This window comes from Helicobacter sp. MIT 21-1697, assembly GCF_026241255.1.
Lineage (GTDB): Bacteria > Campylobacterota > Campylobacteria > Campylobacterales > Helicobacteraceae > Helicobacter_C.
Map to the genome: position 1 here is coordinate 57,672 of NZ_JAPHNC010000004.1, position 115,343 is coordinate 173,014.

A 115,343-nucleotide genomic window follows, 5' to 3' on the forward strand; every position below is an offset into this window, starting at 1 on the left:
AATGTGATAATTCATAGAGCGCCGCAGCAATAGGACAAATCATCAATGAAGTATGAGAATCTTGACGCAGCTCACCATTGACATAGCTTTTGATAGCGAGATTTTGTGCATCAATACTTTTGGCACTTACAATACAAGGTCCCATAGGCAAACTTCCCTCAAGGCTTTTGCCCATATACCATTGTTTATGCTTTTGCTGAATGTCTCTTGAGGAAATATCATTGATGATAGTATAGCCAAAGATAGAATCTATCACTTCTTGCGTATTTTTAGGCTGATAAAGAGCCGAGCCGAGCACTACACCAAGCTCCACTTCATAATCAAGCTTTTGAGTAAGGCTGCTATGCAAAGGAATGGGCGCATTATGGGGCGTAGCGTAATTCACGCGTTTGCTAAAATACACAGCATTTTCGCGCTTTTGGTCAAATACTTCATTTTTAAAACGCGCAGATTCTTTAGCGTGTTCAAGGTAATTAATGCCCAAACAAATGACATCTTGCTTTGGTTTTGGAATAGGGGCAAGGAGCGTAATGTCAGCAAGGGAAAAAGCGTGAGCATTTTTTATGTTTGATTGTATTGCAGTAAGCATATCTGGGGTATGAAAGTAGATAAAAGTATTCATATCAGTGTAAATATGAGGAATCTCGCTTTGCACAAGTTCTGAAAGGGGATACACTTTGTGCTCTTGGAGGATACCAATTTGATGAGGCTGCGCATAGAGGTAAAAAGGTGGAGATTCTTTAAAAAAATCGCAAATATAGGGCATAAAACTTACAAATTGCATTGTTGTTTCCTTAAATAAAATCAAAGTCTAAGGATTTTAACACAAGCGTTTTAAAGATTGAGAAATTTTTTGATAAAATGGCGCTGATATTTTATATTTTAAGGACAGCAATGGATTATAAAGAAACTTTGATTTTGCCTGATACAAGCTTCCCGATGAGAGGGAATCTCCCTGCTAATGAGCCACATACTTATGCAAAATGGCGTGATGAAAAGCTTTATGCTCAACTTAAAAATGCTCATAGTGGTGCTAAAAGTTTTTATTTGCACGATGGACCTCCATATGCAAATGGACATTTGCATATTGGACACGCACTCAATAAGATTCTTAAAGATATTATTGTGAAATACCATTATTTTAAAGGAGAAAATATCCGCTATACGCCCGGTTGGGATTGCCACGGATTGCCTATTGAGCAACAAGTGGAGCAAAAAATTGGCAAGGCAAAAAAAGATAGCTTGGAGAAAACAAAATTGCGCGAACTTTGTCGCAATCACGCTCAAAAGTTTATACAGATTCAATCCGATGAGTTTCAGGCATTAGGGGTTTTGGGAGATTTTGAGAATCCTTATAAAACAATGGATTTTGCTTTTGAAGCACAAATTTATCGCTCTTTAATACAGCTTGTGAAAGAGGGTTTGCTTGCTGAACGTTCTAAGCCTATTTATTGGAGCTGGGCGTGTGAGACAGCACTAGCTGATGCAGAGGTGGAATACCAAGACAAACAATCAGATTCTATTTTTGTCGCTTTTGCTTTATCAGATGCTGCGTTACAATCGCTTAGAATCTCACAGGGCAAAGTGATTATTTGGACAACTACGCCTTGGACACTTCCTGCGAATGTAGGTATCGCACTTAATCCTAGCGAATTATATGTGCTTACTGATAAGGGCTACATTGTGGCAAAGGCATTGCTTGAAAAAGTACGCGAAAAAATAGATATTGGCGTGAGTGAGCGTGAGTTTAAGGCACAAGAATTTGAGCATCTTCAAGCCATAAATCCTCTGAATGGCAGAATCTCTGTGATTGTTTTGGGAGAGCACGTAAGCACAAATGATGGCACAGGAGCAGTGCATACCGCGCCCGGACACGGCGAAGATGACTATTATATAGGGCTTAAATATGGGCTTGAAGTGATTATGCCTGTTGATGATAGGGGGAATTTTAGTCCTCTTATAGAATCTATGGGGCTTGTGCCTCAAGCATATGTGAATGAATTTATAGGCAAGAATATTTTTGATACGCACGAGAGTATTTTTAAGATTCTAGGAAAAGCACTTTTAAAAAAAGATGTGATTACGCATAGTTATCCGCATTGTTGGCGTTCGCATAAGCCTGTGATTTACAGAGCTACTGCGCAGTGGTTTATCCTACTTGATAAGCCATTTTATCAAGGCAAAACGCTCAAAGAGTTGGCTTTAGAGGAGTTAGATAAGGTGAGATTCTATCCACAAAATGGAAAAAATAGAATCTGCTCAATGATTGAAAATCGCCCTGATTGGTGTATCTCTCGGCAGAGAGATTGGGGCGTACCTATTGCATTTTTGATTGACAAGACAAGTAATGCCGCTTTACTTGATGAAGCAGTGCTTGAGCATATTGCTTGTATTTTTGAAAAAGAGGGTTGTGATGCGTGGTGGAGCTATGAAATAAAAGATCTTTTGCCCCAAAGCCATAAGCATTTGGTAGGCAATCTCACAAAGAGCAAACATATACTTGATGTGTGGTTTGATAGCGGAAGCACTTGGAGCGCAGTGCTTGAGAATAAACATAAAGGTGCGGGGAATAACTATGATGCAGGTTCTCATCCAGCAGATATGTATCTTGAGGGAAGCGACCAGCATAGAGGCTGGTTTCAAAGCTCACTTTTGCTTTCTTGTGCAATAGCTAAAAGAGCACCTTATAAGCAGATTCTCACACACGGCTTTACCTTTGATAGAAATGGTGAAAAAATGAGCAAAAGCAAGGGCAATGTTATTGCTCCAAGTGAAATTATCAAAACTCAAGGCAGTGAGATTTTGCGCTTGTGGGTGGCACTTAGTCATTATCAGAGCGATCAAAATATCAGTGATGAGATTCTCAAACAAGTAGGGGAGCAATATCGCAAAATCCGCAATACTATCCGATTTCTCCTTGCAAATGCTTCACAGAGTAGCCAAGATATGGTGCAAAAAGATGAGCTTGATGTGATTGATAGATGGATTTTAAGTGTGTGTGATAAAGTCTTTGATGAGGCATATTTATACTTTGATGAATATGAGTTTGCCAAAGCTTTTCAGGTAGTGATGAGTTTTTTAACTAATGAACTAAGCGGTATTTATTTGGATTTGTGTAAGGATATACTCTATTGCGATGATGTATCTTCTTTGTGCCGCCGCGCTGTCCAAAGTGCATTAGTAATGATTTTAAGGCGAGTATTGCATTTTATCGCTCCTGTGCTTACTTATACTGCAGATGAGGCTTTTAGACATTCAAGTACGGCTTTAAAGGGAGAATATAAGTGTATTTTTGATATGCCAAAAATCAGCTGTGCGCAGCGATATAATCTTGCGTTAAATGAGGATTTTACACGACTTTTGCGTGTGCGAGAAAAATTTACAGAATCCTTAGATAGCCTTAAAAAACAAAAAATTGTTAAATCTTCACTTGAGGTGCTGCTTCAAAGTCCGCAAGAAAAAGAATTTGCTTTGCTTGATAGGTGGCTTATTGTCTCTGGTGTGTGCGGGAAAGAATATGAGGGCAAAGAGGAGTTAGCGCGATTTGTTCTTGAGGATAAAGAAGAATTTATCATTTATAGGGCACAAAATGGGCGCTGTGAGAGATGTTGGCAATTTATTGTAGAGGACGAAGGTGCATTGTGCAAAAGATGTGCATCGGTGATAGCTAAGCAAAATAAGAGATAAAAGGTTATAAATGGGTTTTGATATTCTAGGAATGCACGTGTGGGATTTAAGTCAGCCATTTGGCTATTTTGAAACATTTAGTGGTATTATTTTTGTGCTTTTATGTGCGGTGATAGCATTTGTGCTGTTGCGACATTTTCGTCCTAAAACGTAGTTCTCTCTCATTTTTAATAATTATTTGCACTGATACGCTTTCATATTGCATAAATTATTTCTGTTAATGTGATTGTGTATTAATTTTTTAAAGTAATACAATTTTATTTTAAGTATGAATATAATATTATTGATTTTATTTTTAACATAAAAGGTAATATTATGATATATAAGATATTCATAAGTGTGAGTATATTTTGTGTAATTGTGTATGCTAATGAAACTCGCTCTATAAATCTAGGGCAAAGTATAGTAATTGCTTCACGCATTGACACACCCATTAATGAAGCACCGGGCAATATAAGTGTTATAAATCAAAAGCAGATTAATCAACGTCCTAATTATAAATTTAGCGATACTTTGAGAGGATTTGAGGGATTGCAGCAAAGTAAATCACGTGGTATGGATACTTTTGATGGGGTGAAGATTCGTGGATTAAGCGGTGCGGCAATTATGGTTGATGGAATCATACTCAATGACATCAATAATAACACCAAAATGCTTACAGCAATGAATGCTGATGATATTGCTCAAGTGGAAGTTGTGCGTGGGGCATTTTCAAATATTTATGGGAGCGGAGCAGTCGCTGGGGCAATTAATTTTATCACCGCTATGCCCATATCTTTTGAAACAAAGGCAAATTTTGGTTATGGAAGTGCGCTAGGCACAGAATTTGCTCCTAAAAATACATTTCGTGCATATATAAGTGTGGGTGATGCACTCTTTGAAAAAAAATTGCGCTTTAAAGCATCTTTTGGGACTACTACTACACAGGGCTATGCAGCAGATTCTGTGATAGTGCAAGATGTGAGTGGTTATGCTGGTGCAAAGCCGACATTAAATTCTAATACAGGTGCGCTAGTGTGGAATATTGGAGATATGGGGCGACAGGCTTATAATACTTATGATACAAATGTGAAAGCAGAGTATGATATTGGAGATGTAGGGACATTGAATGGATATTTGCGTTACAATATGTATAGTTACGACCACAAGAATCAACAGAGCTTTATTACACAAAATGGAATACCAAGTTATGGAAGCAATGCAGATATAAATAGTAATAAACCTGCCCCTATTCTCTATGGAAGGCATATTGGTAAAGAAATGTATAATCAACTTATCTCTGCACTGGGATATAAACATTATTTGCCTAGTGAAAGTTATTTGGAAGTGAAGTTTTATCGTATTGATGGTTGGGATAGATTCAATAATCCAGATGGCGGAGCAAATCCGAGTAGTGCAAATACTACTATTTATGGTGGTGTGGGTTCGCAGACAAACCACAAATATGAGACAAACAATTTTGATGTGATATATGTTCTGCCTTTTAGTGAAAATCATAGAATCCTAGCAGGTGTGCAATATAGACATAATGACTATACTCAAAAAGTGCATTATATTGATAATTGGAAAAATTTTAACACACTTAACATAGGCAGAGGCACAAGTGGCTATGCTCAAGGCGGCAAAACTGATAGTGTAGGTATTTTTGCCGAGTGGAGTGCGCAATGGCAGCAATTAAGCTCTAATGTAGGCTTAAGATATGATTATTGGAGGGGGTTTGATATATATAAAGATGCGGATATATATGCTTCAAATATTAAACATCAAGTGAGTCCTAAGATATCGCTTAATTACGCATTTTCCTCGCTCACGCGGACAAAAATATCTTTTGGGCAAGCTTTCAAAGCACCTAATTTTGGTCAAATGTTTAGCAATAGAACTTATACAGATGGCACACTCATAAGGGGTAATCCCAACCTCAAGCCAGAGAATGTGCTAAGCTTTGATATAGGACTTGAACAAGATATTCCTACACTTTTTGGTGAAGGTGAATATGGAAATCTGAAAGTGTATTATTTTAACAATACTATAACAAATGCGATTATGCAATATTCAATAAGCTATGCCGATACAACTTTGCGCGGTAGTTTTGATAATTTAGGTAAAAACAGAATACAAGGATTAGAAACAAGCCTTTTATTGCCCATTGGTTATGGTTTTGGCGTGCATTTGACTTATACCTTTATGCACTCTGAAATTCTCAAAAGTCTAGAATCTACTACCATAGGCAATAAAGTAGCAGGAATCCCAGCACATTTAGCGTATGGGGCAATTACTTATGATAATGCTTCATTTTATGGTAGTTTCGGTGTGGAGTATGCAAGTAAGCCTTACAAAAATGCGACTAATGTAATTACGCCAAGCGGTGTATATGGAGCAACTGATAGCTATACTCTTGCTGATATGCGTTTAGGGTGGAGGATAGATAAACACTTTGATATAAGTGGCAATATCACCAATCTTTTCAACCACACTTATTATAGCTATTATCGTGCAAGTGGTAGAAGCTTTTTTGTAGCGTTAAATGGTAAATTCTAATTATTTTTGAGCGTATCTTTGGGTTTTAGGCTCAACATAGAATTAACAATCCATTTATTTGCCTCGTAATTGACAAGCTCAATATCAGATGTAAGTGTGGCTTTGCCAAAAACTACACGCACATTTGCCCTTGCAGTTGGCATAGGTTGATGTGCTTTATCAGTCTTATTGTAGTGCAAATCATCAGGGGACTTTTTAGAATGAGCTTGCGAATCTTGCTCTTTTGGATTTGGAGCTTGCGCAATAGAGAGTATTTGCACTTCTTTATAGCCTCCAAATGCTTTTGCCCTTGTGCTTTCTGCACTTACGAATAAATTGGCGAGATTGCGTTGATTCATAGAATCTAGTGCGTAGCCATAGCTCGCATATTGCACGAATTTTTCTAAATCCCCGCCAAATAGTCCTTGCATATAGCCTTCTATGGCTTGTTTCTGGACTTTTTCTTTTTGAGTAGCACTTGTGCAACCATAAAGAGCAATCATACAGGCAACGCATAAAACTGCAAGAAGATACTTTGTTTTTCGTGCATTAAGTTTTTGCACATTCATTTTTATCCTTTGAAAAATGATATTATACTTGTATTATCCAAATGCTAAGGCAAGAAGTCAAAGCCATTATGGCACAATTATTGCTAAACTTTTAGTTTAACAAAACAGACGATATTAATCTAAAGTGCCAAAAAGGAGGAAACAATGGCAGTTAGTCCTATCGGTAATGTTACTTATATCAATCAAAACTCACAGCTTGGCTCGATTCAATATGCTAATAATATGCAAAAAGTAGATTTTGCACTTCACGCAAATATGCAAGAATTTGTTGATAAACTTAAAGCTGTGCAGGAAGTATCTCCCACGCCTCAAACTGAAGCGATAAATCCTGATGATAAGCAAGAGAAAAAACGCAATTTTAAAGAAAAGCAAGATGAGCAAGAGCAAGATTCTCGCAATATTTTAGAATCTGGAGAAGAAGAAACTCTCGCTTGCACCACAGAGCAAACACATTTGCTTGATATAAAAGCTTAGAAAGCATTGCATTAATGTTTAGGCAAATAAGCAATCTTGTTGTGTTAATTTTTATCTTACAAGGTTGCAAAGAGCCTAAAAAGAGTGTGGAAGACTATCAACATCTGCTAGAAATATCTTGGGTTAGCGAAGATATGGATACTTGTATGAAGATAGTTATGGAGTATTCTAAAGAATATAAAGAAGATGCAAAATCCCCTAGAGCTTTTTGTGAAGAACTCTTTAAAAATTATGAAGAAGAATTTAAGCTATTTAAATTAAAGTTCTTTCAAGAGAACAGGCACAAGCTACTATAACAAAGCCTTTAGCTGATTCTTTTGAAAGGGAGTTTTGTTCTTTTAGCCTCTTGCGATTTGCTCTATTATTGCATTAAAGCTTTTGCTTGGACGCATAATAGATTCTGTTTTGTTATCATCAAATTTATAATACCCACCTAAATCCACTGCTTTGCCTTGTGCGCCATTAAATTCTGCCCGAATAGAATCTTGCTTAGATTCTAGCTCATCTGCGATTGGCTTAAAAAATGCTGCAATGTTAGAATCTGTGCTTTGATTTGCCAAAGCTCTTGCAAAATACATACTCAAATAAAAATGGCTTGTGCGGTTGTCATCTTCGCCTGCTTTGCGAGAGGGAGCTTTGTTGTTATCTAACCATTGTGAAGTCGCACTATCAAGCGCATCTGCCAAGACTTTTGCTTTTGCATTGTTTTGCTTTTGCGCATAAAACTCTAGGCTTGCTTGTAGTGCTAAAAATTCGCCCAAACTATCCCAACGCAAATGGTTTTCACCTACAAGTTGTTCTACTTGTTTTGGAGCACTTCCACCTGCACCCGTTTCAAACATCGCTCCACCATTAAGCATAGGCACGACAGAGAGCATTTTTGCACTTGTGCCAAGCTCTAAAATAGGGAATAAGTCAGTCAGGTAATCCCGCAATACATTACCACTAATAGAAATCGCATTTTTACCCGCACGAATAAGACGCAAAGATTCTAAGCACGCTTCTTTAGGTGCGAGAATCTCTATATTTTTGCCCTTTTCTTTTAATCGTTTTTGGACCAAATCAATCATAATTTTATTACTTGCCCTTTTTTCATCTAGCCAAAAAATTGCCTTATCACCTGTAATATCAGCGCGTTCAATGCCTAAATCAATCCAATTTTGGACTGCGTCAAATTTTGCTTGATTGGCACGATAGATGTCATTTTTACGCACTTTGTGAGAGAGTAGCACAGAACCATTGGAATCTACAATGACAAATTCACCATCATTTGGCGCTATGAAAGTTTTATCGTGTGAGCCATATTCTTGTGCTTTTCTTGCCATAAGCCCGACATTTGAAACACTGCCAAGTGTGGCAGGATTGAGTGTGCCATTTTTGTGCAAATCTTCAAGCACTGCCTCATAGATTGTTGCATAAGTTTTATCTGGTATCACGGCGTTTGCATCGCATTCTTTGCCCTCTTTATCCCATAGTCTTGCACCATTTTTAAGCATAGCAGGCATAGAAGCATCAACGATAACATCACTTGGAATATGTAAATTAGTGATACCTTTATCAGAATTGACCATTGAGATTTTTGCACTTTTTTCTAAGATTTCATTGTATTTGCTTAGAATCTCTGCTTTTTTAGGAGAAGATTCTATTTTGCTAAGTAGCTCGCTTACACCATTATTGGCATTGACACCAAGTCGTGTAAGCTCATCGCCAAAAGATTCAAAAATCTCTTTAAAATACGCTTTAACTGCATAGCCAAAAAGCACGGGGTCGCTTACTTTCATCATTGTGGCTTTTAAATGGAGCGAGAAGAGAATCCCTTTGTTCTTGCAGAATGCAATTTGTTCTTCATAAAAGCGTGAAAGCTTTTGTGCGTCCATAAATGTCGCATCTAAAATTTCATTTTGCTCTAGTTTCAATCCCTCTTTCAATACTCTCTCTCCATTAGAATCTTTAAAAATAATCTTTGCAGTAGTCGGAGATGAGATTAATACCGCTTTTTCATTATCAAAGAAATCACCCTCTTTCATATAGCTAACACAGCTTTTAGAATCTGCATTAAAAGGCACGACACGATAAGGATTTTTCTGTGCATAAGATTTCACGGCTTTTGTGGAGCGTCTATCGGAGTTTCCTTGTCTCAGCACAGGATTAACTGCTGAACCTAGCACTTTTTGATATTTTTCTTTAATGCTTTTTTCTGCGTCATTTTGTGGCTCATCAGGAAAATTTGGCACATCATAACCCTTGCTTTGTAACTCTTTAATCGCCGCCTTGAGTTGGGGAATTGAAGCGGAGATGTTGGGAGTTTTAATGAGGTTAGCCTCTTTTGTTTTTACAAGTTCGCCCAAAATACTTAAAGCATCTTCTACTTGTTGTCCTTGTTTTAAGCGCTCTGGGAATTGAGCCAAAATGCGCGCTGATAAGGAAATATCAGATGTTGCAACCTCAATATTGGCGTGTTGCAAAAATGCCTTTGCAATGGGCAAGAAAGAGTAGGTTGCAAGTGCTGGAGATTCGTCTGTGAGAGTGTATGTAATTTTCATAATGTATCCTTTCGGGTAAGTTTAATACCTTTAAGTATAGCAAAAATCATTATGTTTGCAATAATAGACAAAGATTTTTTAAACTTTTATGCATTCAAAGGCGGATAGGTAGCAATTCCGTATAAAATTTATCTACAATCTCAAACACTCTAAGAAATTTTATTTATTATGGCATTGATAGTGCGCATTTTGTATTGGCAGTTGTTCCTGCAAAATTGCTTGTTGTGCAATAGTAGGTTCTTCCTCTGCATTCAGCAACATAACTATATGCCTCATTTATAAAGCCATACCTATTCTTTTTAATAGTAATCTCTGAAGGCGCACAACCTATGGAGCTAGAAGCCATATGCGAAAGACTACCCTTAAACATACAGCCGACATTACATAAAGCGATAAAACCCACAATAAAAATAATACCAAATTTCATAATTTCTCCTCAAAAAAGTTAAGTGTAGCATTCTAAAATAAATTAAAACCTAAATATTACCTAAAATATTTATAACACAAAATTACCATTAACTTGTAAGTATTTTTATGCCAAAAGGAGATAGCTTTGTGCTTTAATGCGTTCAAGTGGCAAAAGAGAATGGATTTGTGTGCCAATTTGAACTTGGTAGCATTGATTTGCATTTGTTTTTGCATAGCTTAGGGCAATGCGTCCTGCAAGTATTTTATCCTCCATAGAAGCATTAGATTCTACAATGCCAAGTGGTCCTACGCAATCAAGCAATGTAATATGTTCCATATTTGGATTTGGCTTGCTGAGTTTGATGTTTTCCTCTTGATTGCGAGCGATAACACAACGCGCACCATTTTCTAGCACAAGATAACGTCCTATTTTTACCATTTCTATATCTTCAAAGTGCATTTGACGATGAGAGATGAGGTCTTTGATTTTGAGTGCCACAGAATCTTGTGTGAGCAAACAGCCTCCGCCGGGTTTTTCAAAATACTTAAAGCCATATTCTTTTATCATCTCAAGCTGTCTTGTTCGCCCTCTACCACTTACATCAAGCAAACGCTCTCTATCTACCCAGCCCATTTTTTCCGGGAAGCTTGGTTCTAAAAGTTTTGCACTCATAGGGCGCAGGAGCAATTCATCAAGAAATTGCGGCTTGTGAGGATTGCTCCCATCTCTTGAAAGGATAGAATCAAATTTGCTTTGCTCTCCGATATGTCGCACAAGTTTTTTTACTTGATCTAATGCTTCTTTGCGCTGACTTTTGGGACGTTGTCCTAGCACCTCGCCACTCACTACAAAATCCGCTCCTACTTGTAGAAGGTAATCAAACGCATTGGCAAACATGTTTGCGTGGCAGTCAATGCAGGGATTAAAATATTTACCATAGCCATATTTTGGCTTAAATAGCACATCATTAAAAAATTGTCGTTGAATATCTAGAATCTGCAATTTCACATCAATTTGTGCGGTTGCATTTTGGAAATATGCTAATTTGTCTTTGTTGCCGCCAAAGCCAATATTAAAGTGCAGGGCAACCACATCAATGCCTTGGTCTTTGAGTAATTTCATAGAAATGAGGCTATCACAACCTCCACTAAAAAGTGCTAACGCTAACATAAGGCAGTAATTCTCCTTTTTTAAGATGTAAAATTTTTGTTTTTAACTCTTTGATTATTTCGCTCTTGCGCTGCAAGCTCATTTCGTTTAAATGAGGAATTTGTGCCAAAAGCTGACTATATGCTTGCGTGATGAATAATCGCAAATGTTCTTTAAGCGCAGGTAAATCAGAAAGCGGTTTGATAGTATCATTGAGTGATATGGCGAGTAATCTTGGGTCATCATAGCATTGATTTGCAACAAGTCCAAATTCTATTTTTTTATATTTAAAGAGCGATACATCAATGTATTCAATGGCAAAATCAATTAAATTTGGTTTCTCAAGGAAGCTTTTAATCAGCACAGATTCTGCAAAATCTTGCATAAAGGCATTAAAGATTGGTTGTGTTGAAGGTGCTTTATTGCGTTGAGTGTGAATAAGTCGTGTGGGCAAAGAGAGCAATCGTGCAAGCAATGGTTTGTATTCTTCTTGTAGGAGAGGACTTAGAGTATGCAAAAATTGAGTAGATTCGCTTAGGGCTTTTTCTTTCTGCAATGGATTTTCAAGCTCATAACTGCGCGCAATGTGTGTGAGGATAAATTCAATAAAAGAAATGGGGTGAGAGAATAGCTCACTTAATTCATTAATTTGTTTATGTGCTACCATATCAGCTGGGTCTGCACCATTTTCAAAGATAACTACACCACCTTCAATGCTTGCTTCTGATAGAATCTTGGCTGCTTTAAATGCGGCATTTATTCCTGCTTTATCACCATCATAGCTTAAAATTACTTTTGGCTCGCCTTTACGCAAAAGCGGCAAATGTTCTTTGGTGAGAGCTGTGCCAAGTGTTGCCACTGCGTAATCAAAACCTGCTTGATGAAGCATAATGACATCAAGGTAGCCTTCACATACAATGATTTTTTTTTGTTTATAGATTTTATCTTTGGCGAGATAATACCCATAAAGGAGTTTTGATTTATTGAATATTTTGCTTTGAGGAGAGTTGATATATTTAGCATTTGCATTGCTCATCGTGCGTCCGCCAAACCCTACGACTTTGCCATTGGGAGAATGTATGGGAAAGATGATTCTATCATTAAATCGTGCATATTCACGCCCATTGTCTTTGCCGATAACCCCAAATTCAAGCGCTTCTTGCTTATTAAGAACTTTAGCATTGAGAAAATTTATTGTCTCAAAACTTGCTCCACAATAGCCCAAACGGAATTTTTCAATGCTTGTATTCGCCACTTGGCGCGAGGCGAGATATTCAAGTGAGGGCTTATGAGAGAGGAGCTGTTTTTGGTAAAATCGCATTATTTCATCAAGCACGATAGAATCAGGTTTCTTCTCCTTAATGTTTTCATATTCAAGTGCGAAATTCATCATTGCTGCGATTTTCTCCACACTCTCTACAAAACTTAATTTTTCATATTCCATAAGAAATTTAATTGCATCACCACCCATACCGCAGCCATAGCAATGGTAGAATCCTTTTGTGGGGCTAATGACAAAGCTCGGTGTTTTTTCATTATGAAAGGGACAACAGGCTATATAGTTGCTTCCCGATTTTTTAAGATCTATGTGTGAGCCAATAATATCAACAATATCAATATTTTGTTTGAGCGTTTCAATTGAATGCTTACTAATCATAATTTTGTATATGCCCTAGCTGCGTAAGATAAATTTGAAGTATAGATTATATAAAAATAAACCTTTGAAACTGATATTGATTTTACTTTGGCAAATATCAATGAATGAGTTTTGATAAAGTTTATATAATCTAACATATATAAGTTTAGTCATTAAGACTAAACTTTATTCAATATTTAAATATAAAGTATTGACTTGTTTAACAAAAAGGTATAAAATTTCGCACTTCAAAAATTAAGTGCTAAAATTTTTGATTAACTATTATTTAAAAGGAGTTGATATGAAGTTTAGACCTTTGGGAGAGAGAGTGCTTGTAGAACGCGTGGAAGAAGATACTAAAACAAGTTCAGGCATTATTATTCCCGATAATGCAAAAGAAAAACCTCTTATGGGTGTAGTAAAGGCAGTGAGTGCAAAAATCAAAGACGACAAGATATTGAAAGAAAATGACAAAGTCGTATTTGGTAAATATAAGGGCGCAGAAATCAAGCTAGATTCAAAGGAATTTATTGTCCTAGAGCTAGATGATATTTTGGGTATTATTGAAAAATAAGTGTTATCTTAACATTAAGGAGTAAAAAATGGCAAGCAAAGAAATTAACTTTTCAGATTCTGCAAGGAATAAGCTTTATGAGGGCATTAAACAATTAAGTGATGCGGTAAAAGTTACAATGGGTCCAAAGGGGCGCAATGTGCTTATCCAAAAAAGCTATGGCGCACCTACAATCACTAAAGATGGCGTGTCTGTGGCAAAAGAAATTGAGCTTAGCGACCCTATTGCAAATATGGGCGCACAGCTTGTAAAAGAAGTAGCAAGCAAAACTGCTGATGCAGCAGGAGATGGGACGACAACAGCAACCGTTCTTGCTTATAGTATTTATAAGGAGGGTTTGAGAAATATTACTGCAGGTGCGAATCCTATTGAAGTAAAACGCGGTATGGATAAAGCAGCAGCAGCAATTATTGAAGAGCTTAAAAAATCAAGCAAAAAAATTGGTGGTAAAAGCGATATTGCCCAAGTTGCGACTATTTCGGCAAACTCTGATGAAAACATTGGGGCGTTGATTGCTGAAGCAATGGAAAAAGTTGGCAAAGATGGTGTTATCACCGTTGAAGAAGCAAAGGGTATCAATGATGAATTAAGTGTGGTTGAGGGTATGCAGTTTGATAGAGGCTATCTTTCAGCATATTTTGTAACAAATACTGACAAAATGACAGCACAACTTGAAAATGCCTATGTGCTTTTAACAGATAAGAAAATTTCAAATATGAAAGAGATTTTACCATTGCTTGAAGCGACTATGCAAAGCGGCAAACCACTTTTGATTATTGCCGAAGACATTGAGGGTGAAGCTTTAACAACATTGGTTGTAAATAAATTGCGAGGAGTACTCAATGTTTCTGCTGTAAAAGCTCCGGGCTTTGGCGATAGAAGAAAAGCAATGCTTCAAGATATAGCTATTCTCACAGGCGGACAAGTTATTAGTGAAGAACTTGGTAAAACGCTTGAGGCAGCAACACTCGCAGATTTAGGAAGTGCTGCGCGCATCGTGATTGATAAAGATAACACAACAATCGTTGATGGCAAGGGCAAAACAAAAGATGTTAAAGATAGAATCGCACAAATCAAAACTGAAATTGAAAACACTACAAGTGATTATGATAGGGAAAAACTCCAAGAGAGATTGGCAAAGCTAAGCGGTGGTGTGGCAGTTATTAAGGTAGGTGCGGCGAGTGAAGTAGAAATGAAAGAGAAAAAAGATCGTGTAGATGATGCGCTTTCTGCAACAAAAGCGGCAGTTGATGAGGGTATTGTTATTGGCGGTGGCTCGGCTCTTATTCGTGCTTCACAAAAAGTTAAACTTAAATTAGAGGGTGATGAGGCGATTGGCTATGATATTATCAAACGCGCCATTAAAGCTCCTCTTGGACAAATTGCTACAAATGCTGGTTATGATGCGGGCGTGGTTGTGAATGAAGTAGAGAAAAATTCCAAAGATGGCTTTGGATTCAATGCGACCACAGGTGAATATGTAGATATGTTTAAGGAGGGCATTATTGACCCGCTTAAAGTTACACGCGTGGCATTGCAAAATGCAGTATCAGTTTCAAGTCTGCTTTTAACAACTGAAGCGACAATTAATGAAATTAAAGAAGATAAGCCAGCTCCTGCAATGCCAGATATGGGCGGAATGGGAGGTATGGGTGGAATGATGTAATTCACCCTGCCTTTATAGCTTATAGAATTTTGTGGATTCTATAAGCCCCCTCCCCTATACTCTTTTATATTCAAGCATTTACTTACCACATAATTTTCAAATTATACTAAATCAATATTTGCTTTCTTGGCTTGGATTCTCTGTAAGTTTTTTGGAATCTTATAGAGTTTGTTATCTTTTAAAAACATTGCACCTGTTTGATGAAAATGAAATTTTATCCCCGCATCATAGGCTTGTTTTCTTAAACTTAGCACCCATTTATAATCGCATATTCTTGCCTTATAGCCGCTTTCTCCTCCCACAGAGATGAGTTCTATATTTGAAAGGTAAGATTCTATATGAATCTCTTCTAATAGTGGCGCACAAATTACCCAACGATGTTTGATAGGTAGGGTGCATAAAAGAGAGATTCTCTGCTTAGCGCGTTTTTGGTTTTCTACACTCACACCGATAATCACATTTTCATATCCATTGCCCCAATCCCTTGGCAACACAGAATGTAATCGCTCAATGCGTTTAGTGAAAAATACAAAATGCACATTTTTGCGAATACGCATTATTTCCCACGCTCTTTTTCGCCATTCATCGGCTTGTGGCAGTAAAAAGTCGCTGCTAAAACAAGTATATACTAATGTATTATCGGGTATGTGATATTCGCCATTTCTACGTTTTTTGAGTGGATATTCAAAGTTTTTATTGAGGCAAATATGTTGTGTATCTCGTTTATGGATAGAATCAATACTATAAATAAAGCAGTTTTTGCAACCCTCACTTATCTTAAAGCAGCCGTGCCAAGGATTCCAGCTTGTTTGTGGTGTATAAAGCATTTAGCCTGTGTTGCGAATACCTTGTGCTATGCCAACAATGGTTGCGTGGATTTGTTCAAGGAGACGCTCTTGCCCTTTAGGATATTTGCAATTTTGATATTTTTTAATCAGCTCAATTTGAGTGAGATTAAGCACACTTAGGTAAGGTTTGCGTAATAGGATAGATTCTCTAATAGCACATTCAGAATCTAAAAGCACACTCTCTCCACGCAAATGGAGTAAATGCTCCATTGTGAGATGATATTGCGCATAAATATGTTCCCATATTTCTTCCCTCACTTTTTTATCCTTGACAAATTGATTATACAAAAAGGCAATATCTAAATCTACCTTGAGCAAGGCTTGAGAGATATTATCAATGGTTGTTTTGAAAAAGAGTGATTGCTCATAGCACGCTCGTAATTGATTTTTATCTGCATTTGCCAATCCACTTCCTAAACCATACCAAGCAGAAATAATAGCGCGATTTTGCGTCCAAGCAAACACCCAAGGAATCGCGCGTAAATCTTCAATTTTTTGTGTATCTTTGCGTTTGCTTGGGCGAGAGCCTAGATTAAGGTTTTGTATAAATTTTATAGGCGTAGCGTTTTTGAAATATTCCAAAAAGCCTTTGTTTTCATATATAAGTGTGCGATAAGCTATACAAGAGGCATTAGAAACATTTTCAAGCAATGCCATTGTTTGCGGATTGTTTTTGTATTTCTCTGTGCCATAAGCATCATACACTCCTTTTTTAAGCAAGGCGCTCAAGGTACTTGAAAAGTTTTTGGTTGCAATGTGTCTGTTGAGGTATTTAGCACTTATCATTTCACCTTGTTCTGTGGTTTTGAGAAAGCTATGCACACTTTGAGGAGCAGAAGAAAGCAATGCTTCTTCAAGGCTTCCTCCGCCACGACTAACGCTTCCTCCTCGTCCGTGAAAAAAACTAATGCAAATATCAAGTTGCGTTTGGAGTTTGGTAAGATTACTAATAGCGCAGTAAAGATTATAATTGCTTGTAAAAATACCGCCATCTTTACTTGAATCTGAATAGCCCACCATAATTTCTTGGGTGTTATTATGGTCAAAAAGATATTGCTGGTAATGAGTGTTTGTGTAGAGGGTGCGGATAATGCTTTGTGCGCGTTGTAAGTCATCAATAGTTTCAAAAAGCGGCGTGATAGAAATACTTGCCTTGCCTTTTTTACCCTCTTTTTTCTTGCCCGGCTTCCATAAGCCGCTTTGTTTGGCAAACCACAACACACAGAGCAAATCACTCGGTTTTGTGCTCATAGAGATAATAAAGCTTTGTAAAATATGTTCGGATATATATTTTTTCGCCCATTGGATTCTCAAAAATGCTCCCACAAGTCGTTTGGAGGATTCAGAGAGTTGTTCAATCATTGTATTTAAATCATATTTTTTGGCATTAAGCGCAGAGTTTAAAATCTCAATTTTTTTGTTTTCATTTAAATCTTTAAAATCACTATCACTTAGTCCCATAAGACAGAAAATCTCGCTTGTAGCACTTAAAATCACATCTCTATGTTCCCTAAAATCAAGGCGTAAAAGATGAAAGCCTCCAAGCAGCACCAAATGTCTAAACTCTATCAATTTGCGTGCAGACACAGAATCTAAAGATTCTATCATCATATCAATATCCTCTACAAGTTCATTGGAATCTTTATAAGTAAAATTAATACTCTCGGTAGTATTAATTGCAATAAGGCGATTTTGTAGCTTTTTTTTGATGAGGTAAAGTTTTGCGCGGAAAGGTTCTTTGGCAAAAAGTTTTGCTTCACTATTTAAAAGTTCAGAATTATGGTTTTGAAGTGATTGCATAAGACGTTTGCTAGGCTGAATAAAATCTATTGACATAGAAAGCTCACGAATCAGCTTTTCGCTTATGCGAATATAGATTTCAATAATCGCTTTATGTGCTATTTTCATCGTTTTTGTCATTACCTCATTGCTTACATATGGATTACCATCTCTATCGCCGCCTATCCAGCTTCCTAATATGATGGGAGAGGTTTCTAAGCTCTTACCAAGTGTAGATTCTATATCGTTTAGCACTTTTGTGGCGGATTTAAGGATAGAGCTTTCAATAATATAGAGCAAGTTATCAAGCTCAAAGAGAATCTCCATTTTTTCACTTCGCACTAAATGCGTGTGCCACAATAAATGAAGCCGATAGAGAAGTTGGGATTTGGCATTTTCATCATTATGGGCAAAGATATTTTTGATATTTTCGCTCATTTGATGATGTGCTTCAAGGAATGTGCGGCGGCGAGATTCTGTGGGGTGTGCTGTAAATACCGGATAAAAGTGCAAATGTTGCAAAATCTCTAGTATATCACTTTTGTTATAGCCCTCCTTATGGAGTTCATTGAGAGTTTTGGGGAGGCGATTAAGTGTGGCATTATTGCTTAAATTGAGTTCCTCAACGATATTAAGTAGCATATGATAGAGCGTGAAAGCTTTGATGATGCAGAGTGTTTTGTCTTGGGCTGAAATATCTGTGAGTATGCGTGTGAGCATAGCCCAATCGTGATTTTCAAGACTCTGTTTAATGTCTAAAAAAGCGTTTTTGAGCTCCTCATCAACACTTTGGAGCAAGTGGATAATAGTGTCAGAGACAAATTCTACTTGTGTCGGCTGGAGCAAAGTAGATTTGAGAGATTTTTCTCTGCCTTCTTGTGATATATGAGAATGTTGCATATTTACTTCCTTTGCGCCTTTGACTTAGTGGCTTAATTATAACTAAGTTTGTTTTAACTATAATTGAGCCTTTAATTTAATATAGCAGATAAACTGCTAGAAAGGAAATGTTTAATGGCATTAAAAGTGTATTACGACAAAGATTGTGATTTAGGACTTATTCAAAAGAAGAAAGTTGCAGTGATTGGTTTTGGCTCACAAGGACACGCTCACGCAGAAAACTTACGAGATTCTGGTGTTGAGGTGATTATTGGACTTTATCGCGGTGGCTCTAGTTGGGGCAAAGCAGAGGCAAAAGGCTTCAAAGTGCTTGAAGTGAGTGAAGCGACAAAAGCTGCCGATGTGATTATGATATTAATCCCTGATGAACTGCAAGCTGATGTGTTTGCACGAGATATTTTGCCTTCTTTGAGCGAAGATAAAATCATTGCCTTTGGGCACGGATTCAATATTCACTTTGGGCAAATCAAAGCTCCAAAGGGTGTAGGCGTGATTATGGTCGCACCAAAAGCCCCGGGTCATACCGTTCGCAGTGAATTTGTCAAAGGTGGTGGAATCCCTGATTTAATTGCAGTAGAGCAAGATACAAGCAGAGGTGATGCTAAAGCGATTGCACTAAGTTATGCGAGTGCGATTGGTGGCGGACGCAGTGGAATCATTGAAACAACTTTCAAAGATGAAACAGAGACAGATTTATTTGGCGAACAAGCGGTGCTTTGTGGTGGTGTAACAAGTCTTGTAAAAGCTGGATTTGAAACTTTGGTTGATGCAGGTTATCCTGAAGAAATGGCGTATTTTGAGTGCTTACACGAATTAAAACTCATTGTAGATTTGATTTATGAGGGAGGATTAGCAAATATGCGCTATTCTATCTCAAATACCGCAGAATATGGCGATATGGTCAGTGGTCCGCGTGTGATTAATGCAGAATCTAAAAAGGCAATGAAAGAGATTCTCAAAGATATTCAAGAGGGGCGATTTGCTAAAGACTTTATCTTAGAGCGCAAAGCGGGCTATGCAAGAATGAATGCAGAGCGCAAGAATCTAGCGCAACATAAAATTGAGCAAGTAGGCGGAAGATTAAGGGCGATGATGCCTTGGATTGGTGCGAATAAATTGGTGGATAAAGATAAAAACTAATATATGCAAATAGCATTTACAAAGGCATTGTGCGCGAGATGAAGAGATAGATTTGCACACATATATAGAAATAGTGCTAACGCAGATATTCTAGTAGGGAACAACTAAAAGGAAGTATTCCCACAAAAACTTGAGAGACACGATGAAGTCTTAAAAAAGTGGGTCATATTCACTCTATTTTGGCTTCAAGTCTCAAAATAAAATTTTTAAGAGGTTAAATTTTCGTTTTTTTTTTTTTTGGTAGAGTGCGTTTTATTTAGCGCAAGGATACAAAATGAAAGCCGTTAAAAAAGTTATTAAGTCTGCTTATAAGCACGCTCCTTTAAGTTTTCAAAACAAACTTTTTAATCTTGTTACAGGCAATAACAATAGGCTACAAAAACTTATAGATTCTATGATGCTTTTATGCACTCCAATTTCTAATAGGGAGATTCAAAAGCACATTCTTAAATGCCATTTATACAAGGTGGAATTTGAAATTGCAAGTTTTTGTAATCGCACCTGTTATTTTTGCCCAAATTCTCATATAGATAGAAAAAGCACAAGCGTAGAGCTAGATGAGGCAGTTTTTCTTAAGATTCTTGATAATCTTGCGGAGATTGAATATGACAAAGAGCTTAGTTTTCACCGATTTAACGAGCCCTTAGCAAATAAAGAGCTTATACTTAAACGCGTAAAACAAGCAAGGCAAAAATTACCAAAGGCAAAACTTGATATTTTTACAAATGGTGATTATGTTTCAAAGGAATATTTGCAAGAGTTAAAAGATGCAGGAGTGAATTGGGTGCTTATGTCTTATTATCCTATGCAAAAAGATTTTGATAGGACACAGATTATTAAGGCTATGCAAAAAATGCAGCAAAAATTAGGCTTAGAGTCCAAACTTGTAAGGGATACTGAACAGGAATATCGTATATGCTTTATAATGGAGGGAATGGAGATATATTATCGTTCTTGGAATCCAAATGCAATGGGCTCATCAAGGGGTGGCTCGGTAGATTCAATGAAAAAATCTCAACTCATAACAGAATCTGGCTGCTTCCATAGCGCGATGAGTTTTTATGTGGATTATAATGGGCTTGTTATGCCCTGCTGCAATACAAGGAGCGATGAGAAAAAGCATAAGCCATTTATCCTAGGCGATTGCAAAAAGCAGGATATGTTTGAAATATTTTTCTCTCCAGTATGCGTAAATCTTCGTAGAGATTTGTTTGTCAGCACCGCCTCTTCTTGTAATGAAAATATACGCACAATATGTGCCGATTGCGATCAAGATTATCGGTGGAAAGCAGCGTTTTTGTCCTCTCTGCAATAATTGTTACACTTTCAAAATCATTTAATTTCTAGCACACATACTAATGTTTAAGTGCAAGGATATAAAGAGGTTCATAAGTGAGTGTATTATTAAATTTTTGAGTGTAATTTTTGAGCATAGTCTTTGTGAGGACAAAAGGCTTGTTGATACCAAAGGCATTTACGCCGCTAAGTTTGAGATGCCTAAAGACCTCAAGGGCGCTATCAAAATGCAAGTGATGATATGTGGATTCTAAAGCAAGGATTTCAAAGTCTTTTTCTAGTAATGCGCGTATTGTCTCTAGGCTTTCATATTGCAATCCTACACCTGTAATTTCGCGTATTTCGTGCATATTATTTTGCCCAAAGCTACTTAATGCCAATATCCCGCCGTAAGCAATCATAGATTTTAAAGCAGTGAGTATAGAGGCGCAATCAAGCCATTGTAAGCAGGCATTAGAAATGATAAGTTCAAATTGGTTTTTTGAAAGAGGGTGTGCAGGAAGCTGTGCCATATTAAAAGCAAGGTGTGAGATTCTCTCATTGTGCAATGCTGCACTTATATCATAAGGATACAAGTCATTTGTTATATAGTGTTGAAAATCAAATGATTTGCTTACAAGTGCTGTAAGTTCTCCCATTCCTGCACCAAATTCAAAGATAGAATCAAAACTTTTACGATTCGTGTGCTTTTTGAGTAAGTCTAAAAGATGAAGTCTCATAGTGTGTTGTATAGGACTATTTTGATTATAGGTGTATCGGGCTTTGTGAAAAGAAATAAGATTAAAATCAAGAGAGGTATCTTCTAGCTTCTTCATAGGCAACACAATTCTTCCCACGAGCTAAAGCCAAAGAAAACAAAATGTGGCTCATCACTCCATAGAATCCGCGTATTTTGTGGAGTTAGAGAAAGCCAATAGTGTTTATTTGCCTCTGGTGGGAAAATTTTATCATTATGTGATATAAGTGCGCATTCCCACCTTTGAGATTGATATGAGTGCGTAGATTGAGAAAACTCATAAAGCGCCTCAAGTTCATTGCGTAAGGTTTGATTATCACGCAAAGCAAAATGAGTATCTAGTCTATGTCCCAATAATCCTATACGAAATTGTTGCACATCAAGATGTTTGATAGTGTGTCTAAAAAGTGCAGGGGGAATGCCATAGATTCTATCAATCCCTAGAGGCGTGCCATTAATGGCAAGTGTGCGTGTAAATTGCCCCCATATCGGTGCAAAAATAGCATTTGCCACACATACACCAAGTGAAAAAGCGATAAGATAAATATGTCTAAAATGATTGTGTGTGAGCTGTAAAATATCGTGTATATCATAGGATTTTAACGCGTTTATATCTCTATAATCATAAAACATAATGACATCACATTCATAAGAGCAAAGATGTTGAAAATGGCTAGGCTCACTTCCAAAACCACCCATACATATCACTAAATCTTTCGCTAAAGAATCTTGTCTGATTCTATGAAGCCATTGATATTTCATAGTGCTTCTGCAAGTTGAGATATATGCTCTAACTCTAAAGCAGCATTGAGAGAGAATCGGATTCTTGCTGTTCCTTTAGGAATAGTGGGTTCTTTGATGGCAGGAGCAAAAAATCCGCACTCACGCAGTCGATGAGAGAGCGTAATTGCAGAGTGATTATCTCCACACATAAGCGAGATAATATGTGCTTCGCCTCTTGCTGCATAGCCTTTTTCTTTTAAAAGTGAGCGGAGATGCTGACTTAAAAGATGTAATTTTTCGCGCTTATGGTTTAAAGTAGGTATCTTACTCCAGATAAAATTACTCCACGCAACATTAATTGGTGGTAGCGCAGTAGAATATATGAGTCCTCGCGCAGTATTGATAAAAAAGTCTCTTTGGGTTGCATTACACAGCATACAAGCCCCCATAGAAGCCAAAGCTTTGCCAAAAGTCAGCACAAGAAAATCAATTTCCTTAATGTATTCATAGGCTATTCCAAGTCCATTATTTCCACATACACCAACACTATGGGCTTCATCAACATATAAAAATACATTGGGGTAAGCTTTTTTAAGTTGTATTATGTCATTGATTTTGCCGAAATCTCCCTCCATACTAAAAAGTCCTTCGGTTACAACGATAACGCGCTCATAATGAGAATGATGAAACTCAATAAGCGCTTCAAGTGCAGTCATATCATTATGTCTAAATCGCTTAAAATGGGTGTTTCGCGCTCCATCAAATACGCTCGCGTGAGAGAATCTATCAAGCAAAAAAAGTGTGTGTGTAAGAGTGCCTAATCCCTGAATGCAGGAGAGATTGCAGTGATAACCGCTGTTAAAAAGTAAGGCTTTTTTAGGTGCGTAGAGTTGGCTAAGATGAGATTCTAAAGTGTCATAAATAGGGAATCCTCCACTTAAAGAACGCGAAGATGCACTAGAAAAAACCATATCTTGCGCACAGAGTGTGCTAAGAAATTCTTGGGTAAGCGCAGTATCTAGTGAAAGAGCGAGATAGTCATTGCTTGCAAAATTAATGAGGGGTTTATGCGATGAATGATGAGTGTGTGAGGCATAAGGAGTAATAGAAATGCCATTATGTTGATAATCTGTAATTGTGCGGAAATTATGTGCATTTTTAAGTGTTTTTAATCGCGCATTTAAGCCTACATCAGATGATGAAGTGTAATCAAACGAGGCTTTGTTGCGCATATCATTCCTTGTTGGAGAGAATTAGATGTTTTGGAGTAAAATTATATCTTAAATTCTTATATAAAGGTTGAGTTATGCTAGATTTAAAAGCTTTAGATTTGGCGCATATTTGGCATCCTTGCACACAAATGAAAGACCACGAAACATTACCACTTATCCCTATTCAATCAGCAAAGGGCGTGTATTTATATGATTTTGAGGGAAAGTCGTTTATTGATGGTATCAGTAGTTGGTGGGTGAATCTTTTTGGGCATTGCAATCCTTTTATTAATGCAGCCATTATGCAGCAATTAGAACAACTAGAGCATATCATCTTAGCTGGATTCTCACACAAAGGCATCATTACTTATTCGCAGAGATTGTGTGCCTTGCTCCCGCAGAGTTTGCAAAAATGTTTTTATGCTGATAATGGCTCAAGCGCAGTTGAAGTAGCGTTAAAAATGAGCTTCCATAGTCATTATAATGTAGGCAATAAAGAAAAAAATGCATTTTTATCCCTTAACAATGCTTATCACGGCGAAACTTTAGGGGCTTTAAGTGTGGGTGATGTAGGGCTTTATAAAAGCACTTATGAACCTCTTTTGCTTGAAACTTTAAATACGCCTGTGCCATCGGGTATATGGAATCCTAATGATGGTGCAATAAATGGAGATTATCACAAAGAGATTGAAGCCTTGGAGCAGATTCTAAAAAAGCACGCTCATCGCATTTGTGCGTTTATCCTTGAGCCTTTATTGCAGTGTGCGGGAGGTATGAATATGTATCCTGCTGCTTATGTGAAAGAGGCGTGTGCATTGGCACGAAAGCATAATATTCATATTATTTTTGATGAAATTGCTGTGGGATTTGGGCGCACAGGCAGTATGTTTGCCCTAGAGCAATGCGATGTAGTGCCTGATTTTCTCTGCCTCTCTAAAGGCATTACAGGTGGGTATCTCCCCTTGTCTGTTGTGGTTACGAACGATAGTATTTATCAAGGATTCTATGCGCGTTATGAGGAGCAAAAAGCCTTTTTGCATTCCCATAGTTATACAGGCAATGCCCTAGCCATAGCTGCTGCAAATGCTGTATTGGATATTTTTGAGCGAGATGATGTTATACTTGCTAATCATTCTTTAAGTGCCGCCATAGCTAAGCAATGGTCTATGCTCTCAAAGCATAAAAAAGTAGCTAGTGTGCGTGTGTGCGGAATGGTGTTTGCATTTGATTTGATTGGGTGTAAGCTTACAAGAGCGGGATTATATGTGTATGAGCAAGCACTTGCAAAAGGTGTGTTGTTGCGCCCTTTGGGGAACACGATTTATTTTATGCCACCTTATGTGATAAGCCTTGAAATCGCTGAATATGTATGCAATGTGCTTGATAGCATTTTAGAAAATGAATTTTGATAGAGAATTTATAATAACTCTTGGATATAAGGCGTGAGCTCACAAGAGAGCTTGTTTGCAGCAGAATCTAAACTCTGTGTTGTATAAGATTGTATATGCACAAGCGGGATTTTTGTATAAGAGCGCACAAATTCATCAATCTCATCGCGATGTGTATCTTTGGTATCTTTAAGCATAACAAGTGCAAGAATAGGCATATTCTGCATAGCGTGTAATGTGAGCAAGATATGATTAATACAGCCCAAATAGTATCTCCCCACAACAATAGCAGGGCGAGGATGAGCAAGGATATAATCAAAGAAAGTATGCTTATCATCAAGTGGTGTGAAAATCCCTCCTGCAAGTTCAATAAGGAGCTTATCAGATTGTGGAATCTTCAAATGCAGCCCATTATATGTTAGATTTTCATATTTACGCCCGATATGAGGAGAAGCAGCAGTGCGAAGAGTGAGTGCAGAGGGTAAAATCTCTGTGTTTGGGGAAAGTTCTTTCACACGCTGCTCATCTGTCGGACTTCCTGCTTGAAGGAGTTTAAAATAAGTATATGAAAATGCCTTGCAAAAAGCTGCACTGAAGTGCGTTTTGCCTACATCTGTATGGATTCCCGCGATATAAAGCTGACGCAACATCGTATTCATTAGTCTAAGCCTTATGCAAGTGCATAAATACAGAATCTATTTTACAAGTGGCATAAGCTCTTTAGCAATGCGCTCAAGTTCCTCTTTCATCGGGGCACATTGCACGATAAGGAGATTAAGTCCCGCTTCCTCGTAGGCTTTGATTCTTTGTGCGACTTGCTCGGCTGTGCCGACAAGATTAGAGCGCAAACCACGATTAGAAACGCTATAATCATACTTAGAAACTTCCACATCAAGTTGAGAATTGCCTGTGAAATTTTGATAGGAATTTTCATAATCTGCATAATTTTTAATTGTTGTGATTCGCTCTAGCTCTTTTAACGCTTCTTCCTCTGTATCTCTAATGATGATATAAGTAGCCATTCCAAAGCCTTTAAAGGGGGCTAAACCAGCCTTTTGTTTTCTTGCTTTCATATCAGCGATTTTTTCTCTTACTTCCTCTATTGTGCCTCCGTGCATTAAATATTTATCTGCAAAGCGCGTAATGGCTTCTCTTCCCCTTTCACTTTCTCCTCCTGCATATACAAGTGGCATTTTAGGAGGTTTGGGTTCATTAAATGAATTTTCAAAATGAAAATATTTGCCTTGATGACTAAAGGGACTCTTGCTCCAAAATCCCCTTAAAACATCGGTATATTCGTGTGTAAGTGCATATCTATCATCGTGCCCATCAAAACTTATGCCATATTGCCTCGCTTCCTCTGCCCACCACGCTGAAACCATATTAATGCTAAATCGTCCTCCGCAAATTTGCGAAATCGTAGCAATTTGCTTTGCTGTGATTGCAACTTGATGATATTGCGGACGCAAGGCTGCGAGAATCTCAATTTTTTTCGTAACTGCGGCTAAGCCATTTGCAATAGCCCACGCATCAAGCGCAGGAGCTTTTTCGCCTTTAATATCGTTTAAATAAAGTTCAGGCACGAGCGTAAGCACATAGCCAAGATCTTCGGCGCGCAGTGTCAAGTCTTTGATATACTCCCAAGTGCCTTGTGTGCTATCATTATCAACATTTCTAAGCCAACTTCCCCAAACAGGTGTCCAATATCCAAATTCCATAAATGCCTCCTTGAAATTTAATTAACGATTTTTTGCCATTCTGTGTTAAGAAAGGCTACGATTCTATCTGCTGCTCTGTGAGGAACTTTAGATTCCACAGATTTGTTGTAGTTCGTATTTGTATTAATATCATACACGACTAATTCACCTTGCGTATTTTCCATAAATTCTACGCCCGCAACCTCAATTTTGTGTGTTTGCAAAAATGTTTCAAGCTTTGCAATAAGCGGTGTTTGTGCATTAATGTCCTCTCTGATACTAAATTTATCACCACTTACTTCACACATTGCTCCTGCAAGAGCAGGGGTAGAATCTTGTATTTCGCACATTCCACCTGCAAGTTTTGGCAAAGATTCAATATTGCACGCATCTGCTGGGCAAAGCTCAAATGAACCTGCACTCGTATCAACGCGCACAGCATAATGAAATTTACCACCAATAAATTCTGCGCGTGTGATAAAAAACTCTTTACTTTTAATGTATTCTTGCAAAAGTGTAATGCCATCAATGGCTTCCTCAAATGCACTTGAATGCACATATTCCCTAAAAGATTCAAAACTTTCAAAGAGTTGCACACCAAGCCCCTTGCCTCCTTGATTATGTTTGGAGATAAAGGGAGTTTGCAGTGTTTGTGCTACCTCAAGCAAATTCGTTTTGCCAAAACACGCATAGGTTTTTGGCGTTAAGAATCCCGCAGTATTGAGCGCAAGGTATTGTTTGATTTTACTTACTTCAAATTCAAGCACCGATGAGCCATTAATGACACGCCTATTATAGGAATGTAGCCATTGCAAAATGGCGCGTCCATATTCTTTGGCGTATTTGTGTTCTCGTGTGTGGCAAGATGCACTAAGTCGCGACCAAAACACGCCTTGAGGAGGCTCTTTGTCAAGGGAAATAGCACCTTCTGTGAGAATAATCTCTTGAAATGGCACTTTTGCGCGTTCAAAGGCTTCTCTAAAGGGTGGAATCCACTCTGGATTCTCGTGGATAATAAAAATACCATTGTGTAACTGATTATACAACATTACTTATTCTCCTTTGTTCTGCCTGTGTTATCATAATCGTTGATAGTTGATTTTTCGCCCCCTACTCTGTATTTTGAAGCGATATGTTCATCGCCAAGTCTATCGCCTTTGCCAAAGAGTTTATGGCGCAAACTCCCTTGCGTGTAAGATTCTTTATACACTCCTCGTTTTTGGAGTTCAGGGACGATAAACTCTACTACATCTTCAAAAGTGCCCGGTGTAGTAGCATACGCGAGATTGAATCCATCAGCGTCAGAATATGCGATAAAATCTTGCAGAATGTCAGCTACTTTTTGTGGGCTTCCAACGAATTTTGGTCCTTGACAGCCTATGCCTGTAAGCTCAATCAAATCTCTTAGTGTCCAAACTCGCCCATCATCTGTGGTAGAGTTGCTCAAAGCCTCCACTTGTGCAACTATGGCATTTGATTGGATATTGCTTAATGGGTCATCAAGCTTGTATCTGGATAAATCTACACCGAGCCAACCTGAATTGATGACAAGTGAGCCTTCAACACTTGCATAAGAAAGCAAATCTTTATATTTGGCTTGAGCAAGATTCTCATTTGCATCAGTGATGATTGTAGCAAGCACATAGATTTTTGCGCTATATGGGTCGCGTCTAGCTTTGATAAGCGCATCACGCACTTGTTTAACTGCGATTTTAGCATATTCTTTAGTAGGAGGTGCAATGAAAATTGCTTCTGCGTGTGTAGCGGCAAACTCTCTCCCACGAGCGGAATTTCCTGCTTGAAAGAGCACAGGGGTGCGTTGAATGCTTGGCTCACAGATGTGGATTCCGGGCACATCAAAATATTTGCCGTGATGTCCTATGTGGTGAATCTTCGCAGGATTTGCAAAATCACCACTTGCCTTATCTAAAATCACCGCGTCATCTTCCCAACTTCCCTCTAAAAGTTTATAAATGACTTCCATATACTCATCAGCTATGTTATAACGCTCATCGTGAGGCGATTCACTTGAGCCCATATTTTTATTTGCACTTGGGAGATAGCCTGTAACGATATTCCAACCTACGCGTCCTTTGGTAAGATGATCAAGCGTGCTAAGGCGGCGTGCAAAAGGAAAAGGGTGCTCAAAAGGCACACCTGCAGTTACACCAAAACCTAAATGCTGCGTAACTGCTGCGCCAATTACAGCAAGTTGTGTAGGGTCATTCACAGGCACTTGTAAAGCAGTTTTGAGCGCACCTAAATCATTGCCACCATAAATATCATATACCCCGATGACATCAGCGATAAAAATTGCATCAAATAACCCTTTTTCTGCCACTTTTGCAATATTTTGCCAATACTCAATATCTTTATATCGTAGTGCTTGGTCTTTGGGATAGCGCCATAACCCCGGACTAAGATGAGAAATACAATTCATTTCAAAAGCGTTAAAATGAATGGGTTTTGCCTCTTTCATTGATGCCTCCATTTTTTAGATTTGGTTAAGCTGGTTTCAACTTATGAAGTGTATGATACTCACATTTTTTTAAAAATACAATATGTAATTATAAAAATTTGTAAATTAGTGCTACTTTTTTACTCATATTTCAAATATTTTTAGAATCTGTGGAGCAAATAAAAAGTAAAATATATTTAAAGGAATAGATAGTATTGAAATATTAATCAAATGTTGCATAATGATTTGTGGCTAAAAGTAATGAAAGAGGGTGCTAGGTTAAAGTGATTGTGTTGGGAGAGAATCTTTAAAGATTAAAGATTCTCAAAAGTGTTGAGGTGCTTATTTTTTAAGTAAGCCACCAGCCATACTTGCTGCTCCACCTGTTTTTGCATCAGCTTTATCCATTAGCTCTTTTTGCTTTTTGTCAGCTTCAGCTTTTGCCGCATCTACTGCCTCTTTTTTCTTTGATTCAGCTATGTCTTTTGCGCTTTTTCCGCTTGCTAGGTCAGAAGCTGCACCAACAGCACTTCCTTTAATATCAAAAGCACTAGCCACAGAGGCACTAAAGATGATTCCCATTGCTATAATGAATAGTTTTTTCATAATAGTCCTTTCGTGTTAAAATCAGTAGGATAGCCTACAAACTCATTCTATAAGCGCAAAGAAAACAAATAGCAACAAGAAAATTTATTATCAAATATAATATTTTGGCTACACACTTGGATTTAGGTAAGAATTGTTAGTGTGGGATTCTGTAAGGGGAAATCACTCACTTAAAGGCGGGGCTTTCACCCCACACCCTAGTGTTTGATATTAACTTCAAATTTAAACCCAAAGAGTCTAAATTTTAGGTATAATTCAAATCTAAGGCGTTCGCTATGATTTTTCATAACAAAGCCTTTTAAGTGGTTTAGCCCCTAACCGCAAGGTAGGGGCATTGTAATTATAGCATATTTTCTACTACCTACCACGCCCTAAATCACGCTTTCTTGGCTCATTTTTTATTTTCTCTATTGCTTCAAGGCTTTTTTCTTGCATTCGTTCTAAGGGTGTTTGTGGTGCTTTTTCTTGTGCTATTGCATTGTTGTAGGGCATTGGAGCGTAAGAGTAAGCCATTTTTCATAAGAGGGTTGTGCTTTGGCTTCAACAGCAATGATTTGGGGAATTTCATAGCTGTGATGGGCAAGTATCATCTTTTCAATTTTCTTATAATGCGTAGGCAATGTTTTCAGAATAAGGAGATATTCGTTTTCTTTACATATTGTATCCTTACCCTTTTTTTGCCATATATAACTGCTTTTTATTTTGTGCCTTTGCACACACGCGATGAGGCGAGATTGTAAAAAGAGCCGCGTAAGGCTTTTGGCTTCTTTTTTACTTGAAGTGGTTGTGTAAATAATAAGCATAAAAACTCCTTATAGAATCAAAATGAAGATAATTATATGCTTATTGAAGTTAAAGTTAGCCCATATTTTGGACTATTATATATTAATAGCTATACTTTGGGTTTTATTTATTTCAAGGAGTGTTTATGCTAATAAAGAAAAATTTAGGTTTGGTGCTAATATGTTGTCTTGCTGGAAATATAGCTTCTGCAAGCGAAGAGAAAAAACTAAGTGATGCGCAAAGTATCGCAGATGTTTTTTATCGTTTAAATGGCAATGCGGTAAAACCTAAACAAAAAATCAATCATACAAAAGGTTTTTGCGCAAGTGGCGAGTTTATCCCAACAAAAGACATCACTTCTAGTATTGATGTTCCTTTGCTTTTTCAAGAATCAATTCCTGTGGAGATTCGCTATTCATTGGGAGGTGCTCAACAAGATGACAAAAGCAAGCCTAGGGGAATGGCACTCAAGTTTCAAGGAGATAAAGATACTTGGACAATGGTAATGCTTAATAGCGAAATCAATTTTGCCAAGAATCCTCAAGAGTTTGAGCAATTTTTTGCAATGAGAATCCCCCAAGAGAATGGGAAGCAAGATATAGAGAAAATCAAAAGACTTACGCAAAAAGTAAGCTCTTATAGGAATTTTGAGGCGTATATGAAAAATGTAGGTATATCAAGCTTAGAACACACAGGCTTTTATAGTATTCATACATTTTGGTTTCAAGCACCGCATAAAAAATCCACGATTGCAGCGCGGTGGAAATTTGTCCCAAAAGATGGGATAGAATATTTAAGTGAGCAGGAACTCTCAAAGTTGGGTAAAGACTTTTTGCTTTCTTCTTTTAAATCTTATACAAAAAATAAACCAATAGAATATGATATGTATCTCATCTATCCGAACAAACAAGATGCCACAAATGATACAACTGCACTTTGGAAAGGAGCGCATAAGGAAACATTAGTGGGCACACTCAAAGTGCAAAAATATAGCGGCACGAAGTGTAATGCAGAAGTGTATTTTCCATCAGACTTACCCACAGGGGTGCAACCGCCAAAAGACCCGCTATTTGATACGCGAAATGCTACCTATGCCATTACTTTTGGCAAAAGGCAATAGATTCTACAATAAGGCTATGTGAGAATACCTAAGAGAGTACTTTGGTTTTAGAGTTAAAGTGATTTAAGATTCTATAACCACTTGGGATTTGCAGTAAAGCTCACAGAAAGCCATATTTTATAGCTTGGAATCTCAAGGGCTTTTTCAATACGCTCACGAATGCAATCAAATTCTTTCATAGTCGTGGGCTTAAAATTTTCGTGTGTCAGAATATTGACTTCTACCATATAAAATCGCCCTGATTTTGCCGTATGCGTGTCATAGTCGCTAAAACCAAATTCCTCGCTTAAATGTTCCATAATCTGCGTGATTTTTTCATCAATTTCAGCTGGGGCTACCATAATCAAATCTTTGAAGTTTGCAATAGCTATGCGAATAGGTGATATACAAAGGAGCAAGGAAAGCACAGCTAAAAGTGCTGGGTCAATATAGTATGAAAGAGTGCTTATAGAATCTGTAAGGGTATCGCTCATATCGCCCAAATATGGCAACATATAAATCACACCAAAAGCCAACAATGTGCCTAAATACAGCACACAATCAATTTTCCATTCTGTATTATCTACTTGAATCAAATCAGATTCTAACACTTTTGCATACAGCGAGGTATAGGCAAACAAAGCCGCACAAAATATAAACGCACACGCACTATATATCGCTGCACCGCCAAGTTCTACTTCATAGCCACCATTAATGATACTTTGCAACGCATTGATAAAGGCATATATGCAAATAAAAACAAGCACGAGAGATTTAAAGAGATTGACCATTGGCTCAAAACGCACATAGCCATATTGGAAAATATCATCATCTTCTTTATAGATATAACGCGAAGTTACCACACTAAGCGCACCTAAGCCTACGCTAATAAGCGCAACAAAACCATCAAAAATCACTGCCATAGATTTGACTAAAATCCCAAAACTTATGCCAAAAATGGCTAGAGCAAGCGCACCAAACATTGAAGCTTTCAGCACGAATTGTTCTTTTTGTGCAGCCTTGAAGGTATCTTGGAGTGAATCTTTAAGATTTTTAAGCGATGAACGCGAGGTGGATTCTCTTTTAGGCAGGGATTGTGCAGATTTTGGAGTAAAACGCAATTTATGATTGCGCACACTTGTGCCATAGTTGATGTGATGCGAATCTTTATTGTATGGCATTTGCGTGATAATCCCCTTTACTCATAGTAATTGTGAATAAAAACACAATCATAACAAAATATTGCATATATAGCATCTTTAGTATAGAATACGAGCTTTATTCTATAACATTATGGAGCAAAGTATGGCAGCAATTAAAAAAGTCGTTTTGGCATATAGTGGCGGGCTTGATACAAGTGTGATTTTAAAATGGCTTGGAGATAATTATCATTGTGAGGTTGTAACTTTCACAGCTGATATTGGACAAGGCGAAGAAGTTGAACCTGCGCGAGAAAAAGCTTTAAAACTTGGGATAAAAAGTGAAAATATCTTTATTGAAGACTTGAGAGAGGAGTTTATCAAAGATTTTGTTTTTCCTATGTTTCGTGCAAACACTATTTATGAGGGCGAATATTTGCTTGGCACAAGCATAGCGCGCCCTCTTATTGCAAAAAGGCTTGTTGAGATTGCCTCAAAGGTAGGTGCAGATGCGATAGCACACGGCGCGACAGGAAAAGGCAATGACCAAGTGCGCTTTGAGCTTGGCGCGTATGCACTTAATCCTCATATAAAAGTTATCGCTCCTTGGCGCGAATGGGACTTAAACAGCCGAGAGAAGCTCCTAGCTTATGCAGAATCTGCAGGGATTGCTATTGAGAAAAAGCAAAATAAATCGCCTTATTCAATGGACGCAAATTTATTGCATATCAGCTATGAGGGGCAGATTCTAGAAGACCCAAATGTTCAGCCAGAAGAGGATATGTGGCGTTGGAGTGTTTCGCCTTTAAATGCGCCAGATAAGCCAGAATCTATTAGCATTGAGTTTAAAAATGGTGATGGTGTCGGCATTAATGGTGTGAAACTTAGTCCTGCACGTTTTTGGGAGAAACTTAATGAGTTAGGAGGCAAACACGGCATTGGACGCCTTGATTTGGTAGAAAATCGCTATGTGGGTATGAAATCACGTGGTTGCTATGAAACGCCCGGTGGCACGATATATTTAAAAGCTCATCGTGCAATAGAATCTCTTTGCCTTGATAGAGAAGAGGCACATTTAAAAGATTCTATAATGCCAAAGTATGCGGAGCTTATTTATAACGGCTATTGGTTTAGTCCAGAACGCGAGGCACTGCAAGCACTCATTGATAAGACACAGCAAAGAGTAAGTGGCATAGTGCGTCTTGAACTCTATAAGGGAAATGTGATTGTCATAGGGAGAGAATCTAAAAATTCTTTATTTAATGCAGCATACAGCACTTTTGAGGAAGATAGTGTGTATAATCAAAAAGATGCAGCAGGGTTTATCAAACTCAATGCTTTGCGTTTTATTATTGCAGGAATTGCGCGTAAATGAGGATTGTTCGCGCTTATATCAGTTGCATTATATGTTCTCTTTCATTAATGGCACAAACTACACCTTTTGCGCTTGATTCTGATGACATCTCTCAAGTCGCTTCTTTGGCAGGAGCTGATTTTATGCAATCTGCATTTGTCAGAGATTCTAAAGGCGAGAAACAAAGGGTTTTAAGTATTTCAGATTTTAATAATTTAAGTGATTTTGACATTGATATACAGCTTTTAGCGCGTGAATTGGTGGTAGATATGCTGGATTCTAAACAATTTACATTGAGTGCCGCTATCGCGGGGAATGCTTTTAATGCAGACCCGATGTTAGATAAAATTCGCACTATGCGTAATAATGAGGAATTTAGAGATATTATTCCCAAGGGAAGCTTGATTACGCCTAGATATTCCTTAAGTGCAAGGATTACAAATGACATTACCACGCAGGGTAAGCTTAATATTGTAAGCTATCACTTTATTTTTAGCATTGTCAATCTTGAGAGTGGCTTGGTAGAGTGGGATTATATTGAGCATATCAAAAAAAGCTCTAAAGAAAGTCTCCCTCATCTGGAGAGAGAATCTCCTCAAGGGAGAATGTGTCGTGCAAGTGGGGCAGGAGCAAAAGAAGCAAAAGTAGCGTGTGAAATTGCCATAAGCGAGATTTGGCTAGGCATTTTTGAGAGTATTCCGCAGCATAAGAAAGAGCTTTTGCATTCTTATGCGTTGAAAGCTTGTGAGTTGGATTCTGCCTTTGGTTGTCGTGCTTTGGGGGCAAGTTATAAATTTGCAAAGCAAGATTTAGCTCAAGCAAAGAAGTATTATCAAAAGTCTTGTGATGGTAAAGATGGTGGGGGGTGCTATAATCTTTCAATTTTGTATGAACACGCACAAGGCAGCTCACAAGATATTGCTTTGGCAAAGGAATACGCACATTTAGCGTGCGAATATGGCTTTAAAGCAGGCTGTGAGAATCTCCAAGCCTTAGCGCAATATAATCAAAATGAGGAGCTTGATAAATATGGCACAATGTATAAAAGAGATTGCGAAAATGGTTTAGGTATAGCTTGTGGAAACTTATCATCTTATTATTATCACGGATTAGGCGGAGCAAATAAGAATCACACACAAGCGAGAATCCTTTTGCAAAAGGGTTGTGAGCTCAAAGATACAAATAGTTGTTATCAGCTAGGTTTATGGGAAATGCAAGGACTTGGTGGAGCACTCAAAGATGCAAATAACGCACTAAAGCATATTACTTTTGCGTGTGAGGGTAATGTAGCAAAGAATTGCAAAGCGGTGGCAAGTCTTGATAAAGACAAACAATCTCTTTATAAATGCGAAAATAACGCAAAAAATATCGCAAATGCTGCGTGTTTAAGCGCAGGAGGCATATACGAGCACGGCTTTGATAGTATAAAAAGTGAGAGCGCATTAGCTTTGAAGTATTATAAAAAAGCTTGTGATGGCGGATTGGATAATGGTTGCACATCGTATAAAAATGTGCAACAAAAAGTGAAATAAGCAAATCTCCGCCTTTTAAAGCGCATTGTAAAGTTTGGCATTATACAATATGGCTTTTGATTTCAAAATGGGAGCAATATATGGCGCAAGTTATTACAATCACTTCGGGCAAAGGTGGTGTGGGGAAATCTACCGCAACTGCAAATCTTGCTGTGGGTTTGGCTATGGAGCTAGAATCTAGTGGCAAGAAAGTTGTAGCGATAGATTTTGATATTGGTTTGCGCAACCTTGATATGCTCCTTGGGCTAGAAAATCGTATCGTATATGATGTCATTGATGTAATGGAGGGTAAATGCAATCTCGCCCAAGCTCTCATCAATCATAAAAAAACGAAAAACCTTTTCTTTCTCCCAGCATCACAAACAAAAGATAAAACAATCCTTGATAAAGATAAAGTGGGTGCGCTCATTAATGAGCTCAAAAATGGATTTGACTATATCCTTATAGATTCTCCAGCAGGGATTGAGAGTGGCTTTGAGCACGCGATATTGTGGGCGGATAGAGCGCTTATTGTTGTTACGCCAGAAGTGAGTTCGGTGCGTGATAGTGATAGGGTGATTGGCATTATTGATGCAAAAAGCCATAAAGCGCAGCAAAATGAAGAAGTCCAAAAGCATATCATCATCAATCGCATTAAGCCAGAGCTTGTGAAAAAGGGCGAAATGCTTTCAACTGATGATGTGCTTAATATCCTTGCATTACCGCTTATTGGGCTTATCCCAGAGGATAGTAAGATTGTGAGTGCGACAAATTCTGGTGAGCCTGTGATTTATACCCAAGCACCAAGTGCAAAAGCTTATGCACGAATTGCTAAGAGAATCTTAGGGCACGAAGTTGCTTTTGCAACTTTAGAAAGTGAGGGAGTGATGAACACACTCAAAAGGATTTTTAAATGAGCTTTCTTAATATATTTGGGCATAGCTCACAAAAAAGCGCGACTTTAGCAAAAGAGCGTCTTAAGCTTGTTTTGGCACACGAACGAACAGCAAATATTCCCTATCTTGAAGATATGCAAAAGGAGATTCTCCAAGTTGTGCAAAAATATACGCGCTCAAGCAAAATTGAATTTAGCACAAACAGCAACCAAAATATTAACACCCTTGAGGTAGAAATCACATTAGGAAACTAAGTGATAATGCGTATTTGGTTTTTTGTGCTTTTATGTGTGTGTCATATAAATGTATGGGCAGATTCTATTCTCACTTTCTTACAGGATACATCAGCACCTACGCAGAGTGCAGAGCAGTACATTTCAATACAGCACCCCATTATACAAGGTTTTAATAAAGCATTTTCACAGATTCATTCAGATAATTTTATCAACCTTGATTCTCAAGCAAACTCTTTAGATGCTCCCCCTCCAAAACAGCAAGATTCTCAATCTCTAAGCACACCATCTCCTGCACCGCAAAGTGTTACAAAGCCAAAGGTGTTGCTTATTATGGACGATCTTTCTACGCTTGCGCAAATAAGGCATTTAGAATATCTCAAGCTCAATATCACACCCTCTATTTTTCCAAAGACAAAGCATAATCCCTCTACTCCACATCTCGCACAACGCGTACTTAAAAATGGCAAAAGTTTTATGATTCACCTCCCACTTGAAGCCCAACATTTTATACAAAAAGAGTTAGAGCCCATAAAAATGGGTGCAAGTAGAGAATCTATTAAGCAAGATATTTTGGCGATTAAAAATGACTTTCCACAGCTTGTGTATCTCAACAACCATACAGGGAGTAAATTTACCCAAAGTAAAGCCGATATGATAAATCTTTTAAGCGTATTTGATGAATTGGGATTAAAGTTTATTGATAGTGTTACAACTTCACACCCTGCAAGTGAAAGTATCGCTAGAGAGCAAAAGCGGCTTATTATGGCGCGTGATATTTTTTTGGATAATCAAAGTGATGTTGCCTATACCAAAGCCCAGCTTAAATCTTTGATGAAAAAAGCGCAAAAAAAAGGCTATGCGATTGCCATTTGCCACCCTCACCCAACGACTTTTAGAGCATTAGCACAAATGAGAGACGAGATTAATGCTACTTTGGAGCTTATTTCGCCTCAAGAGTTAGAATCTTATCTCCTCGCGCATACCACATATTATGTGCGCTCGCCATTTACGCCATAAAGTGTGCATAATGATTGCCGATATTGCACCTCTTGAGAATTTGCCCAAAGCCTTTGAAATCCTCACAAATCCGCCACAAAAGCTTTTTTATCGTGGAAAAAATGCAGCAATTTCTACTTTGCTTGAGTGTGAGCATAAAATCGCCATTGTTGGCACACGCAAACCTAATCCTTATACAAAATCCTTTGTCGCCACACTTGCGAATAAAATTGCGCATAATAATGGTGTGGTAGTAAGTGGTGGGGCTTTGGGTGTAGATATTATCGCTCATACTCACGCTTATCCGCGCACGATTATGTTTTCTCCGGCGAGTTTAGAGATACTCTATCCTAAGAGTAATGCAGATATGATTAGCAAAATGATGCAAGAGTGCCTTGTTTTGAGTGAGTATGAAAAGGAGTATATGCCCCATAAGTATAGCTTTTTGGAACGAAATCGCCTTGTCATTGCTTTAAGTGATAAGGTGATTATCCCTCAAGCTGACAAGCAAAGTGGCTCAATGCAGAGTGCGCGCATTGCTTTGGAGTTGGGAAAACCTCTTTTTGTGCTACCTCATCGCGTAGGTGAGAGTGAGGGCACAAATGCTTTACTTGCTTCAGGGGAGGCACAGGCTATTTATGATGTGAATGCTTTTATAGAATCTATTTTTGGAGCACAGAGTATAATAAGAGACGAGGATGATGAGATTTTGCGTTTTTGTGCAAACAATCCAAGCTTTGAGGAAGCTTATGAGCGCTTTGGTGCAAAGATATATGAATACGAGCTTGAGGGAAAAATCATTAGAGAATCTAGCTTTATACGCGTGCCATAAATGAATATTTACTAAAGAATGCCACAATCACAACTTTAAATTTATTTCAAAGGAAACTTATGACTGATTTAGATTTGCAAAACAAACTTGAAGAGAATGCTCAGAAACTTAATGCCGCATTTGAACAAAATGCTTCTTTAATTGCTTATATTTTCGCATTTTTTGCTACTTTTGTGCCATTGCTTGGCACATATATCGTGCGCAAGGATTTTGCTAAAGAGAGTATCAATAAGGCTTCAGGAGTAGCATTGCTTCAAGCTTTACTTTTATTCATATTTGCACTTATACCTTTTCTTGGGTGGTTTATACTTATACCCATTGCTGGGGTTATCTTTGCAGTGCTCAATATCCTCGCTGTGATGAAGGCTTACAAATCAGATAGTGTCAAAAAAAGCAAATAATGACACATAACATTCTTGCGTGTGATGTGGGGCTGAAGCGTATTGGCTTAGCCACACTGACACAAGGCATTATCCTCCCTCTCACTCCTATTATTCGTAGTAATCGCAATCAAGCCGCAAAAGAGCTTACCAATGTCCTCAAAGAGCGTGATATACACATACTTGTCGTGGGAATGCCAAGTGGTGGAGAGGCGGCACATAGTGATATGCAAAAGCGTATTTCTCATTTTATTGCGCTTCTTGACTTTGAAGGTGAGATGTGCTTTGTCAATGAAGACTATACAAGCTCCAATGCTTTAGAATCTCTCTCGTATATGAAAAGACAAAATCGTGCTAAAGCCCAAAAAGATGGGCGCATAGATTCTCTAAGTGCGTGTGAAATCCTGCAACGATATATGCAATCGCATAATATTTAGAATCTCAAGCGATTAGAGATGCTCAAATACTTTCTTTCATACATATTCTCTTTTTCCCTCAAATCTCACTTCAATTTCAGCAATATTTAAGCGGGGGGGGGGGGTATAATTCTCCCTTTTATTGCAAAAAAATAAAAAGGAGAATATATGCAAGAAGAAAATGGACAACTTCAGGCGTCAATAATAAGTGGGAATTGGGAGGGTAAAGTCTCTAAAGATTCTTTAATGTTATTACAAGGGAGATTAGCTCAAGTTACAAATGAAAACGCAATAGCGTCCTTTGGACTTATCCAACTTAAAAGCCCTGTGGTAGGATTAATTTTAGGTTTGCTTTTTGGTGGATTGGGTGTAGATAGATTCTATAAGGGTGATATGGGGCTTGGAGCACTTAAGTTAATTGTTTTTATCATTGGTTTTGCTTTATCATTCTTAATTATTCCTCCTATTTTTCCTTGTATTTGGATATTGCTTGATTTTTTTCTCGTGTATAGAGGTATAAGAAAAGATAATTTTGAGAAAATAAATAAGCAATTATTGCTTTCAGGCGTATGAGAATATTGATTATTGCATAAGGGGGCAAAATGAAAAGATTGATTGTGAGCATAGCCTTGATAATAGGGATAGTAAATGCAGAGGTTGAAAATGAAGTGCCTTTGGTTCTTTCTTTTGAGGAGATACATTTACCAAAGGCAGCACAGGAATTTAACAATGCAAAAGTTAAGCTTATCAAAGCCAAGACAGATGAAGAGCAATGGAGCAATACAATGAAGCAGAGATATGAAACAAGAAGGTGCTCTGCTGCAGAACATTGCATAGATTTTGGAAAATATCTTGGTTTTTATGATAAATACGATACATATGAGTATTTTCGATGGGCTGATGCTAAGGAAAATGGTGAAAATTTTAAAATATCTCCGCAGAAAAAAGCAAAATTTGAATCACTTAAAAAAGCTATAGGGCAGCTACATACAGATAGAGAAAAATTGAGAAAATTACAATCACTAGAAGAACTTGCAAAAAGAGAGCTTGCCAAAGCGGAATATTATAAGAGTATAGCACAAATCAAACAAGACGATGAGATTAAGGCACAGGAGAAATATGATAAGACAATTTTGCTTTTGAAAAATTATGAGAGTGCTAAGAACAAATACCTTAAAGATGAAAAAGAACACGAAATAATTAAGGCACGCAAAAATAAACTAGAAAAAGAGCTTAAGCAAGTAAATAAGGAGTTTGATAGAGCAAAGTATAACAAACTAGAGGCAGAGTTAGAGAATCTACGAGAGGAGTCAAGCTATGGTGTGTCTTCCTCTAGTGTAGATGAGGCATATCAAAAATTTGAAAATGCACTAGATAAATTGATAGGTGAGCTTTAATTTGTGATATAATGGCTTTATGAGTAGAAAAGAAAAAATAAAAGTAATGATTGACCTATATAAGACTTTATTACTAAGTTTTATAACTGCATTGTTTGGCGTGTTGGGTTATACATTTATCAATTATGACACTTTTACAAACTTTAAAATAGCAATAGTTTCATTCATTGCTATTTTACTTCTTGTATGTATTGTTTTGTGTTTAATGCTTTTCCTTAGATTAGCAAATAAATTAGAAAAGGAGGATTAATGATAGCCTTAATAATAACTTTGATTTGTTTTGTTAGTGCTTGTGGAGCTATTATGCTAACACTTTTAAAATTGCAAGATGGGTTAGAATAATATCCAAAGACTAGAAACATTTTCTTTCCCTTACTCACTTTGCGCTACGCATTTACTCAACTCACTTTCTATAACTATCATCTTTCTCGGATTATTGATTATTCTTTCATTCCTCTAGAATCTTGCCCCTCAAATCTCACTTCAATTTCAGCAATATTTAAGCGGGGGGGGGGGGTATAATTCTCCTTTTTATTGCAAAAAAATAAAAAGGAGAATAAATGCAAGAAGAAAATGGACAACTTCAGGAACAACAAGCACAAATCGTTGGTGCAAAATGGCGGGGCAAGGTCCCAAAAAATCATTTGGAATTACTCCAAGGGAGATTGGCTCAAATTACAGATGAGAAAAAAATCGCTTCTCTAGGGCTCATTGAACTCAAAAGCCCTGTGGTAGGATTGATTTTAGGTTTGCTTTTTGGTGGATTGGGTGTAGATAGATTCTATAAAGGTGATACTGGACTTGCAATCGGTAAGTTTTTATCGTGTTTTATTATTGTTGGATTCTTTTGGACGATTATTGATTGGTTCTTAGTATGGAAAGGCATTAAGAAAGATAACTTTGAGAAAATCAATAATCAACTGCTGCTCTCTGGAGTGTAGAGATTGGCTTAAGGTTTAAATAAAGCCAAGAGAGCAAAGGCTTTTGAATCTCTTGTGTATGAGGGATATGTGCAGTAAATATAGCACAGAAAGAGGGGGAGATGAAGTTTATAAAGGTTTTGGGGTTTGCATTTGTTTTAATTCTATTGAGTGCGTGTGTAACAGATAGTATGTTGGAGCAGGAGCTAAGCCATTTGCAAGAAGTAGGTGAAAGTATAGAATCTGCCATGCAAAAAGAGCTCAAACCCGAACTCAAAAAGCTCCTCAAAGAAAAACTCAAACATATCAAAGCGTTGCAAAAAAAGCTACAAGCAGAAATCAAATGGATACGAGAAAAGGAATTAGGTATCTTGGATATGGATAAGAGCCTTAAAGTGTTAAAAGAAATGCGAATCTTGGTAGAAAAAGAACAAGCGCTTGATGAAAAAATCATAAAAACCCTTGCAAAAGAGCATAAGCAAAAAGAGCAACAAAGAGAAGAAAAGCTCAAACAACTCTTTGGCATAGCGCTCAATAATGCACTTGATGAAAAAAACGCTGCCCTCACATTGGCGATGAAAGAAAATGAGACAAAAACACAAGAGCAAATCCAAAAGATAAAACAAATGCTAGAGCAAATGCAGCATCAAAAGCTAGGCATTGAAAAAGAAAAAGAGTATAAGAGGGCTTTGAATCTTGCATTAGAACAAAATAAGATAAAGTATCTCAAAGCGCAAATTGAGGAAATGTTGCAACAAAAAGAAGCACAAATGCAGAAACTAAAGGGGAATAAATGAGGGCAAAGATTTTTGGTATTTTGGGATTAAGTTGTGCATTGGTGCTCTTTAGTGCGTGCTCAACAGATAAGAAACTAAAGATTATGCAAGAGCAAAAGCAAACGCTAGAGAGCTTAGAGGCATCAGTGCAACAGCTTCTATCCCTCCAAGAGCAGCTCAATGATTTTGAGCAAATGCAGCGGCAATTAGCAGAGGTGCGCAAAATAACAATACAAGTTAATTGTGATAAAGAAGCTCAAACGCAATGGACTTTGCCCCAAGAGGTAGAAAATATGTCAGAATCAGAACAACAAAAGCTTTGGCAAACCTTTGCAATTATAAGCCAAATGGAAAAAGATGGCGAGCTCAAACAGATAAATTCTCAAGTGCAGGAATTTTGCAAAGTGGTAGGGGAGTATCTAGCACTCAGTAAAATGCAATATATAATGCAAGAACTAGAGGAAAAGAAAGCATCAATGAGAGCCAAAGAGCAAAGCTGTAAAAGTATAAGCAATCAAGGAAAAAGAAAGCGATAAAATTTGAAAATGCGCTAGATAAATTGATAGGTGAGCTTTAATTTGTGATATAATGACCCTATGAGCAGAAAAGAAATCATTAAAGAGGACATTGCGACTTATAGGGCATATCTACTACTTCTAACAACCTCATTGTTTGGAATCATTGGATATGCAATAATCAACATTGAAACACTTACTACAACACAAATGATTTTAGGCGTTATAGTAAGCATTGTTTTATCTGCTAGTTTTGGATTATTACTCAAAAAATATCTAAAAACTAGAAAAATCTTGGAGGATATGGAATGATTAATGGCATAATACTTTTTAGCACTGCTTTAATTTGCTTGGTAGGTTGTTTTATTTATCTCGTCTCATCAATAGACAAAGCGCAAGATAATATTAAAAAATAGTGCTTGGACATCACTTCCTCACTTGCTTCACGCTATACACTCACTAAACTTAGAATCCCATATATTTAGGTTTTTGCTGGATTACTTGATTCTTTGATTTATTCTTCCCAAATTGTATCTGAATTTCAGTAATATTTAAGCGGGGGGGGGGGGGTATAATACTTCTCCTTAATAGCAAAAAAGAAAGAGGTTTGGGAATGTATCAAGAATCTGTTTGTAAAGATTTCATCACAAAATATCTTAGCGATAATACGCGTCATAGCTTTGATGATAATGATATAAAAATAAAGGCGTTTGAGGCTTTTGAATGCGAACTTTTTGTGCAAATCAGCCATAGGATTGTTATCAAAGTAAAAGAGCGCACTTCAAGTTTTGCCAAAGGTGAGCTGTATTCGGCAGGTGATTATCGCTCTATGGTGCAGCAAATAATAAGAGATGAATCTAAAAATCCGCAGCTTTTAGCCTTGCTGTATGAGCGTGTGCAAAGCAGTGAGTATGGAAAAGCACAAGGAATGCTCTGTGAGCTACCACAGAGCTTTTCGTATCAATCAACTTGCAAAGACTGCGCAGGAAAAGGATTTGTAAAATGCACAAATTGCAAGGGCGGACTTGTGAATTGTTCGGCTTGGGGTTGTGATAAAGGGAGAGTGAAAAAGAAACATAAGGATAAAAATGGCATAGAGCGGACATATTTTGAGGATTGCAGTAGGTGTCGTGGCACAGGCAAGATGGAATGTGGGAAATGCAAGGGCAATGGCGTAGTTGATTGTCGTACTTGTAATGCTTCAGGCACTACTATAACTACTGCTAGTTTTGAATGCCATATAGAATCTACCTATTCAATCAAAATCGCAAAAGGAGAGTATCCCTTTGAGCCTAAAGAAGTGATTAAAACCTTATACCAAGAGCAACTCAATACTTATGGAGAGAGCTCTCGCACCGATGTGCAGCAAAATGAGAGTGGCACAATAGAGCATTATCATATTAAGATTCCATTTGCAAGCTGCCAAACGCTTTATCACTCTCAAAGTTTTGAGTGGAGACTTTATGGCATAGATATGCAGGTGGAAAGTGATGGTGGGCTTCTCGTCTATATTTTTAGTAAGGATTTAGAAGCCTTCAAGCATTTGGCACAAAAACCTTATCTAAAGCCATTTTTGCTCATAAGGAGCTCTAAAATTATCAAAACTTTTATGGAATCCAAAAAAAACGAAGAAATCTTTGAAAAGATGCCAATAGAGGGATTTTTGCAAACTATAAAGCTGAAAAAACAATATACAAAGCAAGAAGTAGAATATTTAACAATGGGACAACGAGAATTGATGGGGAATATATGCAAAAAGCTGAGCATCACACAAGATTACCTGCGCGATACCTTGGAATCTATGTATGCTATAACATCAGCTTATTGTAGAGTATCTCGTGTATGGTGGTTTCTTTTTGCTCCAATTTTCTTTACCTTAGCTGTGCGCTTTGCAGCTGATTTTTTTGAAATTAGAGAAAATTTTGGTTTCATATTTATTTCAAGCATATTAGGTTCTATTGTTATTGGATGGCTTTATAGGAAGCTTACTCTTAGAATCTTTTTGGGCAAAGTAGTAGCGCAATGGGTAGATAAAGCTGGACTGAACAAGCTATATTTTTGGAGACATATATTTGCGTATATTGCTTTCTTTATCGTATTAGGCATTGGCATAAGTTTTGTTCCGCCTTTTGTATCTGATATTTTTGGAAATACGACTGAAATAAGTGAAGGAGTAAGTAATGAATGATTATACATTACGCAATTTTTTAAGAGGTTACGAATCATTTTTGATTCCAAACTATCAAAGAGACTATGCGTGGGAAGAAAGGAATTTTGAAGAATTATGGGAAGATTTAGAAGAAAGCATAGAGTTAGCAGATAGGGAGTCTTTACAAGATAAAGGACATTTTCTAGGCACGATTGTTATATCTCCTACAGAATCAAACAATAAAAAAAGAATTGATGTGATTGATGGGCAGCAGAGGCTTACTACAACTTTTATGCTTTTAATTGCATTATGGGAGAGATTAAGCGATAATGAGCGAATGTATCGTGGTAAAGATACTCTTTATAATGGCAATGACTACAAACTTCAAGTTTCCCAATCTAATAGGGATTTTTTTAAATGTATTTTGGAAAATGCTCAAAGCAACAATCTACCGAGTGAAACTCAATTAGCACTCAAGCCATCTACACAGGGGCAATACAATCTCTATAAGGTGTTTAATTGCATACTTGGCAAGGTTGGAAGCTTTGATACTCAAGAGGCTTGCACATATTTCACAAAGCTTTTAGATATGAGACTTATATGTTTTAGCGAACAAAATGCAGGGGTAGCTATCCGCACATTTCAAAGCGTAAATGATAGGGGTGTGCCATTGCGACTTTTGGATAAGCTCAAATCTCTCTTAATTTATTATTCCAATCGTTATTGTAATGATGAAAAGCTTGATTGTATGATTAATGACAGCTTTGGTGAGATTTTTGGAATCTCTATGCGGATTTTTAATCACCCTTATCGCACAGCAGTTTTTGCTACACAATCTAATGAGATTGATGATATTGAGCGCGATGTATTTCGGTATCATCTTGGAAGCAGAACTTTTGAAAACTTTGAGAAATCTTTCTTGGGAACATATAAAGAATCTGCCGAAACGCATTATGTGAGATTAAAACAAGCAATTAAAGCTCTTGCTCAGCAAGATAAAGAAAAACTCAACGTATTTTTAAGTGATTATAGTGATGATTTAAAAGCATTTTTCCACGCTATGTTAAGAATATTTGAGAGAATTAATGAGGATAAAGATTGTGCAATGTTTAAGGCAATAATGATTGAAAATCTTAATCCGATGTATTATAATACTTTTGTGCGCTTAGAGATTGATGATAAACTCAATGAGGAGATGATTACGCTTTTTACTAAGGCAGATTGTATCTTAACCAAGATGAATGGGAAACTCAAAGATCCTTATGATTTGATAAAAGATTATAAAGATAAAGATAGTGTGGCACTCGCACAATCTATTAAGGACAAGGTTAAAAATACAAAAGGCATAAATGTTGAAAACAATATTAATGATTTTGTAGAGAATACTTATAATCAAACACATAAAAAAGTATTCCACTATCTCTTTATTGAAAGAGAATGTAGGGAGGTTGATATTGGGCATTTATTACAACTTTTAGATAAAGAAGATAAGGAGAGAGGTAAAAAAGTCAATCAAGAAATGGAACATATCATATCTCAAAGTGTTTATGAAAATGACGACATTAACACAATAAAAGCTAAAGATTTTAGTGATAAAGATGAGCTAGGAAGATATATAAACACTTATGGTAATTTTCTTTCGCTTGAGAAAGCATATAATGCCAAAGCCTCAAATAATGGTGATGAACATAAAAAAGAAGTATATAAAAAATCTGCCTTGCCATTTGTGGTGAGTTTTGACCCAAAGAAAGTCAATAAGGATTTCATAAAAGAGCGCAACGAGGAAATGAAAAAGTATCTCAAAACAGAGTTTTTCAAAGATTTTCTTTAAGTATTTGCCTTATGGCGGGTAGATTGAAAAGTAGATTGCGCAAGGAGATTCTAAGATTTTGTGTCCATTTCGCGCACGATTAAGCTCTCCTTGAATCCCAAAGATTCTATGATTCTTTGCTCCATTGCGCGTTGCTCCCCATTATCTACTTCGTGATTAAAGCCCAAAATATGCAACAATCCGTGTATAAAAAGCAAACTCACTTCCTCTTGCACACTATGCCCTCGCTTTTGTGCGACTTGCTCGGCAAGTTCTAGGTTAATAACGATACTTCCCAAGCATATTGTCATTTCTTGGGGCATTTGCACAACATCATCTTTAGATTCGCCCTCAAGCGTGTCTAAAGGGAAGCTTAGCACATCAGTTGTGCTATCTTTTGCCCGATGAGTCCGATTAAGCTCTCTCATATTTTGAGAATCCACCACGAGCACTTCAAGAGTGTAGCGCGATAAATCTCGCTCAAATAAGCCCAAATGCCCTATTTTGCAAAGAACATCGCACAAATAGCCTATTTGAGCAAATATATCTTCGTCCATATCAAGTGTGGGCATTGTGCTCATTTTTGCTCCGTTGCGTATAAAATATACTGAAGTATATCCACAAAATGATATAATTCAAACTCATTTTATAATTTGCACTTATAAAGGAAGCATTATGGTTGATTATGGCATTAATTTTTGGGCTAATAATGATTTTATTATTCAAGATGGCAAGGTCAAAGTCAATTTTAAACACAAACCTGCACTGCTTGACATTGTGCAAGATGCGCGTGAGAGAGGATATAAAGGTCCGCTACTGCTCCGATTCCCACATTTAATTAAAAATCAAGTTGATAAGGTGTTCAAAGCCTTTGAAAGTGCGATTAAAGAGTATTCGTATAAGGGCAAGTTTAAAGCCGTTTTTCCTCTTAAAGTTAATCAAATGCCAAATTTTGTCCTCCCTCTTGTGGAACAAAGCCAAAATAAATGCTATGGCTTAGAGGCAGGGAGCAAATCAGAGCTTATTTTGGCGATGGCTTATGTGAATAAAAATTCGCCCATAACGGTGAATGGCTTTAAGGATAAAGAAATGATTTCACTTGGTTTTAGCGCAGCAAATATGGGACACAATATTACACTTACGATTGAGGGCTTAAATGAGCTAGAGACGATTATTGAAGTTGCAAAGGAGCTAGGAGAACCTTATCCCAATATCGGACTTAGAATTCGCCTCCATAGCATAGGTGTAGGTATTTGGGCAAAAAGTGGGGGGATTAATTCAAAATTTGGATTAACAAGCGCAGAACTTTTAGAAGCAATCAATATGCTTGAGAAAGAGCAGTTGTTACATAAATTTACGATGATTCATTTTCATATTGGTAGCCAAATGAGTGATATTTCGCCGCTCAAAAAGGCAATTAGAGAGGCAGGGAATATTTATGCAGAGTTGCGTAAAAAAGGTGCAAAAAATCTGAAATGCGTCAATATTGGTGGTGGCTTAGCGGTAGAATATACCCAACACGAGGGTAAAAATAGCTGCAATTACACACTAAGTGAGTTTAGCGGTGATGTTGTGTTTTCATTGCAGCAAATTGCCAAAAACAAAAAAGAGCCTGAACCCGATATTCTTATAGAATCTGGACGCTTTATCGCAGCAAATCACGCAGTATTAGTCGCACCTGTGCTAGAGCTTTTTTCACAAGAATATGATGAAAAAGCCCTCAAGCTCAAAAAGCATAATCCACCGCTTATTGAGGAGCTTTTTGACTTATATAATAGCGTGGTAGAGAAAAATGCGATTGAATATTTGCACGATAGCCTTGATCATATGGAATCTTTGCTCACGCTTTTTGATTTGGGCTATATTGATTTGCAAGACCGCTCAAATACCGAAGTGCTCGTGCATTTGATTATCAAAAAAGTCATTAAACTTTTAAAACATAAAAGTCATAATGAGATTCTCCAAATCCAAGAACAAGTCCAAGAGCGATATTTGCTTAATTGCAGCTTTTTTCAATCTTTGCCTGATTATTGGGGTCTAGGACAGCATTTTCCCATAATGCCGCTTGATAGGCTCAATCGCCGCCCAACTAGAAGCGCGAGTTTGTGGGATATTACTTGTGATTCTGATGGAGAAATTGCTTTTAATGCTACTCAACCGCTTTTTTTGCACGATGTTGATGTAACTAAAGAGGAGTATTTTTTAGGCTTTTTTCTTGTAGGCGCATATCAAGAGGTGCTAGGTATGCGACATAATCTTTTTACTCACCCTACTGAATTTAGCATTGAATTTGATGATGAGCTCAATAAAGGTTATGAGCTTACGCGTTTGATTGAGGCTCAAACGAGCTTAGATGTGCTTGATGATTTAGATTATGATACCAAAGAGATTGAACGCCGATTAAAACAGCACATTGAAGAGAATCATAATCTTGATGAAGAGGGTAAAAAAGAAATGCTCGGGCAACTCTATGTAATGCTAAGCGAAAATGGGTATTTACGCACTATTGCTACCAAAGGAAGAGATTAATGAGTTTATGGAGCATTATCAAAGAGGATTTTCATATTATTAAGCAAAAAGACCCTGCACTCAATAAGAGTATAGAGTTATTTTTTAATTATCCGGGGCTCATTGCATTGGTGCATTATCGCATAGCTCATCGTTTTCATAAGGCTGGATTCAAAGTGTTGGCGCGTATTTTAATGGGGCTTACAGGTTTTATAACAAATGTGGATATTCACCCTGCAGCTATCATTGGCAGACGCGTATTTATTGATCACGCCACAGGGGTAGTCATTGGTGAGACAGCCGAAGTGGGCAATGATGTGATGATTTATCAGGGCGTTACGCTTGGAGGCACGAGTCTTGATAAAGTCAAGCGCCACCCTACAATAGAAGATGGTGTAGTTATTGGAGCAGGTGCGAAGATTCTAGGTAATATAAGAATTGGCGCAAATGCCAAAATTGGCGCAAATTCTGTTGTGATTAAAGATGTGCCACCAGATTGCACCGCAGTTGGAATCCCTGCAAGAGTGATTGTGAAAGGTCGCGCACAAGGAATTAATGCAATTAATAAGTTGCCCGATATTGATAGGGCATTATTTGAATATTTGTTTAAGCGTTTGCAGATTCTAGAATCTGCTCAAGATGAGCGCAATAGCACAAAGCTTAAGGTAGAGCTTGAAAGCCTTGATGAGCTTTATGCACATTTCTTGCAGTCTCTTAAAGGTTAAGATTGCAAAAGAAAAATATCAAATGGATAGTGTTTGCCGCTATTTTTAAGGTCTAAATACGCATCAATGAGTTTATATTCGCCTTTAGCGTGAGAACGATGTCTCTCTTTTGCTTTATCAATCATTTCAAGCTCAAAGAGCACATAAAAGAATGCCATTTCTGCCTTCTCATCATTATCTGCACATTCTTCAAAAAATTTTATCCATTCATTGGGTGTAAGCACCCCTTTACTCTCTCTTGCATATTGGATATATTCCATTGCATCACTTCCTACATTTTTAAGAGCCTCTCTCATATTTTCAACATTGATGTTTTGAGGGTATTTGAGATAGATTCTAAACATTTCTTGCGCAAGTGCTTTATCAATGCTAAGGTGAGGGAGTTGCGAGAGAAGTTTATCAAGCTCTTTTGGTTGAGCATTTTTTAAAATTTCAAGCACAGCGTGGCGTTTAAGCTCATCAGGATATTCTTCGCTTAAAACATTAAATCCAAATTTATAATTTGCGTTGATTTTATTTTTAAGATTTTGGATATTAAATTTGTTTTCGCGGTTTAAATGATAGCTTTTGAGCTCTACGACTTTGCCACTCATTACATCTTTATAATTCTCAAATAATGTGTCAATTTTACGATTAAAGCTTTCCATAGAATCTAATCGTGGTTTGAGATAGAATCTTTGCAATATTTTAGAGAGGTCTCCAAAGGCTTTGCGCTTATACACACGATTTTTGATAGGTTGATTAAGGGCTTGTTCATTAATTTGTGTAAGGAGTTTGTCATAATCATTTTTGCGGTGATAATCCTCTATCACATCTTTTGCCCAAGCTGAAGCAAAAAATACCAAAGTAGCCACGAAAAATATACATACAATACCCATAATCCATACTGCCACAGGCAAAGTAATCTCCGCTGAACTGAAGGGAAGTGTATAAGTGTAGTTTTGGGATTGCAGACTATAAATATAGAGCCCACACACTAACATAAATACTATTGAAAAAATCACATAATATTTTAATTTCATTATCGCTCCTTTTTTTGGGTTTGTTCAAATAACTCACGGCAGTTTATACAATATTTTGCGTGAGGTTTGACTTTGAGACGCTCCACATCAATTTCATCATCACACATTTCACACACTCCAAATATACCATCTTTGATTTTTTGCAACGCTTTGCGAATATCTTTTACCTCATCTTTGTATAGATCAATCATACCCATTTCAAGACTGCCTTGTAAGCCAGCACCTACAATATCACCTTCGTCTTTATGATGAGCGTCTTGAATATTTTTGATAGAAGTGTTTTTGCTATCAATATTAGCACAGAGCTTACTTAAACGTTCATTGAGAAGTGTCTCAAAAAAAGTATAATCAATCATAAATCCTCCTTATTTGTGGTATGGGTGAGAATGTAAAATGCTTAATGCCCGATAGATTTGTTCGCATAGCACGAGTTTAGCAATTTTATGACTCAAGGTCATTGCGCTTAAACTCACGCCTTTGCCTAATCGCACGAATGATTCTTCAAAGCCAAAGGCTCCACCAATAAAAAATTGAATGATGTGTTGAGATTCTAGAAGTTTAGCAAAATTTTGAGAATCATAATTGTATCCTTTGGGGTGCAAAATGAGATTGAATGCCCTAGGAAGTGAGATATAGGGGAGAAAAGTTTGTGTGTAAGATTGCTGCGCTTTTGCGCTTGATATTTTTTGCGCTTTAAGCACGGCTTGAGGAAGTAAGTCAAAAATTTGTATTTCTACACCAAACTGCTTACATTGCATACATAGCTCCTCTTGTAATGCTTGATATTTTGCATCTTTTTTAGCTATAGAATAAATGTTGATTTGCATAATTTGGATTAAGCATTTTGCTTATATCGCTCAAGGTTTGTTTTAAATCTTTCCGATGCACTACCATATCAATAAGCCCGTGCTCAAGCAAAAACTCTGCTGTTTGGAATCCCTCTGGTAAATCTGCACCAATAGTTTGTTTAATAACACGCGGTCCTGCAAATCCAATAATTGCGCCCGGTTCGGCAATGATAATATCTCCTAAAAATGCAAATGATGCGCTTACTCCACCAAATGTCGGGTCAAGAAGCACAGAAATAAAAGGCAGTTTTGCTTCAGAGAGTTTGTTTAATGCAGCAGAGGTTTTTGCCATTTGCATCAGTGAAAAAGTAGATTCTTGCATACGCGCCCCACCGCTTGTAGAGAGAATCACAAGTGTTTGTTTTTTAGCAACTGCCCTATCAATGGCTCGCACAATTTTTTCACCCTCTACTGAACCCAAAGAACCACCCATAAAAGCAAAATCAAAAAGCACAAGCTGCATTTCTATCCCACCCACAAGCGCCTCTCCTGCGATGACTGAACTTGCTCGCCCTGTTTTTTCCTCACTCTCTTGAATGCGTTTTTTATAGCTTTTTTTATCTACAAACTCAAGCGGGTCAATAGGGCGCAAATCTTTATCAATTTCAATGAAGGTATCCTTATCACAAAGCATTTCTATGCGCTCTTGTGCGGAGATTCTAAAATGATAGTTACATTTAGGGCAGATATGGGATTGTGAAAAGACTTCTTTATAATACATCATTGAGTTGCAGCTGGGACATTTGAGCCAATGGTTAGGCACATCAATTTTTGTTCCTGCTTCTTTGCTTTCTTCTTTCTTTGCTTTAAATAAATCACTCAAGCCCATTTTTATCCTTTATGAGTTATTAAATTGTAAATAATATCAAAAATATGTTTATCTTTACTTATAAGGGTAAAATTGTTTGTGTGTAAATGATGTAATTGCTTACACAAAAACAATCCAGCCTTGCTATCAAACTTGCGAATATTGCCAAGAAAAAGCATAAAATTTACCTCATAAGATTTTGCGATAGAGAGCGCACTTGCCCCTAAAGAGCGGAATTTTAAATGATTTTCATAAAGCAATGTAGCAAAGTGAGGATTGCAATATGCTTTTTCAAAAATACCACATTTACCCAAAGGAGTAGGATTAAGCGGCATAAAGCAGGATTCCCCTTGCTGAATATAAGATTCTATGGAGAATCTAAAAGGTTTATCTCCAAGATGAGCAAAGCCCTCTTTGGCACAAAAGTTAAATATCACTGCTTCTTTGACTTTGTCATTTGCATCACATAAGGCAAGAGATGAGCCATAATAAGGAATGTGTGAAAGGAAATTATCGCTCCCATCAAGCGGGTCAAGGACGATGCAATCATTCCCTACACCATTTATAAAGCCACTTTCTTCAGAATCTATATTTGCTAGTGGAATGAGATATTCCGCGTAAATCTGCTCACTCAGTAAATCTGCACCAATACTTTTATCGCCTCCAGCACCAATACTATGGGTGATATAGAGTGCCTTATTTTTTTCTTCTAAAGCAAGAATGATTTTGTGTGTGGCTAAAATTGCCTTATGCAAAAACTCGCTCAATGCCTACCTCATCACTTATGAATTTAGGTTAGAATTATGCTCTGAATTTTCTTAAATTAAGGATAGAAGTGCAAGGCTATATTTTACATATGCAAAAAATGCGCACAGAAGATATGATTGTGAAGATTCTCACCCCCACACATATAAAAACACTTTATAGATTCTATGGTGCGCGTCATAGTATTATTAACCTAGGGCGCAAAATTGATTTTGAGGAAGAAAACCAAATAGGTTTTTTGCCAAAGCTTAAACATATTTTGCATCTTGCGTATAAGTGGGAGCTTGAAAACGAGCGCTATTATATATGGCAACATTTTATTAAGCTTTTGCACACGCATTTATTTGATGTGTATGATATTGATGAGTTTTATTTTCAACTTCTTGAAGAGGGGGCACAAAAGATTCATTTTCAGAATCCTAAACGCGTAGCTCTTGAAATGTATGCTCAATTACTTTATTTTGAAGGCAGAGCACATCAGGATATGCAACACACACAAGTATGCTTTGTGTGTCAAGAATCTCTTACAGAACATATTGCTTTGGGCAGAGCTTTTCTTTTTGCACACCAATCTTGTATAGGTGGGAAAACATTTCGGGCAGAACGAATTTTGCATTTTTTGCAAAAACAGAGCACAATTTTGCTTGAAAATGTAGAAGTTGATGAATTATGGGAAATTTTGGGACTTGGATTGTAAAAATTACCTTTAATTTAAGCTTAATTAAGAATTTTTCAAGTTTTATTACTACAAAATGTCAGAGCGTTAAACGCACATCTTAAAATTAAAATATCCGAAAGGAGGCACAATATGTCATACGCAAGTAATGTTCTTAACAAACTTAAGGAACAATATCCTTCACAGATACTTTTTCATCAAGCTGTGGAGGAGGTTTTTCAATCCCTAGAACCGGCTCTCCAAAAGGATAAGAAATATGAATCTTATGCGATACTTGAGCGCCTCACAATGCCAGATAGAGAAATCCATTTTCGTGTAAGTTGGATTGATGATAATGGCAAAATCCAAACAAACAGAGCTTATCGTATTGAGTTTAACTCTGCGATTGGACCATATAAAGGCGGATTGCGATTTCACCCAAGTGTAAATGAGGGTGTGATCAAGTTTTTGGGATTTGAACAGATTCTCAAAAATTCTCTTACAACTCTCGCTATGGGCGGTGGTAAGGGCGGAAGTGATTTTGACCCAAAAGGTAAAAGCGAAGGTGAAATAATGCGATTTTGTCAAGCTTTTATGAATGAGCTTTATCGTCATATTGGTGCAACTACTGATGTCCCAGCAGGAGATATTGGTGTGGGTGGCAGAGAGATAGGTTATCTTTTTGGACAATATCGCAAACTTACAAATTGTTTTGAGGGTGTTTTTACAGGTAAAGCACTTTCTTGGGGCGGTAGCCTTGTGCGCACAGAAGCAACAGGTTATGGTTGTGTATATTTTGCTCAAGAAATGCTTAAAGCTAGAGGTGAAAGCTTAGAGGGCAAGGTTTGTAGTGTTTCAGGTGCGGGTAATGTTGCTATTTATACGATTGAAAAACTTCAACAACTTGGCGCTATTCCTGTTACTGCAAGCGATTCTCAAGGTATGATTTACGATAAAGAAGGTATTGATTTGGCATTACTTAAAGAAATTAAAGAAGTCAAACGTTTAACACTTGCAGAATATGCCAAAGCAAGACCTCAAGCAGTTTATACAAAAGTAAGCGATTATCCAAAAGATAGTAATCCTGTGTGGGCTATTCCTTGTTTTGCAGCATTCCCAAGTGCTACACAAAATGAGCTTAATGGTAATGATGCTAAAACATTGCTTAGCAATGGTTGCAAATGTGTGAGCGAAGGTGCAAATATGCCCTCAACCATTGAAGCTGTGCATCAGTTTCTTAATGCGAAAATCTGCTATGGACCGGGTAAAGCTGCAAATGCAGGCGGAGTGGCAGTAAGTGGTTTAGAAATGGCACAAAATGCAAGTATGAATCCTTGGAGTTTTGAAGTTGTAGATGCTCATTTACACAAAATTATGGAAAGTATCTACGCAAACGCAAGTGAAACTGCAAAAGAATTTGGTGAGCCTACAAATTTAGTGCTTGGGGCAAATATCGCTGGATTTAGAAAAGTCGCTGGAGCAATGATAGACCAAGGCGTGATTTAAGCCTGCAATCCTGCTTGCAGATTCTAAATCGTAGGATTTAGAATCTGCTTATCTAATTGCTTTTTGTGGAATCAACAAATTTTAATGCCTTTTTTACACAGCAGATTCTAGAATCTATGGTTGCTTTGTAAGTCTTGCAAATCCCGCGCTTGATTGCCTTAAAAAGCACTTAAATTTATCTCAATCTCTTTTTATTCTCAAGTTATAAGGCTTAATGTTGCACTTGTTTTCTTTTGTTACTTTCAAGCTGAATATACAATTTGTTTTTTTTGTATTCTACCCTTTGTAAAAATTAAAAAAAGGAGTAAAGATGAATTGTATCAATCACAATGATGTCGTAGCCGTTGGCTCGTGTGGTAAGTGTAATGTAAATAAGTCAAATCACTCAAAAGCGCATTATTTGGTCTGTGATATTGGTTATTGGGGCGGCTTTAGCCATTTTTGGTTACTATGGTGGCTCTGGTTATGTTGTTATGGGCATTTTGGTGTGGAGCTGTGCGGGGTTTAGCGATAGAGCGTTAGCAAGGGCTAATCAATCTGTTGAGGACGCACATTACAATGCATTGTCTCGCCATAGGATGGAAAGTGATGGTGGCTATTTGATAGGATCTATAATAGGCAAAGTCATCGTGTGGCTAGTGAAAGGCATATTCTTTCCCATTGTGTATTAATCTTTATGATTACAGGCAGCAAAAAGCTAAAAGATGAACTTGCTACTACGCAGGAGGCTAGAAGCATACTTGTAGATCAAATGCAAAAACAATAAACAATGAGGGTAAGTAAAAGGGCTAAATATCAAAAGCAGAGCTACTTTATATTCTGTTGCTTCTGCTTACATTAAATCCCGCTAACTGCAACGCCTTTTTACACAGCGATGAAAGCGGTTTAGAATCTAGCTCTTGAGACGAGAAAAAGTAGAGATTTGTGTGCGGCATAGACTGCTTTAATATAGCTAGATTCTTAGAATCAAGTTTATATACATTTGCAGTAATGGCGTATTTTGTATAGTGATGTTTAAAGCTCCCGCATTTTTTATAGTATTTTTCATCGTTTGTAATGTTCTCTAGCTCAATGTTTGGGAGATTGTATAAGCCTTGATACAAAGCATTTTTGCCCTCTTTTTTATCTTCATATATAAAGGCGATTTTGCCTTTTTTATCCACATAGATGGCAAGATGGAGTGTAAGTGGCTCTAAAATGGATTTTTTGGGTGTTGGGTAGAGGGCGGGATTTGCCTGCCCCTTGCAAATATTACGCACAGGGCAGAGCAGGCAAGCAGGATTTTTGGGCGTGCAAATCATCGCCCCCACATCAAGCAGGGCTTGATTATAATCAAAGCTCCTTGTGGAATCTAAAAGAAGCGCGGCAAGCTCGTCTAAAAGCCTCTCTTTTGGGTTTTCAAGGGCGAAGATTCTACACAACACACGCCGAATATTTCCATCTACAAAACTCATACTTTGCCTAAAGCCAAAGCACAAAATTGCCCCCGCAGTATATTTGCCTATGCCCGGTAAGCTTATAAGCTCTGCATAAGTTTGTGGTAACGCATTATTAAATTTTTCACAACAAATACGAGCACTTTTTTGCATATTTCTTACGCGTGTATAGTAGCCTAGCCCCTCCCAAAGTTTGAGCAGCGATTCTTCTTGAGCATTTGCAAGAGAGGTAAGTGTGGGAAATGCTTTCATAAAGGGAATATAGTAAGATTCTAGCACTCTTTTCACTTGTGTTTGTTGTAGCATAATCTCGCTTACATATACGCCATAGGGAGCATTTTCTCCGCTTAAGTTGCGCCAAGGGAGAGAGATTCTGCCGTGCTTTTTATACCAATGAAGAATATTTGCTCGCCAAGTTTGTGCTATTTGGGTAGCTTTGTCGTGTAGTTGTAACATTTTCATAATATAAATTATAGCTTAAAATTTAAAAATGAGTAAAAACATCAAAAAATAAACTATTATTTTACTTATTTGTCTTTGAACTCAGTAATTTTTATTAAGAAGTGTGATACAATTTGCGCACAAAATTTTAATTTAAGGTATGGCTATGAAACCCAAGATTCTGATTGTTGGCGGGGGGTATGGGGGCTTACGCACAGCCATTACGCTTCAAGAGCAGCTCAAAGTTGATGCAGATGTTACACTCATCAGTAAGCACGATTACCACTATCAAACGACACTTTTACATAAAGTCGCCATTGGCACATTAAGTGCGCGTAAGGCACGAGTTTATTTTCGTAAGATTCTTAATTTGCAAAAAGTGCATTTTATCAAAGATAAGATTCTCTCATTTGAACCAGAATCTAAACGTGTTATAGGCAATGGCGGAGCGTATGAATATGATTATCTGGTCATTGCGCTTGGATTTAAGCCTGATGATTTTGGTATTAAAGGTGTAGAGGAGTATGCACATAAACTTTCTTCGCTCAATGCTGCCCTTAAGTTTGATAAGCTTATTGAATACAGATTCAAAGAATATTGCCATACTAAAAATGCCGATGACTTGAGCATTATCGTATGTGGCACAGGTTTTACAGGCATTGAATTTGCGGCTGAACTTGGTTCTAGGCTTGATGATCTTTGTCTTATTGGTGGGATTCCACGTGATGTGCCTAAAGTTACTTGTATCGGCAGAAGCGATAGAATCTTGCCAATGTTTAGCAAAAAAGGAAGTGCATTGGCTCAAAAGAAGCTTGAGGCTTTCGGCGTAGAGGTGATTTGTGGAGGTGATGTGCAAGAATGTCGCAGTGATGGTGTGATAATTAAGCACAATGGAGAACTAAAACATATTAAAGGCAATACAATTTTATGGAGTGCAGGCGTTAAGGGCAATGATAGCCTTGAGAATTCTTGTCTTGAGACTACAAAAGGGCGCATTAAAGTTGATGCCTATTTGCGATGTCCGCAGTATGAGAATATCTATGTCGTGGGCGATTGTGCAATCTCTACTTCGCGTGATGCTATCCACGCTCCAACAGCACAGCTTGCAGCTCAAATGGGAGATTATGTGGGTAAGAGCCTTATAAAGATTCTTAATAATAAAGCACAAAAAAAGGTATTTACATTCAAACATCGTGGCACAGTGTGTTCTATTGGACATACTGATGGTGTAGGTATTATTTATAAAAGGAGTATTAGTGGCGAGGTTGCTGCATTTTTGAAAAATTTTATTGAAAATAAATGGCTTTTTGGCATTGGGGGTGCAGAGCTTGTGTTTAAAAAAGGGCAATTCCGCTATCGCACGAGTAATTAGTTTAATGCAGAACAGAGTTTTACGCATTGCATTAAAGATTTTAGGCTAAAATTTATAGCTTTGAAAACGAAAAAAGATTGGACTATGAAAACAAAAAAAGATTTATTTAGTAAGCTTTTAATTGAAAAAAGTAAAAAAGGGAGAGAAGATGGAGCATATTCAAGATTATTTGGCAATAATGAGCTTGGAGCATTAATTAGTCGTATTCACGCCACTTCTATCAGTGCGGGTACATTTTTAGAACATTATATCGCCTGTTTTGCTCCACTTTTGGACGAAGAAAAGATTCCACAAATTTTTAACAACACTTTAGAAAAGAGTGTTTTTTTAATTACAAAAAAATCAATAAAAAACAAAATCACACCTTTTTTGCAGTTAGACAAAGCTGTTGAACCAGATTTTATTATAATAGATTCTCTACGACATAAATGTCTCGTTATTGAACTCAAAGATGGAGATAACTTTGATACAAAAAAATCTAGCGGTGAAGTTAAAAATTTAAAATACTACCAAAATGCCATTTCACAAAAGTTACCCTATCCTTGGATAGCTGAAATAAAAATTTGTATGTTTAATCAAAATGAAAAAAGCAAAATTGTAAATGGTTTTAGAAATACTATAAGTGAAGCGGAAGCTATGAGTGGCGATGAATTTTGCAAAATATTGGGCATTTCAAAAGATACAATTATACAAGCAAGAACAGAAGCACACAATCCAAATCTTGATTTTGTTTTAAGGGAATTATTACGCATTACGATATGTTCAGAAAAAATTAAAGCAATTCTTAAGGATAGGTGATGAGCAAAGATGTGCAAAGCATTCTTAAAAGTGCATTTCGCAATAAAAAGCTTTTTAATAAGCGTTTAAAGCTTGATGGCTTAGAGCTTTTGTCTATGATAGCATCTCAAAGTATTGATTTATGTTTTTTTGACCCGCAATATCGTGGAGTGTTAGACAAAATGAAATATGGAAATGAGGGCGAGCGACAAAAAGGCAGGGTAAATCTCGTGCAGATGAGCGAGGAGGACATCGTGCATTTTTTGCAAGAGATTGCGCGTGTGTTAAAGCCAAGTAAATATTTAATGCTGTGGATTGATAAATTTCATTTGTGTGAGGGGATTCACCCTTGGATAAAATCTACGAATTTGGCGATTGTGGATTTGATTACTTGGGATAAACAAAAAATGGGTATGGGGTATCGCACAAGGCGACAAAGTGAATATTTGCTTATTTTGCAAAAAAAACCACTTAAAGCCAAAGGCACTTGGGAGAGAAAAAATATCCGTGATGTGTGGAGTGAAAAAATCCCACAAGATGCTATAAAAATCCACCCTCACGCAAAGCCAAAGGGTTTGCAAAGCGCGCTTATAGAATCTTGCACCAAAGTAGGCGAAGTTGTGCTTGACCCGGCAAGCGGTAGCTTTAGCGTATTAGAATGCTGTAAGGAATTAAAGCGAGATTTTATAGGCGCTAATATATAAGTCTTTATCTAAAATCATTTTTTTATGTTAGAATCCGCCATTTATGGATATGAGCCAAAAGGGACTTGAATGATAAGCTATAAAGATTCTGGAGTAGATATTGATGAGGGAAATGCCCTTGTAGAAGGACTAAAGCCTCTTGTTACATCTACATTTGATAAAAATGTAATAGGCGGGATAGGTTCTTTTGCTGGAGCATACGCGCTACCTAGTGGATATAAAAATCCTGTGATTTTGGGAGCAACCGATGGTGTAGGAACAAAATTGCGTCTTGCCATTGATGCGCAAAAATTTGATAGTATAGGCATTGATTTGGTAGCAATGTGCGTGAATGATTTGATTTGCAACTTTGCTATGCCTATGTTCTTTCTTGATTATTATGCTACGGGGAAACTTAATAAAGATATTGCGCTAAAAGTAATTAGCGGCATAGTAGAGGGCTGCAAACAGGCTCAATGTGCGCTTATTGGTGGAGAGAGTGCAGAAATGCCAAGTATGTATGCAAAAGATGATTTTGATTTAGCAGGATTTGCAGTAGGCATTGCCGAGAGAGATGAGGTACAACTACAACGTGTTCAGGCAGGTGATATTCTCATTGCGTTGCCAAGTAGCGGGATTCATAGTAATGGTTACTCACTTGTGCGCAAAGTGCTTTTTGAGAAGCTTAAAATGTCTTTTGATGAGATATTTGAAGGGCAAACACTCATTGACACACTTCTTACACCTACGCGAATTTATACACCACTTTTTAAACAGATATATAATTCTGCGTTGCGCCCATATCTGCACGGATTAGCGCATATTACAGGTGGAGGCATTGTAGAGAATCTCCCTCGTATATTGCCCCCACAATTAGGGGCAAAAATACACATAGATTCGCTCCAAGTGCCACCAATTTTTACGCTTATTGGACAATATGTGGAGAAAAATGAAATGTATCGCACCTTTAATATGGGAGTTGGTATGATTCTTGCTGTGAATAAGACCAAAGTAGATGAAATGCTGCACCTTAGTCATACTTTTCACGGGTATATCATTGGTGAAGTATGTGGGGGTGAGGGCATATATTTTAACTAAATTATATTAAGGAGATATATATTGAATGCACGAACTTTTTTTAAACTTTATTCACTTCCTTTTTTGATTATTTTATTTGGATTGGGAGTATATGGTGGAATCCTTGTGTTTGTGGCACAAAAAAACTTTATTACTATGAAACATAATGTCTCAAGCACACCAACACAAGAGGGAGTTCCAAATACAGAATCTCCACAAATAGCAGATTTAACACCAAATGCTCCTAGCAATCAAGAAGCACCTAAACAATCCATTGCTCAAAACACTCACAATCCACTTGTGCAAGATATTCACGAACCAGAAAATACATCTATTGAGAATATACCTGCTACACAATCACCCATAAATATACAAACAGCAAGCTCGGAACCACCACAGGCATCTGTTATGCTCCCTGCTGATTCTCACGCACAAACACATCGTTATGCTAAATATCGCTCTAATATTCGTAAAGCGCCCTCTTCGGAATCTATAGTTGTTTCTTATGCAGATGCAGGGGAAGTATTAGACATACTTGATACACAAAATGGCTGGAGTAAGGTAAAAAATACTCGTGGCATTGAGGGCTATATCGCATCGCGTTTGCTTAGTGAATCTGTGGGGCAATCTGAAGGTGAAGCCTATATTGTTTTGGCAGATGTGCTTAAGGTTCGTGCTGCCCCAGATTTACACGCAGCAGTTATTGGACATTTAAATCATAATAGCCACGCTTTTGTGCTTGAAATACAAGAAGAATGGGCAAAGATTTTGTTTAATAGGCAGTATGGTTATATTTCGTCTCATTATATTGTTAAAGAAGGTGTAAATTAGCTATGCTTGGCTTTTTTGCCGTTTATGGCAATCCCATTGTGCATTCTAAATCCCCATTTTTGCATAATTATGCCTTTGAAAAACTTGGCTTAAGTGGCTATTATAGCCGTATTTTGCTAGATGTTGGTGCGAATCTTCGGCGTAATTTTCTCTCAAATGGCTTAAGTGGAGCAAATATTACTTTGCCCTTTAAAGAAGAAGCTTTTTGTCAATGTGATGAGGTGCGTGGCGTAGCACAAAATATCGGCGCTTGTAATACTTGGGTGCTTGAGAGCAGAAAACATCTTGTTGGCTATAATACAGACGCGCAAGGATTCTATGAATGTATCAAAGAATATAAAATTAACAATGCTCTTATTATTGGTGCGGGGGGGTCAGCCAAAGCGATAGCGATGATACTTCAATCTCATAATATTCCAACAACGCTTATTAATCGTTCAGCTCCCAATCTTGGTTTTTTTGCTGATAAAGGTTTTGAATGTTATGTAAGTAGCGAATTTAAACCTACTTGTAGTTATGATATTCTTATTAATACTACAAGTGCGGGGCTTAATGATAATGTATTACCCTGTGATGAGGCACAGCTTAAAGAACTATGCTCTTGTGCTAAATATGCGTTTGAGCTTATTTATGGAAAACTCACGCCTTTTCTTGCTTTAGCTCAAAGTTTTGACCTTGTTTGTGCCGATGGGAAAGAAATGCTTATAAATCAAGCAGCTCTTTCGTTTGAGCTTTTTTGCAAACAAAAATTTAATAGAGATAATTTAGACATACAGAGCATTAAAGCGTTTATGGGTGAGATTTCATAGAAAGCCTGTGAATCTATGTTATAATGCATATAAGATTTTAATCAAGGAGAGAAAATGCGTATTGATGACGCGCTGTTGGGCAAACTTGAGCGGCTATCTATGCTTCATATTGATGAGAATAAACGCGATGATATGCAGAAGCAATTAAGTGAGATTCTTGGATTTGTGGAAAACATTGCTACGATTGAAGTGCCGCAAGAATGCTTTGAAGAGCAGCTTAAGAATCCCCTAAGGGCAGATGAGCCACGAGATGCTCATATTGCACAAGATGTGCTTGCTCACGCTCCGAATGCACAAGAGAACTTTTTTATCGTCCCCAAAATCATTGAATGACAATTAACCTTGATAAAATAAAGATTCCAGATGATTGGAAGCAACTTCTTGCGAATGAGTTTTTAAGCCCTTATTTTGCAGATATTAAATCGCATTATCTCAATGCCCTTGCCAACAAAGAAATGATATACCCAAAGCCCCATCAGATTTTTGCCGCCTTTGCTCTTACCCCTCTTTCTTCTCTTAAGGTTGTAATACTTGGACAAGACCCATATCACGGCAGTGCTATGATAAATGGTGAGCTCACACCTCAAGCAATGGGCTTGAGCTTTAGTGTGCCTCGTGGTATGCCTATCCCACCTTCTTTAAAAAATATTTATGCGGAACTTTCTCAAAGCTTACATATTACACCACCTTCACACGGAGACTTGAGTGGTTGGGCAAGACAGGGTGTTTTATTGCTCAATGCAATTTTAAGTGTTCGGGCGAATGCGCCCGCTTCACATAAACATTTTGGGTGGGAATATTTTAGCGATGGTGTGATAAGAGCATTATCGGCGCGTAAAGAACATTTGGTATTTATGCTATGGGGTAATTATGCTAAGAAAAAAGCACCACTTATTGATAGCTCTAAACATAAAATTATTACTGCGCCACACCCTAGTCCTTTAGCGCGTGGCTTTGTTGGGAGTAATGTGTTTGTTCAAGCCAATATTTATCTTCAAGAACACGCTCAAGAACCTATTGCGTGGGAGAGTCTTTAGCATTGTTAATCTTGCAAACGCTCATTTACAGCTTGCAAAGCTAAATCACTTAGAATTTTGCCCATTCGCGTTTTTATGCATTACGCCACATATAAGCTTACCTTGTCAATAATACCAATGGTTGTTGGAAATTTAAATGACAATACCCAAAATAACAGCCATAGCTACTACAATAAATATTGCGATAGCGCACCTCGCATATAGATTTAATGAGTATTAGACTTCATTCTATACAATGCAAGGATCAATTGTAATGCCTAAATCATTGTTTTGATAATTAAATTTAAGGTTGTGAGTGGGGTATAAAGGCTAATGGAGCGATGAAAATCCTTGTAATTGTAAGCGTTGTTTTTGTTGTTTTAAGTTTAATGAAGTTGTATATATACAAACGATTTATGTGTTATAGTATGGTATTTAACAAACGCAGAAAATTAGGCATTGCTTTGCTTGTGGCACTAGGAATTGGAGAAATCTCTCTTTTTATAATCAGAGATTCAGCCTTTACACTTACGCCATACATTATGGCTGGTTCGTGCATAGTTTTTGCTTATTGTCTTTTTATGGCGGTTTTATGTGTAGATATATGTAAAATATTAGCACGATTTTTAAGGTATATATTTTCTAGTCAATTATCAAATATTGGAGATTCTTATCAGCCCTCTAAGACTCATCAACTCTCTACTCAATCCTCTTATTCCTTATCGCGCCGTGTATTTTTAAAAATGCTTTTTGATTTAAGCGTGGCAGCTTTGTTTGTAGTTTTTAGTATAAGAAGTTTCACGAATGCCCTTTTACCTCCGCCTATTAAAGAAGTGTCCATCAAAGTCCCGAATCTACGCAATAAAAAGACTATTGCAATGATTACTGATGTGCATATAGGCAAGGCTCTAGGTGGAGCATTTCTTTCAAAAGTCGTAGCAAAGATTAATGCACTTCAACCTGATATTGTAGTCATTGTAGGTGATTTGGTGGATAATAAAATAGGAGAGGTTAAAGCAGATTTGAATCCGCTCAAAGATTTGCAAAGCAAGGAAGGTGTATATTATGTCGCAGGTAATCACGAGTATTATCACGGTATAGATGATATTTTGGCATATTTGCATACACTGAATCTTACAATTTTACATAATACAAATATTGAGTTGGAAGATTTGAATCTCGCTGGAGTAAGTGATTTGGCAGGATTACGATTTAATTATTTAAAACCAGATTTAGCATCTGCAAAAAAAGATATGAATCCACACAAACCAAGTATTCTCCTTGCACATCAGCCTAAATTTGTGCGCTCAAATGATGTAAGTGATTTTGATGTAGTGCTATGTGGGCATACACACGCAGGACAAGTATTTCCATTGTCATTTTTTGTATGGTTAGATCAGCATTATGTATATGGGTTGTATGAATTGCCACAACGCAAAGTTTCTCCATCTGATGTTCTTCCACCCAAGAAAACACAGCTGTATGTAAGTAGTGGGGTAGGATTCTGGGGACCTGCTATTCGTTTTTTAGCACCAAGTGAAATTGTATGTTTAAGGCTTGAATAGAGCATTTAAGGCTTGATTTTAAAATGAAATAAGGATAAAAATGAGCATAGAGATTTTAGTTGTTCTTGGCTGTGTAAGTGGTGTAGCTGCTGGATTTTTTGGCATAGGCGGCGGCGTGATTATCGTCCCTTGTCTGCTTTTGCTTGGTATGCAAATGGAATATGCCATTGGTATTTCAATAATGCAAATGATATTTTCCTCTGCATTTGGCTCATTTATTAATATTTTGCAAAAAAAGCTCAATATCTGTGATGGCGTGTTTGTAGGCTTAGGAGGTCTTATGGGAGCAGCCTTTAGTGGGATAATTGTTGATACGCTTTCTTCTCAAATTCTTCTTTTGTTGTTCTTGTTTCTCTCTTGTGTGAGTTTTTACAAATATGCCTTTGATGTCAAAACGACCGCCAATCCCACTCCACCTATTACAAACCCACTGAAACAAAAGATTCTTATGATTATCGCTGGTTTTCTTACCGGAATTTTTGCTGTGAGTTTGGGCGTAGGTGGAGGACTCATTCTTGCACCTATACTTGCATATTATCTTGGATTTGATTCTAAAAAAGTAGTGCCCATTTCACTTTTCTTTATTATTTTTGCTTCTGTATCAGGGAGCATTTCACTTGCCACTCACGATTTGATTGATTTTCAATCAGGCTTAATTGTTGGGCTTTCATCAATGTTTGGTGTGGGTTGTGGTATCTACCTTATGAGCAAGGTTACATTGAATAATCATCGCTATGCGCTTATCGGTATTTACGCATTGTCCATTCTATTGACATTGTGGAAAGTTTTTTTAGAGTTTTGATTTAGGCATTTGAGAATCATTTTATAAAATAAGAATAATTATTAATTTATATTTAAGCTTTTTTATATTAAAATGAGATTTGTTTTTAAAATATGATTTCTAACAAAATCTAAAGATGATAAAATCTGGGTGATTTGGTAGGGTTGGGTGGGTTAGAAGCATCTTTTCTTTCCTTATTTGTTGTTTGATTGCATTGATAGGCTACCTTAAATTTTTATAGGTAGCTTCTATGCAATAACTATTCAATTTTTAAAAAGGAGAAATTTATGAATTATCAAAGTATAATCGGACATATGAACCAACATCACAAAGATGAACTTATTGGTTTGTGTAAAAAGTATGGCGACCCAAGCACTTTGAAAAATGCTCACATACAAAATGTTTCGCTTGTAAATGTGGATTTTGAAGGTTTAGATATTGTCTATAATGACAACATATCGTTGCGCGTAGAGTTTCCAAAAAAAGCAGATGAACATACACTTAAAGATGCGATTATTGCATTATGTCAAGGAGCAAAAGCATCTGATATACATACCATAAGTGATGAAATTGCGCAATTTAAAAAAGAATTTGGCTCTATTTTGATTGCAAGTATTGATAAAGAAGGTAATGCAATTTGTTCTTACGCACCTCTTATGCAGATTGAAAATAAAGCCTATATTTATATCAGTGAGGTTGCGGAGCATTTTCATAGCATCGCTGCCAATCCTTCTAAAATTGAGGTAATGTTTTTAGAAGATGAATGTAAGGCAAAATCCGTGATTTTACGCAAGAGGTTGAAATATCGCGCTCAAGCTCGTTTTATAGAACGTGATAATCAAGAATTTGAGCAAGCGCTCAATAGTTTAGAATCTGCAATGGGAGGAGCTGGAGGCATTAAAACTATTCGTCAAATGAGTGATTTTCATCTGATAGAATTGCAATTAGGATTAGGACGATTTGTAAAAGGATTCGGGCAGGCTTATGATATTTTACCAAATGGTGAAATTAAGCAAGTTGGCGGAAGTGGCAATCCTCATTCTAAAACAAACCCGCATAGTTCTTAACTTCTTTCTTGCCTTAGTATTTTGAATCTGAAATGATTGTGTTATCATTGCATTATTCATAAACAAAGGCAGAGTGTGGCTAAAAAAGATGTTTATAAGCTGACATATAATACTTTTGATACTCTATTTGAGTTAAGAGATACTCTCGCTTCCTCTCTTGTTCCATTGAAGCAAACGCACAATTTGCTTGGATTTTCTGGTGGGGTAGATTCCACAGCACTTTTTTTTCTTTTGCTTGAGTGTGAGATTTCCTTTGATATTGCCATTGTGCATTATCATACCCGCCCACAAGCCGATGATGAAGTAGCTTATGCCAAAGAGCTTGCTGCTACTTATAATAAGCTTTGTTTTGTGGCGCACGCACCGCATTTTGATACAAATTTTGAACATAATGCACGTTCTTTTCGCTTTGACTTTTTTCGGTCTTTGATTACCAAACATTGCTATACACATCTTTTGCTTGCTCATCAGCTTAATGACCGCTTAGAGTGGTTGCTTATGCAGCTTACAAAAGGTGCAGGACTTGGGAATCTGCTAGGTTTTTCAGATGAGCGATACAATGATGATGAGTCTTTTACTCACTATACAATCGTGCGTCCTTTAGAATCTATGCCCAAAAATGCATTGTATAGATTCTGTAAAGAGCGCGGAATAAAGTATTTTGAAGATAGTAGTAATCAAGATAAGACTTTTAGGCGAAATTATTTTAGATATGAGTTTTGTGATAAATTAGTCAATGAGTTTAGCACAGGCATTGCACGCACTCTATCGTATCTTCAACGCGATAAGCAGAGTCTTGAAAATATGCTTTATGCGAATACTTTAGAGCTAGAATCCTTGCAAGAGCAAATTCAAAAACAAATATATAATGTAAATGTTCCATTGCATACTCATCATATACGTTGCATAATTTTTAGTATCCACAAAGTAAGGGCGCAAAATGATGACAATTTACTTTTGCTTTTTTGTGATAAGGTAGCTAAACGATGTGGATATGTGTTGAGTGCGGCTCAAAGAGAAGAGATAAGCAAAAGTAACTTTAATTGCAAAATTGCTCATCTTATTATCACAAGTAATGCTCATAGAATCTATATTGCACAAGATTTTATCAATATGTATAAAATAGTAACACAAGGTCCTATGTCAAAAAAATTTAAAATATGTTGTGCATCTCATTGTGTGCCACCAAAGCTTCGTTTATTGCTGTGGGCGGAATTTTGTGCTTGGGAAATGCTACATAAAACTACGCATAGAGATTCTTATTATTTGGTAAATGAACAAACAAGCCAACACACTTTTAGCCATTTTATGACAAAAATAGACCACTTTTTTACTTTTTAAAAAAGTTTTGTTGTTTTTTTATTAACTTTTTAAGGTAGCTATAACTTCAAAGGCATTACAATGAAATTTGTATTTCAAATTCATAAAAGGACAAGGAGACTGCAATGCAGACAAATACACTAGAGTATGATTACTCAATAGCTAAGTTATTTGTTTTTTCTGCGATGGCTTTTGGATTTGTAGGGCTGCTCATCGGGGTAGTGATTGCATTTCAAATGGCATTCCCAGATTTAAACTATTTAGCTTCAGAATATGGAACTTTTGGTAGGCTTCGACCACTTCATACCAATGGTATTATTTATGGTTTTACATTGAGCGGGATTTGGGCTTCGTGGTATTACTTAGGGCAAAGGGTGCTTAAAATTACATATAAAGAGCATTGTTTTTTACGCGCAGTAGGCTTAGCACATTTTTGGATTTATATTGTGCTTATGGCTCTTGCAGTAGTTACACTTTTTGCTGGATTAACACAATCCAAAGAATACTCTGAACTTATTTGGCCTCTTGATATTCTTGTAGTTGTTGTGTGGGTATTATGGGGTGTGAGCCTTTTTGGAAGTATGGGTGTAAGACGCGAGCAGACAATTTATATTTCATTGTGGTATTTTATTGCTACTTTTGTAGGAATTTCTGCTCTTTATATTTTTAATAATCTTGCAGTTCCAACTTACTTTATCGCAGGTATAGGAAGTATCTTGCATTCAATTTCATTTTATGCAGGGACAAATGATGCTATGGTGCAATGGTGGTGGGGGCATAATGCCGTTGCATTCGTTTTTACTTCAGGTATTATTGGGTTAATCTATTACTTTCTACCTAAAGAATCTGGGCAACCTATCTTCTCATATAAACTTACTTTATTCTCATTCTGGGGACTTATGTTTATTTATATTTGGGCAGGTGGGCATCACTTAATTTATTCAACAACACCTGATTGGATTCAAACACTTGGTTCTGTATTCTCTGTTATTTTGATTTTGCCTTCGTGGGGGACAGCTATCAATATGCTTTTAACAATGCGTGGGCAATGGCATCAAATTAAAGAATCTCCAATGATCAAATTCCTTATTCTTGCTTCAACTTGGTATATGCTGACAACGCTTGAAGGACCAATTCAATCTATTCGTTCAGTCAATGGTTTGGCTCACTTTACAGATTGGATTATTGGACACGTTCATGATGCAGCACTTGGTTGGGTAGGATTTATGATTATCGCAGCGTGCTTCCATATGGTGCCTCGCATATTTAAACGCGAACTTTATTCTAAAAAACTTATGGATGCACAATTTTGGATTATGACAACAGGGATTATCCTTTACTTCTCAAGTATGTGGATTGCAGGTATCACACAGGGTATGATGTGGAGAGATGTTGATGATAATGGAAATCTTACATATAGTTTTATCAACACAGTTGTTTCGCTTTTCCCATATTATCTTATCCGTGCAATTGGTGGTTTGATGTATTTGGTAGGCTTTATAATGTTTATTTACAACATTCTTATGACAATTTCATCAGGCAGGGTGCTTGAAAAAGAACCCCAAAATGCTACTCCGATGGCAGCGTAAAGGAGGAATGAGAATATGTTTAGTTTTTTAGAGAGAAATCCATTCTTTTTCACGGTTGCATTTTTGTTGGTGTTTTCTATCGCAGGGTTAGTAGAGGTTTTGCCCGGTTTTGCAAAAAAGGCTCAACCTATTGAAGGCTTAAAGCCTTATTCTTTGCTTGAAACTGCAGGACGACAAGTATATATTGCAGAGGGTTGTTATAATTGCCATTCGCAGCTTATTCGTCCATTTAAGGCTGAAACAGACCGATATGGTGCTTATAGTTTAAGTGGTGAATATGCTTATGATAGACCATTCTTGTGGGGTTCAAAGCGCACAGGTCCAGATTTACATAGGGTAGGTGATAGTCGTAAAGCAGCAGATTGGCACGATGGACATATGAGAGACCCGAAATCGCGTGTGCCCGGCTCAATTATGCCAGCGTATGAGCATCTTTATACAAAAAATGCTGACTTTGAAACTGCCTTTGCAGAGGCTTATACACAAAAAGTTGTTTTTGGTGTGCCTTATGATACAGAAGGTGGAGTGCAAATTGGCGCACAATCTTATGACAAAAATGATCTTGCAACGCTTTCTAAAGCAAGGGAAATTTTTATGCAAGAAGCTAAAGTAGTTGTTGATGAAATGATAAGCCAAGATGTCAAAGATGCCTTTGAGCAAGGAGAGGTAAAGCAAATCGTTGCGCTCATTGCTTATATGAATAGTCTTGGACAATCGCGCCGCACTGCTACACAAGTATCGCGAGCAGCACAATGATAGATACTACACTTTTGGAGTTTATTGTTGCTTATCAGAAAGAGATTTATCTTGCAGTTACGCTTTTGCTTGTAGTATTTTTGTATGGATATGTTTATCATTTATATTCTTCACAAGCTAAAGGTGTAAAAGATTATGAAAAATATGCTAATCTTGCTCTGAATGATAGTCTTGATGATGAGCTCATTGAACCACGAACACACAATGAAAGGGGAACTAGATGAATTGGTCAGATAATATAACAATACTAGGGTTAATAGGTGCTTTTGTTATCTTAATCCTTACTATTTTTGTAATAAGCGTATATCTTAAAAAGATTAAAGATGGCAAGGCTGAAGGAGAATTAACAAGCGAAAGCTGGGACGGCATAGGAGAACAGACAAACAATCTCCCTGTTGGCTGGGCTGCCTGTTTTTTGGGTGTGCTTATTTGGGGCTTTTGGTATATCTTTTTAGGATACCCACTCAATGCTTACTCACAAATTGGAGAATACAACCAAGAAGTGCAAAGCTATAATCAAAAATATGCTTCTACTTGGGAAAACCTAAGCGGAGAGGAGCTTGGCAGTATGGGACAAAGTATTTTCTTGGTGCAATGCTCTCAATGCCACGGAATCACAGCAGAGGGTATGAATGGTAAGGCAAAAGATCTTACAAAATGGACTAAAGAAGAGGGTATTATTGAGGTCATTAAAGAAGGAAGCAAAGGCTTAGACTATATAGCTGGTGAAATGGCACCTGTATCTGTAAATGATAGCGAAGCAAAAGCAATCGCAGCCTATGTTATGCAAGATATTTCAAGCACTAAGAACACTAAGTATCCACTTGAGGTGAGCAAAGGTAAAGAACTCTTTGCAATACATTGTGCGGCTTGCCACGGAGATGAAGGTAAGGGCAATGGTGGCGGTGTAGATGGATTTGCACCTGATTTGACTAAATATGGGACAGCAGATTTTCTTGCAGAAGTGCTTACAAAAGGTAAAAAAGGCGTAATTGGCGTTATGCCTTCATTTGAATATGCAAACTTTGCGCCAAGCCAAAAAGAAGCGCTTAATGTGTATATTCGCTCTTTAAATTTATCTGAAGCGGAATAAAGGAGATTGTTATGAATGGTTTATTTGGAATCAATGGTTTAACAGGGTTTATTATCGCTGTGGTGCTTTTGCTTAGTATCGTTGCGGGATTAGGTACTTGTGCTATTCTTACACAAAAATCTGTGGCAACAGATTATTACAAGATTGAACAAGTAGATTCAATTAAGCAAATTGACATTGAAAATGCACAATACCGCACAAGTGCAGAATAGGAGGCAGGTATGAAACTTACACTTATTGAAAAGCTTCTTGGGACATTGCTTATTGTCACTATTGTGATGACAATCGTCATTCCTTTTATTCCTGATTTCTTTTTGCATTTGGTTTAATAAATGCTCTTGCTACTAGGGAGACTAATATGTATTAGTCTCTTGGTTGCCCTTACACTTGGTGCAGATGAGAACATTAAGGATTCTCACAATTATGTCCTTGATAATTCTGATTTGCTCCTTATACCTAAAAGTGTTGGCTTTATTGATACGCTTTCAAATGAGCTTTTCTCAAAAACTGGTTTTTCTTTATATGTTGCAGTTGTTGATAAAATCCCAGAGGATATAAAGGATAGGGTTATTGATGGGGATAACCTTGCCGAGCAAGATTTACAAAAACTCTATCGCAATAGATATAAAAAAGTCTTAACGCAAAACTTGCCGCAACCTTATGCACTTCTTGTCTTTATGAGGGAAGATAAAAAAATGGATATTTTAAGTTCCGCACCTAAAGAATATTTTGATGAAGACAAGGTATATTATGAATATATGGTGCCGCTACTTCCAAAGGAGAAAGATGAGGTTCTTACACCACAGCTTATTTCTGCGATTATGCTCAATGGTTATTCAGAAGCTGCGGATATGATTGCAGCGCATTTTGGGGTAAAACTAGAAAACAATATGCCTGTTGATGAAAGTGGAGGGCGAGAATTTGTGCGATTTAGTATGTATGCTATGATGCTTATTATGTTTGGTATTATCGGCGCGATTTATCTTATGCGCAAAAAATAGAGGAGAGAGAAATGAGAGAGAAAAACTACTGGCCCCACGCGATTGTTGGCATATTGCTTTTTGGGGTGTTTATGGTGAGTGTATCTATTACTATTGCGATGAAAAATCCTATCCAAGATGAAAACACTTATTTTGCAAAAAAACGCATTGTTGATGAAAATATTAATGATATTATTAAGGAGCAAAACCTTTTTAGTGCAATGTATGATTATAGTATCTATTTGAGCAATGAGGGCAAAAGCTATGCACACAATACCTTTGTTTTTCCTTACAATGCACCCTCTCATCGTCCGGATATAAAATCTCAAATACCTCCTACTATTATCCCCCCTAATGGGGCAAGGATACATATAGAGATTGAGCCAAAAACGTCTGCGTATTCTATTGAAAACATACATCTTTTTTTGGATTCTATGCACGAAGCACATAAGATTCAGGATTTAGGTGAGATAGAAAATGTAAGGCAAGCAAGCAAGATGCTTAATAATCTCCTTTTAGGGCGATGGAAATTTGTGCTTGAAATAACCTATAAGGAAGATTCAGAGAATACATTACGAGAGCCAAAAACACATAAAGCCTATTTTGAATCCGAAGTTTTTATTAAAGATGTAAGCAACCAAGCTGTTAAAGAACGCTCAAAATGAAAACACAAACTCATCATTTCCATCAAGCCTTTTTGCTCCTTGATGCAGTTATGGGTATTTGTATTTGTGCAACTGCCTTGATTCTTACATTTGGATTTTTATATACATTTTCGCCCACAACCAAGCTTTCTACTTATGATACCTACAAGCAGCTTTTGCTCTCACCTACGATAACCTCAATAACTTTGAATACACATTCTACGCCATCACTTACCTATGAGGTTTTTGAGCAAAGTTATACTGCTCCTCATAATTTTGAACTTTTACGATTTTATACACCCAAAGCCATTCGCTAATGCGTAAAATGTCGCATTATTTTCGTTCTGCACGAAGCGCTTTCTCACTTTTTGAAGTAGTAGTGAGCATTGTTATTTTAGGTGTGATTGGGATAATATGCAGCTCTATGCTGTTGCAAATGAGCAAAAATATTGCTTATGTACGCAGCTTAAATAACCCAAGCCCTAATATAGCCCTTGCAAAAATTGAGAATCTACTGCAATATGCGATTATAGAATCTCTTATAGGCAATGGCGGAATACCACTTAGTGTAGCGAGTTCATCTCTTGCGTTTATGGCTATTGATGAGCAATCTTTGTTTGGTGGCGGATATAAAAATGCTCCAACTTCTATGCAGGGCGATACACTTCTTCCTTTAGTATCAATACATATTCAATCTCATCATAATGATTCATTGTATTTTGCAACTTTAAAAGGGTGGCAGCCACAGCAGGAGCTCTACCTTGTTACGCAGCCTAAAGAGGTTTTTACGCCCTATACCATTACGCACATTCATTCGCAAACTCTTGTGCTTGATAAGACACCAAGCCACACACCTTTTATTGCCTTGCCATTGCAATCGCACTTTATTGAATTGCGTGATAATACATTATGGCTTGATAATGCACCTCTTGCTTTTGATGTCCTCTCATTTACAATTACACCTTTTTCTTTTACTCAAGGTATTTTTCTTGAATTAAACCTTTGTGTCGCCACACCGACAAAAAAGCATTGTGAAAATGGGGGCGTATGGCTTGATGAAATTGTAGAGAATATGCTATGAAAATATCCGCACAATCATCACAAAAACCTTCCAAGATTGCTCCTAATCGCAAAGGATTTTATATGATCTATGCTATTTTAATTATCGTCTCCGTAGGGATTGTTTGCACATTTTATTTGCGTCAGTCCTATCATCGCTCCCACACCCACGCTCATTTGCACGCCAAAGCCCAGCTCTACCTCTATGCGCGAAGTCTTAAAGATATGGTTATATTTTGTCTCAAAGAGCGAGATATACCTACTTGTCAAATACAAGAATTTTCTTTTCCTCACAATTATCATTTTCGCACAACGCTGACAAGTTTAGATTCTCATACGCTTTTGCTTGATATACACGGCAGTATTTTGCACCCCTCTAGCAGCAATATTTTGCGCATTACTAAACGTTATGTGCTTCTTGTGCCTTAATGTCTATTAAAGCACATCAATTTTCTTTATTGAGTTAAAATATGCTTTTTAAAGTTATACATATCAATCAATGAACTATTATTTATGGAGAGATTATGCACGAAGCACCCAAAAATCGTTTTGAAGAAAAAATCCATATTTTAACTCATCGTCCGCGTTTTATGTTTGCACTTTTTTCTAGCACTTCTATGACCGTTTTTGGTAGTATGATTATTGCCACTTCAATACCTGCTATTGAGAAGTATTTTGTAGATATTCCACATATTCAAACGCTTTCAAAGCTCATTTTGACACTTCCTGCACTTTTTATTATGCTGTTTTCACCATTGGGTGGAATCCTTATTGATAAATTTGGGCGCTTAAAGTTTCTCATTAGCTCTATGATTTTATGGAGCGTAAGTGGTGTGCTTGGAGCACTATGGGATAATATTTATTGGGTTCTCTTTACAAGGGCAATTTTTGGCATTGCCACTGCATTTGTTATGACAACTGCAAGCACATTAGTGGCAGATTATTATGTGGGCGAGGAGCGCGCAAAGGCTTTAGGCATACAAGGTTTTGCAACAGCGTGCAGCAGCGCAATTTTTATGTGTATTGGTGGTATTTTGGCACATTTTGATTGGCATTATCCTTTTTATGTCTATGGGCTTGGCATTTTTTTGAGCATATTTGTTGCAAGCACACTTTTTGAGCCTCGTGTAAGTAAGCGCAAACAGATTCTTAAAGAAGCATACAAAAAAATCAATATAATGTCCATTTTGCCCTGCTATTTTTTTGGCTTTATTATTATGGTTGCCTATTATACTTCGCCTACACAGATTCCACATTTTATTATACAAAATTTAGGCAAAAGCGAAATGATAGTTGGCTTTTGTATTTGCGCTTCGGCTTTTGCATATGGTGTATCATCTCTTTTTTATCCAAGGATTAGGCAATTTTTATCGCTCAAGGGCATTTATGTTGTTGGATTTATGTGTATGGGTAGTGGATTTGCTCTTATTTTTATTTTACATAATATTTATGCAGTTGTGTTGGGATTGCTTCTTGTTGGCACTGGTGGAGGCGCAATGATTGTGAATAATTCATCTTTATTGCTTAGCCTTGTCCCTAAGCAGCACATAGCAAAAGCCATCGGAGTCCTAAGCGCTACTGCGTGTTTTGGGCAGTTTGTATCGCCATTATTTTCTCAACCCATTGTGAATAGGTATGGAATCGTTCATCTTTTTTTGGTTGTGGCACTTCTTCTTTTCGCTATGTCTGCATTTGCTTTGTGCAAACCAAAATAAAAAACTTTATAAAGCCTCACTGACTTCATCAACAAGATAAAGCAGATTCTGCCATATAATATTTGTTTTATCATTTAAGCCAATCTCACAAGTGCTAGAACTTGCGAATCCTCGCTTTAGGTGTTTATCTCCTTGTCTTTTTTGAGCATAAAATTCACCAAATTCTCTTAATGCACTCTCATTGAGTTCTGGGCATATAAAGCCTTTGTTTCCAGCAAACCCACAGCATTGAGTTTTGGTGTGCTTTATCACTTTCCCATTTGTGCAAGAGCTGGCTATGTAATCAAGCGCACTCTCCCAACCACCTTTTTTAGTAGCACACATTGCATAGAGTGCAATATCCTCATCTAAGGGGGTAATATGCAATCGTTCTAAGAGCACATTTGCAATATATTGGGGCATATCAAAAATTTTTATATCATTTAGATTTTGCAAATCTAGTTTGTGTTTGATTGTGTGCATAAGCTCATAACTGCACGCGCTATGGTCGCATACAACTTCTATATTTTCTTCGTTTTCTTTCATTTTCCTTAGAGCCTCATAAAGCTCTTGTGCCTTTTGCTCTGAAGTTTTTGGATAATCTTTGAAAGCTTTGCCACAGCAGAGATTCTCAAGGTTATGTGGATAAATGACGCATATGCCCGCTTTTTTGCACAAAGATTCAAAGACTTCTTGTAAAGGGCGCTTATCTAATGCTTTCATTGAGGGTGCAAAAACACGATTTATGCAGGTGCTAAAATATATGACTTTTTTATTACTTTGTATTTTTGGCATAGAATCTTTAAATACTTTTTCATTTGCGCGTGACATACTTGTAGGAATATAAGGCGTGCCTAAGAGGTTTCTTGTTGCTTTGCTCCATTTGCTTATGGTGTTTGTGCCAAAAAAATAAGAGTTGAGATTCACAAATTTCACTCCCCCTTTAGCGAGTTTAAGAGTGCTGCTAAAATGTTTGCCTACATTTGAAGCGATAAATTGTGCAGTAGTAGAGGTGAGTGCGGGTTTAAGTGTAAGCGCGATTTTGGCAGTATCAATCTCTAGCGGACAAAGACTCGCGCACATTGAGCAAGTAGCGCAAGTATCTATGCCAAAATAAACATAACCATCTTTGAGTTCTTTGAGCTGCTGCTCTTCCTCTGCATTTTTGTCTTGTAAATCCTCAAGCCTTTTTATTTCCTTGCGCACAGCAATGCGTTGTCTAGGGGTAAGGGTAAGTTCTTTGCTTGGACAAACCTTTTCGCAGAATCCGCATTCCATACATTGATTGATAAAATCTTCTACTTCGCTTGAATGTTTGAGGTTCTTTAAATGAATCTGTGTATCATTTGAGATGATAACATCGGGATTGATGAGATGATGCGGGTCAAAAATTGATTTGATTTTTTGATTAATATTATATGCTTGTTTGCCCCATTCTTTCTCCACAAATGGCGCAATCATACGCCCTGTGCCGTGCTCTGCCTTTGTGCTACCTCCAAGCGAAAGAACAGAATCTACCATAGCTTCCATAAATGCACCAAAACGCGCACTTTCATCTTTATCATTTAAATTTGGTGTGATAATAAAATGGACATTACCAGAGAGCGCGTGTCCAAAGATGATACCTGTAAAGTCAAACTTGGCAAAAAGCCGCGTGATTTCCTCAATGCCTTGCGCAAAAGATTCTATCTCAAAGCAAATATCCTCTGTAATAACGATACTTCCGCTAGGACGCAAAGATGCAGAAAGTGGCAAAAGTCCTTTGCGAATCTTCCACCACGAAGCCATTTCTTTTTCATTTGAGCTAAAGTTTTCGCCAAACAAACTTGGTGCTTTTGTGAGGGCTTGCGAAATGGTAGCTATTTTAGATTCTAAAGCCTTTTGTGTGGTATCTTCTAATTGCACAAGGAGTGCGCATTGCCCCTTTTTTACACTTAAAATGCGCTCGTCTATATCCCCTAAATGTTGTGCTGATTTCAAACACGCATAATCCATTAGTTCAGCAGCAGAGACAATATCTTCATTGCTTGCTAGAATCTGCACTGCCTTTGCTGCAAGTGTGAGATTCTCATAAAAAAGCAATGCACACGCTTTAAAGGCATAATCACTTACGCATTCGTATTCCACTTGAGAGACAAAGCCCAAAGTCCCCTCTGCACCGATAAAAATATGATTTAAAATATCTTTTATATCGCTAAAATCAAGTAAAGTATTGATACTATAACCGGTCGTATTTTTGATAGCAAATTTGCGGCGGATAAGTTTGGTCAGCTCTTGAGAAGCCAAAATCTCATCACGCAATGCTAAAAGTGCGTCTGCCTTGTCTTTATGGTGAGCTAAAAAAGATTGTATATTCTCATTTTGCTTTGCCCTTTCACTTGTGTCAAGCACAGAGCCATCGTGGAGTATTATGCGCACAGATTTAATAGTATTGTAGCTATTTTGTTTTACGCCACAGCACATACCACTTGAATTATTTGAGAAGATACCACCAATCATAGCGTTATTAATCGTTGCTGGGTCTGGTCCAATTTTTTTACCAAAGGGCTTTAATGCTTCATTTGCCTCGCTCCCTATCACCCCGCAATCACATACAATACTTGAAGCATTATCTTGTATGGATATGTTTTGCCACCTTGCATTTGCAAGCACAAGCACACTATCGCTACACGCTTGTCCGCTCAAACTTGTCCCTGCCGCACGAAATGTAAGCGGGGCATTGTATTTTTTGCTCAAAGCAAAAAGTTTTATAATCTCACTTTCATCAAATGCCCAAATCACCACACGCGGCACATAACGATAGCAAGAAGCATCTGTGCCATAGGCAAATCGGCGTAAATAATCTGTGTAGATTCTATTTTTAAAGATGATTTGTGCCTGTGCGATAAACCCTGTAAAGTCGGGTGTTTGCGTGTGAGATTGCATATTTCCTCCTTTTGCTTTGTTTATTATTATAGCTTAGAGAAAATAAAAACAATGAATGTATTTCATTTATTGTTTGTTTAGTATCGCCTTGATATGTCCTTTTTGCAAAGTAAGCGTATTACCACTTATATGAGCAGAGCTATTGCCATCGCCAAGAATGTGCATAAGCGTATCTTCAATTTCCATACTCTCTGGTGCGCACATCATACGCGTCATACCTGCACCATTATTAATGGCAAGTGTGTTGTTTGCCTTGATTTCATAATTGCCAAAGAAATTATTACACCCAGCATTGCCATAAAAGCTTTTATCTACTTCAAAGCTTACAAATGCGTTACGCTCACCAAGTCTTATATCAATTTGTTTGTATCCATCATTTAATGCATTGAGTGTCCATTTGCCCAAAATATCTCTTTGCATATCTTGTGCATTTCCACAGCCTATTACCAATGCTCCCAATATGCCCACGAAATAACAATATTTGAGCTTCATTACCACTCCTTTTTGAATCCTATTCCTGCCATTGTAATTCTTTAAATACTTCTTTAATATGCGAATGCACTTTTAAATGGCTGACAAAAGTATAGCCTAATATATCATTTTTGATGCGCACTCGTAGCTCACGCTCACCCTTAAGTTCTTGTGAATAAGCCTTGAGTTTATCTAAAATACCATTTTGAATACAAGAAGAATCAACAACTACACACAAAGGCGTGCAAATATCAATTTCGCTAGGATTCATATCAAGTGGGATAACCTTTGTAGTTTCATCTTCTTGTGCAATATTTTTTATTGCGGGTTCTATTTTTTCTTTTGCAGCCTCTTCAAGGCTAAGAATCTTTAAAATACGCAGACTAAAGCTTTCCTCTCGCTCCTCTATTTTACATTTGAGCGCCAAAGGCATATCGGTATTAAAGTTTTCAAGTATATCAAGGTGTTTCTCAAATACCATTATTTCAAGCTTCCCGCCATAATCTAAAAACTCAATGTTCCCAAAAGGTTTGCCACTTTTTTTGCTTATCTTCCGTTTAATGGAGAGTATCTTCCCTACAAGCATACAGGTAGAATTAAGCTGCAACTGCTCTAATTCAATGCTTTTGACTATACCCTTAATGTTTTTGAGATTGTCTTTAAAGTTATCAAGCGGGTGTCCAGACACATAAATGCCCATACATTCATACTCATAATCAAGCAAAGTGCGTATGTCGTATTCGCCCTTATGTGTGATAGGTAAATATATATTAATCTCTACTTCATCTTCACCAAAAAGTGAGTTATGTATCATCTCTTGAGCTTTGCTTTTTTCTCGCCCTTTATCACAGAGCATATCTATATACTCAAGCATACTTTTGCGTGAATATCCTAGATTATCTAGCCCTCCGGATTTAATAAGCGGCTCTAAAGAGCGTTTAGTGAGTTTAGAAAAATCTACTCTTGCGATAAAATCTTCCAAGCTCTTATACGCACCATTTTTTTCACGCTCTTCTATGATATTTTCAATAGGCGCATCGCCTAAGCCCTTAATGGCGCTTAGTCCAAAAATAATTTTTTTCACTCCATCAAATTCGCCTACACCAAAATTATTTTCAGAAATATTCACGTGTGGAGGGACAATTTCAATGCCAAGTGATTTCACTTCATCAATATATTTTGCCACAGATTCTACTTTTGAAGTTTCGCTTGTAAGCATAGCTGCCATAAATTCGTGCTCATAATATGTTTTTAAATATGCAGTTTGATAGGTAATCATTCCATAAGCTGCAGCGTGAGATTTGTTGAATCCATATCCTGCAAATTTCACAATAAGTTCCCATAAATCCTCTGCTTTGTTGCGATTATAACCTTGTTTCTCTGCGCCATCAGCAAATTCTTTTTTTAATCGTAACATTTCATCAAGCTTCTTTTTTCCCATAGCACGGCGCACCAAATCTGCACCTCCAAGGGAGAATCCACCAATAGTTTGCACAATTTGCATTACTTGTTCTTGATAGACAATAACACCATAAGTGGGCTTTAGAATCGGCTCTAGTGCGTCTATGAGATATTCAATTTTTACTAATCCGTGCTTACGCGCGACAAAATCATCAATAAGGTCCATAGGTCCGGGACGATACAGAGAAATCATTGCCACAACATCTTCAAAATTGCTTGGTTTGAGCCTTTTTGCTATTGCCTGCATACCTTCAGATTCTATTTGGAATAGCCCTAGTGTGCTGCCACTCTGTATCGTTTCATAGACTTTAGAATCTTCCATTTCCATCGTGCTCAAATCAATATCTGCGCCATACCGCTTTTTAATAAGCTTGATTGCATCATCAATCACCGTGAGTGTTTTAAGTCCCAAAAAGTCAAATTTAATTAAATCCACAGCTTCAAGCCAACCCATAGAATACTGCGTAGCGACACCATTCATTTTTTCGTTCGTATAAAGAGGGACTTTGTGCCATAGTTCTTCTTGAGAATCTATCACAATCGCAGCAGCGTGTGTGCCAGCATTGCGTTTTAATCCCTCAAGCAATAGAGCATAATCCCATACTTGTTTTGCAAGAGGATTTGTTTCTACGAGTTCGCGAATCTTTGGTTCTTTTTCCCACGCTCCATCTTTTTCTTTTCCATCTTTGCCTATATGCTTTGTAAGCGTGATATGAAGTTCTGCTGGAATGAGCTTTGCGAAAGCATCAGCATCATTATAGGGCATATTAAGCACGCGGGCGACATCTCGTATCACACCTTTTGGAAGGAGCGAACCAAAGGTAATAACTTGCGCGACATTAAACTTGCCATAAGTATTTGCTACATATTCTATCATCTCGCCGCGTCTGCGTTGGCAAAAGTCCATATCAATATCGGGCATACTCACTCGCTCAGGATTCAAAAAGCGCTCAAAAAGTAAATCGTATTTCAGTGGGTCAATATTTGTAATCTTAAGCGAATATGCCACAAGGCTTCCTGCTGCAGAACCACGTCCGGGTCCAACAGGGATATGATTTTGTTTTGCAAAATTGACAAAATCCCACACAATGAGCATATAACCGGGAAATTTCATTGAGTTAATCACTTCTATTTCTTTTTCTAAACGCTCTTTGTAGAGATGATGAGATTCTATCGGAATATGTTTTAAACGCTCCTCCAATCCTTGACGACATTTGAAAGCAAAATATACTGCATCATCAATAGATTCTAAAGGACAATTTAAAATCTGTGGCAGATTCTCTTTTTGTGCGTAATTTTGAGTATGTTTAAATGTAGGCGGCGTGGCAGGAGTATTTTTTAAGAGTATTTCGCCTGTGTGTTTGTTTTTAATCTCAATATTTTTTAAATCCAAGTTAAGCTGGCATTTTTGTGCAATTTCTTGCGTATTTTCTAGCACTTCAGGCACATCACAAAAAAGCTTTTGCATTTCCTGCGGAGATTTGACATAAAACTCCTTGACTGAATGCTTTAATCTATCTTTGTCGTTCAATGTTTTACCCATTGCCACGCACATTGCTACTTCTTGTGCGCTCGCATCTTCTTGCAAGGAATAATGTGTGTCATTTGTCGCAATTACTTTAATATCAAGTTCCCTGCCAAGTTTGAGAATCTGCTCATCAATAAAAAGTTGGTCATTGATGCCGTGTCGCATAAGCTCAAGGTAAAAATCTTCGCCGAAAATATCTTTATATTCTAGTGCCACTTCTTTAGCCACATCATAGCCTTTTACTCCAAATCGCACATTGCGAGGATTGCCCACATTGAGCTGCCAATTTATTTCGCCCTGCAGACAGGCTGAAGAACAAATAAGCCCCTCGCTCCTCTCTCTTAACAAAGCTTTGTTAAGACGAGGATAGTAATAAAATCCCTCAATAAAAGATTGCGAGGAGAGATACATTAGATTTTTATAGCCCACTTCGTTTTTGGCAAAGAGACAGAGGTGAAAACGTTGCTTGATGCTTTTATCATTGAGTGTATCGCCATTATGTAGATAAGCTTCCATACCGATGATAGGATTAAGCCCCTCTTCTTTCATACTCACATAAAAATCAAGTGCTCCAAACATATTGCCGTGGTCAGTAATTGCAACAGATTCCATACCTAATTCGCGTATGCGTTTAGCTAGAAATTTGATTTTATTTGCCCCATCAAGCAAGGAGTATTCAGTGTGAAGATGAAGATGTGTAAAACTCATAAATATATCCTTTCAATGCGATATGTTATAAAAATTATTTTAGAATCTATAAAGTTTATTATAAAACAAACTCGTTTAGAAACACTTAAAATGAGAAAGATTCTTTATTTTAGCATTACATTTTCTATGTTTATAATTTGCATATTTATTTTATGGAAGAGATAGATGATAAAGCTTTAGTGTATCCTAGCTTTTATGTGGATTTTGCCTTTAGGCATAAATGCAAAAGATGAGCTCAAAGAACATCTGTTGGCAGTTTTTGTAGGTTGTGAAGAGGCTTGGTGGTGTGCTGACTTAGCATTCAATGATGATTTAATACTTCAAGATGACATAAAATCAATAAAAGCACCGAGTTTTGATTGCACAAAGGCTCACAATACCATTGAATCAATGATTTGCAAAGATAAAGAACTTGCAGTTCTTGATGCACTTATGGCACAAAGATATACATATGTCAAAGATTATATTCCTATGCCTGTTAAGAGCAATCCGCAAAGCAAAACAAGAGTGTATCACGCAGCATTTGTCAAGCGTATCGTAAGAATGCGCAATAGTTTTAAGATTTAAAAAGTGAGCTAAGCGCATCTATACCTGTTTTTTCTGCAGGTGTAGCCTCATTTTCAATTGGTTTAGATTCTGTAATTTCTTGAAGTTCAATATCACATTCGCATAACATACTTGCAAGGCGGATATTCACGCCATTTTTGCCAATAGCTTTGCTTTTTTGCTCATTTTTGATTTGCACAATTGCCCTTTTGCGTTCGCCCTCTTGTGCTTCTTCAATCTTAACGCTTAGCACCTGTGCAGGTGTCAGAGCTTTAGCAACAAAAATTTCAAGTGTGCTATGATATTCTACGCAGTCAATATTTTCATTCGCTAGCTCCTTGCTTACCGTATTGATTCGCACTCCTTTTACACCGACACAACAGCCAATAGGGTCAATACGCGCACTATTTGAATATACTGCAATCTTTGCTCTATCACCGGGGATTCGCGCACTTTTATGAATAATGACTTCATTATCTTTTATCTCTGGCACTTCCATCGCAAGGAGTTCCTCTAGGAATTTAGGTGTTGTGCGAGAGAGTTCCACTTGCAATCCATTGCGATTAATGCCTACAAATTTTAAAATTGCTCGCACACAATCGCCGACTTTGAAATTTTCGCCTTTAATGCGATTTTTTTGGGGTAATATTGCGCGGATACTTTCAATTTCTATAAAGGTATTGCCACTATCATCTATGCCTACAACTTGTCCATTGACGATTTTTCCTACCATTGCACGGAAATTTTGTAAGATTTGATTCTCAATAGAACGTTGCAAATTATATTCAAGATTTAAAAAAAGTTTATTAATCGCTCCCCTGCTCATTGCATCTAATTGTAATTCACAATCCACTTCATCGCCTATGCTTACATCACCAAGTTCTTTGGCTTGAGAGAGGGGGAGGAATATCCCTAGATTTTCCTCATTTAATTCTTGCTCATCTGCACATACTTTCATACGATAAAAAAGCTTGAGAGTGCGCTCTTTAGTATCTTGCTCAACAAAATAATCATAATGCGGATTGATCTCTTCTTTGGCAATTTTAATTAAGCCTTCTTTGACGATTTCTAGCACTGCTTGTGATTCTAAGCCTTTATCATAAGCAATTAAATCAATAATATCTAAAATCTTTTCCATAAAATCCATCTCCTTAAGTCTAGTTGTGGGATTATGCCTTCATAGCTTGGGGATTTGTAGGCTATATGGCTTAATGAAGAATGATAGATTATAATAAAATTTTGCTTAAAGTTTCACAAATATGCCTTTTTTGGCTATAATGGGAGATTCTATAACTTTGATTAAGGGAGATATTATGGAACTTAAACTTGCTAAAAACACACTTGCTCAAGCGAATACCAAAAGTAAAGCTAATGTAGTAAAAATAAGCTATGAAGATATGCTCAAAAAGTGCGCACAGGGGGAACATATTTTCTATTTTGATAAAGAAAATTCACACAAGGAAATGCAAAAAGTATGCGCCTCTTTGCAGAAAGCGGGCTATAATACATATCTTAATGAAGTGCGTTATGGTCTTGATGAGGCAAGTTATATTTATGAACTTCATATTATTTAAAATGATAGAATCTACACACCAATGAAGCTTTTTATACAAACATTAGGCTGTGCTATGAATGAGCGTGATTCTGCGCATATGATTGCTGAATTGCGCGATAAGAAGCATTACACTCTTACAGATAATGCTAAAGAGGCAGATTTAATTCTTATCAATACTTGTTCTGTGCGTGAAAAGCCTGAAAAAAAGCTTTTTTCTGAAATCGGAGCATTTGCCAAAGAAAAAAAAGCAGGAGCAAAAATTGGTGTTTGTGGTTGCACAGCAAGTCATTTGGGTGAGGAAATTATCAAAAAAGCTCCAAGTGTAGATTTTGTGCTAGGAGCTAGAAATGTATCAAAAATCACACAGGTGCTTGAGCGTCCTAAAGCGGTTGAGGTAGATATTGATTATGATGATAGCACTTATGTATTTGCTTCGCCACAAAGTATGGGCATTAAAGCACATCTTAATATTTCCATAGGTTGTGATAAAAAATGCAGTTATTGCATTGTGCCTTTTACGCGTGGCAAAGAGATTTCTGTCCCTAAGGATTTGCTTATATCTGAAGCAAAAAAATGTGTGGCAAGTGGGGTGAAAGAATTGCTCCTACTAGGACAAAATGTCAATAATTATGGCGTGAGATTCTCTCACCCTCACCCAAAAACAAATTTTACGCAACTTTTACGCGCTTTAAGTGAGATTGATGGCTTATATAGAATCCGCTTTACCTCTCCTCACCCTTTGCATATGGACGATGCATTTTTAGAGGAATTTGCAAGTAATCCTGTAATCGCTAAGGGCATACACATTCCTTTGCAAAGCGGCTCAAGTAGGATTCTCAAAATGATGAGGCGGGGCTATGATAGGCAATGGTATCTTGATAGAATCGCTAAACTCAAGTCCCTTGTCCCAAATGTCGGCATTGGCACAGATATTATTGTAGGATTCCCTACCGAATCCGAGCAAGACTTTGAGGATACGATGGAAATGCTTTCTCTTGTGGAATTTGATACGCTTTATAGCTTTGTATATTCACCTCGTCCGCACACAAGTGCGTTTGAATATGATAAAAGTATGCTTGTATCTCCTGAAGTGGCAAAAGAGCGTTTAACGCGATTACAGAAACTTCATAAGGAGATTCTGCATAAAAAAGCGCAGCTTGAAATCGGACGCACACATAATGTGTTGATTGAGAATCATTGCGATAGCAAGGAGCAGTGTTGGAGTGAAGGGCGCAGTAGTAGTAATAAATTGATTAAAATCTTGGACAAGAAATGCGAGATTGGCTCTATCATAAAAGTAGAAATAACGCACAATGAAGGTGGTGCGCTTATGGGGAGATTTATAAATGAATTAAACCTTAGTCAAGCGCTTTCTTCTAGGGATTATTCTTTACAAAATCTCACACACCTGAAAGAAGATACCTTATGCTAAGTCGTGAGAAAAAACGTCAGATACTTGCTAAAATCGCTCCACCTCTTATGTATGCTGTATTACGCATTTTATATGCTCTTACGCGACATAGATTCCATATCAATGAACACGCAAAAAAGCATAATTTTATCGGTGCATTTTGGCACGGAGAACTTCTTATGTTACCTTTTTTATATAAGAGATTCCAAAAGCTCGTGAGTAAGGAGCGCGATAAAGGTTTTTATATTGTTCAATCTCATCATTTTGATGCTGAACTTATGGTTCGTGTTATTGCTCTTTTTAACTTAAAATCTCTACGCGGCTCATCTTCAAAAGGTGGTTTGCGTGTGCTAATGGAAGCCTTGAAGTTGCTTAAAGGAGGCTGCGATATAGGATTATCTCTTGATGGACCAAAAGGACCTTATCATTCCATATCTGATGGCGTAGTGGTGATGAGTCAAAAAACTGGGCGTTATATTATCCCCATACGCGTGGTGTATAGTCGTTATTGGGAGCTAAAAACTTGGGATAAATTTCGTATTCCTAAGCCATTTTCACGGATTGATTACCATATGCTTGATGGTTTTGTAGTTGATAAAAATATGCATCTTGAAGATGCAAAACAAATAGTGCGCTTACATTTAGAAAAGGAACTCTAAATGCTTATAATTGATTCAAACTTCACGAAAGTTTTGCTAAAATTGATAAAAATTGTGAATATGTGAGGGTGTGCGAGTTGTTAAAGTTTTTACTTCGTCCATTTTTTTCTACGGTTTTAATCGGCGTGAATCTTGATGCTAAAGTGTGTTCCCTCAAAATTGTTGTGCTTAAAAACGGACACGTTAAAAATAGTGTAAGCAAAGAGTTTAAAATCGTAAATAAAGAGCTACCTATGGAAGCAGCCAAACTGATTGCAGACTATAAACGCAAATATCCTTTTACTTATTTGAGTGCAATGAGTAAGACTTATAATCAAGGGCTAGCGAATTGCTCCAAAAAAGGAGAATTAATTAAGTTTGGTGTGAATGCAAAGACTTCACATATTGTTGAAATGCCTAATCATTGGCTTTTTTATATTCAACAGCTTGCAGTTGATGAAAACCGCGTAAAGTTTATTCGTGCTTTAGGTTTGGATTATCTTTTTTCACCATTTGTGCTTGTATATGAGAATATCAAAGGGCGACTTACTGACAAAGTGCGCTTGTATGTATTGCAAGAGCGAGCGAGTATTACACTTTTTGTAGCGGATAAAAAAGGTGTGTATTTTGGCGGGTTTTTTATGGTTGGAGGAGAGCTAGAGAATGCTGAAGATAAAGGTGCTTCTGTGCTTGAAATACATTCGGCAAAGGAAATGAGTGATTTGGATTCTATTCTTGGTTCTATTGATGAGCTAAAGGAAATAGGTGAGCTGGAAGATTTAGATGAGGAGCTTATCCGCAAGGAATTTACACCTCAAGAAATAGATTCCCAAAAGCAGCAAGAGGCTGAAATGTCTCGTTTAGAGGGCTTAAGAGATTTAGCGCGGGCATCAAATGCAACAGAGATTCTCAAAAATTCTATTAATGAGTTTTATAGCAATCCTATTTATAATAGCACACAATTTATAGAAACTATCGTGCTTTTGGACACTTATGGTATGACAGAACAAGCAGTTGCTCATATTCGCAATACGCTTATGATTGAGGTAGAGGTGCGCTCAATTCATATTCCCGATGCCCTTATTGACCTCTCTAAAGCTGAACTCAAAGATAATAGAGGATAAGTATTATGGCTTATAGTTTCATACGCCCTAAACCTAAGAGTATTTTTAAACGTTATACAAAAATTTGGTTTGTATATAGCATATTGGCTGTGGTGTGTATTTATGGTTTTGCAAAGGTATTAGAAAAACAAATTGTTGCTAAAATTAATGAACAAACTCATATTGAAGAAAATATTCAAAATATCAAACTTAAAACTATCGTGATTAAAGACTATATAGAGCGCCTAGATTATGAAATCACAATGGGTGAAAACATACAAACACAAAATAAAATGCTCAAAGATGGATTATCAAACCTCCTTAAGCTTATTCCAGATCAAATTACGGCTAAAAGCATAGAGTTAAACTATAATTCCCTTGTGATGAAAGGTTTAACGCCCTCAAAGGAAGTATATAAATTTCTTTTGGAAGCTCCTTTGCGTGCAGTTTTTACACAGGTGAGAGTGGAATTTTATCCTCTTGTAAGTGGGTGGTTTAATTTTGTTGCTGTGAGTAAGGCAAATCCTACACTCAAACCTCTTAAAAATGACAAAAAGGAGCAAAGTGATGAGTAGCGATTTTCGTTTGGAATTTGCACTTAAAAACTTTGTTTGGTTTTTGGTATTTGCAGCTATTTGTGTTTTTTGTGTAAGTAAGTTTCTTTTACCTCAAGTGAATGAATATAAAAAACAAGCCCTAGAGAGCAAAAAATCACGCATTGCCTTCAATCAAATCAATAAAGATTATCAAGCCATAGAGGCACAGCTTAAAACACTCTCTATTCAGCACTACAAGATGCTTTTAAGTCTTCATAACCAAGGAGATGAAACAAAATTACAAGCTTTATTGCAAGATTATTTCACAGAAGTAGAAGTAAAAAAGCTCAACACTACTCGCGAACAAGATATTCTTGATACAAGATACCAAATTATTGGTTATGCATCTACTACGCAGAGTATTGAAGATTTTATTTTATGGGCAAATACAATGCCTTATTTTGCGCGTGTAGAGTTGCCACTTAAAATGGAATTTGATGAGAAAAGCAAACAGATTTATTTTGTTATAGCGATAAGTTTAAAAAATTCAGATTATAAAGAACATCAAATTATTCTTGATAATCATTTGCGATTTGATTATTTCAAGCCTTAATATAATGAAGCATTATTCGGTTTTAAAAAATGAAATAATACAGGCTTTGGATTGTTTGAGAGAAGATTCTATTTTGATTGATTGCACCTTAGGCTTTGGAGGGCATACTCTTGGGGCTTTACAGACTTATCCAAATATTGAAGTTTATGCTTTTGATAAAGACATATATGCACTTAATCTCGCCAAAGAGCGCTTAAAGCCTTATGTGCCACATATCCATTTTTGCAACAATGCTTTTTCTGAATTTTTGGATATTGTGCCAAGTGCGGCATTGGCTCGTGTAAGGGGTATTATTGCCGATATTGGCGTAAGTTCTATGCAGCTTGATGAAGCGCAAAGGGGTTTTAGCTTTGCCTCTCCCACGCTTGATATGCGTATGGATACACGAGCGGAACTCAATGCTACAAAGGTGATTAATACCTATTCGTCTGCTCGTTTGGAAGAGATTTTTAGAATCTATGGGGAAGTGAGGCAGAGTAAAAAACTCACAGAACTCATCACACATCAACGCAAAACAAAGCCTTTTAGCTCTTGTTATGAGTTAAGTACATTTATTGAGGGGCATTTTCCTCGTATTGGAGGCATACACCCTGCAACACTAGCTTTCCAAGCATTACGGATTGAGGTGAATGATGAACTAGGGGAGCTCAAAAGATTACTTCATAGCATAGAACTTGCTTTTGATGAGGGTAAGCTTGCATCTTGTAGAGTGGGGATTATTTCTTTTCATTCGCTTGAGGATAGAATTATTAAGCAATGTTTTAAGCAATGGAGCAAATCGTGTATTTGTGCAGAGGAAAGTTTAAGATGTGAGTGTGGTAATAATCACGCCAAAGGGCAGATTCTCACTAAGAAGCCAATTACCCCAACCCCTCAAGAGATAGCGCAAAATAAACGTTCTCGTAGCGCAAAATTAAGAATTTTTGATTTACAGGGTAAAATATGATTTTGAAAAGGAGCATAAATGAATACTCAAAATGATAAAACTATGCGTCTTGATGATATTATTCTCCCCAAATCGCGTGTGAATGAGTGGGAAAAAGAAGAGATTGCAAATGTTGCTGAAGAGGCTAAAAAAGAACAAAACATTCTTGCAAGAAATAATACACAAGGTTTAGGTTTGTATGAGCTTAAAGTCGCAGGTTATATTATGCTTTTTGTGTTCATAATAAGTGTGCCTAAAATTTATCTCTCTAGCCATATTTATTATTTGAGTAAAGATATTGCAAATCTTCAAGCCCAGTATGCTATGCTTACTGATGAAAATAGGCGATTAAAACACGATGTAGAGAATCTACGTTATAAATTTTTGATTCTCAATGAATTTTGATTCTGTTAAGGTGGCGGACAGGGAGGGATTCGAACCCTCGATAACCTTGCGGCTATGCATCCTTAGCAGGGATGTGGTTTCAGCCAACTCACCCACCTGTCCATATGAAAAAAGAACGCTATTGTAGGCGAAAAATGATAAAACTACACTTAACGCTATTTAATAGGATAGCCGAAGCGAAAATTTATAGATACAAAAGACAAATAAAGCAAAGTAATGTTAGAATCCCCTCTCTTTCATTCATTTTGGAGTAAAGGATTATGATGAAATACGCATTTATTTTTCCCGGACAAGGCTCACAAAAAATAGGTATGGGCAAGGAATTTTATGACAACTTTGCTGTGGCAAAGGAGCTTTTTGAGGAGGCATCTGATAGCTTAGGGCTAGATATGAAACATCTTCTTTTTGAGGAAAATGATAAACTCAATCTTACATCATATACTCAACCAGCGATTTTTCTTGTCAGTGCTATTGCTCATAGTGTTTTTCAAAGCGAATGTCCGTTAATGCCAAGCGTGGCTATGGGACACTCTCTTGGTGAAGTAAGCGCAGTGGTAATCAGTGAAGGTATGAGCTTTGCTCAAGGGATAAAGCTTACACACAAGCGTGGGGAGCTTATGACACAAGCGTGTGAGGGTAAAGATGCAGGAATGATGGTTATTGTTGGGCTAGAGGATAACATACTTGAGGAATTTTGCCAAAACGCACAAAAACAAGCAAAAAGCATTTGGTGCGCAAATTATAATGGTAGCGGACAAATTGTGCTTGCAGGGCGCAAAAAAGACTTAAGCGAAGCAGAATCTACGCTTAAAACACTTGGAGCAAAACGAGCACTTTTGCTTCCTATGTCGGTTGCTAGTCATTGTCCTATGTTGGAATCAGCCCTACCAGCTTTCACCCAGCTTTTAGATGAAAGTTTAAATGAACATTTAAGCACGTTCATTCTTTCAAATGCCACACTTGAAATGTATAGCACAAAAGCGCAGGCAAAAGCATTGCTTAGCAAGCAGCTTACACAACCTGTGCTTTATAAGCAGTCTATTCTTAAGCTCAATGATGAGGTTGATGCTTTTATTGAATTTGGAAATGGTAGTGTATTGCGTGGATTAAACAAGCGATTAAGTAGCCTGCCTACTTGGAATATTGAGAATCTTGCAAGCTTAAAAGAATGTATTGATGGCGTTAAAAGCGGAACTTAGACTTAAATATAAGGAGTATCTATGACACTTGGTATCATTGGGGCAATGATTGAAGAGATTACGCCTTTGCTTGAGCTCTTTGGCGATTATAGGAGCAGACAGGTGGGTGGCAATACTTACTATGAAATCCAAAAAGATGGGCACAAAATCTTTATCGCTTATAGCAAGATTGGTAAAGTTCATTCTGCTTTGACTTCAAGCACAATGATTTTGCATTTTGGTTGTGAAAAAATCATTTTTAGTGGCGTGGCAGGTGGCTTAAGTGCGGATTTGAAAGTGGGTGATTTAATATTAGGACAAAAGCTTTGTCAATATGATGTGGATATTAGTGCATTTGGACACCCGCTAGGCTTTATTCCTGAAAGTAAGGTTTTTATAGAATCTGATGCTACACTCAATACCATTGCACGCTCCATTGCAAACAATCAAGGCATTAAGCTTAAAGAGGGCATTATCGCTTCGGGCGATGCTTTTATTGCTGATTCTCAAAAAAAGCAGTGGATTATCCAGCATTTTGGAGCTGATGCGGTAGAAATGGAGGGAGCAGCTGTGGCTGTTGTGTGTGATTTACTTGCTGTGCCATTTTGTATTTTGCGCTCTATTAGTGATAGTGCCGATGGAAATGCTGATATAAGTTTTGATGAGTTTTTGGTCAGCTCGGCAAAACGTAGTGCCGATTTTGTGATGATGATGTGTGAGATGATTTTATCCCACAAATAAAGGAGTTTTTATGAGAACAATTACTCTTTTGCGCCACGCTGATACAATCAGTAGGGAAGAATACCGATTAAACAATAAAAAGGATAAAAATGATATTTTTCGCCCATTAAGCAAGCTTGGCAAAGCGCAAAGCAAACATATAGCACACTTAGCTATGCAACATTTGCACTTTGATGTTATTTTTTGCTCACCTGCTAAACGCACACAGCAAACACTCAAGCCTTTAAGAAAATATGTGCGTTCGGATTCTATCATTCTTTGTGATGAGATTCTTCCTGATTGCGGACTTAAAGGATATATGAATCTTATAGAAAAAAAATCATTTCAAAAAGCACAAAATCCACTTATTGTAGGGCATCAGCCTGATTTAAAGAGTTTTGCAACTTACCTTTGCCCCTCATTTCGCGCACTTGTTCCTAAGGGTGTTTTGATGAGGTTTATACTTCATTCTGGTAACAATGGGCTTGAAGGACAAGGCATCATTGATTTCATCTTGCCACCTTTTATACTTGAAGATTTTAAAAATAAGGAATAAACGATGAAGAGGCAAGTAAGGATTCAATCTCTACACACAAAACGTGGAGCATTTAGTATGATGGAGCTTATATTTGTTATTATTATACTCGGGATTCTTGCTGCTATTGCTTTACCAAGACTTTCACTTACGCGTTCTGATGCCCAACTTATTGCAGTAGAAAATGATATTATCGGAGCGCTCAATGCGATTCAGCGCGAAGTTTTTAGCCAAAATATTGAGCCTTCCACCCTTGATGGGGTAAAAATGCTTGAACTTGCAGGGCTTAGTCATTCGCGGTGGATAGCACAAAATAATGGTGTGAGACTTGCCAAAAATGGTGTGCTTGATACACAAAATGATTGTGTAACGCTTATGCAAGAAAATGGTAAAATTATCTTTTTTATTCAGCCTAAAGCAGATTCTACTCTTTGCACTAAATTGCTTGAGCGACATAAGGCACGGCGAGAAGTGCCGCTTAGCACCTCAAATGCAATTTTCTAATAGGAGAGCATTCAGCTCATTTGAACTCTTATGTGTCATTATTATCATCGCTATCATTACGAGTATAGGGGTGCGGTATATGGGACATATCACACATAAACAATGTATCTCTCGTCTTAAGTCTCAACTTGCCCATACACAAAATGCTTTGAGCGCATATTATGCAAATGCTTTTATTCGCGCAGATGTGATAGATTATGTCCAAGCACAAAGTATTTTAAGACAGCTGGAGCAAAACAATACTTTGCAATGTGCTTTTAGTGTGCAGGGAAGCAAGATTATTGCCCATATCGGTATGGAGCATCTTGTTTTTGGGCTTGAGCCCCCTACTCTTGAAATAAATCCTAAAATTTTTTGCAAACTTTCTTCGGCTCTTTGCAAAGATTTTAGTGATAGAATCTTAGATAAATAAATCTTCATACATATTTTGTTTGCTTTGTCCTATGCGGTAGAGTGCAAAATCATACGATATTGGGTCATTAGGATTGAGCATACATAGTGTATCAGTGGCTTGTAGCGCACTTTGTAAGTCATAACTTTTGCGCTTTAGAATCTTAAGTTTAAGGCAGATTCTAAAGGTATGAGTATCAAGTGGCAATATTAAATGCGATGGCTGTATATGTTCTTGCCAACAGCCAATATCAATTTCATCTTGGCGCACAAGCCAACGCAAGAGCATATTCCAACGTTTTAATGCACACGCACCTGTGGGAAATGCACCATAAGTGTTCATATAAGCACTATAAGATGTGCCAAATGCAAAATGTAAGCCTTTGCTTACGCTATTTTCGCGCACAAAAGAATAAAGAGAATCAATACAATGATAAATGCCATAAAGAATGCGTGCGTGGTTTTTATTTCCACTCTGATACCAAAGTGTAAAATGCGCAGGAGGATTTTTATACGCTTGAAGGAAATATGTGAGCAAACCACCATTTTCAAGCATACAAGCGATAGCTTCAAAGATATGCCTAATATCTGCACTTGTTTGGAATCTATAATAAGGAAATGCCTCATAGCGTATTTTCGTGCGAGAGCATAAAAGTGAGAAATCAAGTTTTTGAAGCATTTGCACGATTGCTTTTGCATTTCCATAAGAGAGAAGCGCACATATAAGGGCAATCTCTGCAAAATAAGACGTGTGTTGGTAGTTTTTTGCCACAAGCAAAGGATCTGGATTTTGCATACTGAGTTCTTTAGAAGTATTTTTAAGCTTGTATTGGGCATCAAGCATTGCCTTAAGCTTTTTCACGATATTCCTTTATCGTTGGTATTTTTGCGCTAAGATAGATTCTAACGCAATTTGACAAAGAGGCACATAATGAAAAAATGGATATTCTTGTTTGTAGGAGTAGCTTTAAACACCCTACAAGCAGAGTATTTGGCATTAGAGAATGCCTACAAGCAGGTTTTACAAAATAATGATGGACTAAAATCCACTCAAAGTGCAGTTGATAAACAAGAAAAGCTCAAAAGTGCAACCAAAATGCTTTATTTCCCCCAAGTTTCACTTGATGCATTTTATGTGCATTTGCAATCACCAATGAATGCACATCTTTTTGATACCTCTGCACTTAATAATCTTAGCGGGACAGCTCTTGCCCCTTTGCTTCCTCATCTCACACAACCTATCACACTACAAGACCAAAATATTATCTTTAGTGCGCTTAATATTGCCTATCCACTTTTTACGGGCGGTAAGCGTCATTTTGCTAATAAACTTTCTGAAATTGCTTTTGATGATGCACTCCTTGCCCTTAAGCTCAAGGAATTAAGCCTCTTTGAAGATTGTGCAAAGCTTTATTATGGCGTGGTATTAGCTCATCAGATTCACAATACGCTTCAAGATGCAAATGAAGGGCATCTCGCACATTATAAAAATGCGCAAAAACTCCAAGAAAAAGGGCAAATTGCGCGTTTAGAAACGCTCCAAGCCCAAGTCAATTATGATAAATCTAGCATTGAAGTGCAAAAAGCAAATGATACTCTTCATATCGCCATTATGGCGTTTAATGCGATGTTAAATAGAGAATCTAATGTACCTCTTGAATTGAGCTCAAGTATTGATATTAAACAAGATGCGATGTTGCAAAATGTGGATTATTTTGTAAATAAAACACTTGAAGTCTATCCTGCTTTGCACATAATGGATAATCAGGTCAAATCTACGCACGAGCTTTCGCATATTGAATTTTCTTCATTTTTGCCTGAAATAGGAGCTTTTGGTAGTTATATGTTTAATGATAATAGCTCTTTGCTTGATAAAGCTATGCCAAATTGGTATGTAGGTATAGGTGCGCGGTGGTCTCTTCTTTCGCCAAGTGGGAGAATCCAAAAATATCAAGCAAGCAAAATAGCTTCTATTCAAGCGCAGTTTGCTACTTCACAAGCTAAGAAAGATTTAAAAACGCTCTGTGAAAAGACTTATAATGAAGTTATTTCGTATAAATCGCAATATTTTAGCCTTGATTCCTCTGTGGAGTTAGCCAAAGAGAATCTCAAGCTGCGTGAGAGGGCATTTTTACAGGGTATGAGTACAAGCACAGAAGTAAGTGATGCGCAAAATGCTCTTTCACTCGTGCTTATTGAACGCCAAAGTGTGGCATATAGCTATGCAATTTCACTTGCGCGGCTTTTTGCCCTAAGTGGAGAAGTGGAGAGATTCTATGGATTTTTTAATTAAGCAAAGAATGGGAGAGAGGATATGAAAATAAATATCAAGCTTGTAGCTTTAATTGTTATAGCTTTAGCATTTTTGTTGTGGCTTGCAGTCAGCTTTACTCGTGCTTATGAGCCAAAGGAAAATAGAATCTATGCCCAAGTGCAAGCGCGTGAATATGCTATTAGCTCTAAGGTTGCGGGACGTGTGGAGAATATTTTTGTTAAAAAGGGCGATATGCTTAAAAAGGGCGATTTGGTGTATAGTATTGATTCTCCAGAGTTACAAGCTAAGCTTGAACAGGCAAAAGCAGGGTATCAAGCAGCAAAGGCTTTAAGCACAGAAACAAAGCAAGGAGCGAGAGTAGAGACCATTCAGTCAGCAAAAGATGTTTGGCAAGGCGCTAAAACAATGGCAAATCTTGCTAAAAGCACTTATGAGCGTATAGAATCTCTTTATAAAGATGGTGTGGTAAGCCAACAAAGGCGTGATGAAGCGTATGCAAACTACACTACTGCAAAACATAATGAAAATGTAACCTATCAGCAATATAAAATTGCCCTTGATGGCGCAAGTGTTGAGACAAAAATAGCAGCACAAGCTAAAGAAGATGCAGCGGCAGGACAAGTCAATGAAGTTGAAAGCTATGCCAAAGATACTCAAGCTATTGCGCCAACAAATGGAGAGGTAAGTAATGTTTTGCTTCACGAAGGTGAGCTTGCACCGAGTGGATTCCCTGTGGCATTAATGATTGATATGAATGATGCGTGGATTGTTTTTCATCTGCCTGAATATCGTTTAAAAGATTTTGTTAAGGGCACAACTTTTCAAGCATTTATTCCCGCTTTGGATAAAAGAGCAGAATTTAGGGTAGAGTTTGTCTCTGTTATGGGAGATTTTGCCACTTGGAGAGCTACAAGCGCATCTAAAGGTTATGATGTAAAAACTTTTGAAGTTGAAGCATACCCTACTCTACCTATTGATGGCTTACGCGTAGGTATGAGTGTGCTTATTGATTAGTTTAAGGTAGATTTGGGATAATTTTGCTAAAATGTTTAGTTCATTTCATTTTATAAAAAAGGTTTGTTATGGCAAGAAAATGTTTTTTCACAGGTAAGGGTCCTATGGTTGGAAACAATGTAAGTCACGCAAATAATAAAACAAAAAAGCGTTCTTTGCCTAATCTTCGCAATGTTCGGCTTAAACTTGAAGATGGAACAAGCGTAAGAGTAAAAGTTGCCGCTTCCACATTGCGAACAATAAAAAAATATTCTTAAGCTAAGCTTTACCCATCTTGTTTGCAAGATTTAAGAAATTTCTTCACTGGGGCAATACCCCAAAACCAGACATTTCTTTAGCTGGTGAGCTCTATGAGCAGCTCAAGCCCTTTAGACTTCCGCTCATTCTTGTTCAATTTTTTCTTCTTTTTGGCACATTAGGGTATTTGGCATTAGAAGATTATGATTTAATGCAGGCATTTTTTCAGACTTCTTATACTTTTACTAATACAGGTTTTGGTTCATTAAGGGAGAAAGAATTTAGCACCATTACTATTTTTTTTACTGCGCTTTTAATGGTATGTGGAGCGGGAGTTGTAACCTTTAGTGTAGCATTTATTATGAGTGTAGTGAATAATGGCACTCTTATTAGATTGATTAAGGAGCAAAAAATGGTATATAAAATTGCACGTTTGCAAAATCATTATGTGATTTGCTATCACAATGAATTTACTACTGAACTTGCCCAGCAGTTTTTAGAATCTCATATTCCTTTTGTCGTGGTGGATAATTCCCCTGATTTTGAAGCCCAAGCCCAAAAGTACAAGTATCCTTATTATATCATTGATGACCCACATACGCATATAGCTATGCTCAAATCACATCTCTCAAGCGCAAAAGGGATTGTAAGTTTTTCTAAGAATCCCGCGGATAATATCACTATGGTGGTGAGTGCGCGTATCTTTGAGGAAGAGCTAAGAAGAAAGCCTTATTATATTATTGCTACTGCAAATTCACAAGAAGAGAGCAAAAAGCTTAAAAAAATTGGCTGTGATGCTGTTATTTCTGCCTCTAAGCTTATGGCGCAAAGAATCTCCGCAATGGCAGTGCGTCCGGATATGGAAAATCTCCTTGAGCGGTTTTTATATCAACGCGATACGCCTCTTGATTTGGAGGAAATCATCGTGCCACGTTATTCGTGGCTTGTGTTAAGAAAACTCAAAGAGGCACATTTCCGCGATGTTACAAATGTCTCTGTCGTGGGGCTAACGCAAAAAGATGGCGTTTATATCACTATGCCAAATGGCAATACGATTGTTTCAAGTGAGTGCAAACTCCTTGTGATTGGGACGAGCGAGAATATTCGCGCTACTAAGCGTTTGATTATGAAAAAGCAAAAACCAAGAGAGGTTGATTATGTTTGAGATTATCCCTATTAAAGGGGGTGTGAATGCACCAGAAGGATTCTATGCTGATGGCGTAAGTGCAGGATTAAAACCTCCACTTGAAAATGGCACTCCTGCACTTGATGTGGCATTTTTGTATAGTGAAGATGCGCTTAAGCCTTTTACACTTTTTACGAGCAATCGTTTTCAAGCAGCACCCATAATACACTTTAAACGTTTTGTTCAAGGCAAAGAGAGTAATTTTGTGCTTATTAACACCAAAAATGCCAACGCAATGACAGGAGAAGCAGGAGTGCAAGATGTGTGTGATATTTTATCATCACTGAGACAAAAATTCCCCTTTATACAAAACCCTATAATGTCAAGCACAGGTGTTATCGGGCAATATTTGCCTAAGGAGAAAATCATCGCTTCTTTTTCCTCCTTTGATATGAATGCCAAAAGTGAAAATGCCCACACTCGTGCTGCCGATGCGATACGCACGACAGATGCTTTTAGCAAAGAAATTGCATTAAAAGTGCAGCTCAATGGTGGCAAAAGCTTTTGTATCGGAGCTATGGCAAAGGGAGCAGGTATGATACAGCCTGCCCTTGCGACTATGCTTTGTTTTATTACAACTGATGCAGCTTTGCCTGAAGCTGATGGGGATAGAATCTTGCGCGAGTGCGCAAAAACAAGTTTTGATGCTATTAGTGTAGATGGTGATATGAGCACAAATGATTCTGTCTTTTTGTTTGCCAATGGGCGCAGTGGGGTTTATGATGAGATGGCTTTCAAAGAAGCATTAAAAATGATTATGCACAAACTTGCTACCGATATGGTCAGAGATGGTGAGGGCTCTACCAAGCTTGTAGCCTTTGAAGTGTGCGGTGCAAGAGATGAAGCACAAGCTATGCGTGCCGCAAAAGCTCTTACAAATTCGCTTTTAGTAAAAACTGCAATTTTTGGACAAGACCCAAATTGGGGTAGAATCGCCTCAACAATTGGCGCAAGTGGCGTAGAATGCAATGAGAAAAGCTTAAAAATTGCTTTTGATTCTGTGGTAGTATTTGATAAGGGGCAAATATGTTTTGATGAGCAGAGCGAAGCAAAAGCGGCAGCAGTAATGAAGCAAGAAAGCTTTAGAATCACTTGTGATTTGGGTATAGGCGATGGGCATTTTGTCGCTTATGGTTGTGATTTGGGCTATCGCTATGTAGAGATTAATGCTGATTATAGAAGCTAGATTCTGTGTTTGTAGATAAAGTGAAGTGATTTTAGGGTAAAAAAACGCGTTATTATTGAAAATATCCTATAATAAAGCATTGAATTTGCCTTAAAGGAGTAAGAGATGTTTCACGAATATAGAGATGAGGTTACTGCATTAAAGACACATAATACGCACTTTGCAAAGATTTTTGATGAGCATAATGAGCTTGATGATAGAATCAAAAAGATTGAAGATGGCGAGGAATTAATGAGTGATATGGAGCTTGAAGTGCTCAAAAAACAAAAACTTCGTCTTAAAGATGAAGCCTATGCAATGATTTTGGAATATCGCAAATCCCATTAGTTTTGTCGTTGCTGTTTCCTTTATTGAACACACACTATTTATAAACTCTATGGATATTTATAATGTATGCTTTGGGCTTTGGCATAGGTTACCTGCGCATTTTGGGATAGCTTGACAAATCGCCGCTTGGTATAATCCACTATAAAATTTCCTCCTCCTTTACGCACAGCATATAGCCCTACGAGAATCTCTACACTTTTGTCAATGACTGCATTTGGTGGCATTTTTTTGCCACAATGTATAATCAAATGCGCACTTGGCATATCTTTGATATGAAACCACAAATCATCAGCCTTTGCCGATTCTAAAAGTCGTTGATTTTCTTTAGCATTGCGTCCTATACTTATTTTGAAGCCCTCAATAAAAAAGCTCTCTATATCTTTTGTGGGCAGAATCTTATCTTTGGCTTTAGGTTTTTTCTCTTGCGTGGCAAATATTGCGCTTAGTTCATCGCATTGCTTTATAAGTGCGATTTTATCGGAGAGAAAATCAATTTTATCTTGGAGATTCTCTATTTGTTTATGGAGATGTTGGGCTTTTTTATGATATTTTTTGCTTTGGGTGAAATACCAATTTCCAGCTTCTTGCAAATCTCTCGCGCAAGGGGGGAGTTCTAGTTCTATATTTGCCCCCTCAAAATCTTGTAAAGTTAAATGTGATGAAGTGATTTTGTGTGTTGGCAAAAGGTGCAATGAGCCAAAAAGCACCTTCCCATAATGCGCATATTGCTTTGCAGAAGTTAAAAGTTCCTCATATTTTGGCAGAGAATCAAGCATTTGCAAGAGATTCTCTCTCTTGGCATAAAGAGATTTAAGCACAGCTTGTTTTTTGGCATTATGAAATTGGGTATATCTCTCCATATAGGAGCGATGAAGTAATGCAAGTGTTTGTTCAAGCGAGGGTATTGTTTGTGGGGGCATTTTTGTGTTTGGTTGAGGCAAGGGCTCAAGCACTTTTCCTACCGCGACTACGCGCCACGATTTACTCGATGGAATATGTCGCAATGCTTCAAGCACGACAAAATTTTCATCGCATATCATAACATTTGTATGTTTGCCTGTAAATTCACATATAAGCCAAAAATATTGGAGTTTGTAATGTCCCTTTTGGCTTATAAAAATCTGCAAGATTCTATTTTCTCCATCTACACGCACTTGTTCTATTTTCGCACGAGTAGAGCATTGGGCGAGTTTATTATCAAATGGAGCATTAAACTCACGCGCACCTAGTATCTCTGTTTCACTCATAAAGGCATTACTTTGTGAGCGTGTCATATCAAAATAGATTCTCTGTTTATTGCCTTGTTTATCTTGGCAGACAAATGCAAAGAGATTGATTTCTTTGCGTTTAAAGCATACGATATGTTCCATATTTTGTAGATATGCACTTATGCCTTTTAATAGCGCGAGATTCAATGCTTTACCCTTAAAGAGATTGCTAAGATTTTAAATGCGCTCTTGCAAACTCAAGTGCCTCAGCAGTGATGTTTGCTCCGCTAATAATGCGCGCTATTTCTTGCACTCTGCCCTCTTCATCAAGTTTGGTAATGCTGCTTTTTTCCCCTTGTTTTTGCACAAGATAGTGATTATCTGCCAAAGAGGGCATATGAGTTTGATGAGAAATAGCAAAGATTTGATAGCTTTGAGAAAGCGTTTTGAGAATCTTCGCTACACCTTCGCTCTCCTCTCCACTAAGATTCGCATCAATCTCATCAAGCACCAAAATCCCGCTACGAGGCTCAAGCTGCGTATCAATGCACATTATTGCAAGTCGCAAACGATTGTATTCTCCAGAGGAGAGCACATCTACGCTACTATTGCCAAGTTTTATTTCACATAGGCTCTCCCCATTTTCATTCATTTGCGCATTTTCTATTTTTATACTGCTTTGATTGAGTTTAAGCTCCGCACATAATCCTTGAAGTAAAGCATTAAATTGTGGTGCAAAGTGCTCGCGGTTTGTATGAAGTGTTTGTGCATTTTTTTTGCATTCTAGGGAAAGTTCCTCTACACGCTTTTGTAAATGTTGCTTATCAAAGCTTAGATTCTCATATTCTTGGAGTTTTTGCTTTTGCTCCTCAAGGTATATGAGCGCTTCTTTGATACCACCAAATCGGCGATTAAGCTCGGCAAGTGCGGTAATTTTATCTAAAATCTCTTCAGGATTAAGTTCTGCTAAATCCTCCAAACGCTCCTCTTGCTCTTGCACAATCGCTTCAAACTCACTTAATCCCTCAATGAGAGTAGGACAGCTTTTATCCACAAGTCCTAAAAATTCTTCAAAACTGCGCGAGAGTTCAAGTACCTGACGCACCTTATATATTTGTTCTTTAATTTTTTCTTGCTTGGAGAGCATTTTTTTGAGCGCGATAAGCTCCTCATATTCACCCTCTTTTGGATTTAAAGATTCTATTTTGGCAATTTCAAATGCTGCAAACTCTTTTAAATTCGCAAGATTTGCTTCTTGCTCTTGCATATCACTTAATTTTTTACGCGCTTGGCATAATGCTTGATAGTCTGATTTAAATTGAGAGAGAATCTCCTTGTGAGTTGGATTTTCACGCGTGATAAACAAATCAAGAATCTTAAGAATATTTGCAGGTTTAAGCTCATCTGCACCTTTGGTGCTAATGTGCTTTGCAAAGCCCGATACTATTTCATAGAGTTTTTTTTTGGAGCTTGAGGCGTGGTTGAGGAAATAACGCGTTTTATCTTTTTTGAGAATGCTTAACACAATTTCATTTTCATTATCGTTTGGAATCCCATATTCTAGCCAATCAAATGTGGGCAAATCAATCTCAATATTTGCCTCAATAAGGTCTGCATTACTCTCTTTAATCCCAAAAATCGCAAGCAGAGATTCCATAAATACTGATTTACCACTGCCACTTGCTCCACTAAAAACATTAAAGCCTTTTTGCACATATAGCTCTAAATCATTGAAAGCGGGGGAATTATGGATTAAGATTCTCTTAACCATCTTTGCTCCTTATTTTAATGCTCCTCGCCCCATTTGAATTTTTCTTTTAAAACGCTGAAATAATCTCGCGTAGGTGGATACATCAGCATTGCACTTTGGGGCAGAGCTTGGATTTGCACTCTATCAGAAGGCATAATATCAATCATTTCTTGCCCATCAATGATAAGTTTTGCTCTCTCCTTGGCGTAAAATTCTAGCATAAATTCATCACTTAAGACTAATGGACGCTGTGTGAGCGAATGCGGCGCAATGGGGGTGAGCAAAATATTGCGACAATAAGGATAAATAACCGAACCACCTGCGCTAATATTATACGCAGTAGAGCCAGCAGGTGTGCCAATAATAAGCCCATCACATCTATAAGTATTAAAATATGTTCTATCAATACTTGCATCAATATGCACCATACCGCTTAATTCGTGCTTGGAGATAAGAAATTCATTAATAGCAATAAGCGTTTGGGCGGAAGTGTGTTTTTCGCTCTCTGTATTATTGGTTTGTGTGTTATTCAAGGTAGAATATATGCGCGCTTGAAGCACGAGATGTTTTTGCAGAGTATAGTTTCCACTTTTAAGATAAGAGGTAAAGGTATGCAGATTTTGGGGCATAAGTGCAGTAAGAAAGCCTAATCTCCCTGTATTTATCCCCATACAAGGCAGCTGGTATTCAAACGCGCGGCGAAGCATAGAAATAAGTGTGCCATCGCCACCAAGGCTAAAAAGCGCATCACATTGTGTGGCAAGCTGATGAAAATCTCTCCCTAAAAGCTCAATCATACCCCCGCTAATGCTCTCTAGTATTACTTCAATGTCGGCATTATTCAGCTCTTCTTTTATTTGTAAAAAAGTTGTTTTGAGCTCCGGACTTGAAGGGCGTAAGATAACGCCAACTTTTGTAATAGGGGCATTAGATTCCATATTTGAGCTTACTCCACATAATATGCGCGAACGATGAATCCTCGCTGATTTGCCCTCTGCTGACTTAACCCCTCAAAAGCTGCGACATTTGGCATTCTTTTACTCACTATATAGATTGCCTCTCTTGCGCGAAAACTTGCTAATCCCTCTTGTTTTAGCTCCGGGCTTAATCCTGCGTAAGGGAGATTATCTACCACACCAGAAATCTCAAAAGCTACAATTTTATTATCTGCCCTTGCCATTGCTACAATGCCGCTTGTGAGTTCCTCAACGCAGTTTTTTGGCATACCCCAACGTCCTATTTTCATATTGACACAATGTGCCACGATTTTATCTTTTGGCTTGATAGAATAGCGAAGTTTTATAGGCGCGCTATTTTGTTCTTTTTTTAATGCTTTGTTTTGAGCTTTTAAGCGTTCTATTTGCGTATCTTTAGAATCAAGTGTAGATTTTTCTATTTTTTCTTGTGTCAAAAGATTAGATTCTATTTTTTCACTTATATCCTCAAGTGAAATATCAGAATCGCTCGCTATATAATAATACACCCCGCCAAGAGCCACTAAAAGCAACAGGATTAATATAAGAAAAATTTTTGTTTTTGATGAATTCCTTTCCATTACTCTACACTCCTTGTATATGTCAAAGCCTAAAGCTTATAACGCCTTTGGCACTCATCATTCTAGTCCATTCTTAAGCAAGAAATATTCCACCATAAAGTTAAGATTCTATATGAAAGGGATTTTTAAGTCCCTTTCATATAGAATCTTAACTTTTCTTACACATAGGCTTTCGTGCAAAGCATTACATTAGGGCGCAGATTACTTCTTTTGTTTCTTTTGCAATCTAATTTACTTCATTGTTTTGGGGAATGCTATGTTTGGTGATTTCAAACAAAGATTCTTAGTCAAATTTTGGTCGCCTATGCCTGCGATTATCGCACTTGGCGTAATGGCAGCTTATTATTTTGGTTTGACCGGGACTTATTGGGCTGTTACAGGGGAATTTACTCGTTGGGGCGGACATATTATGAATCTGCTAGGAGTAGATATAAGCACTTGGGGGTATTTCAAAATCATAGGTTTAGCTGGGACGCCGCTAGATAGGGTAGATGGTGTGATGATTATCGGAATGTTCGCAGGGGCGTTTGCGGCAGCAGCAATGGCAAATAATGTCAAATTTCGTCTGCCTCACAGCAATATCAGAATCGCCCAAGCTCTCATCGGTGGTATTATCGCAGGATTTGGTGCGCGAATTGGTATGGGGTGTAATTTGGCAAGTTTCTTTACAGGGATTCCACAATTTAGCTTACACGCGTGGTTTTTTACGATTATGACGCTTGTAGGCGTGTGGCTAGGGACGAAGGTTGTCTTGCTCCCGCTTTTTCGCTCCCATACGAAATTAGAGAGAGTGAGTGCGCAAAAAGACATTGGCAGCTCTCAAGACAACGAAAGTCGCGCGAAACTCCTTTTTGCTCTTGGTGTTTTGGTATTAGTTGGAGTGGGCGTTTGGGTAGCTTATCTAATGGTATATGGCGTTATCCCGGAGGGTAAAAAGATTCCAATTTTAGCCATTGCGGTTGTCTTTGGTGTGGGATTTGGCTTTACTCTCTCGCGTGCGCAGATTTGCTTTACCTCTGCTTTTAGGGATTTGTTTATCACAGGGCGTGGATATATGGCACAAGCGGTAATTGTGGGAATGATGGTTTCCACCATTGGCGTTTTTAGTTATATTTGTCTTGGATTGCCGCCTAAAATTATGTGGGCTGCGCCAAATGCAGTCATTGGCGGATTGCTCTTTGGCTTTGGAATCGTCATTGCTGGGGGTTGTGAGTGTGGTTGGATGTATCGCGCAGTTGAGGGGCAGGTGCATTATTGGATTGTCGGCATTGGCAATGTCATTGGCTCTACGCTTTTAGCTGCGACTTGGGATTACTATGCCGAGCCACTTGCGACAAGCTTCCCAAAAATCAATCTTTTAGAATCTTTTGGTAATTATGGCGGTTTGGTCGTGAGCTATGTGCTGCTTTTTGCGCTTCTTGCTTTTGTGTTGTGGATTGAGCGGCGATATTTTGCGAAAAATAAACGATTTGAACGCGCATAAGGAGGGAAAATGCAAGAGAATTTAAAAGAGATTATTCCAAATTTTAGGCTAGATTTGCAAGGTGAGCCTTGCCCTTATCCTGCAGTGCGCACACTTGAGGTGTTGCCCGAGCTGAAAAAAGGGGATATTTTAGAGGTGCTAAGCGATTGCCCACAGAGCATTAATAATATTCCCATTGATGCGAAAAATCACGGCTATGAAGTGCTAGCCGTGGAGCAGTTAGGAGCTACGATTCGCTATCTTATTAAAAAGCCTTAAATATCCTTAAGCAAGGTGAGCTTATAATACCAACCTTTAAACTTGCAGGGGGAGCGTGGCAATGAGCAAAACTTTACATTTTCTTGTCTTTTTCATCTTTGGGGCTTTGATATGGGGCTGTTCTACTCCTAGCCCAACTTTTGTAGAATCTGCACCTGCCCCAAAGACTTTCGCTCAAAGCAAAGCCGCTTTAAAAAAGGCTTATAAACAACAGCATTTCACGCAAGAATTTTATTGTCGTGTGGCATTTGATACGCACACATTGCAACTTATCCTTTCTAACAAATACACGCCGCGCAATGCTTTGACAAAAAGTGGAGCGCCAAACAAACGCGCACAGCGCATTGAGTTTGAGCATATTATGCCTGCTCATCGTTTTGGCAAAGATTTGTCGTGTTGGCGACAGGGCGGACGCAAAGCTTGTGCAAAAGATGAGAGATTCGCCCAAATGGAATCTGATAGGCGCAATCTCGTCCCTGCCATTGGCGAGATTAACGCTGATAGGAGTAATTATGAATATGCAGACGCCCCCAAAGATTTGAGTTTCTCACAATATGGCGCGTGCGCAGTCTATACAGACTTCAAGGCGAAAAGATTCTATCCTGCGGCTTACTCTAAGGGATTTATCGCACGCGTGTATTTGTATATGAGCCAGACATATAACATCGCACTTGAACCTCACGAAAAGGCATTAATGCAACGTTGGGATAAGCTCTATCCACCAAGTGAATATGAAATGCAGCTTCTGCGCACTCAACAAACACAAGAATAAACTTTCACATTTGAAAATCTCAAAACATAATATCCTCACAATATTGCTACATTTTCACACATAAAAGATTTTTTATACCCAAAAACTTTTGCTTTTAAGCAAAATCGGGGGGGGGGGGGCGTAGAATTGGAACTGCGTTTAACGCAAAATATCAATAAAAGGTGGTTTCAATGAAAACAATCAAAAAATGTGTGCTAAGCTCTGCTGTTGCTTTAGCTCTTGCAAGTTCTGCTCTTGTAGCTGAAGAAGATGGCGTGTTTGTAGGTGTAGGTGTGGGCTATGGTGGCTCTCAACTTAAAACTGGTAGCGAAAAAACAAATTTAAGTGGCATAAGCTATGAAATCATTGCTGGGTATAAGCAATTTTTTAGCCCTAGCTTTGGATTGCGCTATTATGCAAACTTCGCATATGCAGATGCAAGCAAAAAAGCTAAAGCTGGCGAGGAGAAAATCAAAGGCAATGTAATGGATTATGGTGTAAATGTTGATGCACTTTATAATTTTGTAACAGGTAGCACAGATGTTGGTGCATTCTTAGGGCTTGGACTTGGTGCAAATACTTGGGGTGGCAAAACTTTCAAAGATGGTAAGTTGGACAAGACAGGGCTTAATCTTGCGCTTAATGTTGGTTTAAGAAGTGTGATTGCACAAAATCACGGCGTAGAAATCGCTGCTCGTGTGCCTTTTATCGCTACGACATTACAAAAAGCGGCTACTGACGAACCAAAAATAACAGGTTCACATACTTATAATGTCGGTGTGCGCTATGTCTTTAACTTCTAAAAGGTAGCTTTTCAACTGCTAAACACTTAGGTGTGTGTGCATTTCTGTGGCGCACCTAAGCTTATACGATTCTCAAATATGCTAAAATAAAGCACATTTTTAGCATATACACTATGAGGCTTTCGTATAGCTTTTAATCCTCTCATACGCTTCTTGAATCTGCCTAAATCTATCATTATAGCTTTCTACAATGTGTTCATCTTGCCCAAATACATTATCAGGGTGATATTCTTTGGCGAGTTTGAGATAGTTTTTTTTCACAAATTCAAAATCATCTTGATAATGGCATTCTAGTGTCATATAGCAGCTGCGCAATATGCGCTCTTCTTCAGTGAGAAATGAATTTTCATATTTTCCCAAACCGCCACGATTTTTAAAGCTATCATAATCAAAATCTAAAATAATATTATGGATAACCTTAAAACTAATGAGATTAATGATACTCTCCCAAAAATAAGGCTTTGTGCTATCTAAATAAATCTCATCTCTATCGCAGCCTACATAATAATCCTCAAAAATATGCGCAATATATCGCCGCGCTACACTATTGGCTTGGTCCATTTTGAGCATTACGCGCCGCGTGTTTAAGATACGCAGTGCGATTTTCACGCGCTGGATAAGCGAATGCTTTTTTACAATCTTAATGCGGATAGGCAGGTAAGTAAAATCAAGCAAATATTTTAAATCTTGCAATGGCTCTTCAACAGGCTTTTGCATAGAATCTATCGCCTCTAGTGCTGGTTTTTGGGCTCTCTCTCCCAAATAGGGCAAATCACCTTGCAAAGAATCTATAAAATGATGAAGTTTTTGATGTTTTTCATCTTGTCCAAAAGCGTGATATGCCCAATTCACAAGATAATCTTTCTTAAATCTCTCACCATCATCAAGGATAAGAATCGTGCTTGAGAGACGATAACTTTTGGAGAAATATTTTTCGGCATAGGCAAGGGCTTTGTGAAGAAAATCGCTCTCTTCCTCAACGGTGATTTGAATATAATTTTGCAAAAGTGTTACATTCATCGCCTTTGTCTATCCTTTGATAATTACTTCTTTGCTTAAAATAAGCAAAGAAAATTCCTTACATACAAATCGGATTATAAGGAGACTTATTTAAATTATTTAACCAATGCACTTATTGCCTTAAAAGAGGTGTGCATAGAATCGCCCAAGATTCTAAAAAGAATAGATTCGGTTGGAAGCACACTTATGCCTTGTGTGCGGAAAAATTCAAGTGCGAGAGAGTGATTGTTCTCATTGCGTGAGCTACAAGCATCTGCGGCAAGTATGCACTCATAGCCCAAATCCCGCGCAGCAATGAGGCTTTGTAAGACACAAATATGACTTTCTATACCAAAAAATACAAGATTCTTGCATTTGCTTTGGGTAATATAATCTTTGATTTTCTTATCGCCAAAGATACCAAAACTTGTTTTTTCTAAGATGTGTGCATTTGGCGACAATGTAATAGCATTGTGCGTTTTGCCTAGTCCTTTGGGATATTGCTCTGTGATGAGCAAAGGTATTTTTAGAATCTGCGTAGATTCTAAAAGAATATTGGTATTTTTTATCACCTCATCTTTATGTGCCATAAGCCCCAAAAGTCGTTCCTGCACATCAACGCAGATAAAGAGAGTTTTCTGTGCTTTGATAAGAGGTTGCATTTTATCTCTTTAATCTTTCAGTTGCGAAACGATAGTTTTTGTATCTCGTGCGATAACAAGCTCCTCGTTTGTGGGAATCACACACACTTTTACCTTAGAATTTGCAGTAGAGATGATTGCCTCTTGTCCGCAGATGTTATTTGCTTCTTCATCAAGCTCCACGCCTAAAAATTCTAAATGTTTTACAATCATACCGCGGATAAATTTTGCATTCTCACCCACACCTGCACAGAAGCTCACTGCATCTACACCATTCATCGCTGCACAATACGCCCCTACATATTTCATCACGCGATAGGCAAAAGCAAGACGAGCGAGTTTTGCGCGTTCATTACCGCCCAAATCTGCATCAAGTAAGTCTCTAAAATCACTTGATACGCCTGAAATACCTAATACACCTGATTTTTTATTCAAAATATTAAGGATACTTTGAATATCCAAATCCTCGCGTTTTGAGATGTATTCTAAGATTGCAGGGTCTAAATCGCCACAACGAGTCCCCATAATCAAGCCTTCTAATGGTGTAAGCCCCATACTTGTATCTACACATTTACCATTTTTAATTGCTGAAATTGATGAGCCATTGCCCAAATGGCACACGATAATTTTGCAATTATGATAATCAAGTCCTAAAAACTCTGCGGTGCGTTGAGAAACATATTTATGACTTGTCCCGTGGAATCCATATCGGCGCACTTTATGCTTTTCATACCATTCATAAGGCACACCATAAGTATAAGCTTGTGGTGGCATACTCTGATGAAATGCTGTGTCAAATACTACTACCATAGGTGTATTTGGCATTTTTATTTTACACGCTTCAATACCCATTAAATGTGCAGGATTGTGTAAGGGCGCAAGGTCAGAGCATTCTTTAATGCGTTCAATCACATAGTCATTGACAAGCACAGATTCTTTAAAAAACTCGCCTCCATGAACGACACGATGCCCGATAGCACGAATATCATTTAACGAATCAATCACGCCATTTTGCTTATCTGTCAGAGATTCAAGCACCATTTCAACAGCTTTTGTGTGATTGGGTATAGATTCTTTTTTCTCGCTCTTTTTACCCTCTTTGTTTTTATATTGCAGCACTGAACCATCAATACCGATTCTATCGCATATACCGCTTGCTAAAACCTTTTCTGTGTCTGTATCTATAAGCTGAAATTTTAAAGATGAACTCCCACAATTAATAACTAAAACATTCATTTTTTCTCCTTTTATAAATTTATTTTGCTTGAAGTGCAGTAAGAGCTACCACGCCCACTATATCATCAGCACTGCATCCACGAGAGAGGTCATTAATAGGCGCACTCATACCCTGTGTGATAGGTCCATAGGCTTGCGCTTTGGCAAATCTTTGCACAAGTTTATATCCGATATTTCCCGCGTCTAAATCAGGGAACACAAGCACATTTGCTTTTCCTGCGACATTTGAGCCTTTTGCTTTTGAAGCACCCACACTAGGGACTATTGCTGCGTCTAATTGTAGCTCTCCATCAACTTTAAGATTTTTATCTAAACTTTTAGCAATCTTTGTTGCCTCAATGACTTTATCAACATCGGGGTGTTTGGCACTGCCATAGGTTGAATGGCTAAGCATAGCCACCATAGGCTCTTCGTGCATAATAGCTGCAAAGCTTTTTGCACTTGAAATAGCGATATGTGCAAGCTCTTCTGCGGTTGGATTCTGGCACAATCCGCAGTCAGCAAATACAAATGTGCCATTTAGCCCATAATCACAATCAGGCACAACCATCACAAAAAAGCTTGATACAAGCTTAGAATCTGGGGCAGTGCCAACAATTTGCAGTGCTGCACGTAATACATCAGAGGTTGCGTGAATTGCTCCTGCAACCATACCATCAGCTTTTCCTGCTTTTACAAGAGCTGCGCCAAAATAGAGATTATCACTCACTAGGATTTCACGCGCTTGAGCTTTGTCCATACCTTTGTGAGCACGCAGTTTGACAAGTAATTCAATTAATTCATCAAGCAATGCAGTATCCGAAGAATGAAGAAAAGTTGCTTTTTTCAGCACTTGAATATCTCCTTGAATACCTTGAGCTTGAGAGAGAATCTGCTCTTGCTCGCCAATTAAAATAAGCTCTGCAAAGCCCTCATTTAAGATTTTTACCGCTGCTTCTATCGTTCGCATATCTGATACTTCAGGAAGAACAATCGTTTTTTTATTCTTTCCCGCCTGTGTTTTAATGGTATCAATAAAACTCATAGCATACTCCTCCAAAATTTATAAAATAAGTTCTAAGATTCAATCATAAACTAAGTGTGTTTAAATGATACATATTTAAACAGAAGTTTAAAGCTTAATGTATATTTTTGATACATTTTAGGCAAGATTTTTTTATCTTTTTTATTTTTTGTGCTTTATTTTCGTATTTTTTATTTGTGAATTCTATAAGGGTGAAATCACTTTGCCAAAAAGCAGATTATCTTTACATTGAGTGATTTTCGCACGATAATATCCCTCTTGAAGCGAAATCATTTCATTATTGTTATCCACAATCTCGCTATCATTGATAAGAATCTCCCCATCAATATCCTTACCCCAAAGCTTTAATCGTGCCTTATAAAAATATGCACTCATTTCACTTTTGCCCTCAAGTATGATTTGCGCCTCTTGTCCTACAAGTGCGAGATTATGCGCTTTGTATTGGGATTTGATAATGCGATTTAAGGCATTTATGCGTTTGTTTGTTGTTTTGGTATCGGGACGATTGGGTAGAGTGAATGCAGCTGTGCCTTCTTGGGGTGAGTAGGCAAAAAGGTTAATTCTATCAAAGTCAAAGGATTGTATAAATTCGCATAACTCCGCAAACTCTGCCTCACCCTCATTTGGGTGTCCAATCACAAAGCTTGTGCGCACAAAACTATGTGGAATCTCGCGCATAGCTTTCAGAAGCTCTATATGCTTGGCTTTATTCGCCCCGCGCCGCATAATTTTGAGCATAGAATCTGAAATATGTTGGATAGGCATATCAAAGTAGGGGAGGAAACTCTTTGAAGTAGCAATGGATTCTATAAGCTCTAGGGAAGTGCTGCTAGGATAGAGATAGAAAATCCTCGCACTTATGGGGAGATTAAGCTTATCAATTTCGTCTATGAGCTGCCTAAGCCCATCTTTTTGCCCCAAATCACGCATATATGAGCTAGAATCTTGTGCAATGAAGCTAAAGTCTCTAAAGCCTTGATTGTAGAGATTTTCTAACTCTTTGAGGGTAGAGTTTAGAGTGCGCGAGTGGAGTTTGCCTTTAAATTGTGGAATCGCACAAAAGCTACATTGCTGATTGCAGCCCTCGCTTAGTTTGATATAAGCGTGAAAAGATGAACCAATAATCACGCGTTCATTGCGCTCATCGGCTAAAAAGACTTGCTTTGATTGCAATGAGCGAAGCTGCGCAATCATCTCTGCGATTTTATCATAATCACCCACACCTGTGATAATATCAATCTCTGGAATCTCCTCTTTAAGCTCTTTGGCATAACGTTCTGCAAGGCAGCCACTTACTACAAGCAATGCACCTTTTTTGCGGTTTGCAGAGGCTTCAAGGATTGTTTGGATACTCTCTTGCTTGGCAGATTCTATAAAGCCACAAGTATTGATAATGATAATATCCGCAAGTTTAAGTTCGGGTGTGAGATGATAACTTTTTAATTGCCCGAGCATCACTTCAGAATCTACAAGATTTTTTGTGCAACCAAGCGAGATTAAATGGAGGTTTTGTTGTGAATGAGAGTGCATTTGGTTAAATCCTTTAAGACAAAAGAGTATTTTAGGCAAACTTGGCTTAAAAAAGTGTATTTTTAGCATTTATTTACTAAATATTAACTGCATTATATAAGATATAAATTGCCAAACTTAATCAATATAATATTAGAATGAATTAATATTTATAACTGAATGTTTGAGCTTATTATATATTATGAAAGGAGGCAATTATGGTATGGGCATTTGTTGCTGGTATTTTGACAGGCTTAAATTTCTAATTTCTTAATTGAATTGAATATGTGGAGGGCGAGAAGTGGTCTTGCCCTCTTTATTAAGCAAGTAGTTTATAGATTTAAATTATTGGTAAAGGAGAATTAATGTGGCTATGGTTATTAGATTGGTTTCCTATATTAAGGTTTTAATCAAAAAGTGCGATTTTTACATTAAGCTGTGGTTTGCAAAACTAATGAGCTTATAAAAATTTAGATTTATTTATAAGGAGAAATTATGAAAAAAGTTCTTGTTTTTATAACATTCTTTCTTGCACTTACCTCTTTTGCAGAGGAGAAAAAATATCGTTTTATCGCAGGCGGGGGCTTAGGCTCTCAAGTGAGTTGGTTTAAAGATGCCGATGTTAATGTCAAATGGAGCAATATGGGTGAAACCCTGTATGCCTATAAAGGTGGTTTGAGCGGACGCGCAGCAGCAGGCATACAAAT

118 protein-coding genes, 1 tRNA gene and 1 pseudogene (2 of these 120 cut by a window edge) are annotated in these 115,343 nt (G+C 37.5%); 80 read left to right on the plus strand and 40 right to left on the minus strand.

All coding sequences use genetic code 11. The features are described 5' to 3' along the window. On the minus strand, window positions 1-784 hold the 5' portion of the coding sequence (locus OQH61_RS04980) for a fumarylacetoacetate hydrolase family protein (RefSeq protein ID WP_266026203.1). Its footprint begins 155 nt before the window's first position; only the first 784 of its 939 coding nucleotides appear in the window; its start codon is at window positions 782-784; its stop codon lies off the left edge, out of view. A 110-nt stretch (window positions 785-894) separates the two neighbouring features. On the opposite strand from OQH61_RS04980, the gene ileS reads away from it, so the two are divergent. The 3 genes from ileS (at window position 895) to OQH61_RS04995 (ending at window position 6,225) form a co-directional block, all read left to right on the plus strand. Further along, window positions 895-3,687, plus strand: coding sequence for an isoleucine--tRNA ligase (gene ileS / locus OQH61_RS04985; RefSeq protein WP_266026204.1), 2,793 nt, complete (start codon window positions 895-897; stop codon window positions 3,685-3,687). A 10-nt stretch (window positions 3,688-3,697) separates the two neighbouring features. Next, a complete protein-coding gene (locus OQH61_RS04990; protein WP_266026205.1) occupies window positions 3,698-3,841 on the plus strand; it encodes a hypothetical protein in 144 nt (47 codons plus the stop codon). Between the two features lie 161 nt (window positions 3,842-4,002). Continuing rightward, complete coding sequence (locus OQH61_RS04995; RefSeq protein ID WP_266026206.1) at window positions 4,003-6,225, plus strand: TonB-dependent receptor; 2,223 nt, start codon at window positions 4,003-4,005, stop codon at window positions 6,223-6,225. Here OQH61_RS04995 and OQH61_RS05000 read toward each other — a convergent pair. Next, entirely contained in the window at window positions 6,222-6,773 is a 552-nt protein-coding gene (locus tag OQH61_RS05000; RefSeq protein ID WP_266026207.1) for a hypothetical protein, read from the minus strand. The genes OQH61_RS04995 and OQH61_RS05000 overlap by 4 nt on opposite strands. A gap of 144 nt (window positions 6,774-6,917) precedes the next feature. Between OQH61_RS05000 and OQH61_RS05005 the strand changes: the two genes are divergently transcribed. After that, a complete protein-coding gene (locus OQH61_RS05005) occupies window positions 6,918-7,247 on the plus strand; it encodes a hypothetical protein (RefSeq protein WP_266026208.1) in 330 nt (109 codons plus the stop codon). Between the two features lie 14 nt (window positions 7,248-7,261). After that, window positions 7,262-7,543, plus strand: a complete 282-nt coding sequence (locus OQH61_RS05010; protein WP_266026209.1) for a hypothetical protein — start codon at window positions 7,262-7,264, stop codon at window positions 7,541-7,543. A gap of 42 nt (window positions 7,544-7,585) precedes the next feature. On the opposite strand, the gene OQH61_RS05015 is transcribed toward OQH61_RS05010, so the two are convergent. From OQH61_RS05015 to dnaG, 4 genes are all read right to left on the minus strand, one after another. After that, window positions 7,586-9,790 (minus strand): NADP-dependent isocitrate dehydrogenase, encoded by a 2,205-nt coding sequence (locus OQH61_RS05015; protein ID WP_266026210.1) that lies wholly within the window; start codon window positions 9,788-9,790, stop codon window positions 7,586-7,588. A gap of 166 nt (window positions 9,791-9,956) precedes the next feature. After that, entirely contained in the window at window positions 9,957-10,217 is a 261-nt protein-coding gene (locus tag OQH61_RS05020; protein WP_266026211.1) for a hypothetical protein, read from the minus strand. 105 nt (window positions 10,218-10,322) lie between these two features. Next, a complete protein-coding gene (locus OQH61_RS05025; RefSeq protein ID WP_266026212.1) occupies window positions 10,323-11,369 on the minus strand; it encodes a 7-cyano-7-deazaguanine synthase in 1,047 nt (348 codons plus the stop codon). Next, the gene (dnaG, locus tag OQH61_RS05030; protein WP_266026213.1) at window positions 11,347-13,005 is read right to left on the minus strand and encodes a DNA primase; all 1,659 of its coding nucleotides are present in this window, start codon (window positions 13,003-13,005) and stop codon (window positions 11,347-11,349) included. Before dnaG ends, OQH61_RS05025 begins: the two co-directional genes overlap by 23 nt. A gap of 280 nt (window positions 13,006-13,285) precedes the next feature. On the opposite strand from dnaG, the pseudogene groES reads away from it, so the two are divergent. Together groES and groL are read left to right on the plus strand one after the other, a co-directional pair. Further along, window positions 13,286-13,549: pseudogene (groES, locus tag OQH61_RS05035) on the plus strand (co-chaperone GroES); the annotation flags it as partial. Between the two features lie 37 nt (window positions 13,550-13,586). Further along, window positions 13,587-15,224, plus strand: coding sequence for a chaperonin GroEL (groL, locus tag OQH61_RS05040; protein WP_266026214.1), 1,638 nt, complete (start codon window positions 13,587-13,589; stop codon window positions 15,222-15,224). A 101-nt stretch (window positions 15,225-15,325) separates the two neighbouring features. Here the strand turns inward: groL and OQH61_RS05045 are convergent, their stop codons facing one another. Next, the gene (locus OQH61_RS05045; protein ID WP_266026215.1) at window positions 15,326-16,051 is read right to left on the minus strand and encodes a DUF5131 family protein; all 726 of its coding nucleotides are present in this window, start codon (window positions 16,049-16,051) and stop codon (window positions 15,326-15,328) included. Continuing rightward, the gene (locus OQH61_RS05050; protein ID WP_266026216.1) at window positions 16,052-18,751 is read right to left on the minus strand and encodes a phosphoenolpyruvate carboxylase; all 2,700 of its coding nucleotides are present in this window, start codon (window positions 18,749-18,751) and stop codon (window positions 16,052-16,054) included. 114 nt (window positions 18,752-18,865) lie between these two features. Here OQH61_RS05050 and ilvC point away from each other — a divergent pair, with 114 nt between their 5' ends. After that, the gene (gene ilvC / locus OQH61_RS05055) at window positions 18,866-19,891 is read left to right on the plus strand and encodes a ketol-acid reductoisomerase (protein WP_266026217.1); all 1,026 of its coding nucleotides are present in this window, start codon (window positions 18,866-18,868) and stop codon (window positions 19,889-19,891) included. A 274-nt stretch (window positions 19,892-20,165) separates the two neighbouring features. Then, window positions 20,166-21,206, plus strand: coding sequence for a radical SAM/SPASM domain-containing protein (locus OQH61_RS05060; protein ID WP_266026218.1), 1,041 nt, complete (start codon window positions 20,166-20,168; stop codon window positions 21,204-21,206). A 40-nt stretch (window positions 21,207-21,246) separates the two neighbouring features. Here OQH61_RS05060 and bioC read toward each other — a convergent pair whose 3' ends face one another. The 3 genes from bioC to OQH61_RS05075 are packed head-to-tail and all read right to left on the minus strand — an operon-like array spanning window position 21,247 to window position 23,878. After that, window positions 21,247-22,002: a malonyl-ACP O-methyltransferase BioC gene (bioC, locus tag OQH61_RS05065; RefSeq protein ID WP_266026219.1), complete on the minus strand. Its 756-nt coding sequence runs from the start codon at window positions 22,000-22,002 to the stop codon at window positions 21,247-21,249. After that, a complete protein-coding gene (locus OQH61_RS05070; protein ID WP_266026220.1) occupies window positions 21,999-22,685 on the minus strand; it encodes a pimeloyl-ACP methyl esterase BioG family protein in 687 nt (228 codons plus the stop codon). The genes bioC and OQH61_RS05070 overlap by 4 nt, the downstream gene beginning before the upstream one ends. Then, entirely contained in the window at window positions 22,682-23,878 is a 1,197-nt protein-coding gene (locus OQH61_RS05075; RefSeq protein WP_266026221.1) for an aminotransferase class I/II-fold pyridoxal phosphate-dependent enzyme, read from the minus strand. Before OQH61_RS05075 ends, OQH61_RS05070 begins: the two co-directional genes overlap by 4 nt. Before the next feature lie 74 nt (window positions 23,879-23,952). On the opposite strand from OQH61_RS05075, the gene OQH61_RS05080 reads away from it, so the two are divergent. Further along, window positions 23,953-25,266, plus strand: a complete 1,314-nt coding sequence (locus OQH61_RS05080) for an adenosylmethionine--8-amino-7-oxononanoate transaminase (RefSeq protein ID WP_266026222.1) — start codon at window positions 23,953-23,955, stop codon at window positions 25,264-25,266. 8 nt (window positions 25,267-25,274) lie between these two features. Here the strand turns inward: OQH61_RS05080 and bioD are convergent, their stop codons facing one another. The 6 genes from bioD to cutA form a co-directional block, all read right to left on the minus strand. Next, window positions 25,275-25,904, minus strand: coding sequence for an ATP-dependent dethiobiotin synthetase BioD (bioD, locus tag OQH61_RS05085; RefSeq protein WP_266026223.1), 630 nt, complete (start codon window positions 25,902-25,904; stop codon window positions 25,275-25,277). A 36-nt stretch (window positions 25,905-25,940) separates the two neighbouring features. Beyond that, on the minus strand, window positions 25,941-26,963 hold the full coding sequence (locus OQH61_RS05090) for an LLM class flavin-dependent oxidoreductase (protein WP_266026224.1): 1,023 nt from the start codon (window positions 26,961-26,963) through the stop codon (window positions 25,941-25,943). 17 nt (window positions 26,964-26,980) lie between these two features. Continuing rightward, window positions 26,981-27,991: an ATP-grasp domain-containing protein gene (locus OQH61_RS05095; RefSeq protein WP_266026225.1), complete on the minus strand. Its 1,011-nt coding sequence runs from the start codon at window positions 27,989-27,991 to the stop codon at window positions 26,981-26,983. Further along, a complete protein-coding gene (locus OQH61_RS05100) occupies window positions 27,991-29,421 on the minus strand; it encodes an LLM class flavin-dependent oxidoreductase (RefSeq protein ID WP_266026226.1) in 1,431 nt (476 codons plus the stop codon). Before OQH61_RS05100 ends, OQH61_RS05095 begins: the two co-directional genes overlap by 1 nt. 321 nt (window positions 29,422-29,742) lie before the next feature. Further along, window positions 29,743-30,006: a hypothetical protein gene (locus OQH61_RS05105; RefSeq protein WP_266026227.1), complete on the minus strand. Its 264-nt coding sequence runs from the start codon at window positions 30,004-30,006 to the stop codon at window positions 29,743-29,745. 470 nt (window positions 30,007-30,476) lie between these two features. Then, a complete protein-coding gene (gene cutA / locus OQH61_RS05110; RefSeq protein WP_266026228.1) occupies window positions 30,477-30,809 on the minus strand; it encodes a divalent-cation tolerance protein CutA in 333 nt (110 codons plus the stop codon). Between the two features lie 125 nt (window positions 30,810-30,934). Between cutA and OQH61_RS05115 the strand changes: the two genes are divergently transcribed. Beyond that, window positions 30,935-31,909 carry a catalase family peroxidase gene (locus OQH61_RS05115; RefSeq protein WP_266026229.1) on the plus strand — a complete coding sequence of 325 codons (975 nt, stop codon included), beginning with the start codon at window positions 30,935-30,937 and terminating at the stop codon, window positions 31,907-31,909. 71 nt (window positions 31,910-31,980) lie between these two features. On the opposite strand, the gene OQH61_RS05120 is transcribed toward OQH61_RS05115, so the two are convergent. Beyond that, complete coding sequence (locus tag OQH61_RS05120; RefSeq protein WP_266026230.1) at window positions 31,981-33,069, minus strand: cation diffusion facilitator family transporter; 1,089 nt, start codon at window positions 33,067-33,069, stop codon at window positions 31,981-31,983. Window positions 33,070-33,193: 124 nt separating this feature from the next. Here OQH61_RS05120 and OQH61_RS05125 point away from each other — a divergent pair, with 124 nt between their 5' ends. The 15 genes from OQH61_RS05125 (at window position 33,194) to OQH61_RS05195 (ending at window position 47,236) form a co-directional block, all read left to right on the plus strand. Beyond that, a complete protein-coding gene (locus tag OQH61_RS05125) occupies window positions 33,194-34,402 on the plus strand; it encodes an argininosuccinate synthase (protein WP_266026231.1) in 1,209 nt (402 codons plus the stop codon). Next, window positions 34,399-35,913, plus strand: coding sequence for a hypothetical protein (locus tag OQH61_RS05130; RefSeq protein ID WP_266026232.1), 1,515 nt, complete (start codon window positions 34,399-34,401; stop codon window positions 35,911-35,913). Before OQH61_RS05125 ends, OQH61_RS05130 begins: the two co-directional genes overlap by 4 nt. Before the next feature lie 80 nt (window positions 35,914-35,993). Continuing rightward, window positions 35,994-36,809: a septum site-determining protein MinD gene (minD, locus tag OQH61_RS05135; protein ID WP_266026233.1), complete on the plus strand. Its 816-nt coding sequence runs from the start codon at window positions 35,994-35,996 to the stop codon at window positions 36,807-36,809. Further along, entirely contained in the window at window positions 36,806-37,042 is a 237-nt protein-coding gene (gene minE / locus OQH61_RS05140; RefSeq protein ID WP_266026234.1) for a cell division topological specificity factor MinE, read from the plus strand. Before minD ends, minE begins: the two co-directional genes overlap by 4 nt. A gap of 6 nt (window positions 37,043-37,048) precedes the next feature. Next, window positions 37,049-38,041 (plus strand): divergent polysaccharide deacetylase family protein, encoded by a 993-nt coding sequence (locus OQH61_RS05145; RefSeq protein ID WP_266026363.1) that lies wholly within the window; start codon window positions 37,049-37,051, stop codon window positions 38,039-38,041. Window positions 38,042-38,051: 10 nt separating this feature from the next. Next, window positions 38,052-38,852 (plus strand): DNA-processing protein DprA, encoded by an 801-nt coding sequence (locus OQH61_RS05150; RefSeq protein WP_266026235.1) that lies wholly within the window; start codon window positions 38,052-38,054, stop codon window positions 38,850-38,852. A gap of 59 nt (window positions 38,853-38,911) precedes the next feature. Continuing rightward, window positions 38,912-39,253: a hypothetical protein gene (locus OQH61_RS05155; protein WP_266026236.1), complete on the plus strand. Its 342-nt coding sequence runs from the start codon at window positions 38,912-38,914 to the stop codon at window positions 39,251-39,253. Continuing rightward, on the plus strand, window positions 39,253-39,669 hold the full coding sequence (ruvX, locus tag OQH61_RS05160) for a Holliday junction resolvase RuvX (protein WP_266026237.1): 417 nt from the start codon (window positions 39,253-39,255) through the stop codon (window positions 39,667-39,669). The genes OQH61_RS05155 and ruvX overlap by 1 nt, the downstream gene beginning before the upstream one ends. A gap of 147 nt (window positions 39,670-39,816) precedes the next feature. Beyond that, complete coding sequence (locus OQH61_RS05165; RefSeq protein WP_266026238.1) at window positions 39,817-40,221, plus strand: NINE protein; 405 nt, start codon at window positions 39,817-39,819, stop codon at window positions 40,219-40,221. A 29-nt stretch (window positions 40,222-40,250) separates the two neighbouring features. After that, window positions 40,251-41,045 carry a hypothetical protein gene (locus OQH61_RS05170; protein WP_266026239.1) on the plus strand — a complete coding sequence of 265 codons (795 nt, stop codon included), beginning with the start codon at window positions 40,251-40,253 and terminating at the stop codon, window positions 41,043-41,045. A 560-nt stretch (window positions 41,046-41,605) separates the two neighbouring features. Further along, window positions 41,606-41,986, plus strand: coding sequence for an NINE protein (locus OQH61_RS05175; protein WP_266026240.1), 381 nt, complete (start codon window positions 41,606-41,608; stop codon window positions 41,984-41,986). Between the two features lie 101 nt (window positions 41,987-42,087). After that, complete coding sequence (locus OQH61_RS05180; protein ID WP_266026241.1) at window positions 42,088-42,762, plus strand: hypothetical protein; 675 nt, start codon at window positions 42,088-42,090, stop codon at window positions 42,760-42,762. Then, on the plus strand, window positions 42,759-43,277 hold the full coding sequence (locus OQH61_RS05185) for a hypothetical protein (RefSeq protein WP_266026242.1): 519 nt from the start codon (window positions 42,759-42,761) through the stop codon (window positions 43,275-43,277). Before OQH61_RS05180 ends, OQH61_RS05185 begins: the two co-directional genes overlap by 4 nt. A gap of 592 nt (window positions 43,278-43,869) precedes the next feature. Further along, entirely contained in the window at window positions 43,870-45,444 is a 1,575-nt protein-coding gene (locus OQH61_RS05190) for a hypothetical protein (RefSeq protein ID WP_266026243.1), read from the plus strand. Beyond that, window positions 45,437-47,236: a DUF262 domain-containing protein gene (locus OQH61_RS05195; protein WP_266026244.1), complete on the plus strand. Its 1,800-nt coding sequence runs from the start codon at window positions 45,437-45,439 to the stop codon at window positions 47,234-47,236. The genes OQH61_RS05190 and OQH61_RS05195 overlap by 8 nt, the downstream gene beginning before the upstream one ends. A gap of 50 nt (window positions 47,237-47,286) precedes the next feature. Here OQH61_RS05195 and ybeY read toward each other — a convergent pair whose 3' ends face one another. Beyond that, window positions 47,287-47,796, minus strand: coding sequence for an rRNA maturation RNase YbeY (gene ybeY / locus OQH61_RS05200; protein ID WP_266026245.1), 510 nt, complete (start codon window positions 47,794-47,796; stop codon window positions 47,287-47,289). Between the two features lie 94 nt (window positions 47,797-47,890). On the opposite strand from ybeY, the gene speA reads away from it, so the two are divergent. Both speA and cysE read left to right on the plus strand, forming a co-directional pair. Beyond that, window positions 47,891-49,744 carry an arginine decarboxylase gene (speA, locus tag OQH61_RS05205; RefSeq protein WP_266026246.1) on the plus strand — a complete coding sequence of 618 codons (1,854 nt, stop codon included), beginning with the start codon at window positions 47,891-47,893 and terminating at the stop codon, window positions 49,742-49,744. Next, a complete protein-coding gene (gene cysE / locus OQH61_RS05210; RefSeq protein WP_266026247.1) occupies window positions 49,744-50,448 on the plus strand; it encodes a serine O-acetyltransferase in 705 nt (234 codons plus the stop codon). Before speA ends, cysE begins: the two co-directional genes overlap by 1 nt. Here cysE and OQH61_RS05215 read toward each other — a convergent pair. Genes OQH61_RS05215 through OQH61_RS05235 form a run of 5 tightly spaced genes read right to left on the minus strand, consistent with a single transcriptional unit; the run spans window position 50,445 to window position 53,893 of the window. Next, window positions 50,445-51,470, minus strand: coding sequence for a hypothetical protein (locus OQH61_RS05215; protein ID WP_266026248.1), 1,026 nt, complete (start codon window positions 51,468-51,470; stop codon window positions 50,445-50,447). The two genes, cysE and OQH61_RS05215, sit on opposite strands and share 4 nt — an antisense overlap. After that, on the minus strand, window positions 51,470-51,826 hold the full coding sequence (gene dksA / locus OQH61_RS05220) for an RNA polymerase-binding protein DksA (protein WP_266026249.1): 357 nt from the start codon (window positions 51,824-51,826) through the stop codon (window positions 51,470-51,472). The genes OQH61_RS05215 and dksA overlap by 1 nt, the downstream gene beginning before the upstream one ends. Window positions 51,827-51,835: 9 nt before the next feature. Beyond that, the gene (rlmH, locus tag OQH61_RS05225) at window positions 51,836-52,297 is read right to left on the minus strand and encodes a 23S rRNA (pseudouridine(1915)-N(3))-methyltransferase RlmH (protein WP_266026250.1); all 462 of its coding nucleotides are present in this window, start codon (window positions 52,295-52,297) and stop codon (window positions 51,836-51,838) included. Next, window positions 52,269-53,147: an acetyl-CoA carboxylase, carboxyltransferase subunit beta gene (gene accD, locus OQH61_RS05230; RefSeq protein ID WP_266026251.1), complete on the minus strand. Its 879-nt coding sequence runs from the start codon at window positions 53,145-53,147 to the stop codon at window positions 52,269-52,271. The genes rlmH and accD overlap by 29 nt, the downstream gene beginning before the upstream one ends. 2 nt (window positions 53,148-53,149) lie before the next feature. Further along, window positions 53,150-53,893, minus strand: coding sequence for an inositol monophosphatase family protein (locus tag OQH61_RS05235; RefSeq protein WP_266026252.1), 744 nt, complete (start codon window positions 53,891-53,893; stop codon window positions 53,150-53,152). A 68-nt stretch (window positions 53,894-53,961) separates the two neighbouring features. On the opposite strand from OQH61_RS05235, the gene recO reads away from it, so the two are divergent. From recO to OQH61_RS05255, 4 genes are all read left to right on the plus strand, one after another. Beyond that, on the plus strand, window positions 53,962-54,588 hold the full coding sequence (gene recO, locus OQH61_RS05240) for a recombination protein RecO (RefSeq protein ID WP_266026253.1): 627 nt from the start codon (window positions 53,962-53,964) through the stop codon (window positions 54,586-54,588). 111 nt (window positions 54,589-54,699) lie between these two features. Next, window positions 54,700-56,052 carry an NADP-specific glutamate dehydrogenase gene (gene gdhA / locus OQH61_RS05245; RefSeq protein ID WP_266026254.1) on the plus strand — a complete coding sequence of 451 codons (1,353 nt, stop codon included), beginning with the start codon at window positions 54,700-54,702 and terminating at the stop codon, window positions 56,050-56,052. 310 nt (window positions 56,053-56,362) lie between these two features. After that, window positions 56,363-56,560 carry a hypothetical protein gene (locus OQH61_RS05250; protein WP_266026255.1) on the plus strand — a complete coding sequence of 66 codons (198 nt, stop codon included), beginning with the start codon at window positions 56,363-56,365 and terminating at the stop codon, window positions 56,558-56,560. Between the two features lie 123 nt (window positions 56,561-56,683). Further along, window positions 56,684-56,818, plus strand: coding sequence for a hypothetical protein (locus tag OQH61_RS05255; protein WP_266026256.1), 135 nt, complete (start codon window positions 56,684-56,686; stop codon window positions 56,816-56,818). Between the two features lie 46 nt (window positions 56,819-56,864). Here the strand turns inward: OQH61_RS05255 and mutY are convergent, their stop codons facing one another. After that, window positions 56,865-57,950, minus strand: a complete 1,086-nt coding sequence (gene mutY, locus OQH61_RS05260) for an A/G-specific adenine glycosylase (protein WP_266026257.1) — start codon at window positions 57,948-57,950, stop codon at window positions 56,865-56,867. Between the two features lie 145 nt (window positions 57,951-58,095). On the opposite strand from mutY, the gene OQH61_RS05265 reads away from it, so the two are divergent. The 23 genes from OQH61_RS05265 to OQH61_RS05375 all read left to right on the plus strand — a co-directional run bounded on the left by OQH61_RS05265 (window position 58,096) and on the right by OQH61_RS05375 (window position 77,063). Continuing rightward, a complete protein-coding gene (locus OQH61_RS05265) occupies window positions 58,096-59,301 on the plus strand; it encodes an NAD(P)/FAD-dependent oxidoreductase (RefSeq protein ID WP_266026258.1) in 1,206 nt (401 codons plus the stop codon). Between the two features lie 84 nt (window positions 59,302-59,385). Next, window positions 59,386-60,099: a hypothetical protein gene (locus OQH61_RS05270; protein ID WP_266026260.1), complete on the plus strand. Its 714-nt coding sequence runs from the start codon at window positions 59,386-59,388 to the stop codon at window positions 60,097-60,099. Beyond that, window positions 60,099-60,782 (plus strand): DNA-methyltransferase, encoded by a 684-nt coding sequence (locus OQH61_RS05275; RefSeq protein ID WP_266026261.1) that lies wholly within the window; start codon window positions 60,099-60,101, stop codon window positions 60,780-60,782. Before OQH61_RS05270 ends, OQH61_RS05275 begins: the two co-directional genes overlap by 1 nt. A gap of 69 nt (window positions 60,783-60,851) precedes the next feature. Next, window positions 60,852-61,859: a phosphoribosylformylglycinamidine cyclo-ligase gene (gene purM, locus OQH61_RS05280; protein ID WP_266026262.1), complete on the plus strand. Its 1,008-nt coding sequence runs from the start codon at window positions 60,852-60,854 to the stop codon at window positions 61,857-61,859. A 21-nt stretch (window positions 61,860-61,880) separates the two neighbouring features. After that, a complete protein-coding gene (locus tag OQH61_RS05285; RefSeq protein WP_266026263.1) occupies window positions 61,881-62,669 on the plus strand; it encodes an SH3 domain-containing protein in 789 nt (262 codons plus the stop codon). Between the two features lie 2 nt (window positions 62,670-62,671). Continuing rightward, window positions 62,672-63,478, plus strand: a complete 807-nt coding sequence (locus tag OQH61_RS05290; RefSeq protein ID WP_266026264.1) for a shikimate dehydrogenase — start codon at window positions 62,672-62,674, stop codon at window positions 63,476-63,478. A gap of 54 nt (window positions 63,479-63,532) precedes the next feature. Continuing rightward, entirely contained in the window at window positions 63,533-63,811 is a 279-nt protein-coding gene (gene gatC, locus OQH61_RS05295) for an Asp-tRNA(Asn)/Glu-tRNA(Gln) amidotransferase subunit GatC (RefSeq protein ID WP_266026265.1), read from the plus strand. Then, window positions 63,808-64,515: a uracil-DNA glycosylase gene (ung, locus tag OQH61_RS05300; RefSeq protein WP_266026266.1), complete on the plus strand. Its 708-nt coding sequence runs from the start codon at window positions 63,808-63,810 to the stop codon at window positions 64,513-64,515. The genes gatC and ung overlap by 4 nt, the downstream gene beginning before the upstream one ends. A 320-nt stretch (window positions 64,516-64,835) precedes the next feature. Continuing rightward, on the plus strand, window positions 64,836-66,059 hold the full coding sequence (locus OQH61_RS05305; protein WP_266026267.1) for a metallophosphoesterase: 1,224 nt from the start codon (window positions 64,836-64,838) through the stop codon (window positions 66,057-66,059). A 40-nt stretch (window positions 66,060-66,099) separates the two neighbouring features. Next, the gene (locus tag OQH61_RS05310) at window positions 66,100-66,861 is read left to right on the plus strand and encodes a sulfite exporter TauE/SafE family protein (RefSeq protein WP_266026269.1); all 762 of its coding nucleotides are present in this window, start codon (window positions 66,100-66,102) and stop codon (window positions 66,859-66,861) included. A gap of 266 nt (window positions 66,862-67,127) precedes the next feature. Continuing rightward, entirely contained in the window at window positions 67,128-67,907 is a 780-nt protein-coding gene (locus OQH61_RS05315) for a HugZ family heme oxygenase (protein WP_266026270.1), read from the plus strand. Between the two features lie 75 nt (window positions 67,908-67,982). Beyond that, window positions 67,983-69,248, plus strand: coding sequence for a tRNA lysidine(34) synthetase TilS (gene tilS / locus OQH61_RS05320; RefSeq protein WP_266026271.1), 1,266 nt, complete (start codon window positions 67,983-67,985; stop codon window positions 69,246-69,248). Between the two features lie 104 nt (window positions 69,249-69,352). Then, window positions 69,353-70,816 (plus strand): cytochrome-c oxidase, cbb3-type subunit I, encoded by a 1,464-nt coding sequence (gene ccoN, locus OQH61_RS05325; RefSeq protein WP_266026272.1) that lies wholly within the window; start codon window positions 69,353-69,355, stop codon window positions 70,814-70,816. A 15-nt stretch (window positions 70,817-70,831) separates the two neighbouring features. Then, the gene (ccoO, locus tag OQH61_RS05330; protein ID WP_266026273.1) at window positions 70,832-71,572 is read left to right on the plus strand and encodes a cytochrome-c oxidase, cbb3-type subunit II; all 741 of its coding nucleotides are present in this window, start codon (window positions 70,832-70,834) and stop codon (window positions 71,570-71,572) included. Beyond that, on the plus strand, window positions 71,569-71,796 hold the full coding sequence (locus OQH61_RS05335; RefSeq protein WP_266026274.1) for a cytochrome c oxidase, cbb3-type, CcoQ subunit: 228 nt from the start codon (window positions 71,569-71,571) through the stop codon (window positions 71,794-71,796). Before ccoO ends, OQH61_RS05335 begins: the two co-directional genes overlap by 4 nt. After that, complete coding sequence (locus tag OQH61_RS05340) at window positions 71,793-72,665, plus strand: c-type cytochrome (protein ID WP_266026275.1); 873 nt, start codon at window positions 71,793-71,795, stop codon at window positions 72,663-72,665. Before OQH61_RS05335 ends, OQH61_RS05340 begins: the two co-directional genes overlap by 4 nt. An 11-nt stretch (window positions 72,666-72,676) precedes the next feature. After that, window positions 72,677-72,877: a DUF4006 family protein gene (locus OQH61_RS05345; RefSeq protein WP_266026276.1), complete on the plus strand. Its 201-nt coding sequence runs from the start codon at window positions 72,677-72,679 to the stop codon at window positions 72,875-72,877. A gap of 120 nt (window positions 72,878-72,997) precedes the next feature. After that, window positions 72,998-73,666: a hypothetical protein gene (locus tag OQH61_RS05350; protein ID WP_266026277.1), complete on the plus strand. Its 669-nt coding sequence runs from the start codon at window positions 72,998-73,000 to the stop codon at window positions 73,664-73,666. A gap of 11 nt (window positions 73,667-73,677) precedes the next feature. Beyond that, window positions 73,678-74,310 (plus strand): hypothetical protein, encoded by a 633-nt coding sequence (locus tag OQH61_RS05355; RefSeq protein ID WP_266026278.1) that lies wholly within the window; start codon window positions 73,678-73,680, stop codon window positions 74,308-74,310. Further along, a complete protein-coding gene (locus OQH61_RS05360; RefSeq protein WP_266026279.1) occupies window positions 74,307-74,606 on the plus strand; it encodes a hypothetical protein in 300 nt (99 codons plus the stop codon). Before OQH61_RS05355 ends, OQH61_RS05360 begins: the two co-directional genes overlap by 4 nt. Window positions 74,607-74,614: 8 nt before the next feature. After that, window positions 74,615-75,370 carry a hypothetical protein gene (locus tag OQH61_RS05365; RefSeq protein WP_266026280.1) on the plus strand — a complete coding sequence of 252 codons (756 nt, stop codon included), beginning with the start codon at window positions 74,615-74,617 and terminating at the stop codon, window positions 75,368-75,370. 62 nt (window positions 75,371-75,432) lie between these two features. Further along, complete coding sequence (locus OQH61_RS05370; protein ID WP_266026281.1) at window positions 75,433-75,777, plus strand: hypothetical protein; 345 nt, start codon at window positions 75,433-75,435, stop codon at window positions 75,775-75,777. A gap of 95 nt (window positions 75,778-75,872) precedes the next feature. Further along, entirely contained in the window at window positions 75,873-77,063 is a 1,191-nt protein-coding gene (locus OQH61_RS05375; protein WP_266026282.1) for an MFS transporter, read from the plus strand. A gap of 6 nt (window positions 77,064-77,069) precedes the next feature. On the opposite strand, the gene OQH61_RS05380 is transcribed toward OQH61_RS05375, so the two are convergent. From OQH61_RS05380 to dnaE, 3 genes are all read right to left on the minus strand, one after another. After that, window positions 77,070-79,967: an FAD-binding and (Fe-S)-binding domain-containing protein gene (locus tag OQH61_RS05380; protein WP_266026284.1), complete on the minus strand. Its 2,898-nt coding sequence runs from the start codon at window positions 79,965-79,967 to the stop codon at window positions 77,070-77,072. A gap of 66 nt (window positions 79,968-80,033) precedes the next feature. Then, window positions 80,034-80,459 (minus strand): META domain-containing protein, encoded by a 426-nt coding sequence (locus OQH61_RS05385; protein ID WP_266026285.1) that lies wholly within the window; start codon window positions 80,457-80,459, stop codon window positions 80,034-80,036. A 19-nt stretch (window positions 80,460-80,478) separates the two neighbouring features. Next, window positions 80,479-84,135 carry a DNA polymerase III subunit alpha gene (gene dnaE / locus OQH61_RS05390; RefSeq protein ID WP_266026286.1) on the minus strand — a complete coding sequence of 1,219 codons (3,657 nt, stop codon included), beginning with the start codon at window positions 84,133-84,135 and terminating at the stop codon, window positions 80,479-80,481. 195 nt (window positions 84,136-84,330) lie between these two features. Between dnaE and OQH61_RS05395 the strand changes: the two genes are divergently transcribed. After that, a complete protein-coding gene (locus OQH61_RS05395) occupies window positions 84,331-84,702 on the plus strand; it encodes a hypothetical protein (RefSeq protein ID WP_266026288.1) in 372 nt (123 codons plus the stop codon). Here the strand turns inward: OQH61_RS05395 and nusA are convergent. Further along, entirely contained in the window at window positions 84,692-85,819 is a 1,128-nt protein-coding gene (nusA, locus tag OQH61_RS05400) for a transcription termination factor NusA (protein WP_266026289.1), read from the minus strand. The genes OQH61_RS05395 and nusA overlap by 11 nt on opposite strands. Before the next feature lie 175 nt (window positions 85,820-85,994). Here nusA and OQH61_RS05405 point away from each other — a divergent pair, with 175 nt between their 5' ends. The 8 genes from OQH61_RS05405 (at window position 85,995) to OQH61_RS05440 (ending at window position 91,867) form a co-directional block, all read left to right on the plus strand. Further along, window positions 85,995-86,255: an HP0268 family nuclease gene (locus tag OQH61_RS05405; RefSeq protein ID WP_266026290.1), complete on the plus strand. Its 261-nt coding sequence runs from the start codon at window positions 85,995-85,997 to the stop codon at window positions 86,253-86,255. 21 nt (window positions 86,256-86,276) lie between these two features. Next, entirely contained in the window at window positions 86,277-87,668 is a 1,392-nt protein-coding gene (gene miaB / locus OQH61_RS05410) for a tRNA (N6-isopentenyl adenosine(37)-C2)-methylthiotransferase MiaB (protein WP_266026291.1), read from the plus strand. After that, a complete protein-coding gene (locus OQH61_RS05415) occupies window positions 87,662-88,306 on the plus strand; it encodes a lysophospholipid acyltransferase family protein (RefSeq protein ID WP_266026292.1) in 645 nt (214 codons plus the stop codon). The genes miaB and OQH61_RS05415 overlap by 7 nt, the downstream gene beginning before the upstream one ends. A gap of 68 nt (window positions 88,307-88,374) precedes the next feature. Next, entirely contained in the window at window positions 88,375-89,409 is a 1,035-nt protein-coding gene (locus OQH61_RS05420; RefSeq protein WP_266026364.1) for a hypothetical protein, read from the plus strand. Window positions 89,410-89,414: 5 nt separating this feature from the next. Further along, window positions 89,415-89,963 (plus strand): hypothetical protein, encoded by a 549-nt coding sequence (locus OQH61_RS05425; protein WP_266026293.1) that lies wholly within the window; start codon window positions 89,415-89,417, stop codon window positions 89,961-89,963. Next, the gene (locus tag OQH61_RS05430) at window positions 89,956-90,537 is read left to right on the plus strand and encodes a hypothetical protein (RefSeq protein WP_266026294.1); all 582 of its coding nucleotides are present in this window, start codon (window positions 89,956-89,958) and stop codon (window positions 90,535-90,537) included. The genes OQH61_RS05425 and OQH61_RS05430 overlap by 8 nt, the downstream gene beginning before the upstream one ends. Before the next feature lie 4 nt (window positions 90,538-90,541). Further along, the gene (gene rsmH, locus OQH61_RS05435) at window positions 90,542-91,483 is read left to right on the plus strand and encodes a 16S rRNA (cytosine(1402)-N(4))-methyltransferase RsmH (protein WP_266026295.1); all 942 of its coding nucleotides are present in this window, start codon (window positions 90,542-90,544) and stop codon (window positions 91,481-91,483) included. Between the two features lie 18 nt (window positions 91,484-91,501). Further along, window positions 91,502-91,867, plus strand: coding sequence for a hypothetical protein (locus OQH61_RS05440; RefSeq protein WP_266026296.1), 366 nt, complete (start codon window positions 91,502-91,504; stop codon window positions 91,865-91,867). Window positions 91,868-91,878: 11 nt separating this feature from the next. Here OQH61_RS05440 and OQH61_RS05445 read toward each other — a convergent pair. Beyond that, window positions 91,879-91,969 (minus strand) — tRNA-Ser (locus tag OQH61_RS05445). Window positions 91,970-92,130: 161 nt separating this feature from the next. Here OQH61_RS05445 and fabD point away from each other — a divergent pair. From fabD to OQH61_RS05470, 5 genes are read left to right on the plus strand one after another with little or no spacing between them, the layout of a single operon-like run. Further along, window positions 92,131-93,066 (plus strand): ACP S-malonyltransferase, encoded by a 936-nt coding sequence (gene fabD / locus OQH61_RS05450; protein WP_266026297.1) that lies wholly within the window; start codon window positions 92,131-92,133, stop codon window positions 93,064-93,066. A gap of 21 nt (window positions 93,067-93,087) precedes the next feature. Beyond that, on the plus strand, window positions 93,088-93,786 hold the full coding sequence (locus OQH61_RS05455) for a 5'-methylthioadenosine/adenosylhomocysteine nucleosidase (protein WP_266026298.1): 699 nt from the start codon (window positions 93,088-93,090) through the stop codon (window positions 93,784-93,786). Window positions 93,787-93,796: 10 nt separating this feature from the next. Further along, window positions 93,797-94,321: a SixA phosphatase family protein gene (locus OQH61_RS05460; RefSeq protein ID WP_266026299.1), complete on the plus strand. Its 525-nt coding sequence runs from the start codon at window positions 93,797-93,799 to the stop codon at window positions 94,319-94,321. A 3-nt stretch (window positions 94,322-94,324) separates the two neighbouring features. Next, complete coding sequence (locus OQH61_RS05465; protein ID WP_266026300.1) at window positions 94,325-94,804, plus strand: prepilin-type N-terminal cleavage/methylation domain-containing protein; 480 nt, start codon at window positions 94,325-94,327, stop codon at window positions 94,802-94,804. After that, a complete protein-coding gene (locus OQH61_RS05470) occupies window positions 94,791-95,216 on the plus strand; it encodes a prepilin-type cleavage/methylation domain-containing protein (RefSeq protein ID WP_266026301.1) in 426 nt (141 codons plus the stop codon). The genes OQH61_RS05465 and OQH61_RS05470 overlap by 14 nt, the downstream gene beginning before the upstream one ends. Here OQH61_RS05470 and OQH61_RS05475 read toward each other — a convergent pair. Continuing rightward, window positions 95,205-96,056, minus strand: a complete 852-nt coding sequence (locus OQH61_RS05475; protein WP_266026302.1) for a TIGR02757 family protein — start codon at window positions 96,054-96,056, stop codon at window positions 95,205-95,207. The genes OQH61_RS05470 and OQH61_RS05475 overlap by 12 nt on opposite strands. Window positions 96,057-96,125: 69 nt before the next feature. On the opposite strand from OQH61_RS05475, the gene OQH61_RS05480 reads away from it, so the two are divergent. The 6 genes from OQH61_RS05480 to OQH61_RS05505 all read left to right on the plus strand — a co-directional run bounded on the left by OQH61_RS05480 (window position 96,126) and on the right by OQH61_RS05505 (window position 101,419). After that, window positions 96,126-97,487 carry a TolC family protein gene (locus tag OQH61_RS05480; protein WP_266026303.1) on the plus strand — a complete coding sequence of 454 codons (1,362 nt, stop codon included), beginning with the start codon at window positions 96,126-96,128 and terminating at the stop codon, window positions 97,485-97,487. A gap of 21 nt (window positions 97,488-97,508) precedes the next feature. Continuing rightward, entirely contained in the window at window positions 97,509-98,483 is a 975-nt protein-coding gene (locus OQH61_RS05485; protein WP_266026305.1) for an HlyD family secretion protein, read from the plus strand. A gap of 68 nt (window positions 98,484-98,551) precedes the next feature. Beyond that, window positions 98,552-98,740: a 50S ribosomal protein L28 gene (gene rpmB / locus OQH61_RS05490; RefSeq protein ID WP_266026306.1), complete on the plus strand. Its 189-nt coding sequence runs from the start codon at window positions 98,552-98,554 to the stop codon at window positions 98,738-98,740. Between the two features lie 17 nt (window positions 98,741-98,757). Next, window positions 98,758-99,885 (plus strand): potassium channel family protein, encoded by a 1,128-nt coding sequence (locus tag OQH61_RS05495; protein WP_266026307.1) that lies wholly within the window; start codon window positions 98,758-98,760, stop codon window positions 99,883-99,885. Further along, complete coding sequence (argJ, locus tag OQH61_RS05500) at window positions 99,878-101,092, plus strand: bifunctional glutamate N-acetyltransferase/amino-acid acetyltransferase ArgJ (RefSeq protein WP_266026308.1); 1,215 nt, start codon at window positions 99,878-99,880, stop codon at window positions 101,090-101,092. The genes OQH61_RS05495 and argJ overlap by 8 nt, the downstream gene beginning before the upstream one ends. A gap of 105 nt (window positions 101,093-101,197) precedes the next feature. Continuing rightward, entirely contained in the window at window positions 101,198-101,419 is a 222-nt protein-coding gene (locus OQH61_RS05505; protein ID WP_266026309.1) for a YdcH family protein, read from the plus strand. Between the two features lie 47 nt (window positions 101,420-101,466). On the opposite strand, the gene OQH61_RS05510 is transcribed toward OQH61_RS05505, so the two are convergent. From OQH61_RS05510 to OQH61_RS05525, 4 genes are read right to left on the minus strand one after another with little or no spacing between them, the layout of a single operon-like run. Next, window positions 101,467-102,834, minus strand: a complete 1,368-nt coding sequence (locus OQH61_RS05510; RefSeq protein WP_266026310.1) for an NFACT family protein — start codon at window positions 102,832-102,834, stop codon at window positions 101,467-101,469. Between the two features lie 22 nt (window positions 102,835-102,856). Next, window positions 102,857-104,398: an AAA family ATPase gene (locus OQH61_RS05515; RefSeq protein WP_266026311.1), complete on the minus strand. Its 1,542-nt coding sequence runs from the start codon at window positions 104,396-104,398 to the stop codon at window positions 102,857-102,859. 14 nt (window positions 104,399-104,412) lie between these two features. Next, complete coding sequence (locus OQH61_RS05520) at window positions 104,413-105,315, minus strand: NAD(+)/NADH kinase (protein WP_266026313.1); 903 nt, start codon at window positions 105,313-105,315, stop codon at window positions 104,413-104,415. A gap of 8 nt (window positions 105,316-105,323) precedes the next feature. Then, a complete protein-coding gene (locus tag OQH61_RS05525) occupies window positions 105,324-105,932 on the minus strand; it encodes a hypothetical protein (RefSeq protein WP_266026315.1) in 609 nt (202 codons plus the stop codon). Window positions 105,933-106,188: 256 nt separating this feature from the next. Between OQH61_RS05525 and yedE the strand changes: the two genes are divergently transcribed. The 4 genes from yedE (at window position 106,189) to OQH61_RS05545 (ending at window position 109,227) form a co-directional block, all read left to right on the plus strand. Further along, entirely contained in the window at window positions 106,189-107,415 is a 1,227-nt protein-coding gene (gene yedE, locus OQH61_RS05530; RefSeq protein ID WP_266026316.1) for a selenium metabolism membrane protein YedE/FdhT, read from the plus strand. Between the two features lie 9 nt (window positions 107,416-107,424). Continuing rightward, window positions 107,425-107,673 carry a sulfurtransferase-like selenium metabolism protein YedF gene (gene yedF, locus OQH61_RS05535; protein WP_266026317.1) on the plus strand — a complete coding sequence of 83 codons (249 nt, stop codon included), beginning with the start codon at window positions 107,425-107,427 and terminating at the stop codon, window positions 107,671-107,673. A gap of 61 nt (window positions 107,674-107,734) precedes the next feature. Beyond that, window positions 107,735-108,445: an endonuclease gene (locus OQH61_RS05540; protein WP_266026320.1), complete on the plus strand. Its 711-nt coding sequence runs from the start codon at window positions 107,735-107,737 to the stop codon at window positions 108,443-108,445. A 170-nt stretch (window positions 108,446-108,615) separates the two neighbouring features. Next, window positions 108,616-109,227: an outer membrane beta-barrel protein gene (locus OQH61_RS05545; protein ID WP_266026321.1), complete on the plus strand. Its 612-nt coding sequence runs from the start codon at window positions 108,616-108,618 to the stop codon at window positions 109,225-109,227. Window positions 109,228-109,338: 111 nt separating this feature from the next. Here OQH61_RS05545 and OQH61_RS05550 read toward each other — a convergent pair whose 3' ends face one another. The 5 genes from OQH61_RS05550 to rimO all read right to left on the minus strand — a co-directional run bounded on the left by OQH61_RS05550 (window position 109,339) and on the right by rimO (window position 114,657). Continuing rightward, window positions 109,339-110,247 carry a J domain-containing protein gene (locus OQH61_RS05550; RefSeq protein ID WP_266026323.1) on the minus strand — a complete coding sequence of 303 codons (909 nt, stop codon included), beginning with the start codon at window positions 110,245-110,247 and terminating at the stop codon, window positions 109,339-109,341. Between the two features lie 95 nt (window positions 110,248-110,342). After that, window positions 110,343-110,888, minus strand: coding sequence for an isochorismatase family protein (locus OQH61_RS05555; RefSeq protein ID WP_266026325.1), 546 nt, complete (start codon window positions 110,886-110,888; stop codon window positions 110,343-110,345). Between the two features lie 9 nt (window positions 110,889-110,897). After that, a complete protein-coding gene (locus OQH61_RS05560; protein WP_266026326.1) occupies window positions 110,898-112,103 on the minus strand; it encodes an acetate kinase in 1,206 nt (401 codons plus the stop codon). Between the two features lie 19 nt (window positions 112,104-112,122). Then, on the minus strand, window positions 112,123-113,127 hold the full coding sequence (gene pta / locus OQH61_RS05565) for a phosphate acetyltransferase (RefSeq protein ID WP_266026327.1): 1,005 nt from the start codon (window positions 113,125-113,127) through the stop codon (window positions 112,123-112,125). A gap of 183 nt (window positions 113,128-113,310) precedes the next feature. Continuing rightward, the gene (gene rimO, locus OQH61_RS05570; RefSeq protein WP_266026328.1) at window positions 113,311-114,657 is read right to left on the minus strand and encodes a 30S ribosomal protein S12 methylthiotransferase RimO; all 1,347 of its coding nucleotides are present in this window, start codon (window positions 114,655-114,657) and stop codon (window positions 113,311-113,313) included. 474 nt (window positions 114,658-115,131) lie between these two features. Here rimO and OQH61_RS05575 point away from each other — a divergent pair, with 474 nt between their 5' ends. Further along, on the plus strand, window positions 115,132-115,343 hold the start of the coding sequence (locus tag OQH61_RS05575; RefSeq protein ID WP_266026329.1) for an outer membrane protein. Its footprint extends 379 nt past the window's final position; 212 of the gene's 591 nt are visible here — the first part of the coding sequence; its start codon is at window positions 115,132-115,134; its stop codon lies beyond the right edge, outside the window.

What these genes read in the sequence shown, in the direction of transcription:
- OQH61_RS05100 (WP_266026226.1), bottom strand. Translation starts at nt 29,421, where the DNA reads ATGAAAGAGGCAAAACCCATTCATTTTAACGCTTTTGAAATGAATTGT.
- OQH61_RS05455 (WP_266026298.1), top strand. Translation starts at nt 93,088, where the DNA reads ATGACACTTGGTATCATTGGGGCAATGATTGAAGAGATTACGCCTTTG.
- ccoO (WP_266026273.1), top strand. Translation starts at nt 70,832, where the DNA reads ATGTTTAGTTTTTTAGAGAGAAATCCATTCTTTTTCACGGTTGCATTT.
- OQH61_RS05120 (WP_266026230.1), bottom strand. Translation starts at nt 33,069, where the DNA reads ATGCCATACAATAAAGATTCGCATCACATCAACTATGGCACAAGTGTG.
- OQH61_RS05380 (WP_266026284.1), bottom strand. Translation starts at nt 79,967, where the DNA reads ATGCAATCTCACACGCAAACACCCGACTTTACAGGGTTTATCGCACAG.
- minE (WP_266026234.1), top strand. Translation starts at nt 36,806, where the DNA reads ATGAGCTTTCTTAATATATTTGGGCATAGCTCACAAAAAAGCGCGACT.
- OQH61_RS05555 (WP_266026325.1), bottom strand. Translation starts at nt 110,888, where the DNA reads ATGCAACCTCTTATCAAAGCACAGAAAACTCTCTTTATCTGCGTTGAT.
- OQH61_RS04995 (WP_266026206.1), top strand. Translation starts at nt 4,003, where the DNA reads ATGATATATAAGATATTCATAAGTGTGAGTATATTTTGTGTAATTGTG.
- OQH61_RS05310 (WP_266026269.1), top strand. Translation starts at nt 66,100, where the DNA reads ATGAGCATAGAGATTTTAGTTGTTCTTGGCTGTGTAAGTGGTGTAGCT.
- OQH61_RS05275 (WP_266026261.1), top strand. Translation starts at nt 60,099, where the DNA reads ATGAGCAAAGATGTGCAAAGCATTCTTAAAAGTGCATTTCGCAATAAA.
- bioC (WP_266026219.1), bottom strand. Translation starts at nt 22,002, where the DNA reads ATGAAGAAGCTAGAAGATACCTCTCTTGATTTTAATCTTATTTCTTTT.
- OQH61_RS05375 (WP_266026282.1), top strand. Translation starts at nt 75,873, where the DNA reads ATGCACGAAGCACCCAAAAATCGTTTTGAAGAAAAAATCCATATTTTA.
- ruvX (WP_266026237.1), top strand. Translation starts at nt 39,253, where the DNA reads ATGACACATAACATTCTTGCGTGTGATGTGGGGCTGAAGCGTATTGGC.
- minD (WP_266026233.1), top strand. Translation starts at nt 35,994, where the DNA reads ATGGCGCAAGTTATTACAATCACTTCGGGCAAAGGTGGTGTGGGGAAA.
- dksA (WP_266026249.1), bottom strand. Translation starts at nt 51,826, where the DNA reads ATGATTGATTATACTTTTTTTGAGACACTTCTCAATGAACGTTTAAGT.
- OQH61_RS05130 (WP_266026232.1), top strand. Translation starts at nt 34,399, where the DNA reads ATGAGGATTGTTCGCGCTTATATCAGTTGCATTATATGTTCTCTTTCA.
- OQH61_RS05045 (WP_266026215.1), bottom strand. Translation starts at nt 16,051, where the DNA reads ATGCTTTATACACCACAAACAAGCTGGAATCCTTGGCACGGCTGCTTT.
- OQH61_RS05315 (WP_266026270.1), top strand. Translation starts at nt 67,128, where the DNA reads ATGAATTATCAAAGTATAATCGGACATATGAACCAACATCACAAAGAT.
- OQH61_RS05195 (WP_266026244.1), top strand. Translation starts at nt 45,437, where the DNA reads ATGAATGATTATACATTACGCAATTTTTTAAGAGGTTACGAATCATTT.
- OQH61_RS05180 (WP_266026241.1), top strand. Translation starts at nt 42,088, where the DNA reads ATGAAGTTTATAAAGGTTTTGGGGTTTGCATTTGTTTTAATTCTATTG.
- OQH61_RS05175 (WP_266026240.1), top strand. Translation starts at nt 41,606, where the DNA reads ATGCAAGAAGAAAATGGACAACTTCAGGAACAACAAGCACAAATCGTT.
- rsmH (WP_266026295.1), top strand. Translation starts at nt 90,542, where the DNA reads ATGAAGCATTATTCGGTTTTAAAAAATGAAATAATACAGGCTTTGGAT.
- OQH61_RS05060 (WP_266026218.1), top strand. Translation starts at nt 20,166, where the DNA reads ATGAAAGCCGTTAAAAAAGTTATTAAGTCTGCTTATAAGCACGCTCCT.
- OQH61_RS05525 (WP_266026315.1), bottom strand. Translation starts at nt 105,932, where the DNA reads ATGGAAAGGAATTCATCAAAAACAAAAATTTTTCTTATATTAATCCTG.
- OQH61_RS05020 (WP_266026211.1), bottom strand. Translation starts at nt 10,217, where the DNA reads ATGAAATTTGGTATTATTTTTATTGTGGGTTTTATCGCTTTATGTAAT.
- OQH61_RS05025 (WP_266026212.1), bottom strand. Translation starts at nt 11,369, where the DNA reads ATGTTAGCGTTAGCACTTTTTAGTGGAGGTTGTGATAGCCTCATTTCT.
- OQH61_RS05080 (WP_266026222.1), top strand. Translation starts at nt 23,953, where the DNA reads ATGCTAGATTTAAAAGCTTTAGATTTGGCGCATATTTGGCATCCTTGC.
- OQH61_RS05155 (WP_266026236.1), top strand. Translation starts at nt 38,912, where the DNA reads ATGACTGATTTAGATTTGCAAAACAAACTTGAAGAGAATGCTCAGAAA.
- OQH61_RS05520 (WP_266026313.1), bottom strand. Translation starts at nt 105,315, where the DNA reads ATGGAATCTAATGCCCCTATTACAAAAGTTGGCGTTATCTTACGCCCT.
- OQH61_RS05545 (WP_266026321.1), top strand. Translation starts at nt 108,616, where the DNA reads ATGAAAACAATCAAAAAATGTGTGCTAAGCTCTGCTGTTGCTTTAGCT.
- OQH61_RS05460 (WP_266026299.1), top strand. Translation starts at nt 93,797, where the DNA reads ATGAGAACAATTACTCTTTTGCGCCACGCTGATACAATCAGTAGGGAA.
- OQH61_RS05150 (WP_266026235.1), top strand. Translation starts at nt 38,052, where the DNA reads ATGATTGCCGATATTGCACCTCTTGAGAATTTGCCCAAAGCCTTTGAA.
- rlmH (WP_266026250.1), bottom strand. Translation starts at nt 52,297, where the DNA reads ATGCAAATCAACATTTATTCTATAGCTAAAAAAGATGCAAAATATCAA.
- rimO (WP_266026328.1), bottom strand. Translation starts at nt 114,657, where the DNA reads ATGCACTCTCATTCACAACAAAACCTCCATTTAATCTCGCTTGGTTGC.
- OQH61_RS05185 (WP_266026242.1), top strand. Translation starts at nt 42,759, where the DNA reads ATGAGGGCAAAGATTTTTGGTATTTTGGGATTAAGTTGTGCATTGGTG.
- OQH61_RS05430 (WP_266026294.1), top strand. Translation starts at nt 89,956, where the DNA reads ATGAGTAGCGATTTTCGTTTGGAATTTGCACTTAAAAACTTTGTTTGG.
- OQH61_RS05165 (WP_266026238.1), top strand. Translation starts at nt 39,817, where the DNA reads ATGCAAGAAGAAAATGGACAACTTCAGGCGTCAATAATAAGTGGGAAT.
- OQH61_RS05105 (WP_266026227.1), bottom strand. Translation starts at nt 30,006, where the DNA reads ATGAAAAAACTATTCATTATAGCAATGGGAATCATCTTTAGTGCCTCT.
- ung (WP_266026266.1), top strand. Translation starts at nt 63,808, where the DNA reads ATGACAATTAACCTTGATAAAATAAAGATTCCAGATGATTGGAAGCAA.
- OQH61_RS05505 (WP_266026309.1), top strand. Translation starts at nt 101,198, where the DNA reads ATGTTTCACGAATATAGAGATGAGGTTACTGCATTAAAGACACATAAT.
- OQH61_RS05440 (WP_266026296.1), top strand. Translation starts at nt 91,502, where the DNA reads ATGAATACTCAAAATGATAAAACTATGCGTCTTGATGATATTATTCTC.
- OQH61_RS05250 (WP_266026255.1), top strand. Translation starts at nt 56,363, where the DNA reads ATGAATTGTATCAATCACAATGATGTCGTAGCCGTTGGCTCGTGTGGT.
- OQH61_RS05560 (WP_266026326.1), bottom strand. Translation starts at nt 112,103, where the DNA reads ATGAATGTTTTAGTTATTAATTGTGGGAGTTCATCTTTAAAATTTCAG.
- OQH61_RS05170 (WP_266026239.1), top strand. Translation starts at nt 40,251, where the DNA reads ATGAAAAGATTGATTGTGAGCATAGCCTTGATAATAGGGATAGTAAAT.
- gatC (WP_266026265.1), top strand. Translation starts at nt 63,533, where the DNA reads ATGCGTATTGATGACGCGCTGTTGGGCAAACTTGAGCGGCTATCTATG.
- OQH61_RS05190 (WP_266026243.1), top strand. Translation starts at nt 43,870, where the DNA reads ATGTATCAAGAATCTGTTTGTAAAGATTTCATCACAAAATATCTTAGC.
- OQH61_RS05050 (WP_266026216.1), bottom strand. Translation starts at nt 18,751, where the DNA reads ATGCAACATTCTCATATATCACAAGAAGGCAGAGAAAAATCTCTCAAA.
- rpmB (WP_266026306.1), top strand. Translation starts at nt 98,552, where the DNA reads ATGGCAAGAAAATGTTTTTTCACAGGTAAGGGTCCTATGGTTGGAAAC.
- bioD (WP_266026223.1), bottom strand. Translation starts at nt 25,904, where the DNA reads ATGAATACGATGTTGCGTCAGCTTTATATCGCGGGAATCCATACAGAT.
- OQH61_RS04990 (WP_266026205.1), top strand. Translation starts at nt 3,698, where the DNA reads ATGGGTTTTGATATTCTAGGAATGCACGTGTGGGATTTAAGTCAGCCA.
- OQH61_RS05070 (WP_266026220.1), bottom strand. Translation starts at nt 22,685, where the DNA reads ATGAAATATCAATGGCTTCATAGAATCAGACAAGATTCTTTAGCGAAA.
- OQH61_RS05365 (WP_266026280.1), top strand. Translation starts at nt 74,615, where the DNA reads ATGTCGCATTATTTTCGTTCTGCACGAAGCGCTTTCTCACTTTTTGAA.
- OQH61_RS05090 (WP_266026224.1), bottom strand. Translation starts at nt 26,963, where the DNA reads ATGGAATTTGGATATTGGACACCTGTTTGGGGAAGTTGGCTTAGAAAT.
- OQH61_RS05335 (WP_266026274.1), top strand. Translation starts at nt 71,569, where the DNA reads ATGATAGATACTACACTTTTGGAGTTTATTGTTGCTTATCAGAAAGAG.
- OQH61_RS05485 (WP_266026305.1), top strand. Translation starts at nt 97,509, where the DNA reads ATGAAAATAAATATCAAGCTTGTAGCTTTAATTGTTATAGCTTTAGCA.
- OQH61_RS05290 (WP_266026264.1), top strand. Translation starts at nt 62,672, where the DNA reads ATGCTTGGCTTTTTTGCCGTTTATGGCAATCCCATTGTGCATTCTAAA.
- cysE (WP_266026247.1), top strand. Translation starts at nt 49,744, where the DNA reads ATGAGTTTATGGAGCATTATCAAAGAGGATTTTCATATTATTAAGCAA.
- OQH61_RS05005 (WP_266026208.1), top strand. Translation starts at nt 6,918, where the DNA reads ATGGCAGTTAGTCCTATCGGTAATGTTACTTATATCAATCAAAACTCA.
- groL (WP_266026214.1), top strand. Translation starts at nt 13,587, where the DNA reads ATGGCAAGCAAAGAAATTAACTTTTCAGATTCTGCAAGGAATAAGCTT.
- OQH61_RS05425 (WP_266026293.1), top strand. Translation starts at nt 89,415, where the DNA reads ATGGCTTATAGTTTCATACGCCCTAAACCTAAGAGTATTTTTAAACGT.
- ccoN (WP_266026272.1), top strand. Translation starts at nt 69,353, where the DNA reads ATGCAGACAAATACACTAGAGTATGATTACTCAATAGCTAAGTTATTT.
- ilvC (WP_266026217.1), top strand. Translation starts at nt 18,866, where the DNA reads ATGGCATTAAAAGTGTATTACGACAAAGATTGTGATTTAGGACTTATT.
- OQH61_RS05470 (WP_266026301.1), top strand. Translation starts at nt 94,791, where the DNA reads ATGCAATTTTCTAATAGGAGAGCATTCAGCTCATTTGAACTCTTATGT.
- yedE (WP_266026316.1), top strand. Translation starts at nt 106,189, where the DNA reads ATGTTTGGTGATTTCAAACAAAGATTCTTAGTCAAATTTTGGTCGCCT.
- OQH61_RS05215 (WP_266026248.1), bottom strand. Translation starts at nt 51,470, where the DNA reads ATGAAATTAAAATATTATGTGATTTTTTCAATAGTATTTATGTTAGTG.
- OQH61_RS05360 (WP_266026279.1), top strand. Translation starts at nt 74,307, where the DNA reads ATGAAAACACAAACTCATCATTTCCATCAAGCCTTTTTGCTCCTTGAT.
- dnaE (WP_266026286.1), bottom strand. Translation starts at nt 84,135, where the DNA reads ATGAGTTTTACACATCTTCATCTTCACACTGAATACTCCTTGCTTGAT.
- OQH61_RS05270 (WP_266026260.1), top strand. Translation starts at nt 59,386, where the DNA reads ATGAAAACAAAAAAAGATTTATTTAGTAAGCTTTTAATTGAAAAAAGT.
- yedF (WP_266026317.1), top strand. Translation starts at nt 107,425, where the DNA reads ATGCAAGAGAATTTAAAAGAGATTATTCCAAATTTTAGGCTAGATTTG.
- OQH61_RS05480 (WP_266026303.1), top strand. Translation starts at nt 96,126, where the DNA reads ATGAAAAAATGGATATTCTTGTTTGTAGGAGTAGCTTTAAACACCCTA.
- OQH61_RS05000 (WP_266026207.1), bottom strand. Translation starts at nt 6,773, where the DNA reads ATGAATGTGCAAAAACTTAATGCACGAAAAACAAAGTATCTTCTTGCA.
- speA (WP_266026246.1), top strand. Translation starts at nt 47,891, where the DNA reads ATGGTTGATTATGGCATTAATTTTTGGGCTAATAATGATTTTATTATT.
- OQH61_RS05350 (WP_266026277.1), top strand. Translation starts at nt 72,998, where the DNA reads ATGCTCTTGCTACTAGGGAGACTAATATGTATTAGTCTCTTGGTTGCC.
- OQH61_RS05415 (WP_266026292.1), top strand. Translation starts at nt 87,662, where the DNA reads ATGCTAAGTCGTGAGAAAAAACGTCAGATACTTGCTAAAATCGCTCCA.
- ileS (WP_266026204.1), top strand. Translation starts at nt 895, where the DNA reads ATGGATTATAAAGAAACTTTGATTTTGCCTGATACAAGCTTCCCGATG.
- OQH61_RS05115 (WP_266026229.1), top strand. Translation starts at nt 30,935, where the DNA reads ATGCTAATAAAGAAAAATTTAGGTTTGGTGCTAATATGTTGTCTTGCT.
- OQH61_RS05370 (WP_266026281.1), top strand. Translation starts at nt 75,433, where the DNA reads ATGATCTATGCTATTTTAATTATCGTCTCCGTAGGGATTGTTTGCACA.
- OQH61_RS05540 (WP_266026320.1), top strand. Translation starts at nt 107,735, where the DNA reads ATGAGCAAAACTTTACATTTTCTTGTCTTTTTCATCTTTGGGGCTTTG.
- cutA (WP_266026228.1), bottom strand. Translation starts at nt 30,809, where the DNA reads ATGCTTATTATTTACACAACCACTTCAAGTAAAAAAGAAGCCAAAAGC.
- OQH61_RS05515 (WP_266026311.1), bottom strand. Translation starts at nt 104,398, where the DNA reads ATGGTTAAGAGAATCTTAATCCATAATTCCCCCGCTTTCAATGATTTA.
- OQH61_RS05125 (WP_266026231.1), top strand. Translation starts at nt 33,194, where the DNA reads ATGGCAGCAATTAAAAAAGTCGTTTTGGCATATAGTGGCGGGCTTGAT.
- OQH61_RS05550 (WP_266026323.1), bottom strand. Translation starts at nt 110,247, where the DNA reads ATGAATGTAACACTTTTGCAAAATTATATTCAAATCACCGTTGAGGAA.
- fabD (WP_266026297.1), top strand. Translation starts at nt 92,131, where the DNA reads ATGAAATACGCATTTATTTTTCCCGGACAAGGCTCACAAAAAATAGGT.
- OQH61_RS05465 (WP_266026300.1), top strand. Translation starts at nt 94,325, where the DNA reads ATGAAGAGGCAAGTAAGGATTCAATCTCTACACACAAAACGTGGAGCA.
- OQH61_RS05385 (WP_266026285.1), bottom strand. Translation starts at nt 80,459, where the DNA reads ATGAAGCTCAAATATTGTTATTTCGTGGGCATATTGGGAGCATTGGTA.
- OQH61_RS05075 (WP_266026221.1), bottom strand. Translation starts at nt 23,878, where the DNA reads ATGCGCAACAAAGCCTCGTTTGATTACACTTCATCATCTGATGTAGGC.
- OQH61_RS05010 (WP_266026209.1), top strand. Translation starts at nt 7,262, where the DNA reads ATGTTTAGGCAAATAAGCAATCTTGTTGTGTTAATTTTTATCTTACAA.
- OQH61_RS05340 (WP_266026275.1), top strand. Translation starts at nt 71,793, where the DNA reads ATGAATTGGTCAGATAATATAACAATACTAGGGTTAATAGGTGCTTTT.
- pta (WP_266026327.1), bottom strand. Translation starts at nt 113,127, where the DNA reads ATGAGTTTTATTGATACCATTAAAACACAGGCGGGAAAGAATAAAAAA.
- OQH61_RS05095 (WP_266026225.1), bottom strand. Translation starts at nt 27,991, where the DNA reads ATGTTGTATAATCAGTTACACAATGGTATTTTTATTATCCACGAGAAT.
- OQH61_RS05345 (WP_266026276.1), top strand. Translation starts at nt 72,677, where the DNA reads ATGAATGGTTTATTTGGAATCAATGGTTTAACAGGGTTTATTATCGCT.
- OQH61_RS05145 (WP_266026363.1), top strand. Translation starts at nt 37,049, where the DNA reads ATGCGTATTTGGTTTTTTGTGCTTTTATGTGTGTGTCATATAAATGTA.
- ybeY (WP_266026245.1), bottom strand. Translation starts at nt 47,796, where the DNA reads ATGAGCACAATGCCCACACTTGATATGGACGAAGATATATTTGCTCAA.
- OQH61_RS05305 (WP_266026267.1), top strand. Translation starts at nt 64,836, where the DNA reads ATGAAAATCCTTGTAATTGTAAGCGTTGTTTTTGTTGTTTTAAGTTTA.
- miaB (WP_266026291.1), top strand. Translation starts at nt 86,277, where the DNA reads ATGAAGCTTTTTATACAAACATTAGGCTGTGCTATGAATGAGCGTGAT.
- OQH61_RS05015 (WP_266026210.1), bottom strand. Translation starts at nt 9,790, where the DNA reads ATGAAAATTACATACACTCTCACAGACGAATCTCCAGCACTTGCAACC.
- accD (WP_266026251.1), bottom strand. Translation starts at nt 53,147, where the DNA reads ATGGGCTTGAGTGATTTATTTAAAGCAAAGAAAGAAGAAAGCAAAGAA.
- dnaG (WP_266026213.1), bottom strand. Translation starts at nt 13,005, where the DNA reads ATGATTAGTAAGCATTCAATTGAAACGCTCAAACAAAATATTGATATT.
- mutY (WP_266026257.1), bottom strand. Translation starts at nt 57,950, where the DNA reads ATGAAAATGTTACAACTACACGACAAAGCTACCCAAATAGCACAAACT.
- OQH61_RS05265 (WP_266026258.1), top strand. Translation starts at nt 58,096, where the DNA reads ATGAAACCCAAGATTCTGATTGTTGGCGGGGGGTATGGGGGCTTACGC.
- gdhA (WP_266026254.1), top strand. Translation starts at nt 54,700, where the DNA reads ATGTCATACGCAAGTAATGTTCTTAACAAACTTAAGGAACAATATCCT.
- purM (WP_266026262.1), top strand. Translation starts at nt 60,852, where the DNA reads ATGATAAGCTATAAAGATTCTGGAGTAGATATTGATGAGGGAAATGCC.
- OQH61_RS05405 (WP_266026290.1), top strand. Translation starts at nt 85,995, where the DNA reads ATGGAACTTAAACTTGCTAAAAACACACTTGCTCAAGCGAATACCAAA.
- nusA (WP_266026289.1), bottom strand. Translation starts at nt 85,819, where the DNA reads ATGGAAAAGATTTTAGATATTATTGATTTAATTGCTTATGATAAAGGC.
- OQH61_RS05355 (WP_266026278.1), top strand. Translation starts at nt 73,678, where the DNA reads ATGAGAGAGAAAAACTACTGGCCCCACGCGATTGTTGGCATATTGCTT.
- OQH61_RS05395 (WP_266026288.1), top strand. Translation starts at nt 84,331, where the DNA reads ATGTGGATTTTGCCTTTAGGCATAAATGCAAAAGATGAGCTCAAAGAA.
- argJ (WP_266026308.1), top strand. Translation starts at nt 99,878, where the DNA reads ATGTTTGAGATTATCCCTATTAAAGGGGGTGTGAATGCACCAGAAGGA.